We start from the raw sequence: 107,574 nt of genomic DNA, 5'->3' as shown, positions 1-107,574 counted from the left end.
CCTTGAGGAACGGGTTGTGGCTGGTGACGGTGCCATCGGCGTTGTACCCGTTGGACCACAGGCGCAGCCCGACGGCGAACAGTGCGGGCAGTCCGGCGCCGAAGGCCAGTCCGACGAGAAGGACTCGGACGATGGGTTCGAGTGCGGTCATCTCAGTGGTTCCCTTTCGTGGCCCTGGATTCAGGCGCCGGTGCGCTCGAGCGGGGCGGGGGCGGCCGGAACAGCCGGATCGGCCGGGATGAGGCCGTTCTCGTCGTCCCAGTCGGCATTGACGTTGGCGTGGTCGATCTTGTTCTGCTGTGCGCGCCAGTACATGTAGGCGGCGAGCACGACGAGGATGGTGAAGATGGCGATCGCCCCGGCCAGGTTGCCCAGCAGGTTGGCCACCAGGAAGCACCCGGCACCGACGAGGGCCGCGGCCGGCAGGGTCGTGACCCAGGCGACCACCATGCGGCCGGCCACCTGCCAGCGAACCTGGGCGCCGCGGCGGCCGACGCCGCTGCCCAGGATCGATCCGGTGGCGACGTGGGTGGTCGACAGCGGCAGGCCGGCGGCGCTCGAGGTCAGGATGATCGCGGCCGAGCTGGCCTCGGCGGCCATGCCCTGCGGCGGGGAGATCTCGACCAGGCCCTTGCCCAGCGTGCGGATGATGCGCCAGCCGCCCAGGTAGGTGCCCAGCGCGATGGCCGCGGCACAGGTGGAGATGACCCAGAACGGCAGGCCGTGGCCCACCGACTCGGCGCTGAGGTGGCCGGTGGCGATCAGGGCGAGGGCGATGACACCCATCGTCTTCTGGGCGTCGCCGGTGCCGTGGGCCAGGGAGACCAGCGACGCGGTGGCGATCTGGCCGTAGCGGAAGCCGTCGTCCTTCTGGTGCGAGGCCAGCGACTCGGTGATCCGGTAGACCAGCCAGGTGCCGGCCGCGGCCACGATGCAGGCGATGATCGGGGCCAGCAGCGCGGGTAGGAGGATCTTGGTCGAGATGCCCGACCAGTTGACCCCGGAGGTGCCCAGCGCGGCGAGGCCGGCGCCGATCAGGCCGCCGAACAGCGCGTGCGACGAACTCGACGGCAGACCGAACAGCCAGGTGAACAGGTTCCACAGGATGCCGCCGACAAGGCCGGCGAAGATGATCAGCAGGGCCTTGGTGGGGTCGAGGCCGGGGATCAGGGCACCGGCCGAGTCGCCCGAGGTCTCCTGGATCTTGAGGACGTCCTTGGTGATCGTCGCGGCGACCTCGACGGAGAGGAAGGCGCCGACCAGGTTGAGGATCGCGGAGAGGCCGACCGCGACCTTGGGCTTGAGGGCCCCGGTGGCGATCGAGGTGGCCATGGCGTTCCCGGTGTCGTGGAAGCCATTGGTGAAATCGAATCCGAGTGCCGTGACGACGAGCAGCACGAGGATCAACATCTCTGCGGTCATGGTGAAATCATGGCTGGTGAAATCCCCATCCGCATAACTGGACCGATCGCGTCACACCCCTTTGACCTGGGATTATGCGGTGTTCCGTCGCTGTTCATCTTCTGTTAACCGACGCGTCGGCCGATGGCCACCGGATCGGCGCCCGCCGTGCCCCGGCGGCGCCGGGCCGCAGGGCAGCCGGGAAACGGACACGCACCCGTGCCAGAATCTCCCCATGACAGGGATAACGCTGGGTATGCCGATCAATTACGCAGGGGACTTCCGCGAGACCATCGCGAATCTCCGGGATTTCGAAGGCGTCGGCGTGCGCCGCATCGCGGTGCCGGAGGCGTATAGCTTCGACGCGGTCAGCCAACTCGGGTACATCGCGGCGCAGACCGACACGATGGAGCTGCAGACCGCGATTCTGCCGATGTATTCGCGGACGCCGACGAACCTGGCGATGACCGCGGCCGGACTGGACTACATCAGCGGGGGCCGTGCGATCCTCGGGATCGGCGCGTCGGGCCCGCAGGTCATCGAGGGCTTCCACGGGGTGAAGTACGACTTCCCGCTCGGCCGTGCGCGGGAGCACGCCGAGATCTGCCGCAAGGTGTGGCGGCGGGAGAAGGTGGAATACGCCGGTAAGCACTACACGCTGCCGCTCGACGCCGAACACGGCGGCAGCGGCCTGGGCAAGGCGCTCAAGATCATCAACCACCCGGTCCGCGAGCGCATCCCCATGCTGCTGGCCGCGATCGGCCCGAAGAATGTCGAACTGGCCGCCGAGCTCTTCGAGGAGTTCCAGCCCTTCCTCTTCCACCCCGGTTACGTCGATGCCGCCTTCGGTGAATCGTTGGCCGCGGGCAAGGCCAAGCGCGACTCGGCGCTGGGCGAGCTGCGCATCGTCGTGCAGGCCGCGGCCTACATCACCGAGGATTCCGAACAGATCGAGAATGCGCTCGGCTTCGTCCGCCACCACGCTGCGCTCTACATCGGCGGCATGGGCGCCCGCGGCAAGAACTTCTACAACTCGCTGGTGCAGCGGTACGGCTACGTCGAGGAGGCCAAGGTCATCCAGGACCTCTACCTCGACGGCAAGAAGGTCGAGGCCGCCGCGGCGGTGCCCGACGAGTTGGTGAAGGCCATGAGCCTCATCGGGCCGCGTTCCTATGTCGCCGAGCAGATCGCCGCCTTCGACGAGGCCGGCGTCGGGGTGATCCTGGCCAGCCCGTCGGCCGGAACCCACCGCGAGCGGGTGGACACGATGGCGACGCTGGCCGAGATCATCGCCTGACACCGGCAAACCCCGCACAACCAGACATCCCCCGCACGAAAAATGTGCGGGGGATGTCTGGTTGTGCGGCTTTGTCCAGGAGCCGAGGCTCAGTGCTTGGTGACCTTGAAGACGTAGTCGCCGCTGGACAGCGGAGGCGTCTTGATCTTCAGCATCCCGGTCGGAAGCTCGGAGATCGCCGAGGCCTTGTCGATCACCAGGAACGTGTTCTTCTTCCACGCCAACAGATGGTTCGGCAGCAGGCCGGTGGTCATGACCTGCTGGACGGCGAAGGTCTTCTGGTCAACCACCGAGATGAAGCCCAGGAAGTAGTTCGCGACGTAGAGCTTTCCCTGGAAGATCAGCAGGGAGTTGCTGCCGATGCCGGTGTTCACGTCGGCGATGTGCTTACCGGTGGTCAGGTTGTACACCGACAGGCCGGCGGCCGGAGTCATCAGATTGTTCACGTACAGGCGGTTGGTCCTGGTATCGGCGACGACGTTGCCGTGGCCTTCGGCCTGGGCCTGCCGAGTGTTCCACTTGAGCTTGGTCTGCACCTTGCCGCCGCTGCGGGTGATGCGCAGCTGGGAGAGATCGCGGTAGTACGAGGTGACCGAGATGGTGGCACCGTTGGCGTCGGCGTTGGTCACGGCCAGTCCGGCGCCAAGCTTCTTGCCCGCTCCGGGGAACGCCCACTCGCCGATGCGGGCGTAGGTGTCCATGTCGAAGAACGCCAGGCCGTTGGTGACGGAGACGATCGCGACGCGAAGACCTTCAGCGAACTGCACCCAGTGCGCGTGCGGCAGGTTCGTCAGGCGGGCGACCCGCTTGCCGGTGGTCTTGTCCCATACGTTGGCTTCACCACCGTTGGCGGCGGCGGCGGTGGTCCAGACAACGTTGCCGGTCTTGGGCACGTTGATCTCGTACTGGACGCCGTACTTGCCGTGGCCGCCGGTGTTGGCGGGCTCGATCACGTTGAACCGCTTCTTGACGGTCATGGTGTTCGGATCGATACGCAGGATGTTCGAGCGGGTGGCACCGCTCATCGGCTCCACCTGGGTCATCCACAGGTCGCCGGTTTGCGCGTCGATGGCGCCGCGGTAGTTTCCGCCGCGCTCATTGCCGACGCCGACGCTGTAGCCCTTGATGCTGTAGCCGGCCGGCTGCGGCACCGCGGGTCCCGGGCGTGCCGGTGAGGGTGCAGCGTTAGCGGTCGGTGCAGTGATCACACCGAGGGAGAACAATGCGGTGACGGCGAGCGCAGATGCGCGGGCCTTCGTGAAGTGGATGCTCATGCCAGTAAGGGTAACCTGACCGCGCGGCGGGTTTGACGTGGCCTTGCTCTCACAGGGGCGCTTACGCGACGCGCTCACGCGGCGCGCGTCGTCGCGTCGGGAGTGGTCAGTAGTAATACGGGAACGCGTCCCAATCCGGGTCGCGCTTCTCCAAGAAGGCGTCGCGGCCCTCCACCGCCTCGTCGGTCATGTAGGCCAGGCGGGTCGCCTCCCCGGCGAACACCTGCTGGCCCATCAGCCCGTCGTCGGTGAGGTTGAACGCGAACTTCAGCATGCGTTGCGCGGTCGGGGATTTCCCGTTGATCTTGCGCGCCCAGTCGATGGCGGTCGCCTCCAACTCGGCATGGTCGACGACGCGGTTGACCGCCCCCATCCGGTGCATGGTCTCCGCGTCGTAGGCCTCGCCGAGGAAGAAGATCTCGCGGGCGAACTTCTGGCCCACCTGCTTGGCCAGGTAGGCGCTGCCGTAGCCGCCGTCGAAGGACCCGACGTCGGCGTCGGTCTGCTTGAACCGCGCGTGCTCGCGGGAGGCCAGGGTCAGGTCGCACACCGAGTGCAACGAGTGCCCGCCGCCGGCCGCCCAGCCATTGACCACCGCGATCACCACCTTGGGCATGGTCCGGATCAGCCGCTGCACCTCGAGGATGTGCAGGCGCCCGCCCTGCGTCTTGACCCGGGCCTCGTCGACCCCGTCGGCGCCGGCCGCGGCGACGTCGTCGTCGTGACTCGTCGCGTACTGGTAGCCGGACCGTCCGCGGATGCGCTGGTCGCCGCCGCTGCAGAACGCCCAACCGCCGTCCTTGGGCGACGGCCCGTTGCCGGTGAGCAGCACCGTGCCCACGTCGGGGGTGCGCCGCGCGTCGTCGAGGACGCGGTAGAGCTCGTCGACGGTGTGCGGCCGGAAGGCGTTGCGGACCTCCGGGCGGTCGAACGCGATGCGGACGATGCCGTTGGCCCGCCCCTCCCCGACGTGGCGGTGGTAGGTGATGTCGGTCAGGTCGTCGAAGCCGGGGACCGGGCGCCAGGAATCGGGGTCAAACGGGGACTGATCGCTCATGCACCCACCCTACGTTCGCGCCTCGGTGCGGGGTCGCGCAGGCGGGCCGATCGGTCGGGGATAACGTGGGGAAATGAGTGATTCGTCCCCCACCGTCCCGCACGAGGGCGGCTTCCGCCCGGATCTGGACATCTCGACCGAGCGCGGCGGCCCGCACTATGCGGAGTTCAGCGAACAGGTCCGCACCCTGATGGACAAGGCCCGGTTCGCCTGTCCCACCGACGAACTCGCCGTCGAGGCCATCGCGGTGCTCAGCGAGCTCAACGCCAAACTCGACGCGCACCTCGTCGACGAGTGGACGACGCCGGCCGGCACCCGGGTGGACCTGCCGGCCCGGGGCAACCTCACGCTGCCGCCGTATGAGATCGAGGAGGCGACACCGGAGGGCGTGCTGGCGACGGTGTGGTTCCGCCCGTACCACCTCGGCGGCAACGGGGTGACCCACGGCGGCCAGGTCGCCGTCGCCTTCGACGACCTCGGCGGCATGGCCTCGTTGGTGGCGGTCAACGGGGTGTGCCGCACCGCCTACCTGAAGGTGAACTACCGGTCGCTGACGCCGCTGAACACCCGTCTGACGATCCGCACGTGGGTCGAGCGTCGGGAGGGCCGCAAGCTGTTCGTCGCGGGCACGCTGCACGACGGTGACCGCCTCTGCGCCGACATCGAGTCCTTGTTCATCGAACTGCGACCCGGGCAGGCCTGACCGGCCTGCGCGGTGACTTGGTGCGGCATTGCACCGCGGCGCATTCGAACTTAGGTATGCCTAATCCGCTCGCGTAGGGTGGGGGCATGGGGAAGCTCGCGGCATCGCCGCTGGACCAGCAAGCACGCACCGTCGTCGAGCGATTGCACCGGGAGAGCAAACGCCAAATGCTGCCGGCCGTGCTGCCGATGATCAGGCACTCCGTCACCTCCCGGTTGCGCGACGGCACCTGGGATTCGACGCAGAGCGAGGCCGGCAAACGATGGCTGGCCGACAAGTTCGTGGCGCTCGATCCGGAGAAGGCCGCGCTCTGCTATCTGCTGTGCCGTTCGAGTGGCGCCCGCCGCATCGTCGAGGTGGGGACCTCTTACGGGGTGTCCACCATCTACCTGGCCGCGGCGGTTCGGGACAATGCCGCCGAGGACGGGGCGGCCCAGGGCGGCGTGGTGATCGGGACCGAGCACGAGCCGGGCAAAGTGGCCGCGGCCCGCGACCACCTCGCGCAGGCCGGGGTCGCGGACTTCGTCGAGATCCTGGAGGGGGATCTGCGCGAGACGCTGCCCGGCGTCGACGGTCCGATCGACTTCGTGCTCGTCGACATCTGGATCCCGATGGCGGCCCCCGCGCTGCGGATCCTCGAGCCCGAGCTCCGCCGCGGCGCCCTCGTCGTCTGCGACAACGTCGTCAGCGGGGCCAAGGAGTACCGCGAGTACCTCGACTTCGTCCGCGACCCGGACGGGCCGTTCCAGTCGGTGACGATCCCCGGCCAGGGCGGAATCGAAGTCTCGATGAAGCGCTGAGCGCGCGTCAGCCGATCTCGGCGACGTCGATGTCGAACCCCGCGTCGCGCAGCCGGTCGATCAGCGCGTCGCCCATCGCCGCGGCCGGCGTGAGGACGCCGGAGCGCGCCGGCAGGCGGTCGCGGTCCAGTGCCAGGGCGAGTGCGGATTCGCCGAGCATGACCGCGGTGGCCTTGTAGCCGGGGTCGCCCTGGGCGGACATCCGGCTGCGGTAGCGACGGCCCGACGAGGTGGTCGTGTAGGTCTGCACGGTGAAGTGCCCCTTGTCCCGGGAGGCCTCGCTCGGGCCCTCGCCGGGCTTGGGGAGCACGCGGTCGAGCAGCTTGCGCGTCGGCGCGAACGACATCGCCCCTAGCCCGGCGCCCAACCCGGCGGCCACGACGGCCGAAGCGATGGTCGACACGACGGGGATCGAGCCGACGGCCATCGCCTCGCCGTAGCGGAAATCCGGGCCGTACTCGAGCAGTGAGTCGGACCGGCGCACGATGCGGGTGTTGAAGGAGCTCATGAAGAACGGGGCGAGCGTGCCGCGCAGCGACGGGTCGACGGTGGACGCGCGGACCAGCGCGGCGTCGCTCGGCTCCGAGCGGCGGTCCACCCGGACGAGTTCCCCCGGTCCCGACGAGAGGGCCTGGGGGTTGAGCAGCATGGAGCGGGTCGCCGAGTCGCGGGCCTGTTCGGCGATCACGCGCATCGAGTCGATGGTGCCCCCCGACGCGGCGCCGCGCACGGACATCACCACCATCGTCGTCGTGCCCAAGTCGCCGGCGCCGTCCTCCTGGGCCTTGCGGTACAGCCCGTAGGCGCCGAGGTCCGAGGGCACCGAATCGAATCCGCATGCGTGCACGATGCGCGCGCCGGTCGCGACGGCGGTGTCGCCGACCTTGTCGATGGAGTAGCGCACGAAGGGCACCTCGCCGGTGAGGTCGACGTAGTCGGTGCCCGCGCTGGCCGCGGCGGTGACCAGGCTCTCGCCATAGCGCAGGTACGGGCCGACGGTGGTGCAGACGACCTGGGTGCGCGCGACCATCGCGTCGAGCGTCGACGGGCGGTCGGCGTCGGCGACGATGAGCGGCCAGTCCGCGGCGGCACCGCCGAGGCGGTCGCGCACGGCGGCGAGCTTGCCCTCCGAGCGGCCGGCCAGGGCGATCTTCGTGCCGGCCGGGGCATGGTGGGCGAGGTAGCGGGCGGTGAGTTCACCGACAAAGCCGGTGGCACCGAAAACAACGACGTCGAATTCGCGGGACATAGCGTCAGCCTAACGGCCGCACCGCCGGGATGCGTCCGCCCCTGGGTGGAGATAGTTGTGCCGACTGACGCGTCAGCCGGGTTGAGCTGCCCGCGCCACCCCGATCGACAGCGCGCCGAAGGCCTTCGGCGTCTTGGCCGCGTAATCCTGCTCCAACTCGACCGGCTCCCACCCGGAATCGACGAGCAGGGCCGGGATGTCGCGGGTCAGGTGACAGCCCCCGCCCACCCGCCGCTGAAGGGGTTCGAGGCGGCGCTGCCATCGTCGTACCTTCTCGTCGGGTGCCCGCCCGTGCTCCAAGAAATGCAGGGTCCCGCCCGGCTTCACGACGCGACGCAACTCGGCGAGCGCGGCGGGCAGGTCGGCGATCGTGCACATCGTGTACGTCGACAGGGCCGCGTCGAAGGAGTCATCGTCGAACGGGAGCCGCTGGCCGTCGAGGCCGCCGCGGATGATCGGCACCGCGCTGCGTCCGACGGCGTCGGCGGCCATCCGCCACGCGGTGTCCGACGGTTCGATCGCGGTCACCGAGGTCACCTCGTCGGGGTAGCAGCCGACGTTGGCGCCCGAGCCGAAACCGATCTCGATCACCTCGCCGCGCAGCCCGGCCGTCGCCTTGCGCCGGATCTTGCGCATCGCCGGCATCCCACACGTGCGGGCGATGATGTGCGGCAGGATCCGGTCCTCGTAGAAGCCCATGCCCTGAATTGTGCGCGCCCGGCGGAGGTGGTGGGCGGAGACCCCGCACCCGGCGGACTACCGTAGTGGCCATGCCGATCAATCCGTCGACGTTGCAGGGCCGGGTCATCGTCGACGAGATGATCCGGGGCGGGGTGACTGACGCGGTGCTGTGCCCCGGGTCGCGCAACGCCCCGCTGGCCTTCGCGTTGCACGCCGCCGACGCGGCCGGGCGCATCCGGCTGCACGTGCGGATCGACGAGCGCTCGGCCGGCTACCTCGCGCTGGGGCTGGCGGTGTCGTCGGGCCGGCCGGTGCCCATCGTGCTCACCAGCGGCACGGCCGTGGCCAACGTCAGCCCGGCGGTGTTCGAGGCGAACTACGCCCGCGTGCCGCTCGTCGTGATCAGCGCCAACCGGCCGTACGAGCTGCTCGGCTCCGGCGCCAACCAGACCGTGGAACAATTCGGCCTCTTCGGCACCCAGGTCCGCGCGGCGATCAGCATCGGTCTCGCCGAGGACGGGCTGGACACCAACAGCCAGTGGCGGTCGGCGGTGGGCCGCGTGCTGGCCGCGGCGCGCGGCGCCCGCACCGGCAACGCCGGCCCGGTGCAGTTCGACATCCCGCTGCGCGAACCCCTCGTCCCCGACCCGGCCGAACCCGCCGACGGTGACCTGGCCGGCTTCACCGGCCGGCCCGACGGGTCGCCGTGGACGCAGGCGCCGGCCGGCCGCCTCGACATCCCGGTGCCGGTCGACCTGAGCCTCGACACGGTCGTCATCGCCGGGCACGGCTCCGGGCTCAACCCCGAGCTGACCGGCCTGCCCACCGTCGCCGAACCGACCGCACCCGCCCCGGACAACCCGCTGCACCCGCTGGCGCTGGGCGGGATCAAACCCCGCCAGGCCATCATCTGCGGCCGCCCGACCCTGCACCGCGGCGTCTCCCGGCTCCTCGCCGACCCCGACGTGCTGGTCCACGCCATCACCACCGGCCCGCGCTGGCCCGACGTGTCCGGCAACGTCGCGTCGACCGGCACGCGCGTGCAGGCCTCGGGTAAGCCGGGCGTGGCCTGGCTCGCCCAGTGCGGCACCGAGCACCGTCGGGCGGTGGACGCGGTCGCGACTGTGCTGGCCCAGACCCCGGCGGTCACCGGGCTGCACGTGGCCGCGGCCGCCGCCGGTGGGATCGGCGCGGGGCGCCAACTGTTCCTCGGCGCCTCCAACCCGATCCGCGACGTGGCGCTGACGGGCAGCGCGTCGCCGGGGGTGCGCGTGCTGTCCAACCGGGGGGTCGCCGGGATCGACGGGGCGAACTCGACGGCCATCGGGGTGGCCCTGGCCGGCGGCCCGACCGTCGCGCTGCTCGGCGACCTGACCTTCATCCACGACTCGACCGGGCTGATCATCGGGCCGGGGGAGCCGCGCCCCGACGACCTGCGGATCGTCGTCGCCAACGACGACGGCGGCGGCATCTTCGGACTCCTCGAGCAGGGCGACCCCCGATTCGCCGGCGACGCGTATGCCGGGGCCTACGAACGGATCTTCGGCACCCCGCACCACACCGACCTCGCCGCGCTGTGCGCCGGCATGCACGTGCCGCACCGCCGCGTCACCGTCGGCGAACTGCCCGACGCCCTGGCCGGCCCGGCCGCCGGGGTGCAGGTGCTCGAGGTCGCAACCGACCGCACCGTGCTGCGGCAGGTCCACGCCGCGATCGCCGCGAAGCTGTCCTGACGGCCCGGTAGCCTGTCCGATATGAACCCGACCGCCCAGCGCATCATCGCGCGGTGCCTGCTCGTCGTCGGTGCCATCATCACCCTGATGGGCGTGTTCCTGTTCGCCGGTTGCGTGAAGAACGACGCCCAGATCAACGCCAACAAGGCCGTCGCCGTCGCGGAGGTCTCCTCTGCCGACCGGTTGCACGCCGCGGTCGGCTTCTTCACCCCCGACGGTAAGTTCCACAGCCCGCAGCTCGGGCTGCTGTACCCGACCCAACTGTCGGTGGGGGAGCGGATCTCGGTGGACTACGACGCCAGCAACCCCGACGGACTGGTGCGCCCCACCGGACGCAACGCCTCGTTGGCCGTCGTCCCATCGCTCTCGGTCATCGTGATCGGATGGCTGGTCGTGGGGCTGCTCATGGTCCTCGTCGCCGAATTCGGGCGCCGAAGCCGCACAAGCTAATTCGCTTCGAGTTCACCCGGCGTTCGGGCGCCAACCACCGACGGGCCGTTCGCGCCGCCGACACTGGGCGCATGCGAGTGGCGATTGTGACCGAGAGCTTCCTTCCCCAGGTCAACGGTGTGACCAATTCCGTGCTGCGCGTCGTCGACCATCTCGAATCCCACGGACACGACGCCCTCGTCGTCGCGCCGGACACCCCACGCGGCCAGCCGTCGGGTCCCACCACGGTCGGCGCCGCCACGCCGGTGCAGCACGTCCCCGCGGTCATGGTGCCAGGTGTGCGGTCGCTGCCGGTGGGGGTGCCGACCCCGACCGTGCACCGCGCGCTGCGCGACTTCGGGCCCGACGTCGTGCACCTGGCCTCCCCGTTCGTCCTCGGTGGTGCCGGCGCCTACGCCGCCCGGCGCCTGGACCTGCCGACCGTCGCGGTGTTCCAGACCGACGTCGCCGGGTTCGCCGCCAGCTATCGCGCCGGCCTCGCCTCGCGCGCGGCCTGGCGCTACCTGCGGCGGCTCCACTCGGCCTGCGACCGCACCTTGGCCCCGTCGTCGGCGAGTGCGGCCGACCTGCGCGCCCACGGCATCCCGCGGGTACACCGCTGGGGCCGGGGCGTCGACCTGGACCAGTTCGGTCCCGAGCACGCCGACGCCGACCTGGTCGCCCGGTGGTCGGGGGTCGGCCACGACGACGACCGCGAACGCAAACTGATCGTCGGGTTCGTCGGGCGCCTCGCCCCGGAGAAGGACGTCCACAAGCTGGCCGTCCTCGCCGACGACCCGGGCGTGCAACTGGTGATCGTCGGCGACGGCCCGCAGCGCGACCGCCTGGCCGAGCAACTGCCCGGCGCGGTCTTCACCGGCGCCCTGCACGGGGAGGACCTGGCCCGCGCCTACGCCAGCTTCGACGTCTTCGTCCACGCCGGGCGCCACGAGACCTTCTGCCAGACCATCCAGGAGGCGATGGCCAGCGGGCTGCCCGTCGTCGGACCCTATGCCGGCGGCCCGCGCGACCTGATCGGGCACTGCCGCACCGGCTTCCTGCTCGACCCCGACCAGTTCGAGGCGAAGCTGCCCGATGCGATCGATGCCCTGCGCGACCCGGTCACCCGCGGACGGTTCGGCGGGTCCGGGTTGGCGTGGGTGCGCACGCGCACGTGGTCGTCGGTCTGCGACGAACTACTCGGCCACTACCGCGCGGTGCTCGAGGACCGTGCGCCGGGCGGCCCGGACCGTCGGCTGGCCGGTTGAGCCCTCCGCGCAGTGGCGCCCGCGATGTCGGCGACCGGCGTCGCCGACTACGGTTTGAGGGATGAGCGACAAGCGCGCGGATCTGGACAAGCGGCCCGACGAGGTTGCCTCGATGTTCGACGGCGTGGCCAAGCGCTACGACCTCACCAACACCGTGCTGTCGTTCGGCCAGGACCGGTTGTGGCGGGCCGCGACGCGTCGCGCGCTGGGCCTGCGGCCCGGTGACATCGTGCTCGACCTGGCCGCCGGTACCGCCGTGTCCACCGTCGAGTTGAGTAAGAGCGGCGCCACCGCGGTGGCCGCCGACTTCTCCCTCGGGATGCTCAAGGCCGGGGCCGGGCGCGACGTGCCGAAGGTGGCCGCCGACGCGCTGGCCCTGCCGTTCGCCGACGAGTCCTTCGACGCGGCGACGATCTCCTTCGGGCTGCGCAACGTCAACGACGTGGGGGTGGCGCTGCGCGAACTGCGCCGCGTGCTGCGCCCGGGTGGTCGGTTGGTGATCTGCGAGTTCTCCACCCCGACGTGGGGGCCGTTCCGCACCGTCTATCTCGAGTACCTGATGAAGGCGCTGCCCGAGGTCGCCACCCGCGTCTCGAGCAACCCGACTGCCTACGTCTATCTGGCCGAGTCGATCCGTGAATGGCCCGATCAGCCGGCCCTGGCCGCGAAGATCCGCGAGGCCGGATTCCGCGGGGTGCACTGGCACAACCTCACCGGGGGGATCGCCGCGCTGCACAGCGCGGTGAAGTAACCGACCGTGAAGTAGCCTGAGCCGCGTGACCCACCATCACCACCACGGCGACGGCCCGGTTCCGCTCAGCGACGCCGCGCGCTGGATCGTCGTTTCCGTCGTCGCGCTGGCGGCCGCTGCCGTCGCCCTCAGCCTGGTGGTGTTGTGGCCGTCGTCGTCGGGCGACCACCCGATCCCGATACAGTTCCGCTCGGCCGACGGCGGGCCGATCCGCACCGAAACCGCCACGGTCGTCGCGCAGACCCGCGCCGCCTGCCAGAACCCGATGCTCGGCCTGGCTGTCGATTCGCGGGAGTTGCTGCCGATCGACACCGGCGACGGCTCCTGCCTGGTGACGACGATCCGCCTCGACAGTGGGGCCGACAAGGGCCATTACGTGCTGTTGCAGGTCCCGACGAACCGGGCCCGGTCCGGCGACGGGCCCGACCAGCCCAAACTCAACCCGGCCACCGCCGACGACCCGCAGCCGGGCCAGCCGACGCTGCACGTCGACGACAGCATCCGGGTGAGCACGTTGCCGGCCACGCAGGACTCCCCACCGCGGTACAACTTCTACGACTTTGCGCGCGGCCCGTCGCTCATCATTTGGGCGATCCTGTTCGTGCTGGCGATCGTCGTCGTCGCGGCGTGGAAGGGTTTGCGGTCGATCATCGGCCTGGTCTTCGCCTTCCTCGTACTCGGCATCTTCACGTTGCCGTCGATCCTGGACGGGCACTCGCCGGTCGCGGTGGCGGTCACGTCGTCGGCGCTCATCCTCATCGTCGTGCTGTACCTCGCGCACGGGATCAGCATGCGCACGTCGGCGGCGCTGTTGGGGACACTGGTGTCGCTGGTGTTCGCCGGGGTGTTGAGTTGGTTGGCGATCCGGACCATGAACATCGCCGGACTCTCCAGCGACCAGGCGCTGAGCCTGCAGATCTACTCCGGGTCCATCTCGATGACCGGGCTGCTGTTGGCCGGGTTCATCATCGGTGCGCTCGGCGTCCTCAACGACGTGACGATCACGCAGGCCTCGGCCACCTTCGAGTTGGCCGCCGCGGGGGAGCCGTCCCGGCTGGCGACGTTCCGCGCCGGGATGCGCGTGGGCCGCGACCACATCGCCAGCACGGTGTACACGCTGGTGTTCGCCTACGCGGGCAGCGCGCTGCCGTTGTTGTTGCTGTTCTCGGTGGCCTCGCAGCCGTTCGGGATGTTGGTGACCACCGACCAGGTTGCGATCGAGTTGGCGCGCGCCTTCGTCGGCGGTATCGCGATCGCGTTGTCGGTGCCGTTGACGACCGGTGTGGCGGCGATGCTGGTCACGATCGACCCGAGGGGCTCGTTCCGCCACTTGCGCGACGCCTGAGTCCGTCGACTGGGCCCTCTTTCCCGTCGAGTGGGCCCTCGATCTCGTCGAGTGGGCCCTCGTTCTCGTCGAGTGGGCCCTCGATCTCGTCGACTGGGCCCTCGTTTTCGTCGAGTGGGCCCTCAGCGGAACGGCGGTCGTTCGTCGACGCGCACCGACATCCGGCCGACGGTCCGCCAGGCGCGTGCGACGAGATCGGAATCCTCGTCGGTGATGAGGTTGCCCATCACGCGCACCACCATCGACATCAGTCGGGCCGACCGCAGCCCCGGCCGACCAAGGACCGGCACGGCTTTGGGCACGGTCAGCACCGCGGCGAGTCGTCGTGCCGCGGAGAAGGCGAGACCGTAATGCTCGGTCAGCAGGTCGGGCCAGCGGTCGGTGAAGTCGTCCACCCCGTCGGAGATGAGTTCGACGGCCAGCCGGGCGGTTTCCAGGCCGTAGTCGATGCCCTCGCCATTCAGCGGGTTTACGCAGGCGGCAGCGTCGCCGATCAGCATCCAATTGCGTCCGGCCACTCCGCTGACCGCGCCGCCCATCGGCAGCAGCGCCGACGCGACGCGCTGGGGCTCGTCGCTGATCTGCCACTCATCGCGCACCATGTCGGTGTAGTGGTGCAGCGTCGGGCGCAACTCCACATGGGCCGGACGCTTGGCAGTGGCCAGCGCGCCGACGCCGACGTTGAGCATTCCGCCGCCCAGCGGAAAGACCCAGCCGTACCCGGGGAGCAGCGACCCGTCGGCGCCGCGCAACTCGAGGTGCGAGCCCATCCACGGATCGTCCGAACGCGCCGAACTCACGTAGGCGCGCCCGGCCACGCCATACGCGGTATCGCGGTGCCACTCCCGACCCAGGACTTTGCCCAGTCCCGATCTCACACCGTCGGCGACGATGACCGTCGTCGCACCGATCGCCCGCCGAACGCCGGCCTCCTCGACGACGACGGCGGCGACGCGGTCCCCGTCCCACTCCACGTCGACGGCCTTGGCGCCGGTCACCATCCGTGCACCCGCCGCGACGGCGAAGTCGCGGATCGCGTCGTCGAGTTCGAGTCGCGCCACCGCGCTGCCGGTGTCGGCGAACCGGCCGCCCGGCCACGGCACGCGTTGGTCGGCGCCCCAACCGTGTAGGTGGAGCCCGACGATCTGCGGCCGGCCGGCGAGGTAATCGCCCATGCCGAGGGTCGCCATCTCGGTCACCGCGCGGGGCGTCAGGCCGTCGCCGCAGGTCTTGTCGCGGGGGAAGACCGCCATGTCGAGAAGCGTCACGTCGTAGCCGGCGCGGGCGGCGTAGGCGGCCGCCGCCGAACCCGCCGGGCCGGCGCCGACGACGAGGACTTCGGTGCGCTCGGCAGGGGCCGGGCCGGATGAATCGGCCTGCGAGGTGTGCGTCACCCGAACAGTATGTCCTGCCCGTGAGTCGGCTACGCTCAGCGAGTCGGGCGCGACCGCGCTGACTCCCCGAAACGCTTGTGCAGGTGCATCACGTGAAGTCGACAATCGCCGGCTTGGATCTGGGTTCGGACGAGTTCTCCCTCGCCGTGAAATCATCGCTGGCGCAGGTCGAGGACCTGCTGCTGCGGGAGCTCTCGTCGGGCGACGATCTGCTGACCGAGGCGGCCACCCACCTGGCCAAGGCCGGCGGCAAGCGGTTCCGGCCGATGTTTGCGATCCTCGCCGCGCAGTTCGGGCCGAAGCCCGATTCCGTCGACGTCATCACCGCCGCGACCGTCGTCGAGATGATCCACCTCGCCACGCTCTACCACGACGATGTGATGGACGAGGCTCCGATGCGCCGGGGCGCGGCGTCGGCAAACTCGCGCTGGGGCAACTCGGTGGCGATCCTGTCCGGCGATTTCCTCTTCGCCCGGGCGTCGCGGCTGGTGTCCACGCTGGGCCCGCATGCCGTTCTGATCATCGCGGATACCTTCGCCGAGCTGGTGACCGGTCAGATGCGCGAGACGGTCGGCACGACGGCGGGTCTGGACCCGATCGAGCACTACCTGAAGGTGGTGTGGGAGAAGACCGGCTCACTGATCAGCGCGGCCGGACGTTTCGGTGCGATGACCTCGCAGGCCGACGATGCGACGATCGAGCGCCTCGCCCGCCTGGGAGACGTGATCGGCACGGCGTTCCAGGTCTCCGACGACATCATCGACATCACCTCGGTCACCGACGACTCCGGCAAGACGCCGGGCACCGATTTGCGCGAGGGGGTGCACACCCTGCCGGTGCTCTACGCCCTCGCCGGCGACGACCAGACCGCCGTGGAGTTGCGCTCCCTCCTCGTCGACTCGGAGACCTCGCGTCCGCGTCCGCTCGTCGACGACGACGAGGTGGCCCGAGCGCTGGAATTGCTCCGGTCCTCCGACGGGATGGCGGCCACCCGCGACAAGCTGCGCGAGTACCAGCAGGCCGCTGAAGACGACCTCGCGGAACTGCCCGCCGGACCGGCGCGCGACGCGCTATCGGCGTTGGCCGCGTACACAATTGAGCGAACCGGCTAGCTGGTCGTCGGGAACGATCCGGGCGGGCCCGGCGTTTGGCACTATGCAAGGAAGCGGTTGCACTGGGCGGCCGATATGCCAAACGAGGTGGGCAATGCATTTCAACGGTCTCAAGACTGCTGCGCTGTTGGGGTTGATGTCGGCGATCATCGTCGGGATCGGTGCGATGTTCGGTCGCACCGCATTGATCATTTCGGTTCTGCTCGCGATTGCGACGAACGCTTACGTGTATTTCAACTCGGCGAAGTTGGCGCTGCGGTCGATGCATGCGCAGCCCGTCACTGAGGTGCAGGCGCCGGAGTTGTATCGGATTGTGCGGGAGTTGGCCACCGCGGCGCGGCAGCCCATGCCAGCCTTGTACATCAGTCCGACCGAGTCGCCCAACGCCTTCGCGACGGGGCGGAACCCGAAGAATGCCGCGGTGTGTTGTACGTCGGGGATTATGCGATTGCTCGACGAGCGTGAATTGCGCGCAGTCCTCGGCCACGAGCTGTCCCACGTCTACAACCGCGACATCTTGATTTCGTCGGTGGCGGGCGCGCTCGCCGCGATCATCACCGGGTTGGCGCACATGGCGATGTGGATGGGCGGCGGAAACCGCGACGGCGGCCCCGGCATCATCGCGGTGCTGGCGATGACGTTCTTGGGCCCGCTGGCTGCGTCGGTGATCAAGATGGCCGTCTCGCGTTCGCGGGAGTACCAGGCGGATGAGTCCGGTGCCGAGCTGACCAAGGACCCGTTGGCGCTGGCGTCGGCACTGGCCAAGATTTCCGGCGGGATCGATCGGGCGCCGCTGCCGCCCGAGCCGCAGATCGAGTCGCAGGCGCACATGATGATCGAGAACCCGTTCCGCGGTGCCGGCGTGCAGAAGCTCTTCTCGACGCACCCGCCGACTGCCGACCGCATTGCGCGACTCCAGGAGATGGCTCGCCGGGGCGTTTAGTCCGGCCCTTTCGCCGACTGGGCCCTCAAACTCGCCGAGTGGGCCCTCAAACTCGCCGAGTGGGCCCTCAAACTCGCCGAGTGGGCCCTCAAACTCGCCGAGTGGGCCCTCAATCCCGCCGAGTGGGCCCTCAAACTCGCCGACTGGGCCCTCAAACTCGCCGACTGGGCCCTCTGATCCATCCCGGCGTTTCCGGAGAGCTCAGATTGTGAGTGCCTCCTCCGGATTGAGGGCGGCGATTCGATCGTAGTGGAGTTGCTCAGCATGGTCGGGGGTCAGGTCGTGGCAGTAGCTGTGCGGCCGGACGCGGTTGTAGAACGCGACCCATTCGGCGGTGGCCAGTGACAGCTCGGCGGCCCCGGGAAATCGGGGTCCGTAATCGACGAGTTCGCTTTTGTAGTCGGCGTTGACCGACTCGGCCAACGCGTTGTCGTAGCTGTCGCCGACGCTCCCGACCGACGGGGTGATCCCGGCCTCGGCCAGCCGATGCCCGAACGCGAGCGCGGTGTACTGCGACCCGGCATCGCTGTGATGGACCAGGTCACTCAAATCGGTGATGCCGGCTCGATTTCGGTGCTCGATAGCGCTGTTGATCGCGTCGGTGACCAGGTCGACCGTCATCTGCGTCGCAACCTTCCAGCCGACGATCTTGCGGGCGAACACGTCGATGACGAACGCGGTGTACGCCCATCCCGCGACGGTGCGGCAGTAGGTGAAGTCAGCAACCCAGAGCCGGTTCGGGGCAGGGGCGGTGAAGCGCCGGTCGACCAGATCGGCTGGGCGCTCATCGGCCGGGTTCGCCGTCGTGGTGCGCGGGGACTTCTTCTTCGACGCACCCCGCCAACCCATCTCGGCCATGACACGCTCGACAGTGCAGCGGGCAACATCAATCCCGTTGCTGCGCAACATGATCCACATCTTGCGTGACCCGAGAACCCGAGTCAGCGGCTGATCGCGGCGCATGATCCAGATCGCGTCGATCACGCGTGCGTCGGCCAGCATCCGTGCACTGGGCCCACGGTGGCGGTGCTCGTAATACGTGGACGGGGCGATGGGCACACCGTGCTCAGACAGCACGCGGCACATCGAATCGACTCCCCAGAGCAGACCATCGGCGCCCACCCGGTGACCCTGGTGAGCGCCGATGAACTCCACGATCAGCGGTGTGGCCGGTCGATCTCGGCCGCGAAGAAAGCCGACGCCGCCTTCAAAATCCCGTTGGCCCGTTTAAGCTCGGCGACCTCCCGCCGTAGCCGGCGCACCTCCTCACCCTCGGCCGCGGCCTGCCCGACCCCAGCAGCCGCCTCGGGCACACTGCGCACCCATTTGCGCACCGTCTCCGCCGAACCGATACCAAGCAGATCAGCGGTCTTGCCCATCGCCGCCCACTCCGTCGACCCCTGAGCCACCAACTGGGCCACCATGTCCACCGCGTCCCGCTTCAATTGCACCGGATACCGCTTCGTTCCTGCCATAAGACCCATCTTCCCGTGAGACGAACCCTCCGGAAACCCCGGGACGGATCACGGGGCCCACTCGACGAAGATCAGGGCCCAGTCGGCGAGATTGAGGGCCCACTCGGCGAGATTGAGGGCCCAGTCGGCGGGGATGAGGGCCCACTCGGCGGGAAAGAGGGCCCAGTCGGCGGTTAGCGGTAGTTCACAAACTGCAGCGCGACGTCGAGATCGGAGCCCTTCAGCAACGCGATGACGGCCTGGAGGTCGTCGCGCTTCTTGCTCGACACGCGCACCTCCTCGCCCTGGATCTGCGCCTTGACGCCCTTGGGCCCCTCGTCGCGGATGATCTTGGTGATCTTCTTCGCGTGCTCGGTGTCGATGCCCTGCTTCAGGGTGCCGGTGATCTTGAACACCTTCCCGGAGGAGGCGGGTTCGCCGGCCTCGAAGGCCTTCAGCGAGATGTCGCGGCGGATCAGCTTCTCCCGGAAGACCTCGAGCGCGGCCTGGGCCCGCTCCTCGGCATCGGAGGTGATGACGATCCCATCCTCGCCGGACCACTCGATTCCGGTGTTGGTGCCGCGGAAGTCGTACCGCTGCGACAACTCCTTGGCGGCCTGGTTGAGGGCGTTGTCGACCTCCTGGCGATCGAACTTGCTGACCACGTCGAACGATGAATCTGCCATGCGCCACAGCCTAACGTGAGCAGCGGGTTTGCGTCGGCACCGGGGAGGCGTTGTATCCTTTGCGGCGTTGCTCTTCGTCGCTGCGCCAAGCGCGGGGGAGTGCACCGGCAGGTTGCCCGAGCGGCCAAAGGGAGCGGATTGTAAATCCGTCGCGCAAGCTACATAGGTTCGAATCCTATACCTGCCACGACGTGGAGTTTCGCCCCGTTGACCGGGGGTCGGCGCGCGATTTGGCCGACTCGCTCAGCGGTGTGTAACCTCGTCATGTTGTCTTCTCGAGCGGGTCCGCCCGTTCGGCCGGCGACGACGCCCCCTTAGCTCAGTCGGTAGAGCGTTTCCATGGTAAGGAAAAGGTCGACGGTTCGATTCCGTCAGGGGGCTCGCTGGACCCGATCAGACGGTTCGGTCCATGGCGGTGTAGCTCAGCTGGTTAGAGCGCACGACTCATAATCGTGAGGTCGGGGGATCGAGTCCCCCCACCGCTACACACCGGAATCGGCGGCCGCCGTTTCCGTGAACCAAGGCCCGGTGCCGGTCGGATGGCCGAACGCCGGGCGTGAGTACCACCGAAAGAAGGCAGCGACGTGGCCTCCTCGACTGACGTTCGCCCCAAGATCACCCTGGCGTGCGAGGTGTGCAAGCACCGCAACTACATCACCAAGAAGAATCGGCGCAACGACCCCGATCGGCTTGAGATCAAGAAGTTCTGCCCCAACTGCGGCAAGCATCAGGCCCACAAAGAGTCGCGCTGACGAACGAAGGGCACCGGGAACGGTGCCCTTTTTTTCTTGGTTGCGACCCACGAGGGTCGTGACAGCCCCCACCGCACTCTTGTGACCGTTAGGCAGGCTTGACACAGTGTTTTCCGGAAACGACTCCACCGGCGACGCGGAGAATTTGTCCCCCGAGGAACTCGCGGAGCGCACCGCGGGCCTCGTCGGATTCCACTACACCGTCGACGACTACTACCAGGTCGGTCGCGAAGAGGTCCGCAAGCACGCCACAGCCGTGCAGGACGCGCACCCGACGCACTGGAGCGAGAGCGCCGCGCGCGAATACGGCTACGACAGCCTCGTCGCGGCACCGACCTTCGTGTCGGTCTTCGGCATCACCGCGCAGCGGTATCTCTTCGAAGGAGTCGTCCAGGGCTACGACCTCTGGCAGATCATGCAGACCGACCAGCGCCTGATCTACCACCAACCGATGAAGGTCGGCGACCAGCTCATCTGCGACGTGTCGCTGGAGTCCTTCCGCCACATCAGCAAGCCCGAGAACCTCGACATGCTGGTCAGCAAGAACGTCATCTGGAACCAGCACGGCGAGCCCGTGATGACTACCTACACGTCGCTGGTGGCGCGGACCGGCGTCGAGGTCCCCGCCGAGCTGGTCGACTCGCTCGACCACGTGATGATGAAGGTCGACGAGTTCGGCAAGCCGGACAAGACGGTCAATCGCACGGCCGGGCAAAAGGGGCAGCCCGACCCGACCGGGTCGCCGAGCGCCGGTAAGGCCATCGATTTCGACACGCTGACCGTCGGCCAGGAGTTCGAGCCCAAGTCCTTCCAGCTGACCCGCGGCAACCTGGTCAACTACGCCGGCGTCGTCGGCGACCCCAACCCGATCCATTTCTCCGACGAGGTGGTCAAGGCTGCGGGTCTCGACGGCGTCGTCGCGCATGGCATGCAGACGATGGGCCTCGGGGCGACCTACGTGTCGGAGTTCATCGGCGATCCGGGTGCGTTCTGTGAGTACAACGTGCGCTTCACCAGCCCGGTGTACGTCCCGGCCGACGACTACGCCTCGGTGGATTTCACCGCCAAGGTCAAGTCGCTGGACCCGGAGACGCGCAAGGGCACCATTGCGCTGGTGGCGAAGCAGGGCGACCGCAAGATTTTTGGTCGCGCCACCGTCGTCGTGCAGTTCAACTGACCCGACGGGGAGTGGATTGGTGCTGGGCACCGCTGGTGCTCTACACTGAGGTGTCAGATTGATTCTTGACTTGCGCGCTACCCATAGGGTGGCGCGTTGGTCATGTTGGGGTCAATCGACGTGGTCGTACTCGGCCACAAAGGGGCGTAGCTCAACTGGCAGAGCAGCGGTCTCCAAAACCGCAGGTTGCAGGTTCAAGTCCTGTCGCCCCTGCCCTGGAATGTCAGGGCCACCGGAAACGAGAGGACTCGAAGGTTGAGCAAGCGCGATCGAGCTGCCAAGAGCAAGGCGAAGGCCGACGACGCCGTCGACGCTGCGGTTGACACGCTCGACGACGACGTCGAGGAACTGCGGCCGACCGGCAAGCGCGCCGGTTCGTCGCGTCGCACGTCGCGGACCGACAAAGCCTCTGAGACGGAGTCCGCTGGCCGGCGCAACCCGTTTGTCGTGGTGTGGGAGTTCCTGAAGCAGGTCGTCGCCGAGATGAAGAAGGTCATCTGGCCGACTCGGCGGGAGACCATCGTCTTCACGCTGATCGTCCTGGTCTTCGTCATCCTGTTCACCGCGTTCATCGCGGGCCTGGACATCGGCTTCGGTCAGCTCATGCTCTTGATCTTCGGCAAGTAACCACCAATCCAAAGGAGTATCGGGCTGTGACCACCCCCGAGAACGAGATCGAATCGACCGAGGACACCACCTCGGCGGGTGAGGCCACCGCCCAGACCGATGACGCCGTCGTGGAGGCGACCGATGACGCCGTCGTGGAGGCGACCGACGAGATTGTCGAGGCCGACGCCGATGAGGCCGACTCCGACGATGAGACCCCCGCTGCGGACGCCGATGCTGAGGGCGCCGACGACGAGGACGATCCGGTCGAGGCGATGCGCCGTAAGCTGCGGTTCGCGCCCGGCGAGTGGTACGTGATCCACTCCTACGCCGGCTACGAGAACAAGGTGAAGGCCAACCTCGAGACCCGTGTGCAGAACCTGGACCTCGAGGAGTACATCTTCCAGGTTGAGGTGCCCACCGAAGAGGTCACCGAGATCAAGAACGGCCAGCCCAAGAAGGTCAACCGCAAGATCCTCCCCGGCTACATCCTGGTGCGGATGGATCTGAACGACGAGTCGTGGGGCGCCGTGCGCAACACCCCCGGCGTCACCGGCTTCGTCGGCCTGACGTCGCGGCCCTCGCCGCTGACCCTCGACGAGGTGCTCAAGTTCTTGGTCCCGCGCACCGAGCCCAAGAAGGCCGCCGCCACGGCCAAGGGTGGTGCCGACGTGGCTGCCGCGGCGGCCGCGGTCACCGCGCCGATCGAGGTCGATTTCGAGGTCGGCGAGTCGGTCACCGTCATGGACGGCCCGTTCGCGACCCTGCCCGCGTCGATCAGCGAGGTCAACGCCGAGCAGCGCAAGGTCAAGGTGCTCGTCTCGATCTTCGGCCGCGAAACGCCGGTCGAGCTCGCGTTCAACCAGGTCGAGAAGATCTAGACCCACGGGGGCTCCGCCCCCGTGACCCCCGGAACTCCGGGACACAGAGACTTCCGCGTATCCAGCGTGCGCGGATGAGGAAAGAAGAAGGACAAAGAGGATGCCTCCCAAGAAGAAGAAGATCGCCGGGATCATCAAGCTCCAGATCCAGGCGGGCCAGGCCAATCCGGCTCCGCCGGTGGGTCCGGCGCTGGGTCAGCACAGCGTGAACATCATGGAGTTCTGCAAGGCTTACAACGCCGCGACTGAGAATCAGCGCGGCAACGTGATCCCGGTGGAAATCTTCGTGTACGAAGACCGCTCGTTTGATTTCAAGCTGAAGACCCCGCCCGCTGCCAAGCTGCTGCTCAAGGCTGCTGGTCTGCAGAAGGGCTCCGGCGAGCCGCATGTGAACAAGGTCGGCAAGGTCACCATGGACCAGGTCCGTGAGATCGCCAAGACCAAGGCCGAGGATCTCAACGCCAACGACATCGATCAGGCTGCGAAGATCATCGCCGGTACCGCCCGCTCCATGGGCATCACCGTCGAGGGCTAAGACAAACCACCGTCGTCGCCGCGCGCGACGGCAACCACCCCGTGGGAGGGCCGGCTCGGCCCATCAACCACATACCCGGGATACCCCGGAGAAGGAACAGAGCAATGGCACAACGAAGCAAGGCCTACCGCGCCGCCGCGGAAAAGGTCGACAAGGACGCGCTGTACAGCCCGCTGGAAGCTGCGCAGCTCGCCAAGGACACCGGTTCGAAGAACACCGACTCGACCGTCGAGGTCGCCATCCGCCTGGGTGTCGATCCCCGCAAGGCCGACCAGCTGGTGCGCGGCACTGTCAACCTGCCGCACGGCACCGGTAAGACCGCCCGCGTCATCGTGTTCGCCACCGGCGACAAGGCCGCCGAGGCGACCGCCGCGGGTGCCGACGAGGTCGGCGCCGAGGACCTGATCGAGAAGATCCAGGGCGGCTGGCTGGAGTTCGACGCCGCGATCGCCACCCCGGACCAGATGGCCAAGGTCGGCCGGATCGCCCGTGTGCTCGGCCCGCGCGGCCTCATGCCGAACCCGAAGACCGGTACCGTGACCGCCGACGTCACCAAGGCCGTCGCCGACATCAAGGGCGGCAAGATCAACTTCCGCGTCGACAAGGCCGCCAACCTGCACTTCGTGATCGGCAAGGCGTCCTTCTCCGCCGAGCAGCTCGCGGAGAACTACGGCGCCGCCTACGACGAGATCATGCGCGCCAAGCCGTCGGCCGCCAAGGGCCGCTACATCAAGAAGGTCACCGTGTCGACGACGACGGGCCCGGGCATCCCGGTCGATCCGTCGGTGACGCGCAACTTCGCGGTGCCGGCCCAGGCGTGATCCTCACGCGCTGAGTCCACTCGACTACGGGACGAACCCAACACCACACGGTGTTGGGTTCGTCCCGTTTTACGGTGGTGCGCAGGTACCCTCGGCCTGTGGGGTCCACATCGGCGCACCGGTGGGTGCCCGTGGCCGCGATCGCCGACTCGGGCCATTCGGCCGCCGACGGTGCCGTGATGCTCGGCTCGTCGGGGGTGAGGGGAGTCCTGCCGCCGGGATTCCGGGTGACCTCGGACAACGGGTATGTCACGATGATCGGCGCCGACTACGCGATGAGCGGAACCATCGATGTGTCACGCCGGGCCGGCAAAGGGGCACGGCCGGCCACCAGTGTGCGGGACCTCGACGAGTACTTGCACAGACACTTCGACCATCTCGGATCGCGCGCGCTGGCCGCACTGCGCCGTGAGCAGTGGCGGGCCCACGGTCTCGAGGGTGCGTCGGCCCGCGGCGAGGTGAGCGGGATGCCCGCGTACACGGCGCTCGTCGGGTGTCGAGGCCTGCGCTGGGTCGTCTCGGCGTGGGACCCCGGGTTGCGCGGTGCGGCCGATGCCATCGCCCGTTCCCTGCGCGAAGTCGGAACGCCGACGCGAGCGTAGTCGGGGCGATACGTTGGCTGTCGTGGAGCTTGATGGACGGGTAGCGATTGTCACCGGAGCGGCCAGTGGGATCGGGGCCGCGCTGACACACGAACTGGTCCGACGATCGGCGCGCGTCGTCGTCGCCGATCTCGACGCCGACGCCACCGAGCGTGCGACGGCGGCCCTGCCCGCCGGGACCGCGGTGGCGGCTGCGGGCGACACCTCCGACCCGGCGGTGATCGCCGCCCAGATCGCGGTCGCCACGGAGGCATTCGGCCCGGTGGACCTGTACTTCGCCAACGCCGGGATCGGTGTCGGGTCGGGCCTGGGCACCGCGGCGGACTGGACGCGCAGCATCGACGTCAACCTGCTCGCGCACGTCCGGGCGGCGCAGGCGCTGATCCCCGGTTGGGTCGAGCGGGGCGGCGGCTACTTCGTCAGTACCGCATCGGCGGCCGGGCTGCTCTCCCAGATCGGGTCGGCGACGTACTCGACCACGAAGCACGCCGTCGTCGGCTTCGCCGAATGGCTGTCGATCACCTACGGCGACGCCGGCGTCGGCGTCAGCTGCGTGTGCCCCATGGGGGTCGACACGGCGCTGTTGCGCCCCGCGCGGCCCGTCGACGACCAGGAGGCGCTGATGCTGCGCACCGTCGAATCGGCCGGGCCGGTGCACACCCCGGAGTCGGTGGCGGCGACCGTCCTCGACGCCGTGGAACAGGACCGGTTCCTCGTCCTCCCGCATCCCGAGGTCCTCGAGATGTACCGCGGCAAAGGGGCCGACTACGGCCGGTGGCTCGGCGGAATGCGCCGGCTGCACAGTGCCGTGCGGCAATCGATCAGCAAAGGAAACCGATGACGATCCCCGCCTTCTCCGAACGCAGCAACGCCTACCGGGACCAACTCCTGGAGTTCATGGACACCCGGGTCTATCCGGGTGAGCGGCTCTACCACCAGCAGATGGCGGCGGTGGCCGACCCGCACTTCCAGCCGCCGATCCTCGAAGAGCTCAAGTCGCAGGCCCGCTCGGCCGGGCTGTGGAACCTCTTCCACCCCTACTCCGAGTGGGGGCCGGGGCTGTCCAACCTGGACTACGCGCCGCTGGCCGAGATCATGGGCCGCAGCGAGATCGCCCCCGAGGTGTTCAACTGCAACGCCCCCGACACCGGGAACATGGAGGTCCTGACGCTCTACGGCACCGACGAGCACAAGGAGCGCTGGCTCAAACCGCTGCTGGCCGGCGAGATCCGGTCGGCGTTCGCGATGACCGAACCGGCGGTGGCCAGTTCGGATGCCACCAACATCGAGATGTCGATGCGTCGCGACGGTGACTCCTATATCCTCAACGGCCGAAAGTGGTTCGCCTCCAACGCGATGCACCCGCACTGCCGGGTGCTCATCGTCATGGGCAAGACCGATCCGACGGCGGCCACCCACCGCCAACAATCGATGATGGTCGTGCCCATCGACGCCCCCGGGATCACCGTCGTGCGGAACCTGCCGGTCTTCGGCTACCACGACCGGGAGGGGCACGCCGAGATCACCTTCACCGACGTGCGGGTGCCCGCCGCCGACGTGCTAGCCGGGGAGGGGGAGGGGTTCGCGATCGCGCAGGCCCGCCTCGGACCGGGCCGCATCCACCACTGCATGCGCACCGTCGGGATGGCCGAGCGGACCTTGGAGCTGATGTGCCAACGGGCCGCCCAGCGCGTCACCTTCGGCAAACCGTTGGCGGCGCGGGGGAACATCCAGGACTGGATTGCCGAGGCGCGCATCGAGATCGAGATGGTGCGGCTGTTGACGCTCAAGGCCGCGCACATGATGGACACGGTCGGCAACAAGGCCGCCGCCACCGAGATCGCCGCCATCAAGGTCGCGGCGCCGGAAATGGCCCTCAAGCTGCTCGATCGCGCCATCCAGGTGTTCGGCGGGGCCGGCGTCACCGACGACTACCCGCTCGCCAGCGCCTACGCCCACCTGCGCACCCTGCGGCTGGCCGACGGTCCCGACGAGGTGCACAAACGGTCCATCGCGCGCTGGGAACTGCGCCGCCACGCCCCGTCCTGACGGGATGGCCAACCGCTGCCGGGGAACCGTTCGGGCTCCCGAATAGTCTAAGAAGTATGCGCGACGACAAGACGCTGGCCCGAATCGCAGCTCTGCTGCGGCAGGCCGAAGGCACCGACAACGAGCACGAGGCCCAGACGTTCATGGCGGCGGCCCAGCGGATGGCCACCGCCGCGGCCATCGACCTCGCAGTCGCCCGGTCGCACGACCCCGCGGCACGCGAGCGGTCGGTCCCGGTCGCCCGGCAGATCACGATCGGGACGGCCGGCAAGCGCGGGTTGCGGACCTACGTGCAGTTGTTCGTCGCGATCGCGCGGGCCAACGACGTCACCGTCGACGTCGCGCACAACTCCACGTTCGTCCTCGCCTACGGCTTTGACACCGATGTCGACACGGTGGAGGCGCTCTACAGTTCGCTGCTCGTGCAGATGGTCGCGGCCAGTGATGCCTACCTGAAGTCCGGCGCCTACAAGGGGGAGCGCGCGGCCCGGGTGGTGCGCCGCGGCAGCGGGTGGCGTTCGCGCCGGGTCGTCGAGGAGACGGCGCTGTCGCCGATCACCGCCCGGCTGAACTTCCAATCCGCCTTCGCTGAACGGGTGGGGGCGCGGCTGAGCACCGCCCGCGACGAGGCGCGGGCGGAGGCGACCCGCTCAGAACGTGACTCCGGCGGGTCGTCGACGGCAATCGCGTTGCGCCACAAAGAGGTCGAAGTCGCCGACTTCTACTCCGAGCAGTCGAGCGCCCGCGGCAGGTGGCGCCCGGCCCGGGCCGAGGCCGGCTATTCCGAGGCCGCCCGCCGCGCCGGCGACCGGGCGGGGCGGCGGGCGCGGCTCGGCGACCAACAGCGTTTCGGCTCCTCCCGCGGCGCCATCGAGGGATGACCGGGTCCGGGCGGCCCGCCGACCACGGCCGCAGTGCGGTGTACGCGGCCGAGCGGATGGTGTTCGGACTGTTCGACAACGTCGGGGCCACCCGCATGGCCCGGGTGGGCGGCGCCGATCTGACGCTTCCGGTGGAGGCGCGGTTCGCGACGCTGGAGTCGATCCGCGACTATGTCGGCCGGGTGGTGGCGATGCCGGCGGTGGTCGACCGGTTTCCCCGCGCCGGCGAGCCGGTCGTCGTCCGGGCCCGCCGCGGGGCGTCGGCGGCCACCTACGAATCCGTGGCCGGGCAACCCGGTGTCATCGCCATTCCGGTGGCCGGCGGACGGTGGGCCTTGCGGGAGCTGGTGGTGCTGCACGAGTTGGCCCACCACCTCGACGACACTTCCGATGCCGCCCACGGGGCCGGGTTCCGGGCCGCCCTGATCGACCTCGTTTCCGTCGTCCTGGGGCCCGAGGCGGGCTTTGCCTACCGGGTGATCTTTGCCGAAAGCGGCCTGCCGTCGTAGCGGTGGCGATGATGAGCGAACTTGGCGAAAACCATCGTTGCTGGTCAAGTGTCCAACTAGGGTGACCCGACACGGTTACATCGAGGTTCTGTGAACAGCGACACAGAAGACTGATACGGTAATCGGCAATTTACCGCAGCGCGGATGCAATGGGGGTGGCTACTGCTATGGGGGTACCCGCCGCCTATCGGCCGACTGGTTTGGGTTGGCTCTACGGCCTGTCCGGCAAGGCGGTCGAGGCGCTGGCCAACGTCGGCCACTTCCTCTCCTTCGCCTACTATGCGGTGCGCTATGCCCCGCAGGCCATGTGGCGGTTCCGGGGGCAGACCATCCGCACCGTCACCGATCTGGCCTGGGGGCGCGGCGCGATCATCGTCGGCGGCGGGACCGCGTTGGTCATGGCAGTCCTGGGGTTGGCCGCTGGGGCCACCGTCGCCATCGTCGCGCACGGCACCCTGAGCATGCTCGACCTCGGGCCAGTGGCCGGCAGCGTCTCCTCGTACGCCATCACCCGCGAGTTCGCACCGCTGCTGGCCGCCCTCGGATTCGCCGTGCAGGCGGGGTGTCGGATGACCGCGGAGATCGGCTCGATGCGGATCAGCGAGGAGATCGACGCGCTCGAAGTCGTCGGCGTCCACTCGATCGCCTTCGTCGTCTCGACCCGGGTCATCGCCGGGATCATCACGATCCTGCCGACCTTCCTGATCGCCATCCTCGCCGCCTACCTGTCCAGCGCCGTCGTCGTGCAGACGCGCGGGGAGTCGGCCGGGGCCTACAACCACTACTTCAACCAGTTCATCAACTTCCCCGACCTGGTCTACGCGACCCTGAAAGTCGCGATCTTCATCATCGTCGTCATCGTGATCCACTGCTACAAGGGCTATTTCGCCGCCGGCGGCCCAGAGGGCGTCGGGGTGGCCTCCGGCCGCGCGATCCGCGCCAGCCTGGTCGCCATCGTCGCCCTCGACCTGGTGCTCACGCTCATCTTCTGGGGCTTCAACTCCCCGTTCGTCTTCCGGGGGTAGGGACTGATGCCAGACTTCCGTGCACCGGGAATGTCCGCCGACCGCAGCACCTATCTGCGGCGCGCGGTGGTGGCCATCATCGCGGCGATCGCGGTGACGGTTGCGGCGGTGGGCATCGCGGCCCTGCTGCCCGAGGACGTCGTGCGCGTGCGGATGCACACCGACACCCTCGCCGGCGGGATCGACAGGGGCACCGGCGTCGTCGTCAACGGTTCGGAGATCGGAGTGGTCCGCTCGGTCGCGGCGGGGCCGAAGGGCGACTACGTCCTCGACCTGGAGTTGGACAAGGGCCGGCTGACCAACCCGGGCGTCCTCACCTCCACGACCCGGCTGAGCTACGCGCCCAAGAACCTGTTTGGCATCTCCGCGGTCGTGCTCAACAGCGAACCCGGCGGGGACCCGATCGCCAACGGCGGTGACTTTTTCCCCGACACCCCCGTCGACGCCACCCTCACCTCGATGCTGCGACAGCTCGCCGACCTGCAGGACAAGGCATTCGCCCCGTACGTCAGCGATCTGCTCGACAAAGCCGACCGGGCGACCATGGCGTTCATGCCGGTCATCGAGATCCTCGGCCGGCTGACCGGACTGGTGGTCGAGACCGAGTCGATCCCCGCCGACGTGACGCTGCCGCAGATGACCGAGCTGGTCAGCGGGTTGCCCGACGGCCTCCGCCAGATCCTCCCGGCGGTCGACACCCTGCTGCAATGGCCGGATTCACGCAAGGGCGGCAAGGCCTTCTTGGAGAAAGCGCGCAAGGGCTTCGACTATGCGACGACCACCACCATGGGCGACCTGTCCCGCCTGCTGGGCCCCAGCGGACTCGGCCAGGCTATGCCGCTGATGAAAGACGTCCTTCCGCTGCTGCAACGGATCCTCGACAGTTCGCCCAACGCCCGGAAGAACGGCCTGCAGATCGCCCAGCTCATCGCCAACATCGACCGCGCCTTGCCCAAGGTCGGCGGCCGACCGGTGCTGCGCGCCGAAGTGGTGCTGCGCGGCATGCCCGGCCCGGTCGCCGGGCTGACGGGAGGAGTCCGGTGACCACCGCCAAACGCGCACTCATCTACCTGACGATCTTCGCCATCATCGCGATCGGTGGCGGCATCTTCGTCACCAACGGGATCCTGCGCCCGGTCGCCAAGGCCGACGCCGAGTACACCGCCGACTTCACCAACGTCTCCGGGCTGCGGGTCGGCAACGATGTGCGCCGGCTCGGCACCCGCGTCGGCAAGGTCTCACCGCCGTCGAACTGCACCGCGACCCCGGCGGGGACGCCACCAGCGCGCGGGTCACGTTCAGCCTGACCCGTGGCGAAGAGGTCTTCGGCGACACCCGGTTGGCCATCCGCTACCTCAACCTCACCGGGATCCGCTACCTCGACCTGCAGCAGAAGGCGCGCGCCGGCGTGCCGCTGAAGCCGGGTACGACGATCGGCGTCGGCTCGACCACCCCGTCGTTCGACATCACGCAGGTCTTCCACGGCCTGGCCCCGGTGTTCGCGGTGATGGACCCCGACGACATCAACCGCTTCGCCGAGGGCATGCTCGCCATCGTCGAAGGGGACGGCTCGGGGTTCAACGAGACCCTCGGCTCGGTGACCAAGGTGCTCAGCCTGGTCAACGACCAATCGCAGGTCATCGACGTCCTCGTCGACAACATGACCGCCCTCTCGAACGCGATTCACGGCAACTCGCGCTACATCGAGCCGATGATCACCTACATCCAGCGCTTCGGCCGCATCCTCGTCGGGAAATCGGCTGATCTGCGCAACTTCGCCGACCAGACCTACGCCGTGGTCGCCAGCCTCGACGATCTGATCGCCGCCGCCGGGTTCGAGCAGGGCGACACCCCGGGGTTCAACGACCTGGTCCGCCAGGTCATGCCGATCGGCGAGGCGGTCGTCGGGATCCTGGCGTTGACCCCGGGGCTGCTGGCCGCGGTCAACTCGGTGCTGCCGCCCACGGGGACCAAGGCGTCGATGCAGTGCTCGAAAGGGGCCGCGCCCATCCCCGACAACCTCAAACTGTTCCTCCGCGGATCGCAGGTGACGCTATGTCGACGGTAACGCCGGAAAGCACGACCAGCCGATACTCGCCGCGCGCCCTGCTGCGCCGCCTGTCCGACCGCCCCGCGATGAGCAATGCGCAGCGCGAGCGGATGGAGATGGGATGGGGGATCGGCGCGGCCGTCGCGCTCGTCGTCATGGCGCTCATCGCCGGCGGGATCTACGTGTTCACGCCGGGGCAGTCGCGGCTCGTCGCGCAGTTCGAGGAAGCCGGCCAGATCAAGGCCGGCGACAGCGTCCGCGTCGCCGGGGTGCCGGTGGGCACCGTCAAGAAGGTCACCCTCGCCGGTGACCACGTCGACGTCGAGATGTCGGTGGGCCGGGGAGTGTTCATCGGCGACGAGTCCCGGGTGGACGCGAAGATGCTCACCGTCGTCGGGGGCAACTTCCTCGACATCACCTCGGCAGGCAACGAGCGTCTGGGCGACCACCCGATCACCAAGGACAACACGTCGGTGCCCTATTCGCTGACCAAGACCTTCTCCTTGGCACAGCCGAAGATCGAGGCCCTCGACGTCGCGCCGCTGCGCAAGACGCTGGTGCAGGTGGAACAGGGGATGAGCGGGAATCCGGGGGCGCTGAAGAAGAACCTGACGATCCTCTCGTCGATGCTCACCAATCTCAACAAGCGACAAGACGAGTTCGGCACCATGCTCTCGCTGGCCGCCGAGTACACCAAGGGCATCAACCTCAACGGCGAGATCATCACCGCACTGAGCCGCAACCTCGCGAACTTCCTCACCGAGTTCGAGCAGTACGGCTCCGGCTTCGCCTATGCGGTGCGACGGCTGGCGGACATGCTCGAGCGCGTCAAGGGGATCATGCTCGAATACGACACCACCATCGATCCGCTGGTGCGCAAGGTCGACGCGATCGGCCGCCAATACGGCCCGCTGCTGGCGCGGTACGAACCGTTGATCGCGCAGGGGCGCGACCTCATCAAACGGTTGCAGGGGATGGTCGGACCCGACGGGTCCATCCAGATCGACCACTCGAACCTGGTGCTGTCCACCGACTACTGCATCCCGGTCCCGGGGGTGACGTGCTGATGATCAAGCGGATCGCCGCCTCAAAGTGGCTGATGTCGGGGCTGGTCCTTGTGGCCGTGGTCGCCGTCGGCCTCGGGTACCTGGGGTTCAAGCGGATCACCAACCGCACGGTGAGCTACTGCGCCGAGCTCGACGACGGGGTGGGCATTTTCGCCGGTAACGCCGTCACCCGGCGCGGCGTGCAGATCGGCACGGTGTCGAAGGTCGAGGCGGTCGGCGGGACCGCGAAGGTCACCTTCGCCATCAAGGCCGACCAGGAGCTCCCACCCGACGTGCACGCGACCAGCGTGGCCCCGTCGATCATCGCGGTCCGCCAGTTGGCGCTCCTCGGCGACTACCGCGGCGGCCGCAAACTCGCTGCGGGAACGTGCATCCCTCGGACGCAGACCGCGACGCCGGCCACCATCAGCGAGACCCTGCAGAGCGTCAACCGACTGGCCCGCCAGCTCACCGTCGAGGGCGGACCGGAGCAGACCGCGCAGGTCATGCGGAGCATCTCGTCGATCGCCGGCCAACTCGACGGAGTCGGCCCCATCATCAACGGTCTGATCAAGCAACTGGCGGTACCGGCCCGGACGCCGATGGTCGGGGCACTGGGAGACATGGCGACCGCGCTGGACAACACCAGTGCGATGACCGTCGGTCTCGCCGACAACTGGGGGATCCTCAAGCAGTTCGTCGACGGGATCAACCGGGTCACCGACCCGATCGCGGTCCCTGTCCTCGTCGAGCTGAAGCGGATCGCGTACTCGCTGCCGGAGACGTTGAACATCGCCTCCGACCTCATCAAGCGCTACCAACACTTCGCCTGGCCCGCCCTCGACGTGATCCTGCCGATCACCCGGATCATCGGTGCCGGCTTCCGCAACTGGGGCGACCTGCTGGGCATCGTGCCGGTGTTCATCCGCGCCTTCCACGTCGCCTTCGACCAGAAGACGTTGGGTCTGCGGATCGACTACCGGCCGCCGCGGACCCGGGTCCCGGCGAAGAACCCGAAACTGACCTGCGCCAACGTGAACCGCTTCCTCCCCGGCCAGTGCCGGGTGGTGGGCCCCGACGCGATGGAGCTCGACGCGCTGCGGGCGCTCATGTTGATGACGGGGGCTGGTCGGCCATGACTGTCATGACTGTGCGCAATCGCTGGAACCGGGTCGTGCGGGCCGTCGCGGCGGTGGGCCTGGTCGCGGCCCTCAGCACCGGTTGCGCCACGTTCTCCGTCGAGAAGCTGCCCGCGCCCGGCGCCAGCGGTGACTCGTGGCCGCTGCACGTCGAGTTCGGCACGGTGATGAACCTGCCGACGGAGTCGAAGGTCACCGTCAACGGCCTGCGGGCCGGCATCGTGTCGGAGATCGCGCCCGCTCCCGAAGTTGCGAAGGTGACGCTTCGGCTGGAACCGTCGACGGTCGTCGGCCGCAATGCGACAGTCGAGCTCCGGCAGGACACGATGCTCGGCGACACCTACGTCGCCATCACCAACCCGCCCGACGCGTATTCCACGCCCATCGAACACGGCGGCACGCTGGGCCGCGACCATGTCAAGGCCCCGGTGCAGATCGAAGGACTGCTCAACAGTCTGGCGAATTTCGTGGGGAGCGGGAGCCTGCCCCAACTGGGCAACACCTTCGACCGGCTCACCAAACAGTTCCCCAAGGATCCCGAGGAGACCCGCCGGGCGAGTCGGGCGCTGGTCGGGACGCTGAACGCGCTGTCGGCGCAGACGCAGAACCTCAACACGATGCTCGCCTCGGTCAGTGACATCGGGCAGCAACTGGCGAAGATGGAAGACCAACTACGCTTCGTCTTCAGCGACGAGGGATCGCAGTTCCTCGACTCGGCCACCATCGCCGCGCAGATCGTCGACCTGTTGGCCCGGCTGCAAGGGGCGCTCATCCCGGCGCTGCCGGCGGTCCCGGTGTTCACCGCGCTCGCCCAACTCTTGGAGAAGGTCGTCAAGCCGTTGTTGATCCCGGGCTGGCCGAACTACTTCGGTCAGGCGTCGAACCCGCAAGCGATGCTGAACATCCTCACCGACCGCATCGTCCCGTTCCTCAAAGCCGGTCCCGCCGTCGACGTGAACCGGATCGCGATTGAGAACGACGTGTCGAACAAGCAGCTGGCCGATCTCATGCTGCGGCAACTCCGGATGATGGGACTGGCGAAATGACCCATCCACGACGGTTTCTGGGGCTGAGCCCGGTTACCCGGGAACTGATCTTCAACGTCGTCGTCTTCGTGACGGTGGTCTCGGTGTGTGCGGTGTACCTGGCGGTGGCGGTGTACCGGTGGAATCCGTTGGAAAAGACGTCGACGGTATCGATGGCCGTGCGCGACACCAACCTGATCCTCGACGGCACCGGCGTTTTCGTCAGCGGCGTGCGCGTCGGCAGGGTGTCGCAGGTCGAGCTCACGCCCGACGGCGCGACGGTCCGGTTGACCTATCCCGCCGACCTCAAGATCCCGGTAAACACCCCGCTGCAGATCGGGATGCAGTCGGCCCTCGGCGAGCCGTTCCTCAACTTCACCCCGACCGCAACCGCCGGGCCGTACCTGCGCGACGGCGATGTCGTCGCCGTTCGCAACATCGCCGAACCCGAATCGATCCCCGGCATCTTCGACCAGATGCAGAACATGATGGCCGTCGTCGCCGTCGATCCGCTCGCGAAGGTGCTGCGTACAGCGTGGATCGCCCTCGAGGGCACCGACGAGGCGGCCGGTCGGATCAGCGACGGCACCCGGTTGATCGCGGGCATCCTCGCGTCGCGGACCCCGCAGATCCGCGCGATGTTCGAGGCCACCCAGCGCTACAACCAGAACCTGGTGTGGGCGGTCGGTTCGGTGCCGAAGTTCCTCGAGTCCTGGTCGAAGATCTTCGGCAACTACACCTACGTCTTGCACGGTGCGGGCGTGTTGGTCAACCAGGGGCACCTGTATGAAAACCTGAGCGGCGTCGTCGACCCGTTCCTGCAGCGCCTCACCGTCTACCTGGAAAAGATCTTGCCGCCGACGATGGACGCCCTCGGCCCGATCATGCCGGTCATCACCGCGCTCAACCAGACGATCCCGCAGATCAACCTCAGCGAGTTTCTCTCCGACGCGCTGCAACTGTTCGGCGCCGGCAACGGCATGCGAGTGGTGGTGACCCCGGTGAAGTGATTCCCGACGCCACTTGTCCCACGTTCTTGAAAGGATTTCCGTGCCCAAGATGAGTACCGAAGAAGACCCGACCACCGCCGACGCCGATGCCCTTGAGGCAGATGTCGATGCCGATGACGTTGATGCCGCTGACATTGACAGTGGCGACGTCGACGGTGGTGACGAGGTCGTGGTGAAGGCGCGGAAGCGGCCCGCGCGCACCCTCGTCGACGATGCCTCCGAAGCAGACGACGACGCGGGGGAGGAGCCCGGTGAGCGGTCCTCGTCGGCGCGGCCGGTGAAGGCCGCCGCCGCGAGCGGAGGCGCCAAGCAGATCACCCTGTCGGTGCGAACCCTGGTCTTGGCGGTGGTCGGTCTGCTCGTCGGGGCGGGATTGCTGTTCGGTGTCGTCGACAACCTGCGCGTGCGTCATCAACTCAACGACCTGCGCGCGGAGAAAGCCAATGCGGCCAAGGCCGAGCAGGTCGCCTCCGACTACGCGGTGAAGGCGGCGACGCTGGACTACAAGGACCTCACCCCGTGGGCGGCGAACCTGAAGAAGGGGGTCTCGCCGGAGTTGGCCAAGCAGTTCGAGGTGGCCGTGCCGGCGATGTCGCAGATCCTGACGCCGGTGCGGATGAGTACGACGGCGACGCTGGTGTCGGCGACGACGACGAGTGTGGCCGGTGACATCTTCCGCGTCACCGCCGTCGTCGAGGTGAACACGACGAGCCTGCAAACACCCAACGGTGCGACGTCGCTGGCGGCCTACGTGCTCACGCTCAACAAGGCCGCCGACTGGCAGATCACCGCGGTCGGCGACCAGGCCGTGCCCGGCGGCGCTCCGAGACTGCCGGGGATGCCGGGCCAAGCGGGCCAGCCGGGTCAGCCGGGTCAGCCGGGTCAGCCGGCCCCCGCTCCGGTTCCGGCCCCGGGGGGATGATCAGATGACCGCCTCGACCGTCGAGCCCCAGACCGGTCCCAGCGCCGCGTCGGTGCTGGGGGACAACATCCGCGACAACGCCTTCGGGCCGTTGCGGACGTTGGGGCGGACGTTCCAGCTGGGGGTGCAGGGCGTCGCGCAGATGTTGCTGGACATCGGGCGGTGGCAGCTCAAGGTCAAAGAGACGCTGATCCAAGCCTGGTACCTGGTGAGTGTCACCGCGTTGCCGGCGTTCCTGATGGCGATCCCGTTCGGTGTCATCGTGACCATCCAGATCGGCAACGTCATCAATCAGCTTGGCGCGCAATCACTCTTGGGTGCCGGCAGTGGTTTCGCAGTCATCCAGCAGGCGGCGCCGCTGGCGTCGGGAATGTTGTTGGGTGGCGCCGGGGCGTCGGCGATCGCAGCCGATCTCGGTGCCCGCAACGTCCGCGAGGAGATCGACGCGATGCGCACGATGGGAGTGGATCCCGTTCAGCGCCTGGTGGTTCCGCGCATCATCGCCTCGGTGCTGGTGGCGCCGCTGTTGGCGCTGTTCATCATCCTGGTGGGCGTGGTCGCGGCCTACTACGTCGCGGTGTTGGGACAGGACGTCGGCGCGGGGAGTTACTGGCAGTCCTTTGGGGCTTTTGCGTCCGTGCGCGACGTCGGGTTGGCGATGCTGAAAGCGGTCGTCTTCGGCTTCATGATTGCCGTCATCGGTTGTCAGCGCGGGCTGGAGGCGAAGGGTGGTCCGAAGGGTGTCGCCGACGGTGTGAACGCGACCGTCGTCATCTCCACCGTCGCGATCATCGTCGTGAACATGGTCATCACGCTGATCTACACGGTCTTCTTTCCGTTGCAGTTGGGCTAACCGCCGACTGGGCCCTCCTTTCCGTCGAGTGGGCCCTCGATCTCGTCGAGTGGGCCCTCGATCTCGTCGAGTGGGCCCTCGATCTCGTCGAGTGGGCCCTGATCCTCGTCGAGTGGGCCCTAGATCTCGTCGACTGGAACACCGGGCTAGGGATCCATTCGCCGTCGCCGCGCGTCTAAGGAGCATGAGCAGATACGACGAGGACGCCAGGATCGAACGGTTTCGCCATGCGGTCGCACGGATATCGATGGAAGATCTCGCCGAGCATCGCGTGGTCGACGGAACCACACAGGTTGGTCGGCAACGGCTCTTGACCGCGAGGGACAGGATCCTCGCCACCGCGTCCAACGCCGACGGTGCGCCCATCGTCGCGGGAATAGCGGCATCGGTCCTCCACGGCAACAAATGGTTCGACCCCGACTTCACAATCGAACTGCTGCATCCGATTTCGGGATCCAGCAAGCACGGCGAAGGACGGACGACGCGGCGCTACATGGTGGCGGAGTCCGATTACATCGAGATCGAGGGCTGATCCGTCCCGGGGTTTCCGGAGGGTTCGTCTCACGGGAAGATGGGTCTTATGGCAGGAACGAAGCGGTATCCGGTGCAATTGAAGCGGGACGCGGTGGACATGGTGGCCCAGTTGGTGGCTCAGGGGTCGACGGAGTGGGCGGCGATGGGCAAGACCGCTGATCTGCTTGGTATCGGTTCGGCGGAGACGGTGCGCAAATGGGTGCGCAGTGTGCCCGAGGCGGCTGCTGGGGTCGGGCAGGCCGCGGCCGAGGGTGAGGAGGTGCGCCGGCTACGGCGGGAGGTCGCCGAGCTTAAACGGGCCAACGGGATTTTGAAGGCGGCGTCGGCTTTCTTCGCGGCCGAGATCGACCGGCCACACCGCTGATCGTGGAGTTCATCGGCGCTCACCAGGGTCACCGGGTGGGCGCCGATGGTCTGCTCTGGGGAGTCGATTCGATGTGCCGCGTGCTGTCTGAGCACGGTGTGCCCATCGCCCCGTCCACGTATTACGAGCACCGCCACCGTGGGCCCAGTGCACGGATGCTGGCCGACGCACGCGTGATCGACGCGATCTGGATCATGCGCCGCGATCAGCCGCTGACTCGGGTTCTCGGGTCACGCAAGATGTGGATCATGTTGCGCAGCAACGGGATTGATGTTGCCCGCTGCACTGTCGAGCGTGTCATGGCCGAGATGGGTTGGCGGGGTGCGTCGAAGAAGAAGTCCCCGCGCACCACGACGGCGAACCCGGCCGATGAGCGCCCAGCCGATCTGGTCGACCGGCGCTTCACCGCCCCTGCCCCGAACCGGCTCTGGGTTGCTGACTTCACCTACTGCCGCACCGTCGCGGGATGGGCGTACACCGCGTTCGTCATCGACGTGTTCGCCCGCAAGATCGTCGGCTGGAAGGTTGCGACGCAGATGACGGTCGACCTGGTCACCGACGCGATCAACAGCGCTATCGAGCACCGAAATCGAGCCGGCATCACCGATTTGAGTGACCTGGTCCATCACAGCGATGCCGGGTCGCAGTACACCGCGCTCGCGTTCGGGCATCGGCTGGCCGAGGCCGGGATCACCCCGTCGGTCGGGAGCGTCGGCGACAGCTACGACAACGCGTTGGCCGAGTCGGTCAACGCCGACTACAAAAGCGAACTCGTCGATTACGGACCCCGATTTCCCGGGGCCGCCGAGCTGTCACTGGCCACCGCCGAATGGGTCGCGTTCTACAACCGCGTCCGGCCGCACAGCTACTGCCACGACCTGACCCCCGACCATGCTGAGCAACTCCACTACGATCGAATCGCCGCCCTCAATCCGGAGGAGGCACTCACAATCTGAGCTCTCCGGAAACGCCGGGATGGATCAGGCGTCCGGGTGACGAGTCCCGTTCGTACCGCATTCGACGTCGGGCGGATTCCGCCGGAGTGGCGCGGCCTGGGATACCTCGACGCCCTACACCGCGCGACAGGATTCTCGGTACCCGCACTCATGCGATATATCGAGCGCCATCGGGGGTGGCGTCACATTCGTCAGCTGCGTGCGATCGCCCCGCTGGTCAACGGAAGCGCCGAATCACCGCCGGAGAGTTGGGTGCGCCTGCTGATGATTCGTGGGGACTTGCCGAGCCCCGATGTTCAGATCCAGGTCCAGGATGAAAGCGGCCAGATCATCGCCCGCATCGATCTCGGATACCGGGCGGTCAAGATCGGCATCGAGTACGACGGCGAGGAGTTCCACTCGGGGCGCATGCAACGAGAGCGCGACGCGCGACGAGATGAACGGCTGGAGAGCCTCGGCTGGAAGATGATCCGCATTGATGCCGAACGAATGCGGGAAGAACCGTGGTTGATCCTGGCCGAGATTGAGACCGCGCTGCGTGCGCGTGGCTACTACTAGGGCCCAGTCGGCGGGATCGAGGGCCCAGTCGGCGGGATCGAGGGCCCAGTCGGCGGGGATGAGGGCCCAGTCGGCGGGAAAGAGGGCCCAGTCGGCGATCAGGCGGAGGGGAAGGAGCCGATCGCCTGGAAGGTGAGGTAGCTCGGGTGCGCGGGGTCGAGGACCAAGCGCTGTCGACGACTACGAGCCTTGATCAGATCCGGCACCAAGGTGAGGAACCGCGGGAAGCTCGCCGCGTAGACATCCACGCGCAGCCGGTGCCCGGCATCGATGACGGCATCGGTGGGAACCATGTCGACGTCGATGGCCACCGGGCGGTCCACCGGGACCGGGAGCTTTCGCACCCGCGTCAGGTAGTGGTAGGGCCGCAGGAGGTTGCCGTCGGCATCCCACTCCGACTGGGCGTGGTCGAGGGCGCGATGAGCGACGGTGAGACCGCCGTTGGTCAGCACCGTCGACGTGCCGTCGGGGGCGACGTCGTTGAGCGTGACCGTCCAGGTCCCCTCCTCGCCGGTGCTGGCCACGTAGAGCCGCAGGTTCACCGAACCGCTGACTTGTACCGGCTCGGTCACCTCGGGGGTGGTGAAGCTCAGCCCGCCGCGTTCCTGGAAGGAGGAATCGGCGTAGAACTTGGGTCCCAGGGCGATCGCCGCGCCGGCGGTCACCTGCGCCATGTCGCGGGACACGAGGCCGCGGACGCCCGCCTGCACCGGCAGCGACACCTGATCACCGGTAGCCGACGCCGGCTTGGTGGCGGCGAGACTGCCGTCGTGGCGCGAATGCGGTGCCGAGCCCGACGACTCATCGCTGAGGTAAAGCTGCTGGGTGGTGACACCGGGCCGCGGGAACTCCGTGCCCGACGTCCAGCCGCCGCCCTGCTGCTCCAGGGTCACCGGCCCGTACTCCTCGACACCGTTGTCGATGTCTTTCAGCCAGTGGTCGAACCAGGCGCGCTCGAGCACGTCGAGCCGCGGCGGGGCGAATCGGCCGCCGTGGCCGGTGCCGACGTCGACGTGATACCCGTTGCCCACGAGCATCTGCTTCTCGCCGGGCTTGAGGTTGAGCTGGCGGTAGATCTGGGTGCTGCTGTTGCCGAAGAGGTCGTGCCAGCCGCCGACGGTGAAGGTCGGACAGGTGATGTTGCCGACCTTCGGGTCGCGCTCGTCGAAGTACGGGTCATCGAAGATCCGTTCGTCGCGCGTGGTGAGGAACCCCCACAGCAGCGACGGGATCTCGGTGGCGGGGGACTTGACCCGGTCGCGCAGCCAGCGCGCGGCGTCGCCCTGGCCGAGGTCGGAGAGCAGGGTGCGGGGGTTGGGCACCCATTTGAGCAGGTTGACCATGCTCAACCAGATCGGGATGAAGGCCGAATGCATGCCGCCGGTGATGTAGATGTCGCGGACGATGTCCGAACAGCCCTCGATGGCGAAGACGGCTTCCAGGGCGCGCGGCCGCTTGTCGGCGGCCTGCAGCGAGTTGATCGCCGAATATGACCAGCCGGCCATCCCGACGCGGCCGTTACACCACGGCTGGGTGGTGGCCCAGTCGATGAGTTCGAGCGAGTCCTTCTGCTCGCGCATCCCGAAGATCTGCCACTTCCCTTGGGACGCACCGGTTCCGCGGACATCGACGAAGACCTGGGTGTATCCGCTGCGGACGAGGTTGCGGTTGATCCCGAAGACGTCGAGGGCGCCGCCGGAGATGACACCGGTCAGCCGGGTCAGGCCGCCGAAGGGGGTGCCGGTGCCGTCGACGGCGCCGGAAGCGGCACGGACCGCCTTGCCGAAAACGGGGACGTTGAGGGCCTCGTCGATGCCCTCGATCAGCGCCCGGTTGTACGGGTTGACCGACAGGATCGCGGGGTACGGGGTGTTGATCGGGGTGCCGAGCCGGGTCGCCGGGCGCACGACGGTGGCGCGCAGCCGTACGCCGTCGCTCATCGTGATCACGACGTTGCGGTCGATGTGCACCCGTGGGTAGAGCTGCTTGCCGTCGACGAGGGCGCGCCAGGCACGGGCGTTGGCCCCGCCGGTCGGGTCGCCCAGGGGGAGGGAGTGGGGGGCGTCATCGAGCGGCGCCGCGGGAGAGGTCGCGCGCGCAGTCTTCTTGCCTGTGGGGTCCAGCCGGTAAGCCATCACATCACCTGCCCGTCGACTCGCACGTCGGGCACGGTGCCCGGCGCTGGGTCGACCTTTGTCTGCGTTCCGATGACCTGCGTACTTTGCCACATTGTCCGCAATCCGCGATCGTGACTGTGACGTACACCACCTGAACGCACTGCCGAATATATCCGACCCGGGTCACAAACCGTTAACCGGGGGGTGGCGTTTGGGCCACCTGAAACGTCTTGCGCGATCGGCGGATTGGCCCGCACTGCCGCTCGGGAACGGGTCAGTGCTCGGTGTGCCCCGCGGTGACGCGGGCCGCGGCCTCCAGCGCCATCCACCCCGACAACTGCACCGACAGGTCGCGTTCGGGAACTTCAGACGAGTGAACCGCGCCGGCGATGAAGCGCGCGTCGGCCCCGGAATCGGTCGGGACCACCGCGTCATGGCGCCAATCGGCGCTGAACAACGGCGCGTCGTCGACGATCACCCGGGTCTGCCAGGCCGCCTCCGCCGAGTCGACGACGATCCGCCCGGCGCGCGCCCGGATGTCGTCGGCGCCGGGGCCGTCGGGCAGGTCGGTGGCGACCAATCCCAGGTAGCGCACCAGGATCCCGGCAAACAGCCCGCCGTCGCCGCCGCCCGCGCCGGGCACGATCCGCGCCCGGCGGGCGGGTTCGGCGGTGCTGGGATTGGCGCTGGCGAGATCGGTGTCGACGAGGAGGTGGTTCTCGGTGGCGGTGAGCAGGGCGGCGATCCGCTCCCGGTGGCGGACCTGCCCGGTCGCGCGCAGGGCCTCGAGCTCCGCGCCCAACACGACGCCTTGGCAATAGGTGTAGATCGCCGTCACGATCTCCCACTCGTCGTGCGGTTTGGGCTTGATCCCGTCGTAGACCAGGCCGGTGTCGGGGGAGAGGAGTTTCTCGTGCATCCAGTCGCACATCGCGACGGCCCGCTCGACCTCGCCGGTGCGTGCCATCAGGATCGCCCCCGGTCCGTTGGCCGGGGTGTTGAAGAAGTAGTCCATGGTCCGCCACGGGATGCCGCCGCCCCGGGGCGGCGCCCACGAGCCGTAGATCCGCTTCGCCAACACCCGTTCGCCGCGGGGGCTGCCGACGCCGAGCAGGCGCCGCGACCGCTCGACGGCCAGACCCAACCAGGCCATGTCGTCGTAATAGTCGTTGGTCCACCGACCGAGGTTGCGCAGGTGGATGCCGCGGAGCAGGTGCACGACGGTGGTTTCGCCGATGCTGCCCGGGCGCATGCTCTCCGCGTCGACGAGCAGGTCGACGAGGTGCGCGTGCCACCAGTAGTGCCAACTCGGCAGCGCCGAGGCGATCCATTCGCGCGCGCCGTGGCCGTGCGGGGTGGCGGGCCAGGCGACGGCGGCGATCTCGGTGCCGGGGATGCCGGCCAGTCGGTGCAGGTGACGGGTGATCACGGCGTCGGCGGCGTCGGCGGCGCGGGCCGCGGTCTCGGTTTGCGCGGCGCGCGACGACGACCAGCCGGGGTCGGGTTGCGAGGATTTGGATCGCTGGGCCATAGCCGGTAGCCTAGGCGGTTGTTGTGGACATATGTCCGCAGCAAGGTTCAGCCAGAGACCGTTGGTCACGGGCCGCCACCACGGCGACCCGTCGAAGGTTCGGCGTCACGCACGTCGACGGCCCACGCAGGATGACCCGAGGATTGCCGCGCGGCTTCACCGCCGCCTGCTACGCCCCGTGTGCTTCCTGCGCGGGGCGTTTTGTTTTTCCGGGATCCCCGGGGAGGGCATCGTCGCGTCGACTCCGATCCACCAGCGCCTGGAGAGCATCCAAGTGAAATGAGAGGAGGCGAAGTATGGCCAAGTCCGACAAGGTCGCCGCAGTCGCGGAGATCGCAGAGCAGTTCAAGGGGGCTACGGCGGCTGTCGTCACGGAATACCGTGGCCTGTCCGTTCCGCAGATCTCCGAGCTGCGTCGGTCCCTCGGTGAGGGCGCAACCTACTCCGTCGCCAAGAACACCCTGACCAAGCTCGCTGCGAAAGAAGCGGGCGTGGACGGGCTCGACGAGCTGTTCACCGGTCCGACCGCCATTGCCTTCATCGAAGGTGAACCGGTTGTCGCGGCCAAGGCGATCAAGAATTTCGCCAAGGACAACAAGGCACTTGTCATCAAGGGCGGTTACATGGACGGCCGCGCGCTGTCCATCGCCGAGATCGAGAAGATTGCCGACCTGGAGACCCGTGAGGTCCTCCTTGCCAAGCTCGCCGGTGCCATGAAGGGCAACTTGGCCAAGGCAGCCGGGCTGTTCAACCAGCCCGCATCGCAGGTGGCGCGCCTCGCCGCGGCCCTGCAGCAGCAGAAGGAGGCTGCGGGCGAGGAGTAATCCCCCCACAGTCGCCACCGACCACCCGGTCAACAGCACAACCCCGGTCGGCGCCGTGCAACCACGCCGCCGACCACCTAAAGGAAGGACGCCATCATGGCGAAGCTCACCGCTGACGAGCTCATCGATCAGTTCAAGGAACTGACCCTGCTGGAGCTCAGCGATTTCGTGAAGAAGTTCGAAGAGGTCTTCGAGGTCACCGCGGCCGCTCCGGTCGCCGTTGCCGCTGCCGGTGCCCCGGCTGCCGGCGGCGACGCCGCCGCTGCCGCCGAGCAGGACGAGTTCGACGTCATCCTCGAGGGTGCCGGCGACAAGAAGATCCAGGTCATCAAGGTCGTGCGCGAGGTTGTCGCCGGCCTGGGTCTGAAGGAAGCCAAGGACCTCGTCGAGGGTGCCCCGAAGGCTCTCCTGGAGAAGGTGTCCAAGGAGGACGCCGAGGCTGCCAAGGCGAAGCTGGAAGAGGCTGGCGCCTCGATCTCCCTCAAGTGACCTGCCGATCGGCCTCCGGGTCGGTCTGACAGCACTGAAAAAACACCCCGCGAGGACTCCTCGCGGGGTGTTTTTCGCACTACCACCGGTTGGGTCACTGTGGTGTTTCCCACGTCGCCCCCCACGGCTTGAAGTGACGCGGCCCATAGGCTAGTCTGAGGATTCGTTAAGGGCTACTGGCGAGTAGGGACGCCCGTCCCAGTCTCGATTCGACGGGACTGGGGTCGGAACCGACGTGCCGGTGGGTTAAAGTGACTGCGAGCACATCTGTCCAACGGGGTTGCGGGAGTCATACGGACTGCCGTTCGCGGACGAACGACTGGAGGGAACCGCAGTGGGTGTAGAAGTAAGCGTGGAGGGCTTGACCAAGTCCTTCGGTTCGCAGAATATTTGGCGTGACGTCACCCTGACTTTGCCCGAGGGTGAGGTCAGCGCACTGCTCGGCCCGTCCGGTACCGGTAAGTCCGTCTTTTTGAAGACCCTGATCGGTCTGCTCCACCCGGAGCAGGGCTCGGTCATCATCGACGGCACCGACATCACCAAGTGCTCGGCCCGTGAGCTGTACGAGATCCGCAAGCTGTTCGGCGTCCTGTTCCAGGACGGCGCGCTGTTCGGGTCGATGAGCCTGTTCGACAACATCGCCTTCCCGCTGCGCGAGCACACCAAGAAGAACGAGACCGAGATCCGCTCCATCGTCATGGAGAAGATCGAGCTGGTCGGTCTGTCCGGTGCCGAGGACAAGCTCCCTGGCGAGATCTCCGGCGGTATGCGCAAGCGTGCCGGCCTGGCCCGCGCCCTGGTCCTCGACCCGCAGATCATCCTCTGCGACGAGCCGGACTCCGGCCTCGACCCGGTCCGTACCGCCTACATCAGCCAGCTGCTGATCGACATCAACGCGCAGATCGACGCGACGATCCTGATCGTCACGCACAACATCAACATCGCCCGGACCATCCCGGACAACATCGGCATGCTCTTCCGCAAGGAACTGGTCATGTTCGGCCCCCGCGAGGTGCTGCTGACCAGCGAGCAGCCGGTCGTCAAGCAGTTCCTCTCCGGTGACCGTTTCGGCCCGATCGGCATGTCGGAGGAGAAGGACGAGGCCGTGGCCGCCGCCGAGGCCGCCATGCAGGCCGCCGGCATCTCCGGCGGTGGTACCAAGGACGACTTCAGCGAGATCATCCCGCAGGTCCAGCCGAACCCGGGGATGCCCGAGCGCAAGGCCGTCGCCCGTCACCGCCGCAACATCGAAGAGGTCCTCCACACGCTCCCGGCGAACGCCCAGGAGGCGATTCGCGTGAGCATGGCCGAAGAGGACAAGATCATCGCCGAGAACCGGGCCCAGGCCGCGGTGCAGGCCGGTGCCGCGCAGTCCGCGGCGGCCGCCGTCGCCGCGGGATCGGCCGCTGCCGGTGTGACCGCGAACCAAGCGGCCAACGCCACCACAGACGTGTTCAACACCGTTGGCGAGGCCGCCGACGAGGGTAGCTGGGTTACCCCGTCGGACGCCCCGACCGCCCCCGTGGAAACCGACGACAGTGGGAGCCCCTAGCCAATGACGACTGCCACCGAGCGTGGCGTGGATCGAATTGCGACTGCCGGTGCAGGTGCGCTTGAGCAAACCGGCAGGATTGTCCAGCTTTTCGTCGACGTTGCACGTCAATCTGTTGTGCGCCCGTTTCAGTGGCGGGAATTCATTCAGCAGGCCTGGTTCATCGCCAGCGTGACGATCCTGCCGTCGGCACTGATCTCGGTGCCGTTCGGCGCGATCGTGTCGCTGCAGACCGCGTCGCTGATCAAACAGATCGGCGCCGAGTCGTACACCGGTGCGGCCAGCGTGCTGGTCGTGTTGCAACAGGCGTCACCGATCATCACGGTGCTCCTCGTATCCGGCGCGGCCGGCGCGGCGGTGGCCGCCGACCTCGGCGCGCGCACGATCCGCGAGGAGATCGACGCGATGGCGGTGCTGGGCATCAACCCGATCCAGCGTTTGGTGGTTCCGCGCGTGCTGGCGATGGTCATCGTCGCCGTCCTGCTCAACGGACTCGTCGCGGTCGTCGGTATCGCCGGCGGCTACTTCTTCAACGTCGTCGTGCAGGGCGGTACCCCGGGCGCCTATCTGGCCTCGTTCGGCACCCTGGCCCAGCTGCCCGACCTCTATATCTCGACGATCAAGGCGGCGATCTTCGGTCTGATCGCCGGCGTGATCGCCTGCTACAAGGGGCTCAACCCCAAGGGCGGCCCGAAGGGCGTCGGCGACGCGGTCAACCAATCCGTGGTGATCTCGTTCCTGCTGCTGTTCTTCGCGAACCTCATCATCACTGCGGTCTACCTGCAGATCGTTCCGGCGAAGGGGGCCTGACGTGTCGCAGGGCGGCGTGACCATTGCCAAGAGCCGGTCGGAGTATGTGGGGTATGAGCTGCGCAAACAGCTCGGCAAGCCTCTCAAGGTGCTCGACAACGCGGGCGATCAGATGTCCTTCTACGCGCGGGCGATCGCCTGGATCCCGCGCACGATCGTGCACTACTACCGCGAGGTGCTGCGGATCCTTGCCGAGGTCGCCTTCGGCGCCGGCGGCCTCGCCGTCATCGGCGGCACCGTCGGTGTGATGGTGCTGATGTCGGGCTTCACCGGCGTCGTCGTCGGTCTGCAGGGCTACGCCGCGCTGCAGAACATCGGCGCGCAGGCGCTGACCGGCTTCCTCTCCGCCTACGTGAACACCCGCGAGGTGGCGCCGCTGATCGCCGGCCTCGCGCTCTCGGCGACGGTGGGTTGTGGCTTCACCGCACAGCTGGGCGCCATGCGGATCTCCGAGGAGATCGATGCCCTGGAGACCATGGCCGTCCCGTCGGTGCCGTTCCTGGTGACCACCCGCGTGATCGCCGGCTTCGTCGCGGTCATCCCGCTCTACGTGCTCGGCCTGCTGGCCGCCTATCTGGCGTCGAGAACCATCAACACGGTCTTCAACGGGCAATCCAGTGGCTCCTACGACCACTATTTCAATCTGTTCTTACCTCCCGAAGACGTGCTGTGGTCCTTTGGCAAGGTGCTCGTCTTCGCCTTCGTGATCATTTTGGTGCACTGCTACTACGGCTACTTCGCCACCGGCGGCCCGGCCGGCGTCGGCGTGGCGGTCGGCCACGCGGTGCGCGCCTCCCTGGTCCTGATCGCGCTGCTGGACTTCTTCCTCGGCCTGATGATCTGGGGTACTTCCACAACCGTGAGAGTGGCGGGCTGACACATGGCTACCTTGCGACGCAGGCTCTACGGCCTGGCTTTCTTCCTTGTCATCATCGCGTTCATCGGCGGGTCGATCCTGAAGTACCAGGGGCGGTTCACCGAGACCAAGGACGTGGTGCTGCGCACCGACTCGGCCGGCAACTCGTTGACCGAGCACGCCGACGTCAAGGCGCGCGGTATGACCGTCGGCACCGTCTCCGCGGTCAAACCCGCCCCCGACGGGAAGGTCGACGTGGTGCTGGCGCTCGAGCCGGACAAGGTGCACCTGTTGCCGCGCGACACCACCGCGCGCATCCTGCCGAAGACGCTGTTCGGTGAGCGCTACGTCGCGCTGGAGGTCCCCAAGTCGCCCACGACGACGGCGACGCTGGCCGCGGGCGACGAGATCTTCACCGATGCGGCGGGCAATGCCAAGGAGGTCCAGGACCTCTTCGACCGGCTGCTCCCGATTCTCAAGGCCGTTCCGCCGCAGGATCTGAACGTCACCCTGACCTCGATCAGCGACGCGCTCGCCGGTCGCGGCCAGGAACTGGGCGAGACGATCAAGCGGCTCGACGCGATCTTCGCCGGGATCAACGCCCACACCGACGATCTGCAGGAGACCCTGCGCGGGTTGGCGTCGTTCTCCACGACGTACTCCGACGCACTGCCGTCGGTCATCGACGCGCTGGACAACCTCCGGGTCACCGGCAACACGCTGGTGGAGCGGGAGGGCGACCTGGCGTCGCTCATCGCGACGCTGGGCGTCGCCGCCGACGACACCACGGCCTTCCTGCGGACCAACCGGTCGGACTTGATCAACCTGTTCACCGGCACCCAGGAGATGCTCTCCGGGCTGGCACGCCAGTCGCCGGTGTTCGGCTGCACCTTCAAGAACTTCGCCGGCCTGATCCCCGAGTCGCGGCGGATCGTCGGCGAGGGCACCCCGAACCCGGGTGTGCGGGTGAACCTGCAGTTCGTGAACCCGCGTGGCCGCTACCTGCCCAACCAGGACGAGCCGCGCCTGTTCGACTACGACCGCGGCCCGGTTTGCTACAAGCCGGCCCGCAACGGCCGCCCGTTCCCGCAGTATCCCGGCGGCGGTTTGGCCGACGGTTCCTACCAGGTGCCGTCGCGCAACCCGGGTCCGCGGAACATGCCGGAGATGCCGCCGGCGCAGTACTCGTCGATGCCGGCGGGGACGGCCACCAAGTCCAATCTGTGGGCTGACCCGGTGTACCGGGCCCAGCTGCAGATGATTTACGGCGGCGCCAGCGGCGTCGCGCCCGAGCAGGTCCCCAGTTGGGTCACCCTGCCCGGTGCATCGAGGTTGCGGGGAGCGCAGGTGAACATGCGATGAAGTCGATCGTTTCACCCCTGGTCAAACTGATCACCTTCGCGGTGGTCACGATTGTCGCCACGTCGTTGTTGGCGCTGACGATTGCCAATGCCGGCTCGTCGGGCAAGCACGACTTCTCGGCGATCTTCACCGATGCCGCGATGCTCAACAAGGGCGACGACGTGCGTATCGCCGGTGTCCGCGTGGGTGCGGTCAGCGACGTGAAGGTCTTCGACAAGAACCGCGCGAAGGTGAGTTTTGCGGTGGACCGCGACTCGCTGCCCGACGGCACGCAGGTCTTCATCCGCTACCGAAACCTCACCGGCATGCGCTATCTGGCACTGGAGCGCGGCGCGGGCGAGGGCGGCAAGCGCCTGATGCCCGGGCACGTCTTCGGGGTCGAGGGAGACGAGGGGTCCACGCACCCGGCGGTCAACCTCACCGAGCTGTTCAACGGCTTCAAGCCGGTCTTCCAAGAGCTCAGCCCGGAGGACGTGAACAAGCTGGCCGACCAGATCATCCAGGTCTTCCAGAACTCGCCCGGCCAGGACATGGGTGCGACGATGTCGTCGCTGCTGTCGCAGACCGCGGAGTTGACCAACACGCTGGCCGACCGCGACAAGGTGATCGGCGACTTGATCACCAACCTGAACAAGGTCCTGCAGACGGTCAACAACCACGACTCGCAGTTCGAGTCGCTGCTGGTGAACACCTCCAAGCTGGTCGCCGGGTTGGCGGCACAGCGCGGTTCGGTCGGCTCGGCGGTGACGTCGGTGTCCAACCTGACCACCGTCATGGGCTCGATCCTGAGTCAGACGCGGCCGTCGATCGCCGGCGGTATCGCGGGCCTGAAGGCCGTGTCCGACGGGGTGATGAAGCGTGAGAAGGATGTCGAGGCGATCATCACCAACCTGCCGCCGAAGCTCGAGAAGATCGGTCGCGCAGCGACTTTCGGCTCGTGGTTCCAGTTCTACCTGTGCGGCATCGACGTGGTGATGGGCAACGGCAAGTCGATTCTGTTGACCGATCCGCTCATCCCGGTGCCCGATATCAACCACGTCCTCTACACCAGCGCGGCGACCCGTTGCTGGCGCGACGAGAAGCGGCCGGGGTAGGACATGGCTGACGAGAAGGAACCGGCAGGGATGCCTGAAGACAACATTTCCGACGACGTGGTGAACGTGGAGCCGCAGAAGCTGCACCCGTCGCGCCGGTTCGCCGGCCGCCGCTCGCCGCTGACCGTCGGCGCACTCGGCATCGCGATGCTGCTGATGGTGACGGTCGCGTCGTTCTACCTGTCCGACCTGCCGATCGTGGGCGCCGGGCCGCGCTACACCGCGGAGTTCTCCGAGGCCGCCGGCCTGCAGCCGGGCAACGAGGTCCGCGTCGCGGGCATCAAGGTCGGCAAGGTGGACAGTGTCGGCCTCAACCGTGACGGCAACAAGGTCAACGTCGTGTTCACCGTGGCCAACACGTGGATCGGCGATCAGACCCGCGCGTCCATCCAGATCAAGACGCTGCTCGGGCAGAAGTACCTCGGCCTGACGCCGCGCGGATCCCGGGCGGCCGACCCGTCGAAGCCGATCACCGACACGATCGCCCCTTACGACGTGATCGAGGCCTTCTCCGACGCGAGCAACCAGCTGACCGATCTCAACACCGACAAGGTCGCCGAATCGTTGCGCACCATGTCCGCGGCGTTCTCCGGGACGGCCGGCGACTTCGGCCCGGCCCTGACCGGCCTGAGCCGACTGTCGGCGACGATCGCCAAGCGCGACCAGGAGGTGCAGAAGCTCCTTGCCGCGACCAAGACGACGTCGAAGATCCTGGCCGACCGCAACGAGGAGTTCACCCGCCTCATCGCCGGTGCGGGCCAGCTGCTCGACGAGCTGAACAACCGCCAGCAGTCGATCTCGGCGCTGCTCTCGTCGACGACGGCGCTGAGCAAGGCGCTCACCGGCATCGTCGCCGACAACCAGGCGCAGATCGGCCCGGCACTCAAGTCGCTGCAGCAGGTGGCGGCATTGCTGACCAAGAACCAGGCGAACCTGGCCCGGTCCATCCAAGACTTGGCGCCGTTCTACCGGCTCTACGCCAACGTGCTCGGCAACGGCCGCTGGTTCGAGTCGATGGTGACCAACCTGCTGCCGCCGGCGCTGCCGCAGCAAAACACCACGCGGCCCCCGAATAAGGTCAAGATGTTCAATAACGGCGGAACCGAGGCCGGCTGATGACGACCCCAGATCTGACGACGACCAACGGCCCCGGGCGCTGGTTCACCCCGCGCCACATCACCGGCGTGGTGCTGGGCACGGTGTTGGCCCTCATCCTGGCCTCGGTGCTGTGGTGGGCGTTCTCCGGCATCGGTGCGACGACGATCAACGCGACGTTCAAGCGGTCGATCGGCATCTACCCGGGCACCGACGTGAAGATGCTCGGGGTGCGCGTCGGCGAGGTGCAGACCGTCTCGCCCGACGGCGACCGCGTCCACGTCAAGATGCGCGTCAAGCGCGGCCTGAAGCTGCCTGCTGACGTGCGTGCGGTGCAGATGGCGCCGTCGGTCATCGCCGACCGCTACGTGCAGTTGACCCCGGCCTACACCGGCGGTCCGCGGGCCCCGCGCGACATCACGCTCTCGATCGACCAGACGATGGTCCCGGTCGAGGTCGACGAGCTCTACGCGAACCTGCAGAAGCTGTCCCGTTCACTCGGACCCGACGGCGTGAACGCCAAGCAGGGCGGCAAAGACGGCCCGGTCACCGAGTTCGTCCGCGTCGGCGCGGACAACCTGCGCGGCAATGGCGAGAAGCTTGGCTCGGCCTTCACCAACATGTCGAAGGCCGCCACCACGCTCAGCGATTCCAGCGGCAACCTCGTCGACACGATCAAGAACCTGAACGTGTTCGTCGGCGCGTTGGCCGAGAACGACGCCCAGGTGCGCAAGTTCAACTCGCAGATGGCCTCGTTCAACACCTTCTTGGCCGGTGAGCGCCAGCAGCTCGGCCAGGCGTTGGCCACGCTGTCGGTGGCGCTGGGCGATGTGGCCCGGTTCGTCAACGACAACCAGCAGGTCATCGGCGACACCGTGCGTTCGCTGCAGCCGACCGCCAAGACGTTGAAGGACAACCAGGAGTCCATCAAGGAGATCCTCACCGTCCTGCCGGTCACGGTGTCCAACCTGATCAACGCCTACGACGCCGAGTCCGGCACGTTGGCCATGCGGTTGACCATCGAGGACCTGCAGAACCTGATGGCCGCGCAGTGCAAGCTGCTCAACCCGGGCAGCATCATGCCGGGCACCAAGCCGTTCCTGGAGTGGCAGCACAAGATGGCGCCGATCATCAGCCACTGTGTCGACGTCGCCAACCAGATCAAGGCGGGCACCAGCCCGCTGCTCCCGGTGCTGCCGTTCGGCATCATGAGCAACGACAAGACGCAGCGCTACGCCGTCCCGGGCACCCGCCGGGGCCGGCAGAGTCCGCAGGGCAACATCCCGCAGCCGACCTCGCCGAATCCGCAGACGCCGAAGCCGACCAAGCCGAAGCCGACCAAGCCCAAGGCAAACAAGCCGTCGCACGCACCGGAGAGGGGAGACCGCTGATGCGCTGGATCCGTACCGCCGCCGTGGCGACCGCCGCCGTGACGAGCGTCGGCCTGCTGGCTTCGTGCAGCGGCATTCGCAACATCCCGCTGCCGGGTGGGGTGAACGTCGGCGCCAATCCGGTCACCTACAAGGTGAAGTTCGACGACATTCTCGACCTGGTGCCGCAGTCGCTGGTCAAGAAGGACGGCATCGTCGTCGGGCGCGTCACCGACATCAGCATCGAGCCCGACGAGTGGCAGGCCACCGTCAAGCTGCTGGTCCGCAACGAGGTGAAGCTGTCCGACCAGGTGCACGCGGCCGTCCAGCAGACGGCGCTGCTCGGCGAGAAGTTCGTCGGGCTCAGCGAGCCGGCCGACGCCAAGAACGCCCCACCGCAGAACCCGGCGGTGGCGATCACCGGCCTGGACGCGCAGGGCCACCCGCGCACCCGGACGGCCACCGATATCGAGCAGGTCCTCGGCGCGTTGTCGATGTTGCTCAACAACGGCGGGCTCAACCAGCTCAAGCCGATCGTCTCGGAGTTGACCAAGGCGCTGGACACGGCGACGGTCATGCAGACCGGTCCCGACGGAAAGCCCCACCCGGTCAACAAGACCCGCAGTTTGCTGCTCCAGACGAACAAGCTGATCACGAATCTGAACAAGCAGCGCGACGACATCGTCACGGCGATCGAGGGACTGTCGCGGCTGTCGACGCGGGCGTCGGCGCAGACCGATCAGATCGAGCAGATCCTCGAGCAGTTGCCGGCCGGCGTCCAGGTGCTGGAGTCCCAGCGCCCGCAGTTCGTCGACCTGCTGACCAAGCTCGACAAGCTCGGCGTGGTCGGCACCCAGGTGCTCGGCAAGTCGCGCGAGGCGATCATCTCCGATCTCAAGGCGCTGCGCCCGATCCTGTCGTCGCTGGCCAAGTCGATGCCCGACTTGATCACTGCGGCACCGCTGATGCTGACCGTCCCGTTCCCGGATTGGCTGACGCCGGCCGCGAAGGGCGACTCGGTCAACCTGTTCATGACGCTGGACCTGCGGCTGCTCAACCAGCTGGAGGCGTTGGGCGTCGGCCAGGGGGCACCGATCTACTCGCCGCCGAAGGCCCGCCACATCCCGGTGGACCGCGCCAACCCGTACTACAAGGGCAACGGCCCGCGGTGGGGCTGGCCGTCGGTCGGCCTGCTTCCGCCGCCGCCGAATTCGCGGATCGGTCCGTGGACCCCGCCGTCGTACGGCGGGTACCGGCCGGATCTGCCGTTCCCGGCGTCGAAGCCCGAACAGCGCAAGCGCCGTCCGCAGTACATCGTGCTGACCCCGTCCCAGCCGGGACAGTCGGTCGTGGAGGGCCCGTTGTCGATGCTGGGAGGCCGCTGACATGACGCGCTTGGTGAAGACTCAGTTGATCGTGTTCGCGATCGTCGGCATCCTCGCGATGGTCTACGTCGGCGTGAACTATGCGCGTCTGCCGCGATTGGCCGGACTCGCGGAGTTCCCGATTACGGTGCAGCTGCCCGATTCGGGCGGCCTGTTCGCCAACGCCGAGGTCACCTACCAGGGTGTACCGGTGGGACGCGTGCAGTCGATGACGCTGACCGAGAACGGCGTCGACGCGAATATCCGCATCCGCCGCGGCGCCCCGAAGATCCCGCAGTCCGCGGCCGCCGTCGTGGCCTCGCGCTCGGCGATCGGTGAGCAGTACCTCGACCTGCGCCCGAAGACGGCCGGCGGTCCCTACATGACCTCCGGGTCGGTCGTGAAGCGCGACGATGTCACGCTGCCGCAGCCGCTCGAGGACGTGGTGAACACGGCGCTGGATTTCGCCGAGTCGGTTCCGGTGGATGATCTGCGCACGATCGTGGAGGAGTTGGGCAAGGCGTTCAACGGTCAGGGGGAGAACCTGACGAAGTTGGTGACGTCGTTGAACACGTTGTCCAAGGCGGGCTATGACTCGTTGGGCGACACGATCGAGTTGTTGGCGCATTCGTCGCGGGTGTTGGCGACGCAGGCCGAACAGTCGGATGCGATTTTGGCGTGGTCGAAGAATCTGGATGTGGTGACGGCGACGTTGGCGTCGGCTGATCCGGATGTGCGCCGGTTGTTGACGACGGGGCAGACCTCGGCGACGGCGTTGTCGAATCTGTTGCAGAAGCAGGGTGCCGACATCACCACGGTGGTCAAGGATCTGGGGTCGGTGGCCAAGACGGCGATCGCGCCGACCGGCTGGTCGACCAATGCCCTGTTGGCGATGGTCTCCGCGCTCTCGGCCGGATCGCATTCCCCGGCTCCCGGTGACGGGCAGATCCACTTCGGTGTGGTGTTGGAGATGAACAACCCGGCGGCGTGTACGCAGGGGTATGAGTCGACGCAGCAGATGATCGCGGCGATCAAGCGCAAGAATCCGACGTTCGACATCAACTATGACGATTTCCCGTTGAACCTGAACGCGCGGTGCACGGTGCCGCAGGGGTCGCCGACGAGCGTGCGCGGTGCGGCACGCGCTACCCTGGCGAATCCGAACATCCCGCAGCCGTGGGACAACAAGCCGAAGAAGGATCCGGACCGTCTGGATCTGAACCCGCTGGCCTGGCAGCTGGCATGGTTGCTCGGCGTGCACCCGACAAAGAAGTAAGTAGTTTCCGATTTTATGAGTGATGACAAGAAGGCTGACGACTCGGTCGATCCGACCGAGGAGGTGGCCGACGAAGCGCTGACCGCTGCCGTTGACGAGGCCGACGAGGTCGACGAGACCGCCGACGCCGACGAGGCTACCGAGGCCGACGAAGCCACCGAGGTCGACGAGGCCGACGAGGCCCCCGCAAAGCCCAAGGCAGCGCGCGACGAGAAGTCGGGCCTGAGCGTTTCGTGGATCATCGCCGCGATCGTCGCGGCCGTGGGAATCGTGTTCGGCATCGTGGGCGGATACTTCGGGTACCGCTCCTATGCGGACCGGTCGACGGAGAACGTGCGCGACTCGATCATGGCCACCGCCGAGACCGCCGCGATGAACATCACCACCATCGACCCGAAGGACCCCGACAAGTTCAAGCGCAATGTCGAGTCGGTGCTGACCGGCCGGGCGCTGCAGGAACTGCGGGGCAAGGGCTTCCAGGAACTGCAGCAGCGCCGCGACGCCCCGGGCCGGTTGGAGAGCACGGTCAAACGCGCCGCGGTCACCGAGCTCAACACCGACGAGAAGACCGGCAAGGTGCTGGTGTACGTCGACGTCGTCGCCAAAGCACCCAACCAGCCCGACGTCCCGCAGACGATGGGCTTCCTGATCTCCGTGCGCCACATCGACGGCAAGTACATGGCCGACACCGTTTCCGCGTTCAATGCGATCCCCTCGTCTGGACAGCAGCCGCGCGCGAATCAAGGTGGCGCGCAACCGAATCCGAATCAGCAGGCTCCCGGCCAGCAGGGGAGTGGTGGTAACTGATGTCTGATCTGCCACCCAAGAAGAAGCGTCCCCGCGTCGCCGGGCAGCCCCGGCCCGGCGCCGACCGGGCGGGCACGTCCGGGGCCAAGCGGCCGGTGGCCGGCGCCTCGCGCCGCGCGCCGATCCAGCGCCTCGGTTTCAGTGACGCCACCGCATCCACGGGTGCGGCCAAGAGCGCGCCCGCCAAGCGCCCGACGCCCAAGCGTCCGGCGGCCAAACGTTCGAGCGCCGTCGTCTCCGGTACCCGCCCGGGCTCCTCGTCGGGTACCGGCTCTGCGTCATCGGGCGGGGTGGCCCGGTCGGCTCCCGGCCGCACCGGCGCGGCCGCGTCGGCATCGGGCCGCGGCCCGCTGATCCTGGGCGCAGTCGGGTTGATCGGTCTGCTCATCGGCGTGATCGGCCTGGTGCACCCCGGCGGCGCGAGCCGCAGCGACCTGGCGTTCATCGACAAGTCGGCCACCTCGGAGGTCCTCGGCCAGGTCGAGACCGCCTCGTGCACCATCCTCGGTCCTGCCCGCGGCCAGACGGTTCAGCAGTGGATTGACTCCTCCCGCGCCGTCCTGGTCGGACCCGCGCGCGCCGAGTGGGAAAAGCAGATGCCCACCAACCGGACGGTGATCGAGCAGACCCAGCAGACCAACGAGTGCCGCGTCGACGCGATCGGTGTGCGCGGTCTGACCGGCGGCGGCAACGGGGCCAAGGCCCAAATCCTCGCCAGCCTTGTGCTCAGCATGAGCCAGGGCGGGATGGCCGCCGGCAGCATGGTCGTCGGCATGCAGTACGAGGTCGTCCGGCAGGACGACAAGTGGAAGATCGAGCGCGTCGCCGCTTGGTGATGCGCCACGCCCGACACGCCCCGCGAACAGGAATAATCCCACCCGAATGGGTCGAAATGCTTGACGTGGGGCGTGGGAGCGGTCACTCTGTTTGCCAGGACCCGCACACACGCTAGCCAGCGCCCGCGGATTTTCCTCAGACGCGACTTGACAAAGCGCGTCTATTTTCTGATACAGTTGGACGTTGCGCTGGCTGCCTCCTGTCCACTTTGTTCCGCCCGACACGCACACGACGTGCTGCTCTCGAGCGTTTCGCCTGTTCAGGTCGCCAGACCAGCGACACAGGCGCAAGCCCACCTCGTAGCCGCTAGTCAACTTTCGTGTTGGAAGGACGCATCTTGGCACCCAACCGCCAGTCCACCTCAACCACTTCGATCCCCGGCGCACCGCAGCGCGCCTCTTTTGCAAAGATTTCCGAGCCGCTGGAAGTCCCCGGTCTGCTCGACGTCCAGCTGGATTCGTTCCAGTGGCTCATCGGTTCCGACAAGTGGCGCGAGGAGGCCCTCGCCCGCGGCGAGGAGAACCCCGCCGGCGGTCTGGAATCCATCCTGCACGAGCTGTCCCCGATCGAGGACTTCTCCGGCTCGATGTCCCTCTCGTTCTCCGAGCCCCACTTCGAGGACGTCAAGGCGAGCATCGCCGAGTGCAAAGACAAGGACATGACCTACGCGGCGCCGTTGTTCGTCACCGCGGAGTTCATCAACAACAACACCGGTGAGATCAAGTCGCAGACGGTGTTCATGGGCGACTTCCCGATCATGACCGACAAGGGCAGCTTCGTCATCAACGGCACCGAGCGCGTCGTGGTCAGCCAGCTGGTCCGCAGCCCGGGCGTCTACTACGACTCGTCCATCGACAAGGCCACCGAGAAGACCCTGCACGCGGTCAAGGTCATCCCCGGCCGCGGTGCGTGGCTCGAGTTCGACATCGACAAGCGCGACACCGTCGGCGTCCGCATCGACCGCAAGCGCCGCCAGCCGGTCACCGTGCTGCTCAAGGCGCTCGGCCTGACCGCCGACGAGATCCGCGAGCGCTTCGGCTTCTCCGAGATCATGATGTCCACGCTGGAGAAGGACCCCACGTCCAACTCCGACGAGGCGCTGCTCGAGGTCTACCGCAAGCTGCGTCCGGGCGAGCCGCCGACCAAGGAGTCGGCCGAGGCCCTCCTGGAGAACCTGTTCTTCAAGGAGAAGCGCTACGACCTCGCCCGCGTCGGCCGCTACAAGATCAACAAGAAGCTCGGCCTGACCGACAACCCGATGAACGGTCCGGCAACGCTGACGACCGACGACATCGTCGCGATCGTCGAGTACCTGGTGCGCCTGCACGACGCCGACCCGCACACCACGCCGCTGGCGAAGGTGGCCGGGCCGGACAGCCTCGAGGTGCCGATCGAGGTCGACGACATCGACCACTTCGGCAACCGTCGTATCCGCACCGTCGGCGAGCTGATCCAGAACCAGATCCGCGTCGGCCTGTCGCGCATGGAGCGCGTCGTGCGCGAGCGCATGACGACCCAGGACGTCGAGGCGATCACGCCGCAGACCCTGATCAACATCCGTCCCGTGGTGGCGGCGATCAAGGAGTTCTTCGGCACCAGCCAGCTGTCGCAGTTCATGGACCAGAACAACCCGCTCGCGGGTCTGGGCCACAAGCGCCGCCTCAACGCGCTCGGCCCGGGTGGTCTGTCGCGTGAGCGCGCCGGCCTCGAGGTCCGCGACGTCCACCCGTCGCACTACGGCCGCATGTGTCCGATCGAGACCCCGGAAGGCCCGAACATCGGCCTGATCGGCAACCTCGCCGTCTTCGCGCGGGTCAACCCGTTCGGATTCATCGAGACGCCGTACCGCAAGGTCGTCGACGGCCGCGTGACCGACGAGATCGAGTACATGACCGCCGACGAGGAGGACCGCTTCCTCATCGGCCAGGCCAACACCAACTACGACGAGAACGGCCGCATCACCGATGAGCGCGTCCTCGTCCGCGTCAAGGGCGCCGAGGTCGAGTACGTCCCGGCCGCGTCGGTCGAGTACATCGACGTCAGCCCGCGCCAGATGGTGTCGGTCGCGACCGCGATGATCCCGTTCCTCGAGCACGACGACGCCAACCGCGCCCTGATGGGTGCGAACATGCAGCGCCAGGCGGTGCCGCTGGTCAAGTCCGAGGCGCCGCTGGTCGGTACCGGCATGGAGTTGCGTGCCGCCGTCGACGGTGGTGACGTGATCGTGTCGACCCGTACCGGCGTGGTGGAAGAGGTTTCGGCCGACTACATCACCGTCATGGACGACGACGGCACCCGCGAGAGCTACCAGCTGCGCAAGTTCGAGCGCTCCAACCACGGCACGTGCGCCAACCAGCGCCCGATCGTCGACGAGGGGCAGCGCGTCGAGGCCGGCCAGGTGCTGGCCGACGGTCCGTGCACCGATGACGGCGAGATGGCGCTGGGCAAGAACCTGCTCGTCGCGATCATGCCGTGGGAGGGTCACAACTACGAGGACGCGATCATCCTGAGCCAGCGCCTCGTCGAGGAGGACACCCTCACCTCGATCCACATCGAGGAGCACGAGATCGACGCCCGCGACACCAAGCTCGGTGCCGAGGAGATCACCCGGGACATCCCGAACGTCTCCGACGAGGTCCTCGCCGACCTCGACGAGCGCGGCATCGTGCGCATCGGTGCCGAGGTCCGTGACGGCGACGTCCTCGTCGGCAAGGTCACCCCGAAGGGTGAGACCGAGCTGACCCCGGAGGAGCGCCTGCTGCGCGCGATCTTCGGTGAGAAGGCGCGCGAGGTCCGCGACACGTCGCTGAAGGTTCCGCACGGCGAGACCGGCAAGGTCATCGGCGTCCGCGTCTTCAGCCGCGACGACGACGACGATCTGCCCCCGGGCGTCAACGAGCTCGTCCGCGTGTACGTGGCGCAGAAGCGCAAGATCTCCGACGGCGACAAGCTCGCCGGCCGCCACGGCAACAAGGGCGTCATCGGCAAGATCCTCCCGGCCGAGGACATGCCGTTCCTGCCCGACGGCACGCCGGTCGACATCATCCTGAACACCCACGGTGTTCCGCGTCGTATGAACATCGGCCAGATCCTGGAGACCCACCTCGGGTGGATCGCCAAGGCCGGCTGGAACATCGACGTCGCCGCGGGCGTGCCCGACTGGGCGTCGAAGCTGCCCGAGGAGATGTACTCCGCGGAGCCCGACACCCTCACCGCGACGCCGGTCTTCGACGGCGCCCAGGAGGAGGAGCTAACCGGTCTGCTCGCCTCGACGCTGCCCAACCGCGACGGCGACGTCATGGTCAACGGCGACGGCAAGGCGATGCTGTTCGACGGCCGCTCCGGCGAGCCGTTCCCGTACCCGGTGGCGGTCGGCTACATGTACATCATCAAGCTGCACCACCTCGTCGACGACAAGATCCACGCCCGGTCGACCGGTCCGTACTCGATGATCACCCAGCAGCCGCTCGGCGGTAAGGCCCAGTTCGGTGGCCAGCGCTTCGGTGAGATGGAGTGCTGGGCCATGCAGGCCTACGGTGCGGCGTACACGCTGCAGGAGCTGCTGACGATCAAGTCCGACGACGTCGTCGGTCGAGTCAAGGTCTACGAGGCCATCGTCAAGGGCGAGAACATCCCCGAGCCGGGTATCCCGGAATCGTTCAAGGTGCTGCTGAAGGAGCTTCAGTCGCTCTGCCTGAACGTCGAGGTGCTCTCCAGCGACGGCGCGGCCATCACGATGGCCGACAACGACGACGAGGACCTCGAACGTGCGGCGGCCAACCTCGGGATCAACCTGTCCCGAAACGAGTCGGCCAGCATCGACGACCTCGCCAACTGACTACGACCAGCTACTTACTAACTGAGAGGCACAAGTGCTCGACGTTAACTACTTCGACGAACTGAAGATCGGCCTGGCCACGGCCGATGACATCCACAACTGGTCCTACGGCGAGGTCAAGAAGCCCGAGACCATCAACTACCGCACGCTCAAGCCCGAGAAGGACGGCCTGTTCTGCGAGAAGATCTTCGGACCGACTCGCGACTGGGAGTGCTATTGCGGCAAGTACAAGCGCGTCCGCTTCAAGGGCATCATCTGTGAGCGCTGCGGCGTCGAGGTGACCCGCGCCAAGGTGCGCCGCGAGCGGATGGGCCACATCGAGCTGGCTGCCCCGGTCACCCACATCTGGTACTTCAAGGGCGTTCCGTCGCGCTTGGGCTACCTGCTGGACCTGGCGCCGAAGGATCTCGAGAAGATCATCTACTTCGCCGCCTACGTGATCACCGCCGTCGACGAGGAGCTGCGCCACAACGAGCTCTCCACGCTGGAGTCGGAGATCAAGGTCGAGCGCAAGACGCTCGAGGACGACCGCGACGTCGCACTCAACGACCGGCAGACCAAGCTGGAGGCCGACCTGGCCGAGCTCGAGGCCGAGGGCGCCAAGTCCGACGCCAAGCGCAAGGTCAAGGATGCCGCCGAGCGCGAGATGCGCCGCATGCGCGACGCCGCGCAGCGCCAGCTCGACGAGCTCGACGAGATCTGGGACCGCTTCACCAAGTTGAAGCCGGGCGAGCTCATCGTCGACGAGAAGGTCTACCGCGAGCTCGAGGGCCGGTTCGGTGAATACTTCACCGGCGCCATGGGTGCCGAGGCGATCAAGAAGCTCCTCGAGGACTTCGACATCGACGCCGAGGCCGAGTCGCTGCGCGAGATCATCCGCACCGGCAAGGGCCAGAAGAAGCTGCGCGCGCTCAAGCGGCTCAAGGTCGTCGCGGCGTTCCAGCAGTCGGGCAACTCGCCGCTGGGCATGGTCCTCGACGCCGTTCCGGTGATCCCGCCGGAGCTGCGCCCGATGGTCCAGCTTGACGGTGGCCGCTTCGCCACGTCGGACCTCAACGACCTGTACCGCCGTGTCATCAACCGCAACAACCGCCTCAAGCGACTGCTCGATCTGGGTGCGCCCGAGATCATCGTCAACAACGAGAAGCGGATGCTGCAGGAGTCGGTGGACGCGCTGTTCGACAACGGCCGGCGCGGCCGTCCGGTCACCGGGCCGGGCAACCGCCCGCTGAAGTCGCTGAGCGATCTGCTCAAGGGCAAGCAGGGCCGCTTCCGCCAGAACCTGCTGGGCAAGCGCGTCGACTACTCGGGCCGTTCGGTCATCGTCGTCGGCCCGCAGCTCAAGCTGCACCAGTGTGGTCTGCCGAAGCTGATGGCCCTCGAGCTGTTCAAGCCGTTCGTGATGAAGCGCCTCGTCGACCTGAACCAGGCGCAGAACATCAAGTCCGCCAAGCGGATGGTCGAGCGCCAGCGCCCGGCCGTGTGGGACGTCCTCGAAGAGGTCATTGCCGAGCACCCGGTGCTGCTGAACCGTGCCCCGACGCTGCACCGCCTGGGTATCCAGGCCTTCGAGCCGCAGCTCGTCGAGGGCAAGGCCATCCAGCTGCACCCGCTGGTGTGTGAGGCCTTCAACGCCGACTTCGACGGTGACCAGATGGCCGTGCACCTTCCGCTGAGCGCGGAGGCGCAGGCCGAGGCCCGGATCCTGATGCTCTCGAGCAACAACATCCTGTCCCCGGCGTCGGGTCGCCCGCTGGCGATGCCGCGTCTGGACATGGTGACCGGTCTCTTCTACCTGACCACCATCAAGGAGGGTCTGGACGGCGAGTACCGCGAGGCCACCAAGGACGACGTCGAGCGCGGCGTGTACTCGAGCCCGGCCGAGGCCATCATGGCCGTCGACCGCGGTGCGATCACCGTGCAGACGCAGATCAAGATCCGGTTGACCGATCAGCGTCCGTCGGCCGAGATCGAGGCCGAGCAGTTCCCCGACGGGTGGGCCTACGGCCAGCCGTGGGAGATCGTCACCAGCCTGGGCCGCGTGCTGTTCAACGAGCTGCTCCCCGTGGAGTACCCGTTCGTCAACGAGCAGATGCCGAAGAAGCGCCAGGCCGTGATCATCAACGATCTGGCCGAGCGCTACCCGATGATCGTCGTCGCGCAGACCGTCGACAAGCTGAAGGACGTCGGCTTCTACTGGGCCACCCGCTCGGGTGTCACCGTCGCCATGTCCGACGTGCTCGTGCCGCCGAACAAGGCGGAGATCCTCGACAAGTACGAGGAGCGGGCCGACGGGCTGGAAAAGAAGTTCCAGCGCGGTGCGTTGACCCCCGACGAGCGTCGTGACGCCCTGGTGGAGATCTGGAAGCAGGCCACCGAGGAAGTCGGTAAGGCCATGGAGGAGCACTACCCGGCCGACAACCCGATCGTCATGATCCCGATGTCGGGTGCCACCGGTAACCTCACCCAGGTCCGCAACCTGTCGGGCATGAAGGGTCTGGTGACCAACCCGAAGGGTGAGTTCATCCCGCGGCCGATCAAGTCCTCGTTCCGCGAGGGCCTGACCGTGGCGGAGTACTTCATCAACACCCACGGTGCCCGTAAGGGTCTGGCCGACACCGCGCTTCGTACCGCGGACTCGGGTTACCTGACGCGTCGACTCGTCGACGTCAGCCAGGACGTCATTGTCCGCGAGACCGACTGTGGCACCGACCGCGGCATCACCGTGCCGCTGGGCGAGCGCCAGCCGGACGGCTCGATCATCCGCGACGCGCATGTCGAGACGAGTGCGTACGCCCGCACGCTGGCCGCCGACGCGGTCGACGCGAAGGGCAACGTGATCATCGAGCGCGGTCACGACCTGGGCGACCCGGCGATCGCAGCCCTGCTCGAGGCCGGCATCGCCGAGGTCAAGGTCCGCTCCGTGCTGACCTGTGACACCGGTACCGGTGTGTGTGCGCACTGCTACGGCCGTTCGATGGCGACCGGCAAGCTCGTCGACATCGGCGAGGCCGTCGGTATCATCGCGGCCCAGTCGATCGGTGAGCCCGGCACGCAGCTGACGATGCGTACCTTCCACCAGGGTGGCGTCGGTGACGACATCACCGGTGGTCTGCCGCGTGTCCAGGAGCTGTTCGAGGCCCGTGTCCCCAAGGGCAAGGCCCCGATCGCCGAGGTCGCCGGCCGGATCCGCCTCGAGGACGACGATCGGTTCTACAAGATCACGATCATCCCCGACGACGGTTCGGACGAGGTGCCGGTGGAGAAGATCTCCAAGCGCCAGCGTCTGCGCGTCTTCAAGCACGAGGACGGCAGCGAGCGTCTGCTCGCCGACGGTGACCACGTCGAGCTCGGCCAGCAGCTCATGGAGGGTGCGGCTGACCCGCACGAGGTCCTCCGCGTCATGGGCCCGCGCCAGGTGCAGGTCCACCTCGTCAACGAGGTGCAGGAGGTGTACCGGAGCCAGGGTGTGTCGATCCACGACAAGCACATCGAGACGATCGTGCGCCAGATGCTGCGCCGCGTGCAGATCATCGAGTCGGGTGCTACGGAGTTCCTGCCCGGTTCGCTGGTGGAGCGCGTCGAGTTCGAGTCGGAGAACCGTCGGGTCGTCGGCGAGGGCGGCGAGCCCGCGTCGGGCCGCCCGGTGCTGATGGGTATCACCAAGGCGTCGCTGGCCACCGACTCGTGGCTGTCGGCGGCGTCCTTCCAGGAGACCACCCGTGTGCTCACCGATGCGGCCATCAACAGCCGCAGCGACAAGCTCATCGGTCTCAAGGAGAACGTCATCATCGGTAAGCTCATCCCGGCCGGTACCGGTATCAACCGCTACCGCAACATCCAGGTGGAGCCGACCGAGGAGGCCCGGGCCGCGGCGTACGCGGTGCCGAGTTACGACGACACCTACTACAGCCCGGACGGCACTTTCGGTGCCCCCGCCGGTGCTGCGGTGCCGCTGGACGACTACGGCTACGGCGACTACAACATCTAGTCGTCTTCCCAGACCGAGTAACAACCCCCAACCCGATATCGGGCTGGGGGTTGTTGCGTTGTGGGGTCTGTCGGCCGGGCGGTTGATGGCGGGACCGGGTCGGCTGTTAGGTTCTACCGAAGTAACTTTGCGGAACTTCTTTGGGGGACTCTCTATGGGCATGCGGCGATTCGGAAGCTACGGCGCGGTGCTGCTCGCGGCCGGCCTGGTGGTGTCGGGCTGCGGTGGCGGCGACAAGGGCGGCGACAACGCGGGTGGTGCGAACGTGAAGACCTCGTGCAGCATCGCCTACCTGACCGCGACGGCGGTTCCGGGCAAGCTGGTCGCCTACAAGTCGACTGGCGATGAGAGCAAGCTCCCGGTGGAGGACACCACGCTGAAGTTGGCCGGGTCGCTGATCAAGGATGCCAAGGTCCGGGCGATCGCGGAGAAGGGCAAGGCCAACGCGGAGGCGTTCAACGCCGCCCTCGCCAAGAAGGACAACGCCGCGCGCGACAAGGCAATCGTCGACGCGAAGCCGATCCTGGACGAGTACAAGGCCGCATGTTCGGCGGCCAACCCGGACCTCAACGGGGCGATCGGCTACCTGGAGGAGTCGCTCGCCTCGGGAACGCTGCCCGAACCGGTCGCCAAGGCGGGGCCTGCGCCCACCTCGGCCGCGGCGCCCACCTCGTCGGCCGCGCCGTCGAAGCCCAAGCCGAAGCCGCTGCCGGTGGTGACCCCGCGGGGTACCAAGGTCAAGTTGGGGCAGCCGGTCATCGTGGAATTGGTGAAGGACGGGAAGAAGTCCTTGGCGCAGATGACGGTGACCGCCATCGTTAAGGCCACCGACGACGACCTCAAGGTCCTCAAGAAGGACTCCCTGAAGGGCATCCTCGGCGTGTTCTTCGTGCGTGCCGACTTCAAGGACATCCGGCCCGAGGGCACGCCGTTCGATCCTGCAGTCCCGTCGGTGGACTCGGTCTACCCGGAGTTCGAGATCGGGACGGCCGACGGCACCACCTGGACCAAGATGATCACCTTCGGCGAGTTCAAGCCGTGCAAGGATTCGGCCAGCTACAACAACGACGGCGTGCGCAAGCTCTGCACCCCGTTCGCGATCACCTCGGGTTCCACCGACGTGCGGGCCGCCGCCCTGACCGGCCTGGAGATCGGCAAGACCGACTCGAACAATCCGCTCTATACCTGGACCCGGTAGCGCAGAGAATCGGGCAGACCGCCCTCGGCGGGACGAACCAGAAGTCGGGCGGCAAGACGCTGTACCGCTGGACCGTCGGCTGATGCCTGCCCCCGGACCGGTTGCCGCAGTAGGGTCGAACCGTGGGCACACGGCGGATCCTGCACGTCGACCTGGACCAGTTCCAGGTCTCGGTGGAACGCCGGCGCAGCCCGGAACTGGCCGGGGTGCCCGTCATCGTCGGCGGGGACGGCGACCCGACCCAGCCCCGCAAGGTGGTGACGTGCGCGTCATATGAGGCCCGCGCGCAGGGGGTGCGTGCCGGGATGCCGTTGCGCGCGGCCTATCGGAAGATGCCCGACGCGGTCTACCTCCCGCTGGACACCGACGCCTACGACGATGCTTCGGCCGAGGTGATGACGGTCCTGCGCGGGTTCGGCCCGGTGGAGGTGTGGGGCTGGGACGAGGCGTATCTGGGCGCCGACGACCTCGACGATGCGGCCGCCGCACAGCTGGCCCGCGACGTCATCGACACGATCGCCGGGCACACCGGGCTCCCCGCGTCGATCGGGATCAGCGACAACAAGCAGCGGGCCAAGATGGCGACGAACTTCGCCAAGCGCGCCGACGCCGATGCCGGGCCGCGGGTCTTCCGGCTCGACGCCGACAACTGGGGCGAGATGATGGGGGGCCAGCCGACGCGGGAGTTGTGGAGCGTCGGGCCCAAGACCGCGGCGAAGCTGGCGACGATCGGGGTGACCACCGTCGACGAGCTGGTCGCCACCCCCAAGGACGATCTGATCGCGACTTTCGGCCCCCACCAAGGCAATTGGCTCTACGTGTTGTGCCGCGGCGGTGGGGATTCGACGATCACCGTCGAACCGTGGGAGGCGAAATCGCATTCGCATTCGCGGACGTTCCCGACCGACCTGGTCGAACCCGGCGAGCTGCACGCCGCCGTCGACGACCTCACCGCCGAGGTACTGCGCCACGTGCGCGACGAGGGGCGGATCGTCTTCCGCGTCGCGGTGACGGTGCGGACGGCGACCTTCTACACGCGCACCAAGTCGCGCAAGCTCGCCGCGCCCACCGTCGACGTCGAGCAGATCGGCCCGCCGGTGCACGCCCTGCTCGACGACTTCGACCTGGACCGCCCGGTGCGCGTGCTCGGCGTCCGGCTCGACCTGGTCCCCACCGAGGACTGAACGCCGCCGGCCGGGTCAGCGCGGGACGCGGACCCCGTGCAGCGCGACCTCGGGGTCGACGGCCAGGCCCAGATCGGCCCATCCGACGCCGATGGACAACACGGCATAAGCCGACGTCGGGAACTCGGGGACGTCCCCGTCGGGGTCGAGGGCCAGGGCGGTGTCGGCCATGCCGGGCATGTGCCCGACGACGAGGAGGGTGCCCGCCGACTCGGGCGCATAGATCCGGATGGCCTCCAAGATCTCCGACGACAAGGCGCCGTACAGCTCGTCGAGGTATTGCACCGGCGCGTCGATCCCGGTGCGCTTCAAGGTCTCCCTCGTCCTCTTGGCCGTCGAGCAGAGCACCGCGTCGACGGCGAGCTGCTCGTCGCGCATCCACTGCCCGGCGAGCGCGGCCTGGCTGATGCCGCGCGGGGCGAGGGGGCGGTGGTGGTCGTCGGCGCCGGCCGGGTAGGCCGATTTGCCGTGGCGCAGCAGGACGAGGGTGCGGCTCACGCGCTGCGCCGCTGGGACAGGGCACCGTCGCACATCAGCGTCAGCACCGCCGACGTCTCGCGCCAGGCCACGGCCTCCTGCCAGTGGAACTGGGCCTGCGTCTCGTCGTCGTCCACCAAGGCCTCATAGGACAGGAGGTGCTCGTCGAACTTGTCGCGGCACAGGCCGATGAATTCCGGGATCTGCGTGGCGTCGGTGCAGACCCGCTCGATCTGGTGGCGGTTCAGCGTCACCAGGCGCTCCAACTCATCGGAAAACCCCATGGCTCTCACGCTAGCCCCGACCCCCGACAAACGGTCGGTCCCACGCCGGGCGCCCGGGCCCCGAAGCCGCCGGACAGACCCAGCGTGGTTCTAACCATGGGGTGCGGACCTGGGCGAACCTAGGGTCGGGGCATGACTACGGCAACCACGCACACCATCCCCGACACCGGCGAACTCAACGCGATCGCCAGCGCCACGGCCGCCGCCGTGAGCGCCAATCCGGCCGCCGCGGTGGCGGTGTTCACCGCGTCGGCAACGCCCAACGGCCGCGTCGGTTCCGACATCGCGCTGGGCACCCACACGGTCAGCGTCGACGAGCCGCCGGCGCTCGGCGGAGACGGATCCGCGGCGAACCCGGTCGAGTACTACCTCGCCGCGCTGCTGTCCTGCCAGATCGTCACCTACCGCTTCTGGGCGCAGCGCCTGGGCATCGAGATCGGCAACCTGCGTGCCTCGGCCGAGGGCGACCTCGACGTCAACGGATTCTTCGGCCTCGACGGACAGACCCGCCCCGGTTTCCAGGAGGTCCGCGTGACCGTCGACATCGACGGCCCGGCCACCGAGGAGCAGTACCGCGAGTTGCAGCGCGTCGTCGACGAGCACTGCCCGGTCCTGGACCTGACCACCTCGCCGACGCCGGTTCACACGACCCTCAACGTCGGGTAGTCGAGCTAGGCCGGTCGGTTCCGCGCATCGGCGGCCGACTGCGGTGTCGCACCGGGTTCGCCCTCGGGGATGGGCACGGCGACGACGGCGGTGCCGTAAGCACAGATCTCGGAGAAGCTGGTGCCGATCGCGCCGGTGTCGAAGCGGGCGCCGATGATCGCGTTCGCGCCGCGCTGCTGCGCCTGCTCCCACATCCGCGTCGTGACCTGCTGGCGGGAGTCGTAGACGAGCTTGGTGTATTCGGTGACCTCGCCACCGCCCATCGCGCGGAACCCGGCGACGAAGTTGGCGCCAATGTTGGCCGACCGGACGGTCATTCCCATCACCTCGCCCAGAACGGCCTCGATGCGGTAGCCGGGGATGTCATTGGTAGTGACGATGAGCATGGTGTCAGCTCGACCTTTCGATTCGGTTCATCTGTTCTCGGTCTAACACGTGACCGTCGCGTCCTTCTTCTTCGTTCGGGCCACGTTGACGCGTATCCGGTTGCCGTTGAGGTAGACCCGGCAGCCGGCGTATTGGCCGCGCGAGGCGAACGTCATGCCGATCCGCGGATCGGTGGACCGGGTGAGCACGGTCTGCTGCGCGAACCACTTGCCGTCGGCGCGCTGGGAGAAGAAGGTCGCGAACTTCAACGTCGTCGGGCGGCTATTCGCGTCGTACCAGGTCCAGGAACCGTTGTGCGGCATGTCGGAGACCGCGTAATAGGTCACCGACGTCTCGCCGAAGGCGTGTGCCGGGCCGACGGCGAGCAACGACGGCGAGAGTGCCGCGACGCCCAGCACCGCCATCCGCGGGAGGAGAGGTCTCACGACGACCAGTGTGGCCTACGGCGGACGCCGACGGGGTCGACCGGGCCGCATCGTTATCGGCGGGTGGGGGCCGTCGGCCTCTCGGACGACGGGCCAGTGGGCCTCGGTAGTCTGGTCGGCATTCCCGACCACCAGTAGGGGGAATCATGCAGAAGTTCCAGCGACTCGCCGCGGCGACGCTCGCCGCCGCGGCCGTGGCCACCGGTGCGACGGCAGTCGCCGCCTCGCCCGCCGAGGCCAGGATCGCCAGCGGCAAGTACTGGTACACCGGCTCGCAGAAGTCGGGCGAGCAGATCACGCGGCAACCGGTCACCGTTCGCGGTTCCCAGTTCCAGTTCCAGGGTTCGCCGCAGGTCTTCTTCATCCACCACACCCGTCGCGGTGGCTGGTTCGACGCGAACGGCGCGCGGATCAACCTGCGTCGCTCCGGCAACGGTTACACCGGGACCAGCAGCTTGCCGTTCACCTCGCCCAGCACCTGGGCGCGCATCACCTTGACCCCGCGCTGACTCGCGCGGACTCCCGGCACCAACCGGCCAATCCCGACCTCGACGACATGTGACGCCGGTAACGTTGCCTCCCGATAACACCGGTGGGAGGAACAGGGATGCTCAACGTCAGGCGAAAGGTCGCGGCGGCACTCGTGGCGGTCGGAATCGCAGCGGGGGCCGGCGCGGTGGCCGCGCCGAGCGCGCAGGCGGCGATCCGCCCGGGGAACTACACCTACTCGGTGTGGGACGGACCCACCAGGATCTTGACCCAGCCGGCGGTTGTGCGCGGCAACCGCATCTACCTGGTGCACGAGCAGACCTGGTATGAAATCAAGCCCACCCGCAGCGGCGGCGTCGTGACCGCGGAGATGATTGACCGCCGGGTGTTTTGGCGGTCCGGCGACGGCTACGCGGGTGTCTCCTACATGTGGTTCATCCCGCGGCACAAGACGGTCACCGCGCGGCTCACCCTGACGCCCACGCGGTAGCGGCAACGATCGACCCGGTCGGCGCCGTCGAGCGTCGTCGGCGATAATCGGACACGTGCACACCTGGCTCCCCGCGCTGCTCGCCATTCTGGCGGCGCTCCTCATCGCGTTGGGGACGGTGATCCGTCAGCGCGAGTCGGCAGAGTCGGGGGCGATCAACGCCAAGTGGTGGATCGGCGCGCTCATCGCGATCTTCGGGTTCGGCGCCCAGGCCGCGGCGCTGGGGTTGGGGCCGATCCTGCTGGTCCAGCCGCTGATCGTGCTGGCCGTGCTGTTCTCGCTGCCGATGGAGGCGTGGGCCGACGACCGGCACCCCCGCACCTACGAATGGGCATGGGGCCTGGTCCTGGTGGCCTGCGTCGGTACCTTCCTGGTGATCGCGCACCCCGAGCAGTCGACGCGGCGCCCCGATGTGACGACGCTGGCCATTGCGACGACGTCGGTGATCGCGGCGGTCGCGGTGCTGGTGGTCCTGGCAGAGCGGTCGCGCAGCAGCCACTACCGCGCGCTGTTCTACGGCCTGGCGGCCGGCGTGCTGTTCGGCGTGTCCGCGCTGCTGGTGAAGTCGGTCATCATGCACGCGATGGTCTCGTGGCGCGACGTGTTCACCCACGGGTCGCTCTACGTGCTGCTGATCGTGGCGCCCAGTGCGATCGTCGCCCAGCAGCGCGGTTTCGGCGCGGGCGACCTGCAGACGTCGTTCCCGGCGATGAACGTGATGGAACCGGCCGTCGCGATGGCCCTGGGCATGTTGGTGCTGGGCGAGGAGATCAAGGTCAGCGTGAAGACGGCCCTGTTCCTCGGCATCGTGCTGGCGTTGATGATCCGGTCGGTCACCGAGTTGGCGAAGCTCGCGGCGTCGCGCGCGGACACCGTGCACGAGCATCAACTCGAGAGCCGGATCCTCAAGAAGGCAGCCAGCCCGCCGACCCCCTGAGGGGCGACGGGCTGGGAGACCTACGAGGGGATCAGGCGTTGATGAGCGGGGCGATGCCCTGCGCCCACTCCTCGGCCTGTGCGGTCGGCTTGATGTCCGACGAGAGGTCGTGGCGGCCGTGCTCGCCGACCTGGGTGGCCCCGAGGTTGGTCAGCATCTCGGCCATGATCTCGCCGCCGCGGTTGAAGGTGTCGTCATACACCGTGTCGCCGAGGCCGAAGACCGCGAAGCGCAGGCCCGACAGGTCGGGCTTCTGGGCGTCGAGTTCGTCGGCAAAGGGGAGCGCCCCGGTGGGCAGCTCGCCCTCACCGTAGGTGGAGCAGACGACGATGACGAAGTCGCTGGGATCGAGATCCTCGACCGCGTAATCGGTCATGTCGTAGACCGACGGATCGTGCTCACCGGCGAGGACATCGGCGATGGCGTCGGAGACCAGCTCGCCGGTGCCGGTCTCTGTGCCGTACAGAATCACAGTGGACATGGGGTTCAATTCTAGGGCCCAACCTGCGCGATTCAGAAATCGAGACACCATGACATTGGTCTCGAACCGCAAGGACCATCGGCCCTGCTCAAGTGTGCGGGAAACGGGTCCGCGCGTCAGCAGACGGTGGCGTCGTCGAAGGTCATCTGCAGTTTCGCCACCGATGAGGTCATCAGCGCGTGCCGGGACAGGCCGAGTCCGCGCAGTTCGTCGGCGATCGGGTGGCTGCCGAGGGTCAGGGTGGCCCCGCCGACGCGGGTGTGGACGCCGGTGGTCTGTTCCAGCCGCCACGGGGTGCGCCGCGTGGTGCCGTCGAGGTGGGAGTAGGCGGTTAGGGTGGTGCCGCCGGACTGGTCGGGGACGCCGATCCCGGGCGCCAGCGTGAGGTCGACGATGTCGTGCCCGTCGGCGCGCACCGCGCCGTGCTTGCGCGGCGAGTCGTGGTCCACGTCGAATTCGGCCATGGTCTTGGGGAAGCCCCAGATGCCGCGGCCGGCCGCGAGGGTGAACTCGCCGTCGACGGGGAGGTGGTGGATGAGGGCGCGGGCATCGCCGCGGATCAGCGAGCCCAGTGAGGCGATGGGGGAGGCGCCGGGCTGCTCGGGGTCGTTGACCAGGAAGCAGACGCCGAATTCGTTGTACGGGCCGAGGTCGCCGTCGATGTAGTCGACGAACACCAGCATCGCCACGGTGCGCGGCTGGCCGAAGCGCCGCGGATCGAGGCTGAACGGGTTGACGATCAGCGGGGTGAGGCGGGTGGGTGCGATCGCGGCGGTGACCGCATCGGCCGACGCGGTGAACCCGGCGACGAAGCAGCGCGCGTTGCGGATGCGCACCGGCATGTCGACGGTGGTCCCCAGGACTTGGTGGGTGCTGCTCACGGCTACTCCGTAGAAACTAGAACGTGTTCTCGTTGCGACAACCATAGCCGCCGCGCTCGACGGCGTCCGGCGGGTCGGGAGAATCCGGGGTGGAGTGCTGAAAGGGCTAAATCCGACAATGGCCGCACACCTCCCGCTACTCTGTATCACCTATACGCATCAATATATGGGCGCTACAGGTCGCCGACGGTGGGCTGGCGTCCGCACCGGAGGGAGCAGGCAGATGAAGAAGCTATTCGGGGTGTGGGCCTTGTTGGCCGCACTGACATTGGTGATCGGCGGCTGTAGCAGCGACGACTCCAAGAGTTCGCCGGACTCCGCGGCCTCGCCGGTGTCCGCGGCCAAGCAGGGCGACCCGTCCAAGCCTGATCCCCGGACAGCGGGATGGGATATCCACGGGTACCCGATCAACGGCGGCCCCAAGGGTGCCGACGGTTCGACGGGCAACAACCTCGACCGTCACTTCTGCGCGCACAACCAGGATCGGCGTTGCCCGGTGGGCAGCTACGTCGGGCCGTTCACCGGCTACCACGACGGGCACGGCTACTGGGATGCCAATGGTCGCCCGGTCCACGGCGGCCCGGTGGGGGCGGATGGGTCGACGGGCAACAACCTCACGCAGGAGCACTGCGCCCGCAACGAGGACCCGGCCTGCCCGCGCGGTAGTTACGTGGGGCCCAACGCCCAGCGCGACCCTCGCGGCGGCCCGCACTACGTGAAGTGTGAGGGGACCATCTGCACCAATCCCAACCACGGTGCCGGCACCGATCCCAAGGAGAACGGCGGCGATTCCGGTGCGCACGGCGTCTGGGATGCCAACGGCAACCCGATTGCCGGCGGCCCGACCGGGGCGGACGGCTCCACCGGTAACAACCGCACCCGCCAGTACTGTGCGGCCAATCAGGACCCGGGCTGCCCCGCGGGCAGCTACATCGCGCCGGCCCAGCCCGGTCCGCCCGAGCCCGGCCAGAACCAGATGCAGGGCCCTGGAGAGCAGAAGAACGACGACCAGAACAACGACAACCAGAACAACAACGATCAGAACGACGACGACCAGAACGACAACGACCAGGGCGGCGATCAGAACAACGATCAGGGCGGCGACGACCAGGGCGGCGATCAGAACAACGATCAGGGCGGCGACGACCAGGGCGGCGACGACCAGGGCGGCGATCAGAACAACGATCAGGGCGGCGACGACAACTGAGAATCCGGTGCGGCGCCCTCGATGATCTCGGCGATGAGTGCTCCGGCACGGAGTAGGGCGAGGGCGCGCTGGGAGATGGCCTGCAGGCGGGCGTCGAGCGCGGCCAGCGAGGTCGCGACGTCGGGGAGTTCGCGGATCGCGGTGATCGCTTGCATTACCTCGGGGATCCGGTAGCCGCCGGCACGGAGTGCTGCGGTGATGCGGGCCTCGCGGATCGCCCGGACCGGATACCGCCGAGCGGTTCCCGCCGCCGTGGGCACCCGCTCCGGCGCGACGAGTCCGACGCTTTCCCAGAAACGCAGCGTCGACGCCCGGACGCCGAGCGCCTGGGACAGTTCGGTGATCGTCATGGCGTCGCCGGCGGCTGGAGGGGCGTCGGTGGCCGCCTCGGCGCTGATCGACTCTAGGGCGGCCCGTGCGGCCAGGGTCTGTTCGCGCTCGCGGTTGAGTCGGCTGTGGAACTCGCCGACCAGGGCCGCGGCCCGGTCCGGCGGGTCGCGGCGGATCTGTCGTAGGGCGCGCCGCGCGTCGACCGGCCCAACGGCGTGGGCGAGATCGCGGTAGGCCCGTAGGCCGCGCACGTGCTCGGGGGAGAACTGTCGGTATCCGCTGCCGGTCCTCGCCGCCGGTCCGACTACCCCGAGCGCTTCCAAATCGCGCACCTGCTGCACGGAGTACCCCGCTGCCGCAGCGACGGTCGCAGTCGTCATCGCCGGCGGCAGTGCTTCGCTTGGTCCCATGCAACCCTCCATAAGCACTTCAAGTACATGCTTGAACTATGAGTATGGACCAGCTGTTGGCGACGATCCGATCCTTCGACGGGGTGCTCGAACTCGCCCCCGTGGCGGGCAGTGACTTTCCGGAGGTTGCCTGGGGCGACCACTTCTTCTACTTCGCCCCCGACGGCGTGGTGCCGGCGCGCCAACAGCCCTATGCGACCTTCGTGACGAAGAACTACCCGGACGACACCGCGTCCAATCTCGACGAGCCCGACCGTTGGCGGCTGAACATCCACGTAGGCGCCACCGTGTTCCTCGAACTGACCGGCGAAACGCCCCGGTCCGGCCAACGGTCCTGGGACTACGCGGCCGACGACGAAGTCGTCCCGCACCCGGTGTACCGCCGCCAGGGGTGGGTGTCGATCACCAACCCGGGCCCGCGCACCACCGCGTTGGCCATCCGCCTGTTACGCGAGGCCCATGCGGCCCTCGGGTGATCAGCGGGTGTGCAGATCCCGGGCGAGGTAGGGCCAAGTGTTGTGCAGGTCGTCTTCCCAGTAGCCCCACGAGTGGGTGCCGCCGGGCCGGGTGGTGAGCCGGAACGGGATGTTGAGCGAGCGTAGGCGGTCGGCCATCTGCTGCGTGCAGGTGTTGACCGCCACCTCGATCAGCCCGCCGACGACGGCCTGGTTGGCCAGCGTGATGGGGTCACCGTCGATGCCCTTGTCGCCGAGGTTCTCGTGCGAGCCGGGCGCACCCGTGCCGGTGGTCATGTAGATCTTGGTACCGCGCAGGCGGGGGGCCTGGATGTAGGGGTCGTTGGCGATCCACCCGGGGCCGCCGAGCGGGCCCCACATGTTGGCGATGTTGCCCTGACCGCGGTCGACGACCATCTTGATGTACTGCTGGCCGAGCGGATCGCTGCTGCGGGCGCAACCGCTGAACGCGGCGATCGAGCGGTAGAGCTTGGGTTTGGCGATGGCCAGGTTGAACACCGAGGTGCCGGCCATGGAGATGCCGGCGATCGCGTTGCGGCCGGTGGTCTTGAAGTGGGAGTTGATCAGCGGGGGCAGTTCCTTGGTGAGGAAGGTCTGCCACATGGGCTTGCCGAGCGCGGGGTCGCGGTGCTTCCAGTCGGTGTAGTAGCTGAATGCGCCGCCGATGGGGGTGACCACGTAGACGTTCTTGTTCTTGAAGAACTTGGCGTAGTTGGTGCGCGCGGACCAGGTCGCCGAGTCTTCACCGCCGCCGGCCCCGTTGAGCAGGTACAGCACCGGGTAGGCCTTGCCCGTGTTGGGCGGGCGCAGCACGGTGATCGGGAAGGACTGGCGCATCGCAGCCGAGTACACGACGAGGGTGATCTCCCGCGGCGCGTCCTCGTAGGAGCTGATGATCCTCGACTTGGGTGCGGCCTGTGCGGCACCCGCACAGAGGGTTGCGGCCAACACTGATGCCAGCACCAGCCCGGCCCACCGGAATCCCCGCACGCTGAGTCCTTTCGTCGACGGTCGCGGTGATCGAGGTTACCTTGCGTATCTGGGATGTTCCTGGCAGGTCACCTGGCTGCGGCCAGATAGGGGCCGTACCGAGATGTCTGTCGTATCCAACCGCGTCGACGGACAGCCGCGGGTGTCGTCAGCGCCGCCGCACGGCCGCGACGACTTCGCACGCGAACCAGACCGGCACCCAGGCTCCGCAGGTCGCGATGATCATCACCAGGTGGAACGTGCGCGCGGGGACCGGCGGCTGTCTTACGACGACGACGATGGGTGGTTGCTGGGCCATGCCCGCACGCTACGTCGGACCTCGGACATTGCGCCGCTGACGACGAGGCCCCGCCTGGGGGCGACCTCGGGCATCCCTCCGACGAGCAGCGCCCCGCCGATCACGGCGGACAACACCGCGCGATGGCGCAGCAGCAGTTCGGTGTCCGCGTCGGGAACGGTCATGCCGTAACGCTGTTCGACGTGGCTCCGGGAGGTGACGGCCTCCACCGGGTCTACCTGGGCGGCGCGCCGCATCACACATCAGATTGCGGCGCCACCGTCGTCGCGCATGCTGTTCTGCTACCTCGACGCCGGGCGCGAGCGGATCGGCCGCTGGCTCGCGGAGGCGGCCGACGAGTTCCGCGGGTGCCGGAGCCGCTGGATCCGCGGATCGCCGACACCGTGCACCTGCTCCTCGACGACCCGACCGCCATCCCCGGTGCGACGGGGCTGGCCGTGCGGGCCGGTTGGTCGCGGTCGCATTTCCTGCGCCGGTTCAGCCGGGAGACGGGCACGAGCCTGCGGGGGTATCGGCTGTGGGCGCGGATGGTGGTGGTGGCTCGCGTGATCGCCGACGGCGGGGATCTCACCCGAGCGGCCGCCGACGCGGGGTTCGCCTCCCCGTCGCACTTCAGCGACACCTTCTTGCGCATGTTCGGCCTGACCGCCAGCGAGCTGCTTGGTTCGGGTGCCGAACTGATCATCGTCGCCGACGGGGTCACGCGATGAACGCGCGACGAGGCTGTGCAGGCCGGGGTTGGTCGGGGCCGTTCATGCACCCGGCATGGTTGCCGGTGTAGTGGACCGGCCCCGACCGGAGCCGCTTTTCGCTATGGAGTTCTCAAGGTACGTGCGCAGCCCCTGGGGAGCCGCTCTCATTGGGCCGGGTTTAAGCCGCGGCGTGGTTGGCGAGGGTGAGGGTGCGTCGGTTGTGGCAGCGGATCCAGTCACCTCCTTCGGGCGGCTGGAACCAGGGGTGTCCGTCGAAGCCGATTTGGATGTTCCAGCCTTTGCCGTGGATGTAGGTGTGGTGATGCAGGCTGCACAGCAGGACGGTGTTCTTGAGGTTCGTCTCGCCCCCGTCGGCCCAGTGCTGAATATGGTGGCCTTCACACCACGACGGTGGCGTGCCGCAGCCGGGGAATTGGCATCCGCCGTCGCGTGCTTCTAACGCGCGGCGGAGGGTGCCGGTGACGAATCGTTGGGTGCGTTTGGCGTCCAATGGCACCGAGTCTGCAGTGAGCAGCGCGGTGACTTCGGTGTTGCCGCAGGCGATCTCACGGGCCGTCTCCGCTGATACCGAGCCGGTGAACCCCAGCCGTGCGGCATGAGTCTGACCCAGAGGACTGTCGGGTACCAGCGTTGGTAGCGGCACGGTCATCGTGATGTGCGGGACGATTCCGCCCACCGTCGGACGGTTCCGTGAAGCAAGGTAGCTGCTGATCATGGCGACCAGGGCATCAGCGGTGCGCTGGGACCTGGAACGCGGATCCGGGGAACCGTCGGGTGCCGGGATGGGCTTCGCCAGGGCATCCAGCGCGGTGTGGAGTTTCTCCCCGGACAGCTGATCGAGGTCCGCTTCGAGGGTCACCCGCCCCTCATCGGTGCGCGACACGGTCGCCTGATTCAACGACGGATTGTCCGCGGGCGGGGTGGATGGCGGATCCAACGGCGCCAACTCGTGGCCGAGTTCGCGGGCTTTCTCCATGACTTGGGCGGGTTGGTCAATGCGGGCGTGCGCCAGCAATGTGGTGGCGGTCTTCGCCCGCACGTCATCGAAACCATCGGCACCCATGCGGGTGGCAATGTGGTCGAGACCGCGGATGACCGCATCGGCATGGTCAACGGTGAGGTCGCCGTCGCGGACCTCGCGCACCAGGTTCGGCAAATCATCCAAGTGTTGGGCCAACCGGGCGACCCGGTTGATAGTGGCCGGCGCCAACGGCAACTCCCGTAACAGATCGCGGCCGTTCTTCAACCGGTGCCGCACTGGAATGCCGATCTTCTCGGCCCGCGCCGTCGCAGCAGCCAACAGATAGGAGGCGATGTTGCCCATGCGCACCGCGGTGACCATCACCCCCAGCAAAGCCTTGTCGTCGACGATCGCTTCCGCGGAGGCCAACAAGGCACCCACACCGCTACCGGATTCGACGGCAGCTGGCGCCAAATCGTCGGCCAGGTCGGTGACGAATGCGGCGAGTTCGTCGTGGTTCATGTGACCCCCAGGTCCGGGTTCGCATCATGGCGTGCGGACCGCTGTTAGAAACTATGTGCTGTGGTTTTTGTATCTAGTGACCAGTGTACGCCGATCGTCTGACAAGTGCCGGGTCTTCTGAAGGCCCGGGGCGATCCGAGGCGTCGTCCTTGCGCCGCGACACGCCGAATCGCGGCAGGCAATTTCCGAGTCGGCGGCGAGGGCCGGGGTGGTGCTCGCAAGGTGCTAGCTATGCGCTAGCGAGGAGCGCTTTGACCAGCGTGAATCGCGCGTTGTCCTGGACTTTGGTCCGCTTACTGACTCCCGAGTTGGACGATCGCCCCAACTTCTTGGACATCTGCCCAGGTCAGAATAGGTGCGGGCGATTTGTGTGTTCCGCGTCACTCAGGATAAATTCAGTGTTTGAATGCGCAAAGACCGGTGTTGCAGCCGGCGGATTGGTCGACGTGGACCAGGCAGACAGGAGCAGTCGTTGAAGACGAAACAGCGTGACGATGATGGTCGGGGGGCCAAGGTGAGGACGGGCCGCAGCAGTCGTATGCGCGGCATGGTCGCCGGCGTAGCCGCGGCCTCCGCGCTCGCGCTGGGCGGCGCGCTCGTGGCGCCGCCGCAGGAGGCGCGCGCGGACTTGCTTTCTGATGCGCTTGCGGGGGCGGGAAGTCTCCAAGGCATCATCGGCAGTATTACGGCGGGCGCTGACTCGGTTTTGGCGCCGATTGCGGATCAATGGCGGATGCAGATCTGTGCTGCCGAAGGTGTTCAACGTGGCGGGGCTGACTGCTCCCTTTCTACTAACATCGGTGTGGCAGTTGTGGCTCCAGGGAACCTGGAGATGGTCCCTAGCCTCGCTATTTCATAGCGAATTGACGAACACGCGGCCCAGGACATAAAGAAAGGTGCTCTGACCTGGAATAATTGTGCTTGCGACAGTACAAATATCCGGAATCGAAGGAGCACCTTTCTGGTGAGTAACTCTACCGTGTTCTATCCGCAGTCGACGGTCACCGGTGACGGTGCGGGGATCGTGTCGCATGCGGGTTTGGCGTTGGTGACGCGAACAGCCGAGGTCGCAGGCCTTCCGAGGCTGTTGAGTGATGCGCTGACGCTGTGGCGCAAGGACTATGCGACCCATGATCCGGGCAAGATCGTCTTGGATCTGGCTGTGGCGATGGTCGGCGGCGCCGACTGCGCCGCTGATCTGGCGGTGCTGCGTGGCCGCGAGACGGTGTTCGGGCCGGTGGCCTCGGATCCGACCGTCTCTCGCCTGATCGCGACCCTGGCCGACGAACCGGTCGCGGCGCTGGCCGCGATCGCCGGCGCGCGGGCTGTGGCACGAAAGACGGTGTGGGAGTTGGCCGGTGAGCATGCCCCGAACCATCGGATCGATGAACACCACCCGTTGGTCATCGATCTGGATGCGACCCTGGTGACCGCGCACTCGGAGAAACAGGACGCGGCCCCGACCTATAAGCGGGGGTTCGGGTTCCACCCGCTGCTGGCGTTCATCGACCACGGCCCCGGTGGAACAGGGGAAGCCGCCGCAGGATTGTTGCGGGCCGGGAATGCTGGGGCGAACACCGCCGCCGACCACATCACCGTCCTTCACCGGGCCCTGGCCCAGATCCCGGGTCTGTGTTGGCGGGCCGGCCGCAAGATCCTCATCCGCACCGATAGTGCTGGCGGCACCAAAGGATTCCTGAATTACCTGCACAAACGGGGCCTGTCGTATTCGTGTGGGATTGGTATGACCCCGAACATGGCCGCCGCGGTCGAAGTGCTGCCCGCATCGGTGTGGACCCAGGCCTACAACGCCGACGGCCAGCCCCGTGACGGGGCCCAGGTCGCCGAACTGACCGGGGTCCTGTCTTTGACCGGCTATCCGCCGGGTATGCGGGTGATCGTGCGCCGCGAACGCCCCCACCCCGGCGCCCAGTTGCGGTTCACCGACACCAACGGATGGCGCCTGACCTGCTTTGTCACCAACAGCAGCCGCGGGCAACTCGCCGACCTGGAAATGCGGCACCGCCGCCGCGCCCGCTGCGAAGACCGCATCCGGGCCGCGAAAGCGACCGGCATGACGAACCTGCCGTACCACGACTTCACCAAGAACCAGATCTGGCTCGCCATCACTGAGTTGGCCACCGACCTGACCGCCTGGACCCAGATGCTCGCGCTGACCGGCACCGATGCGCGCACCTGGGAAATCAAACGCCTCCGCCTACGCCTGTGGGCGACCGCCGCCCGCCTGGCCCGCCACGCCCGCACCCGCCGGTTGCGTTACGACCAGCACCACCAATGGACACCAGTCCTCACCGCCGGCCTGCACCGCCTCGAGGGCTACCGCACCAGCCGCTGACCTGCCGGACCCGACCCGACCAACCAACCCCGAAAGACCACCGCCGGTGACGTGAAACCCGGCCGCCACCAGCGACAACGGTCGCCCTGTCATATCCACAGGACATAATCTGTTCTGCCGCAATCAATCCGAACCGATCAGGCCGGGAGCGGCACCTCACGAAAGATCGAGGCTAACGTTCCGAATCACGCCCGTCTCCCCTCAGCCGCATCACACCGACACGCCCCTCCCGCCCACTACTATCGCAGCAAACCTAGCAACAGCCCTTCCGCTAAACCAGCCCCACATACTTTAGACTCAATCCGATCCCAACTCACCGACGACCCGCGAGATTGCGCCTCAGACCGCCCGACAAGCACTTTGCGTTCACTGACCATCCATCTTACCGTTCGCAAACATTCACCGCTGGTGGCCCAGAAGTCACAGTTCCGATACTTTTCCACCGTATCGTTCGGCGAGTTGTCGAGGGACGCGCGCAGTCGCGAACCAGGTAACCAAGCCAGCCGAGACCTGCCACAGAATGAGGAAACACATGAACACATTCACCGCTGCTACACGCCGCGTAGCGACCGGATTTGTTGGCGCGGCGACCGTACTCGCCGCGTCGGTCGCGATCGGCGGAGCCATGCCCAGCGCGATGGCCGACGCGCGGTTCTCGCTCCCGAACGGCAAAGTGCGCGGCGACGGGGTGACCCTCATCAAGACAGGCGAGCGTGTCCGTATCGGCCCGTCGCTCGCCGCCAATGGTGCCGGTCGTTCGGTGTGGGTCTCGGGCAACGTGAAAGTTATCGCCCCCGGAATCGACACTCGCGAAGTCGGCCCTAACAACGGTCCACTCGGCGAGGACGCCGCACCTGGTTCGAATGGCGTATCAACGGCCGGCGCGGCAGCAACCCTCTCTGTCGGTTACGTCGTCGGCTGCCAAGTCGATATCGGCCAACTGAAGCTCGGAGCCGAGGGTTCTCTCGCGAATACAGGCCTACTAGACACCATCGCCGGTTCCATCTCCCTTCCGCTCGCGCCCGGCCAGATCATCTACGCTCCCGTGACTGCCAGCAAAAAAGGAAAGCACCTCGAGGAACCAGGGACCTACTTCCTTAACTGGCGCAACGTACAGATGGAGATCCAAGGCTGCGGGGGCTACGCCCAGGCACGCTCCTACGCGGTCATCGAGGTGACCGGCGAAGATCACCAGAAGATCCAGCTGTGGGGCAAGCCGTTCCCCATCGGCTGAACCTCGCCAACACATTCAAGAGAAGAGAGAATTTTATGAAGACAAAGGCGAAGTTTACTGGTCTCACGGCCGCCGCAGCGGCCGTGATGGTGACGAGCGCCCTGACTGCTGCGCCACCTTCCGCAAAAGCAGACACGGTCTACAACCTGCCATCTCAGACCCAGCGCTACACCATGGGCGACGGAACCGTAGTCACCTTTCAGAGGGTCCGGGAACGGGCTAATGTCAACCCATCGTTGGGTGGCACCCCCCTGCACCGCAACGCATGGGTATCCGGCAAGCTCATCGTCACCCTTTCCAAGGAGGCCAGCCGGATCGAGATCTACCCCGGCTACATTGTTGGCTGCCAGGTCAACCTGGCCAGCGTCTCCGGAGAAGGTGGAAGTGGCATCGACGCAAACGGGTTCGACGGCGCCGAGGCAGGGACATCTGTGTCCCTCGGTCCCGGCCAGGCACGCGCCTTCTACCTGGTGGACGCTGAGCGCGCCGATGACTTCGGCCAGGACAAGCACGACAAGCGGATCACCTACAAGAAGAAGAAGCGCGCTTCACTAAGCTACACCAACTCGCAGCTAGGTCTACGTGGCTGCGGTGGCTATGCCCAAGCCCGTTCCTTCGCGAGTGTCCAGATCGAGACCAAGCATGCGATGCAGAGTATGAGTTTCTACGGACGCCCCTTCTCCATGGGCTAGAACCTCGCTTCGGATCACAATCCTCGCAGGGCCGCCACTTCGAAGAAGTGGCGGCCCTGCGGCCTGCCGGGTGAATTAGCCTCGCTATTTCATAGCGAATTGACGAACACGCGGCCCAGGACATAAAGAAAGGTGCTCTGACCTGGAATAATCGTTCTTGCGACAGCACGACCAAGCGAGGACGAAGGAGCACCTTTCTGGTGAGTAACTCTACCCTGTTCTATCCGCAGTCGACGGTCACCGGTGACGGTGCGGGGATCGTGTCGCATGCGGGTTTGGCGTTGGTGACCCGCACAGCCGAGGTCGCAGGCCTTCCGAGGCTGTTGAGTGATGCGCTGACGCCGTGGCGCAAGGACTATGCGACCCATGATCCGGGCAAGATCGTCTTGGATCTGGCTGTGGCGATGGTCGGCGGCGCCGACTGCGCCGCTGATCTGGCGGTGCTGCGTGGCCGCGAGACGGTGTTCGGGCCGGTGGCCTCGGATCCGACCGTCTCTCGCCTGATCGCGACCCTGGCCGACGAACCGGTCGCGGCGCTGGCCGCGATCGCCGGCGCGCGGGCTGTGGCACGAAAGACGGTGTGGGAGTTGGCCGGTGAGCATGCCCCGAACCATCGGATCGATGAACACCACCCGTTGGTCATCGATCTGGATGCGACCCTGGTGACCGCGCACTCGGAGAAACAGGACGCGGCCCCGACCTATAAGCGGGGGTTCGGGTTCCACCCGCTGCTGGCGTTCATCGACCACGGCCCCGGTGGAACAGGGGAAGCCGCCGCAGGATTGTTGCGGGCCGGGAATGCTGGGGCGAACACCGCCGCCGACCACATCACCGTCCTTCACCGGGCCCTGGCCCAGATCCCGGGTCTGTGTTGGCGGGCCGGCCGCAAGATCCTCATCCGCACCGATAGTGCTGGCGGCACCAAAGGATTCCTGAATTACCTGCACAAACGGGGCCTGTCGTATTCGTGTGGGATTGGTATGACCCCGGCCATGGCCGCCGCGGTCGAAGTGCTGCCCGCATCGGTGTGGACCCAGGCCTACAACGCCGACGGCCAGCCCCGTGACGGGGCCCAGGTCGCCGAACTGACCGGGGTCCTGTCTTTGACCGGCTATCCGCCGGGTATGCGGGTGATCGTGCGCCGCGAACGCCCCCACCCCGGCGCCCAGTTGCGGTTCACCGACACCAACGGATGGCGCCTGACCTGCTTCGTCACCAACAGCAGCCGCGGGCAACTCGCCGACCTCGAAGTACGGCACCGGCTGCGGGCCCGGTGCGAAGACCGCATCCGGGCCGCGAAAGCGACCGGCATGACGAACCTGCCGTACCACGACTTCACCAAGAACCAGATCTGGCTCGCCATCACTGAGTTGGCCACCGACCTGACCGCCTGGACCCAGATGCTCGCGCTGACCGGCACCGATGCGCGCACCTGGGAAATCAAACGCCTCCGCCTACGCCTGTGGGCGACCGCCGCCCGCCTGGCCCGCCACGCCCGCACCCGCCGGTTGCGTTACGACCAGCACCACCAATGGACACCAGTCCTCACCGCCGGCCTGCACCGCCTCGAGGGCTACCGCACCAGCCGCTGACCTGCCGGACCCGACCCGACCAACCAACCCCGAAAGACCACCGCCGGTGACGTGAAACCCGGCCGCCACCAGCGACAACGGTCGCCCTGTCATATCCACAGGACATAATCTGTTCTGCCGCAATCAATCCGAACCGATCAGGCCGGGAGCGGCACCTCACGAAAGATCGAGGCTAGGGCCTTATTTGACCCCGCTCAAGCACTCGCAAATGATCCCATTCTTGGGCTGTTGATTCCGAATATTGCCGATGCTGAAGAGCCGACTGGGAGTGCTCGCGTGATCGGAGATGGCATCAAGTTTGCCTTCGCGTCACGAGGCGGGAAAGCAACGTCAATAGCGCTTCTTCCATTTAGTGTCGCTACCTCGGGTGCGAGCAACGGTCGGACGTCGGTTGCGTTCGCGGTTTTGGGAATTGCCAATGCATGGAATACCGAAAAGATCACCACCTCACTGCTGGGGGTTACCACGCCGATTTCAATTCCTGGGATCAAGCGTCTGGACTGCCTTGGTGTTGTGGCTGGCGCTTACGCCGAAGGAGTCGGCGCGTGCGGCAACGTGCTCGGCACTCTCGATGGGCGGGTCTTGACAGGTGACCGGTCGATCCCCGAGTTTCAGGCAGGGCTCACCAATCCGCTTGCGATGCTTGAGATCCTCTCGGATCCGAGTGGGACTATGGGGGATTTGGTGACTGGCCTTCTTACCGGTGCCCCACTTCAGGACCTGCTTACGTCGGACTTTGTCCGGTTGACCGTCGGCGGAGATCGTGACGGTGCCAAGATCGGCTCGCTCCAACTGCCGAATCTGGTGGCGCTCACCAGCCACTACGGCTTGATCAACCCGATCAAGATCAACTGGCTCGGGCAGACGCTGACGATCTTCCCGACCGCCAAGATCAACGGGAAGACGACGCCCAACTACGTCGCCCTTCCGCAACTGACGGGTTCGTTCGATGCTTCGCAGCTCACCCCGTCGTTCAGCGGCCTGAGCTTCGACAACATCAACCTGGGGCTGCTCGACCTGTTCAGTGGATCGAACCCGCTGAGCGGTTTGCTCGGCGGCACCAGCACCACCAGTGCCACGAGTGGCTTGACCGGTGTGGTGAGCGGTCTGACCAACACCCTCGGCCTGGGCGGCATCCTGCCGCTGGCGAATGTGGACACGAACACGGTCCAGAACCTCGGCACCAACACCGTGGTCGCCAAGGCCCTTGGTATGAACACCACGGCGGTTGCTCCGTTGGCGGCGAGCTACGGCGTCGACGGTGCCGACGCGACCAAGCTGGCGGCGGCGGATACGACCAACGCGCGCAGCACGACCTCGTCTATCACCTCGAAGAGCCGTGATGCCGTCAAGAACTGGAAGAGCCAGACCCAGCAGCAGACGCAGACTATGACCAACACGGCCAAGCAGGCCGCGACCCAGGCGTTCCAGACGCCGAAGGCCGCGACCGAGGCGTGGAAGGCTCAGCGTCAGCAGAACCAGGAGGCCTGGCAGCAGCAGAAGCAGAGCTGGCAGCAGGATGGAACCAACTCGTGGGACTCGACGCCGAAGTCGAACTCTGGCGAGGGAACCTCGAATGGATTCACCTCTCGCTTCGGTAGCAAGTTCTTCAGCGGAAACAAGGGAACCAGCAACCCGCCCGCGAGTGACGGTGCACAGTCCACCACGCCTGGGCCGGCCGGTAGTGCCTCCCCGACAACCGGAGGCGCCGGGCAGTAGTCCCCGTCTCGTTAACTCCGCGCCCGTCGGTGACGAAAGTCCCGGCGGGCGCGGTTCTTCTTTGCTTCCTCGTGTCCGGCCCGGTGGCACTTGCACTCTTGGACGTTTGACCAGGACTTTCGCCGCGAAAGTTTACACCAATCGGGCCACTTGTCCAGTTTCTGGTGTTTCAATCGAAGGGCCGGTAGTTCTGCCGGACGGTAACCAGGAAGCAGGAGATGTCGTGAAGGCAAGGAAGCTCAAAGACGGTAACCGGGGGACACAGAACAGGGCTGCGCGTCGGCGCAGCATGCGGATGCGCGGGGGAGTCGCCGCAATCGCAGCAGCATCCGCGATAGGGCTCGGCGCAGGCCTCGTCGCACCACCAGCGCCAGCACAAGCCGACTCGACGAGCATTCTCGGCGGCACGGCTATCGACCCGGAAGGGCTGGTTACGAACCTTTTTGGATCGACTGCCTGGAACTTGGTCAAAGGGTATGTCGGCGATACCAACTCGATTGCTGTGTTGCCGGGTTCTCTCGCGGCCACCTTTGCGGGTACCGGTGAGAGTGCTACCGCATTCTCAATGATCGGTCTGGCATTGGCGACGACAGATACGTCGCTGCTTGCTATCCCCGGGGTTTTTCCTGGCTTCGCAATCCCGGGGCAATTGGTTTGCCTCGGGGCATTGACATTCGGCTACTCGTCGACCGATGGAGCATGTGTGAATGCTCTTGGAGTACTAGGGGCAGACTACAATCCGAATGATAGATCGATATCCGGTGCGCTGGTTAATCCGCTGGGTGCCCTGTCGATTATCGATGACCCAGTAGGAGCTTTGCTTTCGCTACTTACAGACGTGACCAACGGTGATTCTCGCGCGATCCAGAAGTTCTTGACCGACGACTTCGTTCGCCTCGGGTTCAGTTGGGGCGGTCGTACCGGGGCGTACGGTCTGCCGAGCATCGTCTCGTTGACGAGCGACTATGGATTGAAGAATCCGATCACCGTCAAGTGGCTCGGCCAGGAGGTGACGATCTTCCCGAAGATCGCCTCGTCGGAAGACAACGTTGCTACGCCCAGCACGTCGAACTACTTCGGCTTCCCCGTGCTGACCACGGGCGCGTTTGACGCCTCACAGATCATCCCGGGCATCAGTGGGTTGGGGTTCAACAACATTCGGTTCCCGGGTGACAACCTGGCGGCGTTGGCGAGTCTGATCGGCGACATCATCGGCGGTAACAACCCGCTGGAGAACCTGCCGTTCTCGACGTCGACCACGACGAGCACGCTCGCGGCGGCGAGCAGCGTGCCGACGACCTTCTCGGCATTGCAGCAGACGGTGGGTACCACCGGAACTACGCCGAGCACGTTCGCCGCCCGTTCGGCATCGGCCAACACCACCCCGCAGAAGACCACCGGAACCACCGGGACCACCGGAGCCACCGGTGTTGCCGGGGTGGTGCCCAATGCGGTGCAGAAATTCCAGTCGGGAGCCAAGAACGCGTGGCAATCCGGCGCCAATGCGGCTCAGCAGACCCAGCAGAACTGGGCCGAGCGCCAGCAGCAGCGCACCGAGCAGTGGCGCAGCGGTTGGCAGCAGAACGGCGGCACCAACCAGTGGTCCACGCAGGGAGGCCAGAGCGCCAACCAGACGCCGGCGGCGCCGGGTGCGGGCCGCGGTTGGCGGCCGTCGGTCCCGTCGGCGCCGTCTGCCCCGTCGTTTAGCGGATTCGGGGCGAATGGCGGGAACCAGAGCAATCAGAGTTCCTCGTCTACCAGCAACAATTAGTAGCCGCTTCGCGGTCACCGCGCCCGCCGGAGACCTTTCGGTCTTCGACGGGCGCGTTGCTGTGCAAGGCGCACTTCTCGTCGGGAATCACCAATCGGGCCTCACCAGGGCAAACTGGGTGTTTCAATAGGTGAAGACCTCGGCACCGCCGACCACAGATGTCTCTGCAGTCCCCGCGCCCGTCACGACTCCCCGTCGCGGCGGGCGCGTCTCGTCGGGTCTCAGCCGATCAGCCTCGCCGCCGACAAGGCGATGTCGACGAGGGTGACGCGCCGCAGATCGGGGACAGCGGCCAGCGGAAACCACCCGGCGCGATCGGTGGAGCCGCCCACCTCGTCGCGCAGGCTGCCGCCGACGATGTGCGCGCGGTAGATGATCCGCAGCAGGTGCAGCGGGACATTCTCGTCGGGCCCGAGACGCCGCTCGGCCGGGACCACCAGGGAATCGACGTCGAGCAGCTCGTCGAGTTCGATCCGGTAGCCGGTCTCCTCGTCGACCTCGCGGTGAGCGGCCGTCGGCGGATCCTCGCCGGGCTCCAAGCCGCCGCCGGGCATCGTCCACGCCGAGTGGTGCCCCGCGTTCCAGTGGGCGAGCAGCACGCGGTCATCGTCGTCGGTGATGACGGCATAGGCGCCGACGCGCAGGTCCACGCCGCCACGATACGTGGCACAGCGGGTTGCCCCCGGAATCAGCGACCCCGGCGGACGCTCGGATAGAAGGCCACGGCGAGTTCGGTGGCTTTGGCGCAGACGGCGTCGGCCGACGGGCTCGACTCATCCCACACGCGGTAGGCCACCGTGCCGAAGACGGTCCCCGCCGTGATGGTGCACTCGGTGGTGGCCCGCTCCGCCGCGCGCGGCGTCGAGCGGAACGCGGGATGGCCGAGCGCCATCGTGGCTCGGGTGACGTAGCGGGTGGGGTCCTCGGCGATCCGCTGCGCCTCGTCGAAACTCGTCGTCGAATAGGACACCAGCGACGTCCAGGTCTGGCCCCCGCTGGCGAACAGGGTGCAATTGCGGATCTGGGACCCGTCGTTCTGGTTCTGCGCGGCACCCGAGGAGGCCTCGAGTTGCAGGCGCGTCAGCGTCAACTGCGGCAACGTGGCGCACGGGTCGGGCAGCCGGCCCTTCCACGGCGAGTGCGCCGCGTCGGCGGTCGCGGTGGTGGGCTGCCCCGCCGTCCGAGACTCACCGCCGTGCCTGGTGATGGAGGCGACGATGACGACCACGCCGACGAATAGTGCACCGGTCAGCGCGAGCAGCCATGCCCGTCCATCGGTGAGTCGCATCATGACCTCGGGACGCTCGGGTAGAAGGCGGTGGCGTCCTCCATCGCCGTCGCGCAGGCCCGTTCGGCGGCGGGGCTCGGGCTGGTGACAACGCGGTAGGCGACGGTGCCGAACACGGTGCCGACGGTGATGGTGCACTCGTTGTCGCGCTGGCCCGCGAGAGTCGTCGTGGATTGGGCGGCGGGCTGGCCGAGTACGGTCGTCGGCCGCGAGACGACGAGATCGCCTTGCTTTGGCGAGCGCATGAACTGCCCGAAGCTCTCCGTCGAATAGGTGATGTAGCCAGTCCTCCGGCCGAACACACCCCACCGGTCTTCGACGGTGAACGAGCATTCGTCACGGTCAGGCTCGTTAAGGATGGGCGGTTTGTGGGCCCTGGTGTGCACCCAGTCCGGATTGACGCCGTGCCGTACCCATGTCCGCCTCGACACGTCGTCGCAGGGATTGGGTAGGCGCCCCTGCCACGACGAGACCTGTGCGTCGACGGTCGCGGTGGCGATCGGCGTCGACGGCATCGGCGTCGAACCGAGTTTCGGGGTGAGGGCGGCGGCCACGGCGACGGCAGCGATGATCAGGGCGGCCAGTGCGCCTGCGGCGAAGGCCGGCACTCGGGGTAAGGCGGTGCCGAGCACCAGGAACACCGGGAGTGCGGCGATGACGAACGGGGCAATGATCAGCCAGGGGCTCTGGTCTGCGATGGTCCCGTCGAGCAGGGCGACCACGGCGCCGCCGGCGAGTACGACGACGATCGCCAGGCACAACACCGCCATCGGTGCCGCTGGCACCGGTCGGCGCGCGGAAAGGCCGATCGCCGCGTGGTAGAGCGCCGCGGCCACGATCAGGGGGATGAGGAACTCGGCCACCAGTCGAATGGCACCGCCGCGGTAAAGCCACTCGTCACCGTTGACGACGATGACGATCAGCGTGGCCAGCGCGACGGCCAGGGCGACGCCGCGGGCGGTGACCGGTGCGGGCACCGCGCCGATCCGGGCCCGGGGCCGAGCGGGGGTCGGCGTTGGGGGCGGATGGGGGATTGGCTGCCGGGGCGCGGTCACCCGATAGATGGTATCTGCCGGTCAGCAGGCTTGGGACCGCGTCATTCGGGGCTCGTCAGAACCGCCATGCGTTCACCCGCACATCTGCCAGCCGCCGTCGGCGCGGACCAGCGGGACGTCGGCGGTCCACGACGGGTAATCCGGGTCGGACTGGTGGGTGTAGACGACTTGCGCGTCGGCGTTGTCGCCGCTGATGTCGACGCCGGTCACCGATTCGACGACGATGCCGCGGTTGCGCTCCACCAACTCGGCGAGGGCCTGCGGATCTGCGGCGATCTGGCTGCGGACCTGCGGGCACTGCTTGGCCAGGAAGCCGTCGACGTCGCCGACCGCCAGGGAGGCGGCCGCATCGCGGACGACGGTGGCGACGGCGGTGGTCATCGTCGACGGGCGGGGTTGACCGGTGGCGACCGGGGTCTTGGCATCGGTGCCGCACGCGGTGAGCACCAAGGCAAGCGCGCCGAGCGCGCCGAGCGCCATCCGTCGTCGGGCCTTCATCGTCACCGCCTTTGATCGTGTGCCGTCACGGTCGCATGTGGGACTGGAGATCCGGCGGGGCCCGGCTGTGAGTGTGCTGGAAATCGCCAATCCAGTGGTGAGAACCACGGGCCGCGTTGGGCTGGGTCTTCCCGCCGAACCATTCGGAAAACGGGCGGTTGCGGCAACTCTCGCTACGCTGGGGGAGTACTGACCCCGCGGACCGGAGAGCGCATGGCCACTCGAGTTGACTCCTGGATCTGGTCGATCCGGCTCACCAAGACCCGCTCGGCCGCCGGCGCCGCCTGCCGGGCCGGGCACGTCCGCGTAAACGGGGCGACCGCGAAACCCGCACAGGTGGTGACGATCGGCGACGAGGTGCGTGTGCGCGTCGGCGGTCGTGAACGCATCGTCGAGGTCGCCCGCGAGGTGTCCAAGCGGGTATCGGCGCCGGTCGCCGCGGCCTGCTACATCGACAAGAGCCCGCCCCCGCCGTCGAAAGAAGTCCTCGCCAGCCAGCCTCGTCGTGACCGGGGTGCCGGGCGCCCCACCAAGCGCGAGCGCCGCGAACTCGACCGGTTCCGGACCACCGGGCTGCTGGCGCTGGTGGCCGCCGTCGTCCTGGTTCTGGCCGGGTGTAACGGCGACGACTCCGGCACCAGCGGCGGGCCGGCCAACAACATCCCGCAACCGCCGAAGGACGCGACCAGCGGTCCCTACTTCGGCGAATGCGGCGGCGTCACCACCGAAGAGGTCTCCCAGATCACCACCTTCGCCGCGTTGCAGAACACGGTGAACAACCCGTCGTCGTGCGAGTGGGCGGCCAACGGGGTGCGCACCGGCGCGGTCGCCTCGTTCAACTGGTACCGCGGTTCACCGATCGGCCGTGAACGGGCCACCGAGCAGCTGTCGCGCAACTCGACCGAGGACATCGAGATCAATGGCCACAAGGGCTTCATCGCCTCGGACTACACGATCTGTGAGATCGGGATCGAATTCGGACTCGACTTCTTCGAGTGGTCGGTGCGCGCGGACTCGTCGTCGGGGATGAGCACCGACCAGATCTGCGAGGCCACCAAGAAACTGTCGACCATGTCCATCGAGAGGGCGTCATGATGAACCACCTGCGACGCATCGGTGTGGCCGTGGTGGCCATCGCGGCGGTGTTCAGCCTCGCCGGTTGCAACGGCGGCGACAACAACCCGCTGCCCCGTGGCAACGACCCGGTCCGGCCCAAGGGGCACGTCGACACCGACAAGTACGACAAGGTCACCCTGGAATGCCAGATCGTCAGCCCGGCCGAGATCGGCAAGGCGATCGGCGGTGCGGTCGGTTCGCCGGACTTCAACGGAGCGATCTGCCGTTGGACGGTGTACGGCGCGATGCGGATGACCGTGACGTTCAACTGGTTTGAGTGGGGCTCGATGTCGGTGGAGCAGCGCACCGCCAAGAAGCTGGGCTACGAGACTGAGAACGTCAAGGTGAACGGGAGCTCGGCCTTCACCCAGACCAAGGCCGGCCGCAACATCTGCGGCGTCACCGCCAAGGCGCCCAGCCGCGGGATCTACACCTGGTTCGTCGAGGCCGAAGGCGGGTCGTCGGGGGACACCTGCCAATCGGCGACCAAGCTGATGGAACTAGTCCTGAAGAACAGCGCGTAATGGTCAACGACATGTCGCAGTGGGAGGCGGTGCAACCCGTCGAGACGCGCGACTCCTGGCGCACGACCAACGTCGTGCTGACCGTCGTCGGTGCAGTGGTGCTGGTGCTGGCGTGGGCGGCGCTGGTGCTCTGGGTTTTGGCCGCCCTCATGGGCAGTACGATCTGTGGCATGTCGTGCGATGCCGCCCAGGTCATCATGGGCCGGGTGCTCTGGGCCGCGGGTATCGGCGCGTTGTTGTCGTTGGTGCCCGTCGTCGTCTCGTTCGTCCAGCGCCGGTGGTCGAGCCTCTGGCTGGGCTTGGCGATTCTCGTCGTGGTGGCGGCCTTCGTCGTCTCCTATGCGGTCGGGTCGGTCCCGCTCAGTTCGGTCTGATTCGCGCCACTGCCGCTTCGTTTCAATAGTGGGCAACAGGATCCAACGCGGAATCCTGTTCAGAGGTTGTTGTGCCGCATGGGACCTGTGGTGCATTTAGTGGGTCAATCGACCCATATTTGATGGCCTTGAGAGCTGTAAATAGAATGGTCGTACGACCCACTTATTCTGGTCGATTGACCCAGATCAGTTCGAGTTTATTGTGGGCAACTGATATGCCTTCGTATGCCACATATACGCAGGTTAGAGCCCCGAAAGTCGGGTATCTACCGCTTATTGTTGATAGATAACGTTGGTCGGTAGATTCACATCGAGACGACTTGTTTCATCGGTCGCGGGTAGTTCAAGTATGGGTATTTTTCCCCTTGTTGAAATGATTCTTCGAATTCGCTGACGCCGTATTGTGGGCCGCTTAGCATTTCGCGACATGGTCTACATCAGGTATGGACTGCGGCAACGGTGAGGGTGACGGCGGCGACGGTAAGGCTGGCGGCGGTAACGGAGGCGATGGCGGCAAGGGCGGCGACGCGCCCTTTGATGTGTGCGGCGAGATTTCTTTTCTCGATGTAGGAAATTCCGACACAGACGTAGGAAATCTGGGTTACGTTGCTTGCCATGACGACGGCAGCCCGGTCAGAAGAGTCGGTCAAGCGCAGGTCAACGACGAATAGTGTCCGGTTTCGGGACAAGATCCGGCGGGGCGGCACCGTCGGCGTCGTCCTCGCACTGTCGGTCCTGATGGCGGCCTGGTTGGGCGGAACCCCCGACGCGGACGGTGCCGTCTCGGGCAGCGACGCGGTCCGGGGCGAGCGGTGGACCCGCATGCACGACGGCCCGCAGCGCTATCCGGGCGTGCACATCGACTGGGATGTGCCGATCCGGATGAGCGACGGCGTGGTGCTGAAGGCCAACGTCTACCGGCCGGTGGACCGTACCGGCCGCGTGGTCCGCACCCCGATCCCGACGATCGTCAACATGACGCCCTACACCAAGTTGATCTACATGATGCTGACGTCGGCGACGGAGATCCCCGGCCTCTACGACCCGCTGGTCAACCTCTTCAACCGGTTCAACCTGTTCGACCTGTCCGGAACCCCGTTCTCCGGCATCGGTTCGCAGATCCGGATGCTCACCGGCGGCTCGGGCCGCACGATCTCCGTCGACCCGCAACTCGTGCGATCGGGTTACGCCCAGGTCGTCGTCGACGTGCGCGGCACGGGGTTCTCCCAGGGTGTGTGGAACGGCGCCGGCGCTCGCGAGCAGAAGGACATGGTCGAGATCGCCCGGTGGGCCGGTCGGCAGCCGTGGTCCACCAAACAGATCGGGATGACCGGCCACTCCTACGGTGGCGTCGTCGCGTTGCAGGCCGCACAACAGCCCGACACCCCGATCAAGGCCGTCTTCGCGGGTGTGCCCGGCAGCGACGTGGTGCGCGACGTGATCGCCCCCGGCGGCGGGATCGCGGCGGGCTTCATCCCCACGTGGGTGGCCAGCGTCAACACCCTCAAATGGCTGCCCGACCTGAAATCCATCGCCACCGGGCGGTTCGACTGGAAATGGCTGTCCGATCGGGTGTCGAGCCCGATCACCTTCTTCGATACGCTGCTGCGGGCCTTCCTCACCTTCGACCTCAGAAACATCCCGCCCGACGTGAAGAAGGTCATCGACCCCGCCGGGCCGTTCCGCAAGGGCATCGCCGGTCACCTCGACCGCATCAAGATCCCGACCTTCGTCGTCGGCGGTTGGCAAGACCTGTTCGTGAATTCGCAGTCGGAGGTGCTGAGCCGCGTCGACGTGCCGCTGAGCCAGAAGAAGTTGGTGATGGGCAACTGGTACCACTCGACGACGGGGTCCGGCCTCGGCAGCGCCGGCGCGCCGCCGCGCATGGACGTCCTGCAGCGCGCGTGGTTCGACCGCTGGCTCAAGGGCAAACGCAACGGGATCGACAAGTACAGCCCGGCCACCCTGTTCCAGCAGGGCGGCGCGTGGACCAGCGCGTCGAACTTCCCGCGACCGGGCATGACCTACCAGCGGCAATATCTCACCGGGCAGCGCAGCGGCACGACGACCGGCGTCGTCGCCTATGACGGCTCGCTGTCCCCGCGCCCGCCGCGGCACGGCACCGCCGCCGTCGTCTCGCCCGGGTTGTCGACGGTGTGCTCGGCCGACGCGGCGCAGGGGACCGGCGGCCAGATGGGCGTCGTCGACTTCTGCGCCAAGGACGCGCGGATCTCCGAGGTGGCGGCCGCGACCTTCACCTCCGCGCCGGTGGCCGGGCCGACGCTGATCTCCGGTCAGATCGCCGTGCACCTGAACACCAAGCTCGACACCACCGACGGCTACTGGGCCGTCACGCTCAACGACGTCGCGCCCAACGGGCAGTCCACCGTCGTCACCACCGGGCAACTGACCGCGTCGCTGCGCAAGATCGACGAGTCGCTGAGCAGCCGCTCGCCCAGCGGGGACTACAGCAAACCCGTCCCGTACCTCTCGCTGGGTGATCGCGCCCCGGTGGTCCCCGGGCGGCGCACCGTCGTCGACATCGCGTTCAACCCGACCGACCTGGTGCTGCAACAGGGGCATCGGCTGCGCATCGACGTGTTCGCCGCCAACTTCCCCAAGGGACTCATGATCCCGGTGCTCATGCTCGAGTCGCAGTTGCGCCCGCAGACGATCCTCATCGACCCCCGCCATCCCAGCTACGTCAACCTGCCGGTCAGCCGCCCGATGCCGACGGCGCGGTAACCGTCCGCCGGGGCCGGTGGAAAGCGGTAACGTGCGCCACAGGAGCAGACCGGTCGCGAGGAGTTGATGGGCATGGCGCAGGGGAACGAGAAGTCCGACGGGCAGAACCGGACCCTGGCGCGCCAACACGCGCTCGGCGACCTGCCTCGTCGAACCGCGTTGCGCGTGCCGGACAAGGTGGCGATCGTCGACGGCGACACCCGCCTGACCTTCGCCGAGTTCGACGACTGCATCGAGCGCACCGCGGGCGCGTTGGCGGCCGCGGGATTGGTCAAGGGCGATCGGCTGGCCCTGCTCAGCCACAACTGTTGGCAGTTCGCGGTGCTCAACTTCGCCGCCGCCCGGGCCGGGGTGGTGCTGGTGCCGATCAACTTCATGCTCGGCGCCGACGAGATCGCCTTCATCGTCGACCACAGCGGCGCGGTGGGTTTCGTCGCCGAGGACGCCCTGGTGCCGACCGCCGACGCGGCGCTGGCCGCCGCGGGTGACGCGCAGGTCCGGGTGCGCGCGGTCATCGGAGCGGGGGCCGAGGGTTGGACCGACATCGCCGACTGGCTCGACTACGACGGCCCGGCGTTCACCGTCGCGGTCGGCGACGACGACCCGGTCCGGATGATGTTCACCTCCGGCACCGAGTCGCGCCCGAAGGGGGCCTTGCTGAGCGGCCGCTCGTTGATGTGGCAGTACGTCTCCTGCGTGATCGACGGGTCGATGAGCGCCGACGACGTCGAGCTGCACACCCTGCCGCTCTACCACTGCGCGCAGCTGGACTGCTTCCTCGGCGTCGACGTCTATCTCGGTGCGACCAGCATCCTGCTGCCCGGGCCCGACCCGGCGACGGTGCTGCGCGCCATCGCCGAGCACCGCGTCACCAAATTCTTCGCCCCGCCGACGGTGTGGATCGGCCTGCTGCGCCACCCCGACTTCGACGGCGCGGACCTCTCCAGCCTCCGCAAGGGCTATTACGGAGCGTCGCCGATGCCGGTCGAGGTGCTCAAAGAACTGCAGGAGCGACTGCCCGACGTGCAACTGTGGAACTTCTACGGGCAGACCGAGATGGCGCCGCTGGCGACCATCCTCGGACCCGAGGAACAACTGCTCCGGCCCGGATCGGCCGGGCGGCCGGCGATCAACGTCGAAACCCGGATCGTCGACGACGCCGACGAACCCGTCGCGCCCGGCGCCGTCGGGGAGATCGTGCACCGCAGCCCACATGCCACCCTCGGCTACTACAACGACCCGGCGAAGACCGACGAGGCTTTCCGCGCCGGCTGGTTCCACTCCGGCGATCTCGGCTACTTCGACGACGACGGCGTGCTCTACGTCGTCGACCGCAAGAAAGACATGATCAAGACCGGCGGGGAGAACGTCGCCAGTCGGGAGGTGGAGGAGGCCATCTACACCCACCCCGACGTCGCAGAGGTCTCCGTCTTCGGCATCAGCCATCCGCGCTGGGTGGAGGCCGTCGCGGCCGCGGTGGTGGCCCGCGAAGGCGTCGAGCTGACCGCCGAGGACGTCATCGCCCATGCCCGCGAGAAGCTCGCCGGCTACAAGGCGCCGAAGTACGTGGTCGTCGTCGACGCACTGCCCAAGAACCCGAGCGGCAAGATCCTCAAACGCCAGTTGCGCGACACCCACGCCGACCTCGCCGCGGGGGATTCCTGACCCCTATCCCGCGGCCGTGACAAGTAATCCTTCACATCCGTAGGAAAATGGTTTACCGTTGTCGGTATGAGCGTCGATACCGCTGCGCGACGAGAACGCGCCGCACACCTCGGGCCCGACCGTCGCCGTCCGCTGGTCCTCGACACCGCGCTGAAGATCGCGGTGGACAAGGGGCTGTCCGCGGTCAGTATCGCCGCCATTGCCGCCAACATGGGGGTGACGCGCCCGGTGGTCTACTCCTGCTATCCCGATCGCGTGGTGCTGCTGCAGGCGCTGATGGAGCGCGAATCGTCGCTGCTGCTCGAATCCACCCTCGCCGCCCTGCACACCGCCTCCGGCGACGACCCGGACCAGGCCTTCGTCGACGGCTACGCCGCGCTGCTCGCCACGGTGGCCAGCCGCCCCGAGTCCTGGCGCCTGGTCTTCGACGGCCGGCCCGACGTCGAACTGGCCAAGCCGGTCGCCGACGTGCGCCACATCATCTCCGAAGCGTCGACCCGCTGGATCGTGCCCGCGCTCCAACGATGGTGGGGCACTGAGGATTTGGAGCGCAAGACACCGGCGCTGATCGAACTGTTCGTCTCGTCGTGCGAGGCGGCCGTGCGCGTCATGCTCGACCCGGCCAACGACCTCACCGCCGAGGACCTCGCGCCGCTCTACGGCGCCATGATGTCTGCCGCGTACCGCGCGGCCTAAGGAGGACCAGCCTTGTTCGACCTCGCCGACTACCGAAGCACCGACTACGGGTTCTTCGGGCCCGACTCTATCTCCTGGAAGCTGTGGACCGCCCCGACCGCGCTGCTCGCCTTCCAGCGCTCGGTGGTGTTGGAGCACTTCGACCCGATCCTGACCGCGGCCGTCGCCGACATGGGCGGCATCTACGACGATCCGCAGCGCCGCCTCGACGCCACGCTGGCGTACTTCGTCACCGTGGCCACGGCCGACTCGCGCACGGCCATCGCCGCCTCCGAACACCTGATGGGGGTGCACGCCAAGGCCACCGGGATCGAGCCGATCACCGGACGCCGCTACAGCGCCAACAACCCCGCATCGCAGCTGTGGATCCACGTCACCGGCTGGCACTCGATCCTCAAGTGCTACGAGATGTACGGCCCCGGCCGCCTCTCCGACGAGGAGGTCGCGAGGTACTGGGCCGAGTCGCGCATCGCCGCCGAACTGCAGACCTGCGACCCGGCCGACATCCCGGCCGACCGCGACGAGGTGCGCGCCTATTTCGAGCGCGTGCGCCCCGGACTGTGCGTCACCGAGCGGGCCTTCCGCGGCATGCACTATCTCCTTCGCTCCGACGGCAACGCCAACCTGCGGCTGCGCATCGGGAGCCGGCTCATGGCCCCGGCGGTGATTGCCACGCTGCCGCGGTGGATGCGCGAGGTCGGCGGGTTCGACCAGCCCGGGCTCGTCGACGCCGCGTGGAAACCGATGGTGAAGGCGGCGGTGCGTGCCACGGCACACCCGGCGGTCGCGCAGCGGGCGATCCTGCCGCTCTCACCGATGACCTCGGCCGCCCTGGCCGCCCACCGTGCGGCGGGCGTGCCGGACAACCCGGTCGTCGTGACGCCGTCGCAGGGCCGCGAGCGCTACGGGACGGTCAACCGCCGCGTCGCCGTCGGCTGATCGTCGTCGTCGCGCGGGTCAGCCGTTGACGTAGGCTCCGAGGACGCGCTGGAGTTCGTCGAAGTCCGGCTTGGTGTGCAGCCGGTTGTCCTTGACGTCGCCCTGGATCATCGTGATCATCGGGCAATCCTTGGTCCGGTTGCCGTCGACCTGCACGTCGGCGACCTTCTTGCCGGTGCGTGCCTCGACGACCCGGCCCTTGTAGCGGCCCTGGTAGACCGGCACGTTGCCCTTGTCGAACTCGCATTCATCGACCTTCTCGCCCGACGACACGTCGTCGAGGCAGGCGACCAGCTGCACCTGGTGCTCGTCTCGGGTGCGCCACGCCTCCGGCGCGGTGTACGGCGCGCTCACCTGCTGCAGACTGGAGCCGGTGCCGCTGCGGGTGAAGATGATGATCGGGTGCGGGCCGGAACCGGTGTGCTCGGCCGCCTGCGGGAAGTAGGTCTTGTCGCAGACCTTGGACAGGTCGCCGGTGTACTTGAGTTCCTTGGCGGGCTTGGTCGACCAGAAGGTCCAGTACACCGAGTAGGCGAGGGCGGCGACGAGGACGACGCTGACCGCGGAGAGGATGCCCTTGGCCGCGCCGTTCAGCGGCTGCGACGCATTCCGGCCGCGCAGCGCGAACGCGATCCATCCGGCAATCGGCGCGAGTGCGCAGACGGCGAACACGATGCCGGGGAACACCCCGCCGTTCTTGAACGCGAGGAGAGAGAGGACCCCGCACGCGACGGTGACCAAAAGGGCGAGACGGATCATGGCGAACCCCCGGTGTATTGGCTGCTAGAACGCGGAAAAGCGTAGCACCGCACCGTCGCCCGGTCAGTCCGTCACGCGCATGTCGATCCACTCCAGGTAGCCGATGCCGGAGACCTCGCGCCCGTCGTAGGTCCCCGAGTAGTCGTAGGACCCGACGTAGCCGTTGCCGTGTCCGTAGCGCAGGGTGTCGTCGACGTGGCACTCCAGTCGCAAGACCTCGCGGCCGTCGCGGCGCGCGATCCAGGTGAAGCCGGCGGGCACCCGCATCGCGTTGCCATCGGGGTCCAACCGGGGTACGGCGGCCAGCTCGACGTCGCAGGTCACGTCCTCGAAGACGTCGGCGCGGCCGCCGACGGTCCGCACGTGCACCGTCCGGGCGGCCACCGCGCCGCGGGCGGTCACGTCGGTCAGCAGCAGTTGGGTCACCTCGTCGAGTTGGATGATCTGGTAGGTGAAGAAGTCGACCGGGAGGCGCAGGAGGCGCCCGACCGGGCGGCGCAACAACGACTGCGGACCCGCGCAGCGCGCGTACTCGACGGTGCCCAACCCGCTGATCGTCGTCGTCGTGTCGTCTACCAGGTCGGTGATGGCCCCGCGATACGGCGCCAGCAGGCTCAGATGTTGATAGACCGGGGTGTGGGTGAAGTAGGAGACCTGGTCGGTCAGGCTCAGGTCCAGTTCGATCTCGAAGGTGTCGTACCGGCCGGCCACCGACACCCGGTTGCCCGACCGCTCGACCGCCAGGTCCGTGGCCCAGCGCAGGCTCGACCCGTCGTCGGCGAACGACCCGTCGGCGGCGGCGTCGTATCCGGCGTAGTGGTGCTGGGCGGCGTGCGCCGTCGAGGACAGCACCGTCGTCGCGAGGCGCGCGTCGGCGCTGGCGTTGGCGCTGACGGTGTTGTCGAAGAGCTCGGTCCCGGTGGCGCCGATCAGCGTCATGACGTTCAGAAACCGGTGCGGCGCAGGCAGACTCGGGATGAAGACGCCGTAGTGCGTCCAGGCCCACCGGTTGGCGCCGACGTGCGGGCGCATCGCCGGGGTGCCGGTGTATGGCTCGCGCGACGCGGTGATGCGGCGGTCGAGCCGCGGGGCCACCCCGTCGACGATGAGTCGTGCGGCGGCGGTCGACATCGGTTTAGCCATTGCTCGTCCTGCTTTCCATGGTGAAGAACTTGGTCGGCCACCAGAACCAGCGGCCGCAGAGTCGGGCGACCGCCGGCATCACCAGCGAACGGATGATCAGGGTGTCGATCAGCAGGCCGAGCGCCACCGTCGTGCCGATCTGGCCGACGTTGCGCGCATCGCTGGCCAACATGGCCAGCATCGTCACGCCGAAGGTGATGCCAGCGGTGGTGACCACGCTGCCGGTGCCGACCATCGCGCGGATCAGCCCGGTGCCGCCACCGCCGCCGTACTCCTCGCGGAACCGGCTCACCAACAGCATGTTGTAGTCGGCACCGACGGCGACGAGGAAGCTGAACGCGATCGGTGTGACCGACCAGTGCAGCGGGTGGCCCAGCAGGCCCTGCCACACCGCCACCGAGACGCCCATCGCCGCCAGGTAGGACAGCGTGACCGTGCCGATGACCGCGATCGCGGCGACTAGGCTGCGCAACAACAGCAGCACCACGCAGAACACGAAGGCGAAAGCGGCGACGACGATCGCGATGAAGTCCTCGTGCGCGAAGGACTCGATGTTGAGCAGCGTCCCGCCCGGGCCGCCGATGCTGACCGTCGAGCCGGCGAGCGAGGTGCCCTTGAGCGACGAGGTCGCGGCCGGGATGACCTCGGCGCTGATGTCCATCGCCTCGCGGCTGAAACCCTCGACCTCCGGCGTCACGACCATGCGGGTGACCTTGCCGTCGGCGGAGAAGAAGTAGGGCATGCCCGACTTGAACAGGGGGCTCTCCAACGCCTGGCTGGGCAGGAAGAAGAAGCTGCCCGGCGAGCCGGCGGCGAAGGACTTGCTGACCTCGTCGATGAAGTCGGTGATCTCGGTGGTCTGCGGCAACAGCGCCGACAGCGTTCCCTTCAACGGCTTGATCACCGCCCGCGCCTGGCCGAGCGCCGAGCGCAGGACCGGGATCTGCTGCGACGCGGTGGGCAGGGCGCGGCTCACCGAACCGGCGCCGGCGGAGAGTTCGGCGATGGCCGACCGCAGCGCGGGCAGGTCGTCGAGGGCCGACAACCCGGCCAGCGCCTGGCGGCAGTCGCGGTTCTGCCGGCACTGGGGCGTGGCGCCGAGGGCCTTACGCGTCGGCGCGATCGACCGGGACAGGCCGTCGACCTTCCTCATCGTCGTATCGGTGGTCGTCGAGAGTCGTTGCGAGGCGCTGGCGAGTTGTGCGGCGCCGGCGTTGCCCTGGGCCAGGGCGTCGGCGAGGCCGTCGACCGCGGTGTTGAGCTCGTCGAGGGAGGTGGAGATCGAGTCGAGGTCGGCGATCCGGTGTTTGAGCAGGGTGGTCATCTGTGTGAACCGGTTGCCGATGTAGCCGATCTGGTTGGTCAGCGTGCCCTGGTCGAGCGGGCGGGCCAGCGGGCGGGTGATGCCCTGCACGGCGTCGATGCCGCGGATCGACGCGACCGAGTCGGTCATTTTGGCCAACGCGATGAGGTCGGCCGGGTTGCGCATGTCGTGGTCGGATTCAACGATCAACACGCTGGGCGCCATCACGTTGGGCGCGAGGTGGCGGTCGGCGGCGGTGAAGCCGAGGTTGGCCGGCGAGTCCGACGGTTGCGCCTTGCGCTCGTTGTAGCTCGGCGCATAGAAGGCCAGCGGGGCGATGGCGACGGCGAGAACGGCCAGCGACGCGGCGAGCACCGGCACCGGCCAGCGCACGACGGAGGTTCCGATGCGGTGCCAGCGGCGCAGGGACTTCTCGTCGCCGCGCGGTTCGGCGTAGCCGCGGCGGCTCAGTAGGGCCAACACCGCGGGTCCCAGCGTCAGCGCCGCCACCAGGGTGACGATGATCGCGATGGTGCACGGCAATCCGGCGGTGCTGAACATCGAGAGTCGGGTGGCCGTCAGGCAGGCCATCGCGCCGGCGACGGTGAGCGCCGAGGCGATGATGATGTGCTGCACGCCGGCCAGCGCCGCATAGTACGAATCCTCCGGGGACAGGCCCTTGCGGCGGTTCTCCTGATAGCGGCCGAGGAGGAAGATGCCGTAGTTGGTGCCCGCGCCCAAGACCACCACCGCAGAGAGGGCGGCGGCGAAGATCGACACGTCGAGCAGGTTCAGCTCGGCGAGCACCGCGATGGTGGAGCGGGCCACGGCCAGCCCGGCGCCGACCGTCAGCAGCGGGACGGCCGCGGTGATCGGTGAGCGGTAGACGATGAGCAGGATCACCGTCACCAGCAACGCGCTCAGTGCCACCAGGAGGAACATCGAGTCGGCGATGGCGATCATCTCGTCGTTGACGACGGCCGACGGGCCGGTCAGGTGCACCTGCACGCCCGGCGGCGGGGAGGTGGCGGCGATGGTCTCGCGGGCGACGCGGGTGGACTCCATCGCCAGTGCGGTGCCCATGTTCCCGTGCAGGTTCACCAGCGCATATGCGACCTTGCCGTCGTTGCTCTCGGCGACCGGCGCCAGATCGGGATCGGACCACAGGTCCATCGCCGAGCTCACGTGCGTCGTGTCCGACGTCAGCTTCTGCAGGACGTTTTGGTAGTAGACCTTGGCGTCGGAGCCGAGCCGGTCCTGGCCTTCGAGGAGCAGGTAGACGAAGTTGTTGGAGCCGCCGCCGTTGCGCTCCCCGCTGCCGAAATAGGTGCCCATCTTGGTCAGCGCCTGCACCGACGACGCGGAGTCGGGCAGGAAGGACTGGGCCTTGCGTATCACGACTGATTCCAATTGCGGCACAGCAAGATTGAGTACGACGATCAGCAGCAGCCAGGCTCCGATGACCGGCGCCGAGAAGCGGTAGAGGAAGCGCGCGAAGCGCGGGCGAGCGGCGGGGGCGTCGGCTGTTGTGGTCATCGGGGGTCCTAGGCGGTGGGGACGGCGCAATTGACGACGGGTTCGCTGTTGCCGTTCCGTTCGACGTCCCGGTCGGTGCCGTTGACGCGGATGGCGCAGGAGGCGTCGCCGGTCGCGTGGACCTGGGCGAGGACGCCGACGGCGACGGTGAAGTCCTGTGTGGTCAGGGTGGTCCGCCAGGGGAGGGTGACTTGTTCGTCGGTCACCCCGGAGCCTGGGACGAGGTAGGAGACGGTGGCGCGGGCGCCGGCGGGGCCGGTGACGCGGTACTCGATGGTCTTGGTCCGGGGTACGCCGACCTGAGGGGCGGTGGGGGCGTGACCGATGGCCCGGTCGGGGATGTGGCTGAGGCGGAGGCGGCCGACATACAGCGCAGACACGGCGAGCACTGCGATGACGACGATCATCATCCAGCGGGTGCGCGGCTTGGCGCGCGGGGTCGGCTGCTGCACGGACACCTCCAAAGTTGGTACGGATTATGTATCGATGACATTGAACGTTGTCAACGTTTTCCGGCGAAGGTGGTGGCCGTCATTCACTGGTGTAGGAAGTAGTGTGGATCACAGTGCCGTCCTCGGCGATGGCGGGCGGTTGCGTGGGTGGCGATACCATTGCTGCATGTCAGAGCAACCAGCAATCCCCGGGCGCCCGGTCCGCGGGTCGGACAGCGGGCGGCCGGTCATGGCCGCGTTCGACCTACTCGGCCGGCGTTGGATGCTCCGGATGCTGTGGGAAATGCGGTTGGGGTCGGTCCGCTTTTCCGAGTTCCGAAACCGGATTCCAGAGGCATCGCCGACGACGATCTCCCAGCGCCTCGACGAGTTACTCGAGGCGCGCATCATCAGCCGGACGAAGTCGGGCTATCGGCTGACCAAGCATGGTGCCGCGCTCTTGCTCGCCCTCGGACCGTTGGAGTTGTGGGCTCAATCGTGGGGGGCGCGCTTCGGCGACGACGGGTGAGGGCCCAGTCGGCGAGATCGAGGGCCCAGTCGGCGGGAATGAGGGCCCAGTCGGCGGGAATGAGGGCCCAGTCGGCGATTAGGAGGTCGGGAGGGGGCCGAGCCAGATCGTCGCCGCGACGATCGGATCAGCGTCGGGCTTGTGCAGGAGCAGCCAGAGCGTCAGTTCATCGCCCTCGCGCACCCGGCGAATGGTCAGCCGGGCGCCCGGCTCGATCGGGCGCAGATACTCGATGACCAGCCGGTGCGGACCCTCGATCAACTCCGGATGGGCGAGGATCTCGTCCTCCAACACCGCCAGGTAGGCGGCGTTGTTGAGGTGCTTGAACGGGTCGTAGTCCACCGCGCGCAGGATGTGCTCGCGGTCCGGCTCGGTACCCGCCGCCGGCGCCTTCTCCGGGTTCATCGACTTCCACCGCAGCCGGTGCTCGGTGTTCATCGAGCTCAACATCTCGAAGGCCGCGTCGGACAGCCGCGTCGGCATGCCCTGGTCGTTGACCAGGATCCAGAACGCCTCGGTCTCGACGAGGCCGTCCTCGCGCGGTTCCGGGTTGAACAGATTGGTCTCGTGCTGGGCGGTCATCCGGACCCGCATGTTCGTCCACCGCGTCGAGAGGGCACCGCACCAGCGCTGCGCGGTCACCGTCGCCGGCCACGAGATCGGGCGGATCACGTCGACGATGGTGCGGCGCACGATCCAGAACGGATCGGACTGCCAGAATTCGGTCGCCTCGATGTTGTCGTTGGCGATGTCCTGCAGATATCGCGCGATCGAATCGAGCCGGACGCGCATGTCCTGATCGATGTCACCGGTCCGCACCCGGTACTGCGCTTCGAAGTACTGCGCGGTGTCGAGCCGGTCGCCGAGGGGCTGGTGTGGGGCGGGGTTGCTGGTCACGATCTCCCTTGTGGATTGGGCGCGGATTGGTGCGCTAGAGTTGTTCTCAAATAGAACAGGTTCTACCTGACGATCCGCGAGGTATCACCAGATGGCGCACGTTATCACCCGGCCGTGTTGCAACGATGGCAGCTGCGTAAGCGTTTGCCCGGTCAACTGTATCCACCCGACGCCGGATGAGCCGGAGTTTCTGACGGCCGAGCAGCTCTACATCGACCCGGAAACCTGCATCGATTGCGGTGCCTGCATCGATGAGTGCCCGGTCGAGGCGATCCTCCCGACGACCAGCTCGAGGAAAAAGACGAGCCCTACCTGCAGATCAACGCCGACTACTACAAGGACCACGAGGTGGACGGCGGACTCGTCCCGCCGAAGAAGGCCCCGCCGCTGCCGGACAAGCCGCTGCACGTCGCCATCGTCGGCGCCGGCCCGGCCGCGCTCTATGCCGCCGAGGTCCTCGTCCGCAAGCCGTCGATCACCGTCGACGTCTTCGACCGCCTGCCCACCCCGCACGCCTGGTGCGCTTCGGCGTCGCCCCCGACCACGCGGCCACCAAGCTCGTCGAACGCGGCTACCTGTCCACCGCCAACAAGAAGAACTTCAACTACTTCCTCAACGTGCGCGTAGGCGAGCACATCAAGCACGACGAGCTCGCGCAGCGCTACCACGCGGTCATCTACGCGGTGGGTGGCGGCGACCGACAAGCGCCTGGGCATCGCGGGTGAGGACCTGTCCGGCTCGATCTCGGCCACCGAGTTCGTCGCCTGGTACAACGGCCACCCCGACTATGTCGACCTCGACGTTGACCTGTCCGCCGAGCGCGCCGTGGTCGTCGGGAACGGCAACGTCGCCCTGGACGTGGCGCGCATCCTGGCCACCGACCCCGACGTGCTCGCCAAGACCGACATCGCCGAGCCACGCGCTGGCCAAGCTGCGTGAGTCCAACATCCGCGAGGTCATCGTGCTGGGCCGCCGCGGTGTCGCGCAGGGCGCCTACACCAACAGCGAGTTCCTGGCGCTCGGCGACGTGGAGGGCCTCGACATCGTCATCGAGTCCGACGAACTGGGTCTCGACCCGATCTCGGCGGCCGCCGGCGACGAGCTGGACTCGACCATCGCCACCAAAGTCCGCCTGGCGAACGAGTTTTCGGAGCGGTCGGCCGACGGCGACCGCCGCATCGTCTTCCGCTTCCTGGCCTCGCCGGTGTCCATCAACGGCGACGACAAGGTCGAATCGGTCACCATCGTTAAGAACGCCTACGGCGACGACACCGACCGGGTGACCGTGCACGCCACCGACGAGACGACCACCGTCGACGCCGGGCTGGTGCTGCGGTCCATCGGCTACAAGGGCCACGCCGACGCGGTGCCCGACCTGCCCTTCGATGACGAGCGCGGCATCGTCCCCAACGACGCCGGCCGGGTCCTCGACGACGGCGAGCAGATGACCGGCGTCTACGTCACCGGCTGGATCAAGCGCGGCGCCACCGGCGGCATCGGCCGCAACCGGCTGTGCGGCGAGGAGACCGCCGAAGGCCGTCATCGCCGACTTCATCGAGGACAAGCTCGTCGACCCGCAGCATCGCGCGAGGAAATCGAGCAGCTCGTCGTGGAGCGCGGGGCACACCTCATCGACCTGGACGGATGGAAGAACATCGACGCCGCGGAGAAGGCGGCCGGACGCGAATCCGGACGCCCGCGGATCAAGCTCACCGACGTCTCGGCGCTCGAGGCCGCAGCCGGATCGGCAGAATAGGCGCATGCCGACCACCAGCGCCTCGGGCGCACTGCGCATCGCACTGCTGTCTTACCGGAGCAAGC

Annotated in this window: 104 protein-coding genes, 4 tRNA genes and 1 pseudogene; 78 read left to right on the top strand and 31 right to left on the bottom strand. The window is 67.5% G+C overall.

The features are described 5' to 3' along the window. Positions 1 to 180 precede the first annotated feature (180 nt). Positions 181 to 1,422 carry an inorganic phosphate transporter gene (locus tag nbrcactino_RS14020; RefSeq protein WP_161928058.1) on the bottom strand — a complete coding sequence of 414 codons (1,242 nt, stop codon included), beginning with the start codon at positions 1,420 to 1,422 and terminating at the stop codon, positions 181 to 183. Between the two features lie 214 nt (positions 1,423 to 1,636). Between nbrcactino_RS14020 and nbrcactino_RS14015 the strand changes: the two genes are divergently transcribed. Next, positions 1,637 to 2,698, top strand: coding sequence for an LLM class F420-dependent oxidoreductase (locus nbrcactino_RS14015; RefSeq protein ID WP_161928057.1), 1,062 nt, complete (start codon positions 1,637 to 1,639; stop codon positions 2,696 to 2,698). Positions 2,699 to 2,787: 89 nt separating this feature from the next. Here the strand turns inward: nbrcactino_RS14015 and nbrcactino_RS14010 are convergent, their stop codons facing one another. Together nbrcactino_RS14010 and nbrcactino_RS14005 are read right to left on the bottom strand one after the other, a co-directional pair. Further along, complete coding sequence (locus nbrcactino_RS14010) at positions 2,788 to 3,972, bottom strand: YncE family protein (RefSeq protein WP_161928056.1); 1,185 nt, start codon at positions 3,970 to 3,972, stop codon at positions 2,788 to 2,790. Positions 3,973 to 4,078: 106 nt separating this feature from the next. Then, positions 4,079 to 5,029, bottom strand: a complete 951-nt coding sequence (locus nbrcactino_RS14005) for a 1,4-dihydroxy-2-naphthoyl-CoA synthase (RefSeq protein WP_161928055.1) — start codon at positions 5,027 to 5,029, stop codon at positions 4,079 to 4,081. 73 nt (positions 5,030 to 5,102) lie between these two features. Here nbrcactino_RS14005 and nbrcactino_RS14000 point away from each other — a divergent pair, with 73 nt between their 5' ends. Next, positions 5,103 to 5,732 (top strand): PaaI family thioesterase, encoded by a 630-nt coding sequence (locus nbrcactino_RS14000; protein ID WP_161928054.1) that lies wholly within the window; start codon positions 5,103 to 5,105, stop codon positions 5,730 to 5,732. An 86-nt stretch (positions 5,733 to 5,818) separates the two neighbouring features. Next, positions 5,819 to 6,532, top strand: a complete 714-nt coding sequence (locus nbrcactino_RS13995; RefSeq protein ID WP_161928053.1) for an O-methyltransferase — start codon at positions 5,819 to 5,821, stop codon at positions 6,530 to 6,532. 7 nt (positions 6,533 to 6,539) lie between these two features. Here nbrcactino_RS13995 and nbrcactino_RS13990 read toward each other — a convergent pair whose 3' ends face one another. Continuing rightward, positions 6,540 to 7,781 carry a saccharopine dehydrogenase family protein gene (locus nbrcactino_RS13990; RefSeq protein ID WP_161928152.1) on the bottom strand — a complete coding sequence of 414 codons (1,242 nt, stop codon included), beginning with the start codon at positions 7,779 to 7,781 and terminating at the stop codon, positions 6,540 to 6,542. Between the two features lie 72 nt (positions 7,782 to 7,853). Then, entirely contained in the window at positions 7,854 to 8,480 is a 627-nt protein-coding gene (locus nbrcactino_RS13985; RefSeq protein WP_161928151.1) for a class I SAM-dependent methyltransferase, read from the bottom strand. Between the two features lie 71 nt (positions 8,481 to 8,551). Between nbrcactino_RS13985 and menD the strand changes: the two genes are divergently transcribed. The 5 genes from menD (at position 8,552) to nbrcactino_RS13960 (ending at position 13,988) form a co-directional block, all read left to right on the top strand. Beyond that, positions 8,552 to 10,195 (top strand): 2-succinyl-5-enolpyruvyl-6-hydroxy-3-cyclohexene-1-carboxylic-acid synthase, encoded by a 1,644-nt coding sequence (menD, locus tag nbrcactino_RS13980; RefSeq protein ID WP_161928150.1) that lies wholly within the window; start codon positions 8,552 to 8,554, stop codon positions 10,193 to 10,195. Between the two features lie 21 nt (positions 10,196 to 10,216). Further along, the gene (locus tag nbrcactino_RS13975; RefSeq protein WP_161928149.1) at positions 10,217 to 10,645 is read left to right on the top strand and encodes a hypothetical protein; all 429 of its coding nucleotides are present in this window, start codon (positions 10,217 to 10,219) and stop codon (positions 10,643 to 10,645) included. 71 nt (positions 10,646 to 10,716) lie between these two features. Then, a complete protein-coding gene (locus tag nbrcactino_RS13970; RefSeq protein WP_161928148.1) occupies positions 10,717 to 11,892 on the top strand; it encodes a glycosyltransferase family 4 protein in 1,176 nt (391 codons plus the stop codon). 61 nt (positions 11,893 to 11,953) lie between these two features. Continuing rightward, complete coding sequence (locus tag nbrcactino_RS13965) at positions 11,954 to 12,643, top strand: demethylmenaquinone methyltransferase (protein WP_161928147.1); 690 nt, start codon at positions 11,954 to 11,956, stop codon at positions 12,641 to 12,643. A gap of 25 nt (positions 12,644 to 12,668) precedes the next feature. Further along, the gene (locus nbrcactino_RS13960; RefSeq protein WP_228460905.1) at positions 12,669 to 13,988 is read left to right on the top strand and encodes a YibE/F family protein; all 1,320 of its coding nucleotides are present in this window, start codon (positions 12,669 to 12,671) and stop codon (positions 13,986 to 13,988) included. A gap of 122 nt (positions 13,989 to 14,110) precedes the next feature. Here nbrcactino_RS13960 and nbrcactino_RS13955 read toward each other — a convergent pair whose 3' ends face one another. Then, positions 14,111 to 15,382: a geranylgeranyl reductase family protein gene (locus tag nbrcactino_RS13955; RefSeq protein WP_161928146.1), complete on the bottom strand. Its 1,272-nt coding sequence runs from the start codon at positions 15,380 to 15,382 to the stop codon at positions 14,111 to 14,113. A 92-nt stretch (positions 15,383 to 15,474) separates the two neighbouring features. Between nbrcactino_RS13955 and nbrcactino_RS13950 the strand changes: the two genes are divergently transcribed. Together nbrcactino_RS13950 and htpX are read left to right on the top strand one after the other, a co-directional pair. Continuing rightward, positions 15,475 to 16,494 (top strand): polyprenyl synthetase family protein, encoded by a 1,020-nt coding sequence (locus tag nbrcactino_RS13950; protein WP_161928145.1) that lies wholly within the window; start codon positions 15,475 to 15,477, stop codon positions 16,492 to 16,494. A gap of 94 nt (positions 16,495 to 16,588) precedes the next feature. Then, positions 16,589 to 17,437, top strand: coding sequence for a zinc metalloprotease HtpX (gene htpX / locus nbrcactino_RS13945; protein ID WP_161928144.1), 849 nt, complete (start codon positions 16,589 to 16,591; stop codon positions 17,435 to 17,437). 201 nt (positions 17,438 to 17,638) lie between these two features. Here the strand turns inward: htpX and nbrcactino_RS13940 are convergent. After that, a protein-coding gene (locus nbrcactino_RS13940) for an IS3 family transposase (protein ID WP_161928123.1) occupies positions 17,639 to 18,912 on the bottom strand; the annotation gives its coding sequence in 2 pieces (ribosomal slippage) (positions 17,639 to 18,633 and positions 18,633 to 18,912; 1,275 coding nt in all). Positions 18,913 to 19,085: 173 nt separating this feature from the next. After that, entirely contained in the window at positions 19,086 to 19,577 is a 492-nt protein-coding gene (locus nbrcactino_RS13935; protein WP_161928143.1) for a YajQ family cyclic di-GMP-binding protein, read from the bottom strand. A gap of 106 nt (positions 19,578 to 19,683) precedes the next feature. Between nbrcactino_RS13935 and nbrcactino_RS13930 the strand changes: the two genes are divergently transcribed. The 28 genes from nbrcactino_RS13930 (at position 19,684) to nbrcactino_RS13800 (ending at position 39,872) form a co-directional block, all read left to right on the top strand. Further along, positions 19,684 to 19,764 (top strand) — tRNA-Tyr (locus nbrcactino_RS13930). Between the two features lie 121 nt (positions 19,765 to 19,885). Next, positions 19,886 to 19,958: transfer RNA gene (locus nbrcactino_RS13925), tRNA-Thr, on the top strand. Between the two features lie 30 nt (positions 19,959 to 19,988). Continuing rightward, positions 19,989 to 20,062 (top strand) — tRNA-Met (locus nbrcactino_RS13920). A gap of 99 nt (positions 20,063 to 20,161) precedes the next feature. Next, positions 20,162 to 20,329, top strand: coding sequence for a 50S ribosomal protein L33 (gene rpmG, locus nbrcactino_RS13915; protein WP_003929651.1), 168 nt, complete (start codon positions 20,162 to 20,164; stop codon positions 20,327 to 20,329). Positions 20,330 to 20,435: 106 nt separating this feature from the next. After that, positions 20,436 to 21,506, top strand: coding sequence for a fused (3R)-hydroxyacyl-ACP dehydratase subunits HadA/HadB (locus nbrcactino_RS13910; protein WP_161928142.1), 1,071 nt, complete (start codon positions 20,436 to 20,438; stop codon positions 21,504 to 21,506). A 140-nt stretch (positions 21,507 to 21,646) separates the two neighbouring features. After that, positions 21,647 to 21,719, top strand: a tRNA-Trp gene (locus nbrcactino_RS13905). A 42-nt stretch (positions 21,720 to 21,761) separates the two neighbouring features. Further along, positions 21,762 to 22,133 (top strand): preprotein translocase subunit SecE, encoded by a 372-nt coding sequence (gene secE, locus nbrcactino_RS13900; RefSeq protein ID WP_161928141.1) that lies wholly within the window; start codon positions 21,762 to 21,764, stop codon positions 22,131 to 22,133. Between the two features lie 26 nt (positions 22,134 to 22,159). Beyond that, positions 22,160 to 22,993, top strand: a complete 834-nt coding sequence (gene nusG / locus nbrcactino_RS13895; protein ID WP_161928140.1) for a transcription termination/antitermination protein NusG — start codon at positions 22,160 to 22,162, stop codon at positions 22,991 to 22,993. 100 nt (positions 22,994 to 23,093) lie between these two features. Beyond that, positions 23,094 to 23,528: a 50S ribosomal protein L11 gene (gene rplK / locus nbrcactino_RS13890; RefSeq protein WP_161928139.1), complete on the top strand. Its 435-nt coding sequence runs from the start codon at positions 23,094 to 23,096 to the stop codon at positions 23,526 to 23,528. A gap of 104 nt (positions 23,529 to 23,632) precedes the next feature. Beyond that, entirely contained in the window at positions 23,633 to 24,349 is a 717-nt protein-coding gene (gene rplA, locus nbrcactino_RS13885; protein WP_161928138.1) for a 50S ribosomal protein L1, read from the top strand. Positions 24,350 to 24,447: 98 nt separating this feature from the next. Then, entirely contained in the window at positions 24,448 to 24,951 is a 504-nt protein-coding gene (locus nbrcactino_RS13880) for a hypothetical protein (protein WP_161928137.1), read from the top strand. A gap of 22 nt (positions 24,952 to 24,973) precedes the next feature. Continuing rightward, a complete protein-coding gene (locus nbrcactino_RS13875; protein ID WP_161928136.1) occupies positions 24,974 to 25,792 on the top strand; it encodes an SDR family oxidoreductase in 819 nt (272 codons plus the stop codon). Continuing rightward, positions 25,789 to 27,000, top strand: coding sequence for an acyl-CoA dehydrogenase family protein (locus nbrcactino_RS13870; RefSeq protein WP_161928135.1), 1,212 nt, complete (start codon positions 25,789 to 25,791; stop codon positions 26,998 to 27,000). Before nbrcactino_RS13875 ends, nbrcactino_RS13870 begins: the two co-directional genes overlap by 4 nt. Before the next feature lie 56 nt (positions 27,001 to 27,056). Beyond that, a complete protein-coding gene (locus nbrcactino_RS13865; protein WP_161928134.1) occupies positions 27,057 to 27,881 on the top strand; it encodes a DUF2786 domain-containing protein in 825 nt (274 codons plus the stop codon). After that, entirely contained in the window at positions 27,878 to 28,390 is a 513-nt protein-coding gene (locus nbrcactino_RS13860; RefSeq protein WP_161928133.1) for a TIGR04338 family metallohydrolase, read from the top strand. Before nbrcactino_RS13865 ends, nbrcactino_RS13860 begins: the two co-directional genes overlap by 4 nt. A gap of 167 nt (positions 28,391 to 28,557) precedes the next feature. After that, the gene (locus tag nbrcactino_RS13855; RefSeq protein ID WP_161928132.1) at positions 28,558 to 29,415 is read left to right on the top strand and encodes an MlaE family ABC transporter permease; all 858 of its coding nucleotides are present in this window, start codon (positions 28,558 to 28,560) and stop codon (positions 29,413 to 29,415) included. Between the two features lie 6 nt (positions 29,416 to 29,421). Then, complete coding sequence (locus nbrcactino_RS13850; protein WP_161928131.1) at positions 29,422 to 30,459, top strand: MlaD family protein; 1,038 nt, start codon at positions 29,422 to 29,424, stop codon at positions 30,457 to 30,459. Beyond that, positions 30,456 to 30,722 carry an MlaD family protein gene (locus tag nbrcactino_RS18255; RefSeq protein WP_228460904.1) on the top strand — a complete coding sequence of 89 codons (267 nt, stop codon included), beginning with the start codon at positions 30,456 to 30,458 and terminating at the stop codon, positions 30,720 to 30,722. Before nbrcactino_RS13850 ends, nbrcactino_RS18255 begins: the two co-directional genes overlap by 4 nt. Positions 30,723 to 30,754: 32 nt before the next feature. Then, the gene (locus tag nbrcactino_RS13845) at positions 30,755 to 31,483 is read left to right on the top strand and encodes an MCE family protein (protein ID WP_228460901.1); all 729 of its coding nucleotides are present in this window, start codon (positions 30,755 to 30,757) and stop codon (positions 31,481 to 31,483) included. Next, a complete protein-coding gene (locus tag nbrcactino_RS13840; RefSeq protein WP_161928130.1) occupies positions 31,471 to 32,532 on the top strand; it encodes an MlaD family protein in 1,062 nt (353 codons plus the stop codon). The genes nbrcactino_RS13845 and nbrcactino_RS13840 overlap by 13 nt, the downstream gene beginning before the upstream one ends. Continuing rightward, positions 32,532 to 33,650, top strand: a complete 1,119-nt coding sequence (locus tag nbrcactino_RS13835) for an MlaD family protein (RefSeq protein ID WP_186343394.1) — start codon at positions 32,532 to 32,534, stop codon at positions 33,648 to 33,650. The genes nbrcactino_RS13840 and nbrcactino_RS13835 overlap by 1 nt, the downstream gene beginning before the upstream one ends. A 5-nt stretch (positions 33,651 to 33,655) precedes the next feature. Then, complete coding sequence (locus nbrcactino_RS13830) at positions 33,656 to 34,696, top strand: MlaD family protein (protein ID WP_161928128.1); 1,041 nt, start codon at positions 33,656 to 33,658, stop codon at positions 34,694 to 34,696. Next, the gene (locus nbrcactino_RS13825; protein ID WP_161928127.1) at positions 34,693 to 35,685 is read left to right on the top strand and encodes an MlaD family protein; all 993 of its coding nucleotides are present in this window, start codon (positions 34,693 to 34,695) and stop codon (positions 35,683 to 35,685) included. The genes nbrcactino_RS13830 and nbrcactino_RS13825 overlap by 4 nt, the downstream gene beginning before the upstream one ends. Before the next feature lie 49 nt (positions 35,686 to 35,734). Beyond that, complete coding sequence (locus tag nbrcactino_RS13820) at positions 35,735 to 36,607, top strand: hypothetical protein (RefSeq protein ID WP_161928126.1); 873 nt, start codon at positions 35,735 to 35,737, stop codon at positions 36,605 to 36,607. 4 nt (positions 36,608 to 36,611) lie between these two features. Then, on the top strand, positions 36,612 to 37,460 hold the full coding sequence (locus nbrcactino_RS13815; RefSeq protein WP_161928125.1) for an MlaE family ABC transporter permease: 849 nt from the start codon (positions 36,612 to 36,614) through the stop codon (positions 37,458 to 37,460). Between the two features lie 184 nt (positions 37,461 to 37,644). Continuing rightward, positions 37,645 to 37,992, top strand: a complete 348-nt coding sequence (locus nbrcactino_RS13810) for a hypothetical protein (protein WP_161928124.1) — start codon at positions 37,645 to 37,647, stop codon at positions 37,990 to 37,992. 48 nt (positions 37,993 to 38,040) lie between these two features. Further along, positions 38,041 to 39,314, top strand: a protein-coding gene (locus tag nbrcactino_RS13805) for an IS3 family transposase (RefSeq protein ID WP_161928123.1) whose coding sequence is annotated in 2 segments (ribosomal slippage) — positions 38,041 to 38,320 and positions 38,320 to 39,314 — 1,275 coding nt in all. Because the reading frame shifts where the segments join, the coding sequence is not laid out codon by codon here. A gap of 150 nt (positions 39,315 to 39,464) precedes the next feature. Then, positions 39,465 to 39,872 (top strand): PDDEXK-like endonuclease domain-containing protein, encoded by a 408-nt coding sequence (locus nbrcactino_RS13800; protein WP_228460900.1) that lies wholly within the window; start codon positions 39,465 to 39,467, stop codon positions 39,870 to 39,872. A 98-nt stretch (positions 39,873 to 39,970) separates the two neighbouring features. Here the strand turns inward: nbrcactino_RS13800 and nbrcactino_RS13795 are convergent, their stop codons facing one another. Together nbrcactino_RS13795 and nbrcactino_RS13790 are read right to left on the bottom strand one after the other, a co-directional pair. Then, on the bottom strand, positions 39,971 to 42,007 hold the full coding sequence (locus tag nbrcactino_RS13795) for a CocE/NonD family hydrolase (protein WP_161928121.1): 2,037 nt from the start codon (positions 42,005 to 42,007) through the stop codon (positions 39,971 to 39,973). A gap of 256 nt (positions 42,008 to 42,263) precedes the next feature. Continuing rightward, positions 42,264 to 43,520 carry a glycoside hydrolase family 76 protein gene (locus tag nbrcactino_RS13790; protein WP_161928120.1) on the bottom strand — a complete coding sequence of 419 codons (1,257 nt, stop codon included), beginning with the start codon at positions 43,518 to 43,520 and terminating at the stop codon, positions 42,264 to 42,266. Between the two features lie 296 nt (positions 43,521 to 43,816). Here nbrcactino_RS13790 and rplJ point away from each other — a divergent pair, with 296 nt between their 5' ends. The 17 genes from rplJ to nbrcactino_RS13705 all read left to right on the top strand — a co-directional run bounded on the left by rplJ (position 43,817) and on the right by nbrcactino_RS13705 (position 67,467). Then, on the top strand, positions 43,817 to 44,344 hold the full coding sequence (gene rplJ, locus nbrcactino_RS13785; RefSeq protein WP_161928119.1) for a 50S ribosomal protein L10: 528 nt from the start codon (positions 43,817 to 43,819) through the stop codon (positions 44,342 to 44,344). A 96-nt stretch (positions 44,345 to 44,440) separates the two neighbouring features. Beyond that, entirely contained in the window at positions 44,441 to 44,833 is a 393-nt protein-coding gene (gene rplL / locus nbrcactino_RS13780) for a 50S ribosomal protein L7/L12 (protein ID WP_161928118.1), read from the top strand. A gap of 334 nt (positions 44,834 to 45,167) precedes the next feature. Beyond that, positions 45,168 to 46,385: an ABC transporter ATP-binding protein gene (locus nbrcactino_RS13775; RefSeq protein WP_161928117.1), complete on the top strand. Its 1,218-nt coding sequence runs from the start codon at positions 45,168 to 45,170 to the stop codon at positions 46,383 to 46,385. Between the two features lie 3 nt (positions 46,386 to 46,388). Then, complete coding sequence (locus tag nbrcactino_RS13770) at positions 46,389 to 47,195, top strand: MlaE family ABC transporter permease (protein WP_161928116.1); 807 nt, start codon at positions 46,389 to 46,391, stop codon at positions 47,193 to 47,195. A 1-nt stretch (position 47,196) separates the two neighbouring features. Then, positions 47,197 to 48,072: an MlaE family ABC transporter permease gene (locus tag nbrcactino_RS13765; RefSeq protein ID WP_161928115.1), complete on the top strand. Its 876-nt coding sequence runs from the start codon at positions 47,197 to 47,199 to the stop codon at positions 48,070 to 48,072. A 3-nt stretch (positions 48,073 to 48,075) separates the two neighbouring features. Further along, positions 48,076 to 49,413: an MCE family protein gene (locus tag nbrcactino_RS13760; RefSeq protein ID WP_161928114.1), complete on the top strand. Its 1,338-nt coding sequence runs from the start codon at positions 48,076 to 48,078 to the stop codon at positions 49,411 to 49,413. Beyond that, on the top strand, positions 49,410 to 50,507 hold the full coding sequence (locus nbrcactino_RS13755) for an MCE family protein (RefSeq protein ID WP_161928113.1): 1,098 nt from the start codon (positions 49,410 to 49,412) through the stop codon (positions 50,505 to 50,507). Before nbrcactino_RS13760 ends, nbrcactino_RS13755 begins: the two co-directional genes overlap by 4 nt. 30 nt (positions 50,508 to 50,537) lie before the next feature. Then, positions 50,538 to 51,623, top strand: coding sequence for an MlaD family protein (locus nbrcactino_RS13750; protein WP_161928112.1), 1,086 nt, complete (start codon positions 50,538 to 50,540; stop codon positions 51,621 to 51,623). Next, positions 51,623 to 52,993, top strand: a complete 1,371-nt coding sequence (locus tag nbrcactino_RS13745) for an MCE family protein (RefSeq protein WP_161928111.1) — start codon at positions 51,623 to 51,625, stop codon at positions 52,991 to 52,993. The genes nbrcactino_RS13750 and nbrcactino_RS13745 overlap by 1 nt, the downstream gene beginning before the upstream one ends. Next, the gene (locus nbrcactino_RS13740) at positions 52,993 to 54,357 is read left to right on the top strand and encodes an MlaD family protein (protein WP_161928110.1); all 1,365 of its coding nucleotides are present in this window, start codon (positions 52,993 to 52,995) and stop codon (positions 54,355 to 54,357) included. The genes nbrcactino_RS13745 and nbrcactino_RS13740 overlap by 1 nt, the downstream gene beginning before the upstream one ends. Position 54,358: 1 nt before the next feature. Further along, entirely contained in the window at positions 54,359 to 55,612 is a 1,254-nt protein-coding gene (locus nbrcactino_RS13735; RefSeq protein WP_161928109.1) for an MCE family protein, read from the top strand. Positions 55,613 to 55,627: 15 nt separating this feature from the next. After that, positions 55,628 to 56,419, top strand: a complete 792-nt coding sequence (locus nbrcactino_RS13730) for a hypothetical protein (protein WP_161928108.1) — start codon at positions 55,628 to 55,630, stop codon at positions 56,417 to 56,419. Then, complete coding sequence (locus tag nbrcactino_RS13725) at positions 56,419 to 57,255, top strand: hypothetical protein (RefSeq protein ID WP_161928107.1); 837 nt, start codon at positions 56,419 to 56,421, stop codon at positions 57,253 to 57,255. Before nbrcactino_RS13730 ends, nbrcactino_RS13725 begins: the two co-directional genes overlap by 1 nt. Positions 57,256 to 57,593: 338 nt before the next feature. Beyond that, entirely contained in the window at positions 57,594 to 61,094 is a 3,501-nt protein-coding gene (gene rpoB, locus nbrcactino_RS13720; protein ID WP_161928159.1) for a DNA-directed RNA polymerase subunit beta, read from the top strand. A 34-nt stretch (positions 61,095 to 61,128) separates the two neighbouring features. Beyond that, a complete protein-coding gene (locus nbrcactino_RS13715) occupies positions 61,129 to 65,085 on the top strand; it encodes a DNA-directed RNA polymerase subunit beta' (RefSeq protein ID WP_161928106.1) in 3,957 nt (1,318 codons plus the stop codon). Between the two features lie 160 nt (positions 65,086 to 65,245). After that, positions 65,246 to 66,283 carry a hypothetical protein gene (locus tag nbrcactino_RS13710; RefSeq protein WP_161928105.1) on the top strand — a complete coding sequence of 346 codons (1,038 nt, stop codon included), beginning with the start codon at positions 65,246 to 65,248 and terminating at the stop codon, positions 66,281 to 66,283. A gap of 122 nt (positions 66,284 to 66,405) precedes the next feature. Next, entirely contained in the window at positions 66,406 to 67,467 is a 1,062-nt protein-coding gene (locus nbrcactino_RS13705; protein WP_228460898.1) for a DNA polymerase IV, read from the top strand. A 15-nt stretch (positions 67,468 to 67,482) separates the two neighbouring features. On the opposite strand, the gene nbrcactino_RS13700 is transcribed toward nbrcactino_RS13705, so the two are convergent. Both nbrcactino_RS13700 and nbrcactino_RS13695 read right to left on the bottom strand, forming a co-directional pair. After that, on the bottom strand, positions 67,483 to 67,965 hold the full coding sequence (locus tag nbrcactino_RS13700; RefSeq protein ID WP_161928104.1) for a SixA phosphatase family protein: 483 nt from the start codon (positions 67,963 to 67,965) through the stop codon (positions 67,483 to 67,485). Further along, complete coding sequence (locus nbrcactino_RS13695) at positions 67,962 to 68,228, bottom strand: hypothetical protein (RefSeq protein WP_161928103.1); 267 nt, start codon at positions 68,226 to 68,228, stop codon at positions 67,962 to 67,964. Before nbrcactino_RS13695 ends, nbrcactino_RS13700 begins: the two co-directional genes overlap by 4 nt. A gap of 132 nt (positions 68,229 to 68,360) precedes the next feature. Between nbrcactino_RS13695 and nbrcactino_RS13690 the strand changes: the two genes are divergently transcribed. Further along, positions 68,361 to 68,894, top strand: coding sequence for an OsmC family protein (locus nbrcactino_RS13690; protein WP_161928102.1), 534 nt, complete (start codon positions 68,361 to 68,363; stop codon positions 68,892 to 68,894). A 5-nt stretch (positions 68,895 to 68,899) separates the two neighbouring features. Here nbrcactino_RS13690 and nbrcactino_RS13685 read toward each other — a convergent pair whose 3' ends face one another. After that, positions 68,900 to 69,280, bottom strand: coding sequence for a YbjQ family protein (locus nbrcactino_RS13685; protein ID WP_161928101.1), 381 nt, complete (start codon positions 69,278 to 69,280; stop codon positions 68,900 to 68,902). Positions 69,281 to 69,322: 42 nt separating this feature from the next. Then, a complete protein-coding gene (locus nbrcactino_RS13680; RefSeq protein ID WP_161928100.1) occupies positions 69,323 to 69,706 on the bottom strand; it encodes a hypothetical protein in 384 nt (127 codons plus the stop codon). 146 nt (positions 69,707 to 69,852) lie between these two features. On the opposite strand from nbrcactino_RS13680, the gene nbrcactino_RS13675 reads away from it, so the two are divergent. From nbrcactino_RS13675 to nbrcactino_RS13665, 3 genes are all read left to right on the top strand, one after another. Next, on the top strand, positions 69,853 to 70,215 hold the full coding sequence (locus nbrcactino_RS13675; RefSeq protein WP_161928099.1) for a hypothetical protein: 363 nt from the start codon (positions 69,853 to 69,855) through the stop codon (positions 70,213 to 70,215). Between the two features lie 98 nt (positions 70,216 to 70,313). Then, entirely contained in the window at positions 70,314 to 70,685 is a 372-nt protein-coding gene (locus nbrcactino_RS13670; protein WP_161928098.1) for a hypothetical protein, read from the top strand. 55 nt (positions 70,686 to 70,740) lie between these two features. Then, the gene (locus tag nbrcactino_RS13665; RefSeq protein ID WP_186343392.1) at positions 70,741 to 71,622 is read left to right on the top strand and encodes a DMT family transporter; all 882 of its coding nucleotides are present in this window, start codon (positions 70,741 to 70,743) and stop codon (positions 71,620 to 71,622) included. Between the two features lie 31 nt (positions 71,623 to 71,653). Here the strand turns inward: nbrcactino_RS13665 and nbrcactino_RS13660 are convergent, their stop codons facing one another. Beyond that, positions 71,654 to 72,103 (bottom strand): flavodoxin domain-containing protein, encoded by a 450-nt coding sequence (locus nbrcactino_RS13660; RefSeq protein ID WP_161928097.1) that lies wholly within the window; start codon positions 72,101 to 72,103, stop codon positions 71,654 to 71,656. A 116-nt stretch (positions 72,104 to 72,219) separates the two neighbouring features. Further along, complete coding sequence (locus tag nbrcactino_RS13655) at positions 72,220 to 73,029, bottom strand: acetoacetate decarboxylase family protein (RefSeq protein WP_161928096.1); 810 nt, start codon at positions 73,027 to 73,029, stop codon at positions 72,220 to 72,222. Positions 73,030 to 73,207: 178 nt separating this feature from the next. Here nbrcactino_RS13655 and nbrcactino_RS18250 point away from each other — a divergent pair, with 178 nt between their 5' ends. Beyond that, positions 73,208 to 74,191, top strand: a complete 984-nt coding sequence (locus nbrcactino_RS18250; protein WP_228460896.1) for a Mesocentin — start codon at positions 73,208 to 73,210, stop codon at positions 74,189 to 74,191. Here the strand turns inward: nbrcactino_RS18250 and nbrcactino_RS13645 are convergent. Continuing rightward, entirely contained in the window at positions 74,170 to 74,931 is a 762-nt protein-coding gene (locus nbrcactino_RS13645) for a MerR family transcriptional regulator (RefSeq protein WP_228460894.1), read from the bottom strand. The two genes, nbrcactino_RS18250 and nbrcactino_RS13645, sit on opposite strands and share 22 nt — an antisense overlap. Positions 74,932 to 74,969: 38 nt before the next feature. Here nbrcactino_RS13645 and nbrcactino_RS13640 point away from each other — a divergent pair, with 38 nt between their 5' ends. Continuing rightward, positions 74,970 to 75,407 (top strand): DUF6194 family protein, encoded by a 438-nt coding sequence (locus nbrcactino_RS13640; RefSeq protein WP_228460892.1) that lies wholly within the window; start codon positions 74,970 to 74,972, stop codon positions 75,405 to 75,407. Here nbrcactino_RS13640 and nbrcactino_RS13635 read toward each other — a convergent pair whose 3' ends face one another. From nbrcactino_RS13635 to nbrcactino_RS18040, 3 genes are all read right to left on the bottom strand, one after another. Beyond that, positions 75,408 to 76,397 carry an alpha/beta hydrolase gene (locus nbrcactino_RS13635; protein WP_161928095.1) on the bottom strand — a complete coding sequence of 330 codons (990 nt, stop codon included), beginning with the start codon at positions 76,395 to 76,397 and terminating at the stop codon, positions 75,408 to 75,410. A 148-nt stretch (positions 76,398 to 76,545) separates the two neighbouring features. Next, positions 76,546 to 76,695 (bottom strand): hypothetical protein, encoded by a 150-nt coding sequence (locus nbrcactino_RS13630; RefSeq protein ID WP_161928094.1) that lies wholly within the window; start codon positions 76,693 to 76,695, stop codon positions 76,546 to 76,548. Next, positions 76,662 to 76,859, bottom strand: coding sequence for a hypothetical protein (locus tag nbrcactino_RS18040; RefSeq protein ID WP_186343396.1), 198 nt, complete (start codon positions 76,857 to 76,859; stop codon positions 76,662 to 76,664). Before nbrcactino_RS18040 ends, nbrcactino_RS13630 begins: the two co-directional genes overlap by 34 nt. A gap of 183 nt (positions 76,860 to 77,042) precedes the next feature. Between nbrcactino_RS18040 and nbrcactino_RS18245 the strand changes: the two genes are divergently transcribed. Further along, entirely contained in the window at positions 77,043 to 77,405 is a 363-nt protein-coding gene (locus nbrcactino_RS18245) for a helix-turn-helix transcriptional regulator (RefSeq protein ID WP_228460890.1), read from the top strand. 160 nt (positions 77,406 to 77,565) lie between these two features. Here the strand turns inward: nbrcactino_RS18245 and nbrcactino_RS13620 are convergent, their stop codons facing one another. Beyond that, on the bottom strand, positions 77,566 to 78,891 hold the full coding sequence (locus tag nbrcactino_RS13620; protein WP_161928092.1) for an HNH endonuclease signature motif containing protein: 1,326 nt from the start codon (positions 78,889 to 78,891) through the stop codon (positions 77,566 to 77,568). Between the two features lie 472 nt (positions 78,892 to 79,363). On the opposite strand from nbrcactino_RS13620, the gene nbrcactino_RS13615 reads away from it, so the two are divergent. From nbrcactino_RS13615 to nbrcactino_RS13585, 7 genes are all read left to right on the top strand, one after another. Then, positions 79,364 to 79,750 carry a hypothetical protein gene (locus tag nbrcactino_RS13615; protein WP_161928091.1) on the top strand — a complete coding sequence of 129 codons (387 nt, stop codon included), beginning with the start codon at positions 79,364 to 79,366 and terminating at the stop codon, positions 79,748 to 79,750. 105 nt (positions 79,751 to 79,855) lie between these two features. Further along, entirely contained in the window at positions 79,856 to 81,247 is a 1,392-nt protein-coding gene (locus nbrcactino_RS13610; RefSeq protein ID WP_161928090.1) for an IS1380 family transposase, read from the top strand. 532 nt (positions 81,248 to 81,779) lie between these two features. After that, complete coding sequence (locus nbrcactino_RS13605) at positions 81,780 to 82,481, top strand: MspA family porin (protein WP_161928089.1); 702 nt, start codon at positions 81,780 to 81,782, stop codon at positions 82,479 to 82,481. A gap of 35 nt (positions 82,482 to 82,516) precedes the next feature. Next, complete coding sequence (locus nbrcactino_RS13600; RefSeq protein WP_161928088.1) at positions 82,517 to 83,173, top strand: MspA family porin; 657 nt, start codon at positions 82,517 to 82,519, stop codon at positions 83,171 to 83,173. Positions 83,174 to 83,373: 200 nt separating this feature from the next. Beyond that, a complete protein-coding gene (locus nbrcactino_RS13595) occupies positions 83,374 to 84,765 on the top strand; it encodes an IS1380 family transposase (protein ID WP_161928087.1) in 1,392 nt (463 codons plus the stop codon). Between the two features lie 405 nt (positions 84,766 to 85,170). Beyond that, positions 85,171 to 86,484, top strand: a complete 1,314-nt coding sequence (locus tag nbrcactino_RS13590; RefSeq protein WP_228460889.1) for a hypothetical protein — start codon at positions 85,171 to 85,173, stop codon at positions 86,482 to 86,484. Positions 86,485 to 86,707: 223 nt separating this feature from the next. Next, complete coding sequence (locus nbrcactino_RS13585) at positions 86,708 to 88,255, top strand: hypothetical protein (protein ID WP_161928085.1); 1,548 nt, start codon at positions 86,708 to 86,710, stop codon at positions 88,253 to 88,255. Between the two features lie 221 nt (positions 88,256 to 88,476). Here the strand turns inward: nbrcactino_RS13585 and nbrcactino_RS13580 are convergent, their stop codons facing one another. From nbrcactino_RS13580 to nbrcactino_RS13565, 4 genes are all read right to left on the bottom strand, one after another. Next, positions 88,477 to 88,905, bottom strand: a complete 429-nt coding sequence (locus nbrcactino_RS13580) for an NUDIX hydrolase (protein WP_161928084.1) — start codon at positions 88,903 to 88,905, stop codon at positions 88,477 to 88,479. A gap of 38 nt (positions 88,906 to 88,943) precedes the next feature. Next, positions 88,944 to 89,546: a DUF3558 family protein gene (locus nbrcactino_RS13575; RefSeq protein ID WP_161928083.1), complete on the bottom strand. Its 603-nt coding sequence runs from the start codon at positions 89,544 to 89,546 to the stop codon at positions 88,944 to 88,946. Further along, complete coding sequence (locus nbrcactino_RS13570; RefSeq protein ID WP_161928082.1) at positions 89,543 to 90,598, bottom strand: hypothetical protein; 1,056 nt, start codon at positions 90,596 to 90,598, stop codon at positions 89,543 to 89,545. Before nbrcactino_RS13570 ends, nbrcactino_RS13575 begins: the two co-directional genes overlap by 4 nt. Positions 90,599 to 90,670: 72 nt before the next feature. Next, positions 90,671 to 91,096, bottom strand: coding sequence for an Rv0361 family membrane protein (locus nbrcactino_RS13565; protein ID WP_443093406.1), 426 nt, complete (start codon positions 91,094 to 91,096; stop codon positions 90,671 to 90,673). Positions 91,097 to 91,309: 213 nt separating this feature from the next. Between nbrcactino_RS13565 and nbrcactino_RS13560 the strand changes: the two genes are divergently transcribed. Genes nbrcactino_RS13560 through nbrcactino_RS13550 form a run of 3 tightly spaced genes read left to right on the top strand, consistent with a single transcriptional unit; the run spans position 91,310 to position 93,110 of the window. After that, entirely contained in the window at positions 91,310 to 92,191 is an 882-nt protein-coding gene (locus nbrcactino_RS13560) for a DUF3558 family protein (protein WP_161928080.1), read from the top strand. Beyond that, on the top strand, positions 92,188 to 92,736 hold the full coding sequence (locus nbrcactino_RS13555) for a DUF3558 domain-containing protein (protein ID WP_228460887.1): 549 nt from the start codon (positions 92,188 to 92,190) through the stop codon (positions 92,734 to 92,736). The genes nbrcactino_RS13560 and nbrcactino_RS13555 overlap by 4 nt, the downstream gene beginning before the upstream one ends. After that, positions 92,736 to 93,110 carry a hypothetical protein gene (locus nbrcactino_RS13550; protein WP_161928079.1) on the top strand — a complete coding sequence of 125 codons (375 nt, stop codon included), beginning with the start codon at positions 92,736 to 92,738 and terminating at the stop codon, positions 93,108 to 93,110. The genes nbrcactino_RS13555 and nbrcactino_RS13550 overlap by 1 nt, the downstream gene beginning before the upstream one ends. Positions 93,111 to 93,547: 437 nt before the next feature. Here the strand turns inward: nbrcactino_RS13550 and nbrcactino_RS13545 are convergent, their stop codons facing one another. After that, positions 93,548 to 93,727: a hypothetical protein gene (locus nbrcactino_RS13545; protein WP_161928078.1), complete on the bottom strand. Its 180-nt coding sequence runs from the start codon at positions 93,725 to 93,727 to the stop codon at positions 93,548 to 93,550. On the opposite strand from nbrcactino_RS13545, the gene nbrcactino_RS13540 reads away from it, so the two are divergent. The 4 genes from nbrcactino_RS13540 (at position 93,726) to nbrcactino_RS13525 (ending at position 99,155) form a co-directional block, all read left to right on the top strand. Further along, a complete protein-coding gene (locus nbrcactino_RS13540) occupies positions 93,726 to 95,855 on the top strand; it encodes a CocE/NonD family hydrolase (protein ID WP_228460885.1) in 2,130 nt (709 codons plus the stop codon). The genes nbrcactino_RS13545 and nbrcactino_RS13540 overlap by 2 nt on opposite strands. A 66-nt stretch (positions 95,856 to 95,921) precedes the next feature. Beyond that, positions 95,922 to 97,520: an acyl-CoA synthetase gene (locus nbrcactino_RS13535; RefSeq protein ID WP_228460883.1), complete on the top strand. Its 1,599-nt coding sequence runs from the start codon at positions 95,922 to 95,924 to the stop codon at positions 97,518 to 97,520. Between the two features lie 66 nt (positions 97,521 to 97,586). Beyond that, positions 97,587 to 98,216 carry a TetR family transcriptional regulator gene (locus tag nbrcactino_RS13530; protein ID WP_161928076.1) on the top strand — a complete coding sequence of 210 codons (630 nt, stop codon included), beginning with the start codon at positions 97,587 to 97,589 and terminating at the stop codon, positions 98,214 to 98,216. Positions 98,217 to 98,228: 12 nt separating this feature from the next. Then, positions 98,229 to 99,155, top strand: coding sequence for an oxygenase MpaB family protein (locus nbrcactino_RS13525; RefSeq protein ID WP_161928075.1), 927 nt, complete (start codon positions 98,229 to 98,231; stop codon positions 99,153 to 99,155). Positions 99,156 to 99,173: 18 nt separating this feature from the next. Here the strand turns inward: nbrcactino_RS13525 and nbrcactino_RS13520 are convergent, their stop codons facing one another. The 4 genes from nbrcactino_RS13520 to nbrcactino_RS13505 all read right to left on the bottom strand — a co-directional run bounded on the left by nbrcactino_RS13520 (position 99,174) and on the right by nbrcactino_RS13505 (position 104,348). After that, complete coding sequence (locus nbrcactino_RS13520) at positions 99,174 to 99,914, bottom strand: hypothetical protein (RefSeq protein WP_161928074.1); 741 nt, start codon at positions 99,912 to 99,914, stop codon at positions 99,174 to 99,176. Between the two features lie 63 nt (positions 99,915 to 99,977). Continuing rightward, entirely contained in the window at positions 99,978 to 101,057 is a 1,080-nt protein-coding gene (locus nbrcactino_RS13515) for a DUF6670 family protein (protein ID WP_161928073.1), read from the bottom strand. After that, positions 101,050 to 103,896, bottom strand: coding sequence for an MMPL/RND family transporter (locus nbrcactino_RS13510; RefSeq protein WP_161928072.1), 2,847 nt, complete (start codon positions 103,894 to 103,896; stop codon positions 101,050 to 101,052). Before nbrcactino_RS13510 ends, nbrcactino_RS13515 begins: the two co-directional genes overlap by 8 nt. 8 nt (positions 103,897 to 103,904) lie before the next feature. Continuing rightward, positions 103,905 to 104,348 (bottom strand): MmpS family transport accessory protein, encoded by a 444-nt coding sequence (locus nbrcactino_RS13505; protein ID WP_228460881.1) that lies wholly within the window; start codon positions 104,346 to 104,348, stop codon positions 103,905 to 103,907. A gap of 166 nt (positions 104,349 to 104,514) precedes the next feature. Between nbrcactino_RS13505 and nbrcactino_RS13500 the strand changes: the two genes are divergently transcribed. Beyond that, complete coding sequence (locus tag nbrcactino_RS13500; protein ID WP_161928071.1) at positions 104,515 to 104,856, top strand: winged helix-turn-helix transcriptional regulator; 342 nt, start codon at positions 104,515 to 104,517, stop codon at positions 104,854 to 104,856. A gap of 78 nt (positions 104,857 to 104,934) precedes the next feature. Here nbrcactino_RS13500 and nbrcactino_RS13495 read toward each other — a convergent pair whose 3' ends face one another. Continuing rightward, the gene (locus nbrcactino_RS13495; RefSeq protein ID WP_161928070.1) at positions 104,935 to 105,753 is read right to left on the bottom strand and encodes an acyl-[acyl-carrier-protein] thioesterase; all 819 of its coding nucleotides are present in this window, start codon (positions 105,751 to 105,753) and stop codon (positions 104,935 to 104,937) included. Between the two features lie 91 nt (positions 105,754 to 105,844). Here nbrcactino_RS13495 and nbrcactino_RS13490 point away from each other — a divergent pair. Next, positions 105,845 to 107,509, top strand: a pseudogene (locus nbrcactino_RS13490) (FAD-dependent oxidoreductase). Positions 107,510 to 107,574: the final 65 nt, after the last annotated feature.

It is taken from the genome of Gordonia crocea, from assembly GCF_009932435.1.
Lineage (GTDB): Bacteria > Actinomycetota > Actinomycetes > Mycobacteriales > Mycobacteriaceae > Gordonia > Gordonia crocea.
The sequence above is the reverse complement of the archived record's forward strand: the minus strand, read 5'-3'. Positions and strand labels throughout refer to the sequence as shown.

Excerpts from the sequence above, each read along its gene's own strand:
- nbrcactino_RS14010 (WP_161928056.1), bottom strand. The coding sequence starts at position 3,972 with ATGAGCATCCACTTCACGAAGGCCCGCGCATCTGCGCTCGCCGTCACC.
- nbrcactino_RS13555 (WP_228460887.1), top strand. The coding sequence starts at position 92,188 with ATGATGAACCACCTGCGACGCATCGGTGTGGCCGTGGTGGCCATCGCG.
- nbrcactino_RS13800 (WP_228460900.1), top strand. The coding sequence starts at position 39,465 with ATGCGATATATCGAGCGCCATCGGGGGTGGCGTCACATTCGTCAGCTG.
- nbrcactino_RS13510 (WP_161928072.1), bottom strand. The coding sequence starts at position 103,896 with ATGACCACAACAGCCGACGCCCCCGCCGCTCGCCCGCGCTTCGCGCGC.
- nbrcactino_RS13870 (WP_161928135.1), top strand. The coding sequence starts at position 25,789 with ATGACGATCCCCGCCTTCTCCGAACGCAGCAACGCCTACCGGGACCAA.
- nbrcactino_RS13685 (WP_161928101.1), bottom strand. The coding sequence starts at position 69,280 with ATGCTCATCGTCACTACCAATGACATCCCCGGCTACCGCATCGAGGCC.
- rplA (WP_161928138.1), top strand. The coding sequence starts at position 23,633 with ATGGCACAACGAAGCAAGGCCTACCGCGCCGCCGCGGAAAAGGTCGAC.
- nbrcactino_RS13790 (WP_161928120.1), bottom strand. The coding sequence starts at position 43,520 with ATGGCCCAGCGATCCAAATCCTCGCAACCCGACCCCGGCTGGTCGTCG.
- nbrcactino_RS13620 (WP_161928092.1), bottom strand. The coding sequence starts at position 78,891 with ATGAACCACGACGAACTCGCCGCATTCGTCACCGACCTGGCCGACGAT.
- nbrcactino_RS14020 (WP_161928058.1), bottom strand. The coding sequence starts at position 1,422 with ATGACCGCAGAGATGTTGATCCTCGTGCTGCTCGTCGTCACGGCACTC.
- nbrcactino_RS14015 (WP_161928057.1), top strand. The coding sequence starts at position 1,637 with ATGACAGGGATAACGCTGGGTATGCCGATCAATTACGCAGGGGACTTC.
- rplK (WP_161928139.1), top strand. The coding sequence starts at position 23,094 with ATGCCTCCCAAGAAGAAGAAGATCGCCGGGATCATCAAGCTCCAGATC.
- nbrcactino_RS13520 (WP_161928074.1), bottom strand. The coding sequence starts at position 99,914 with ATGATCCGTCTCGCCCTTTTGGTCACCGTCGCGTGCGGGGTCCTCTCT.
- nbrcactino_RS13530 (WP_161928076.1), top strand. The coding sequence starts at position 97,587 with ATGAGCGTCGATACCGCTGCGCGACGAGAACGCGCCGCACACCTCGGG.
- nbrcactino_RS13995 (WP_161928053.1), top strand. The coding sequence starts at position 5,819 with ATGGGGAAGCTCGCGGCATCGCCGCTGGACCAGCAAGCACGCACCGTC.
- nbrcactino_RS13645 (WP_228460894.1), bottom strand. The coding sequence starts at position 74,931 with ATGGGACCAAGCGAAGCACTGCCGCCGGCGATGACGACTGCGACCGTC.
- nbrcactino_RS13695 (WP_161928103.1), bottom strand. The coding sequence starts at position 68,228 with ATGGGGTTTTCCGATGAGTTGGAGCGCCTGGTGACGCTGAACCGCCAC.
- nbrcactino_RS13840 (WP_161928130.1), top strand. The coding sequence starts at position 31,471 with ATGTCGACGGTAACGCCGGAAAGCACGACCAGCCGATACTCGCCGCGC.
- nbrcactino_RS13675 (WP_161928099.1), top strand. The coding sequence starts at position 69,853 with ATGCAGAAGTTCCAGCGACTCGCCGCGGCGACGCTCGCCGCCGCGGCC.
- nbrcactino_RS13865 (WP_161928134.1), top strand. The coding sequence starts at position 27,057 with ATGCGCGACGACAAGACGCTGGCCCGAATCGCAGCTCTGCTGCGGCAG.
- nbrcactino_RS13545 (WP_161928078.1), bottom strand. The coding sequence starts at position 93,727 with ATGGCAAGCAACGTAACCCAGATTTCCTACGTCTGTGTCGGAATTTCC.
- nbrcactino_RS13770 (WP_161928116.1), top strand. The coding sequence starts at position 46,389 with ATGACGACTGCCACCGAGCGTGGCGTGGATCGAATTGCGACTGCCGGT.
- nbrcactino_RS13660 (WP_161928097.1), bottom strand. The coding sequence starts at position 72,103 with ATGTCCACTGTGATTCTGTACGGCACAGAGACCGGCACCGGCGAGCTG.
- nbrcactino_RS18040 (WP_186343396.1), bottom strand. The coding sequence starts at position 76,859 with ATGACCGTTCCCGACGCGGACACCGAACTGCTGCTGCGCCATCGCGCG.
- nbrcactino_RS13965 (WP_161928147.1), top strand. The coding sequence starts at position 11,954 with ATGAGCGACAAGCGCGCGGATCTGGACAAGCGGCCCGACGAGGTTGCC.
- rplL (WP_161928118.1), top strand. The coding sequence starts at position 44,441 with ATGGCGAAGCTCACCGCTGACGAGCTCATCGATCAGTTCAAGGAACTG.
- nbrcactino_RS14005 (WP_161928055.1), bottom strand. The coding sequence starts at position 5,029 with ATGAGCGATCAGTCCCCGTTTGACCCCGATTCCTGGCGCCCGGTCCCC.
- nbrcactino_RS13830 (WP_161928128.1), top strand. The coding sequence starts at position 33,656 with ATGACTGTGCGCAATCGCTGGAACCGGGTCGTGCGGGCCGTCGCGGCG.
- nbrcactino_RS13710 (WP_161928105.1), top strand. The coding sequence starts at position 65,246 with ATGCGGCGATTCGGAAGCTACGGCGCGGTGCTGCTCGCGGCCGGCCTG.
- nbrcactino_RS13985 (WP_161928151.1), bottom strand. The coding sequence starts at position 8,480 with ATGGGCTTCTACGAGGACCGGATCCTGCCGCACATCATCGCCCGCACG.
- nbrcactino_RS13935 (WP_161928143.1), bottom strand. The coding sequence starts at position 19,577 with ATGGCAGATTCATCGTTCGACGTGGTCAGCAAGTTCGATCGCCAGGAG.
- nbrcactino_RS18250 (WP_228460896.1), top strand. The coding sequence starts at position 73,208 with ATGAAGAAGCTATTCGGGGTGTGGGCCTTGTTGGCCGCACTGACATTG.
- menD (WP_161928150.1), top strand. The coding sequence starts at position 8,552 with ATGCCGATCAATCCGTCGACGTTGCAGGGCCGGGTCATCGTCGACGAG.
- nbrcactino_RS14000 (WP_161928054.1), top strand. The coding sequence starts at position 5,103 with ATGAGTGATTCGTCCCCCACCGTCCCGCACGAGGGCGGCTTCCGCCCG.
- nbrcactino_RS13725 (WP_161928107.1), top strand. The coding sequence starts at position 56,419 with ATGTCTGATCTGCCACCCAAGAAGAAGCGTCCCCGCGTCGCCGGGCAG.
- nbrcactino_RS13825 (WP_161928127.1), top strand. The coding sequence starts at position 34,693 with ATGACCCATCCACGACGGTTTCTGGGGCTGAGCCCGGTTACCCGGGAA.
- nbrcactino_RS13810 (WP_161928124.1), top strand. The coding sequence starts at position 37,645 with ATGAGCAGATACGACGAGGACGCCAGGATCGAACGGTTTCGCCATGCG.
- nbrcactino_RS13670 (WP_161928098.1), top strand. The coding sequence starts at position 70,314 with ATGCTCAACGTCAGGCGAAAGGTCGCGGCGGCACTCGTGGCGGTCGGA.
- nbrcactino_RS13855 (WP_161928132.1), top strand. The coding sequence starts at position 28,558 with ATGGGGGTACCCGCCGCCTATCGGCCGACTGGTTTGGGTTGGCTCTAC.
- nbrcactino_RS13535 (WP_228460883.1), top strand. The coding sequence starts at position 95,922 with ATGGGCATGGCGCAGGGGAACGAGAAGTCCGACGGGCAGAACCGGACC.
- nbrcactino_RS13600 (WP_161928088.1), top strand. The coding sequence starts at position 82,517 with ATGAAGACAAAGGCGAAGTTTACTGGTCTCACGGCCGCCGCAGCGGCC.
- nbrcactino_RS13755 (WP_161928113.1), top strand. The coding sequence starts at position 49,410 with ATGAAGTCGATCGTTTCACCCCTGGTCAAACTGATCACCTTCGCGGTG.
- nbrcactino_RS13970 (WP_161928148.1), top strand. The coding sequence starts at position 10,717 with ATGCGAGTGGCGATTGTGACCGAGAGCTTCCTTCCCCAGGTCAACGGT.
- nbrcactino_RS13735 (WP_161928109.1), top strand. The coding sequence starts at position 54,359 with ATGACGCGCTTGGTGAAGACTCAGTTGATCGTGTTCGCGATCGTCGGC.
- nbrcactino_RS13540 (WP_228460885.1), top strand. The coding sequence starts at position 93,726 with ATGACGACGGCAGCCCGGTCAGAAGAGTCGGTCAAGCGCAGGTCAACG.
- htpX (WP_161928144.1), top strand. The coding sequence starts at position 16,589 with ATGCATTTCAACGGTCTCAAGACTGCTGCGCTGTTGGGGTTGATGTCG.
- nbrcactino_RS13815 (WP_161928125.1), top strand. The coding sequence starts at position 36,612 with ATGACCGCCTCGACCGTCGAGCCCCAGACCGGTCCCAGCGCCGCGTCG.
- nbrcactino_RS13835 (WP_186343394.1), top strand. The coding sequence starts at position 32,532 with ATGATCAAGCGGATCGCCGCCTCAAAGTGGCTGATGTCGGGGCTGGTC.
- nbrcactino_RS13560 (WP_161928080.1), top strand. The coding sequence starts at position 91,310 with ATGGCCACTCGAGTTGACTCCTGGATCTGGTCGATCCGGCTCACCAAG.
- nbrcactino_RS13550 (WP_161928079.1), top strand. The coding sequence starts at position 92,736 with ATGGTCAACGACATGTCGCAGTGGGAGGCGGTGCAACCCGTCGAGACG.
- nbrcactino_RS13740 (WP_161928110.1), top strand. The coding sequence starts at position 52,993 with ATGCGCTGGATCCGTACCGCCGCCGTGGCGACCGCCGCCGTGACGAGC.
- nbrcactino_RS13745 (WP_161928111.1), top strand. The coding sequence starts at position 51,623 with ATGACGACCCCAGATCTGACGACGACCAACGGCCCCGGGCGCTGGTTC.
- nbrcactino_RS13750 (WP_161928112.1), top strand. The coding sequence starts at position 50,538 with ATGCCTGAAGACAACATTTCCGACGACGTGGTGAACGTGGAGCCGCAG.
- nbrcactino_RS13860 (WP_161928133.1), top strand. The coding sequence starts at position 27,878 with ATGACCGGGTCCGGGCGGCCCGCCGACCACGGCCGCAGTGCGGTGTAC.
- nbrcactino_RS13690 (WP_161928102.1), top strand. The coding sequence starts at position 68,361 with ATGACTACGGCAACCACGCACACCATCCCCGACACCGGCGAACTCAAC.
- nbrcactino_RS13605 (WP_161928089.1), top strand. The coding sequence starts at position 81,780 with ATGAACACATTCACCGCTGCTACACGCCGCGTAGCGACCGGATTTGTT.
- nbrcactino_RS13975 (WP_161928149.1), top strand. The coding sequence starts at position 10,217 with ATGAACCCGACCGCCCAGCGCATCATCGCGCGGTGCCTGCTCGTCGTC.
- nbrcactino_RS13630 (WP_161928094.1), bottom strand. The coding sequence starts at position 76,695 with ATGGCCCAGCAACCACCCATCGTCGTCGTCGTAAGACAGCCGCCGGTC.
- nbrcactino_RS13850 (WP_161928131.1), top strand. The coding sequence starts at position 29,422 with ATGCCAGACTTCCGTGCACCGGGAATGTCCGCCGACCGCAGCACCTAT.
- nbrcactino_RS13990 (WP_161928152.1), bottom strand. The coding sequence starts at position 7,781 with ATGTCCCGCGAATTCGACGTCGTTGTTTTCGGTGCCACCGGCTTTGTC.
- nbrcactino_RS13575 (WP_161928083.1), bottom strand. The coding sequence starts at position 89,546 with ATGATGCGACTCACCGATGGACGGGCATGGCTGCTCGCGCTGACCGGT.
- rplJ (WP_161928119.1), top strand. The coding sequence starts at position 43,817 with ATGGCCAAGTCCGACAAGGTCGCCGCAGTCGCGGAGATCGCAGAGCAG.
- nbrcactino_RS13500 (WP_161928071.1), top strand. The coding sequence starts at position 104,515 with ATGTCAGAGCAACCAGCAATCCCCGGGCGCCCGGTCCGCGGGTCGGAC.
- nbrcactino_RS13565 (WP_443093406.1), bottom strand. The coding sequence starts at position 91,096 with ATGAAGGCCCGACGACGGATGGCGCTCGGCGCGCTCGGCGCGCTTGCC.
- nbrcactino_RS13515 (WP_161928073.1), bottom strand. The coding sequence starts at position 101,057 with ATGGCTAAACCGATGTCGACCGCCGCCGCACGACTCATCGTCGACGGG.
- nbrcactino_RS13655 (WP_161928096.1), bottom strand. The coding sequence starts at position 73,029 with ATGGTTGTCGCAACGAGAACACGTTCTAGTTTCTACGGAGTAGCCGTG.
- nbrcactino_RS13820 (WP_161928126.1), top strand. The coding sequence starts at position 35,735 with ATGAGTACCGAAGAAGACCCGACCACCGCCGACGCCGATGCCCTTGAG.
- nbrcactino_RS13730 (WP_161928108.1), top strand. The coding sequence starts at position 55,628 with ATGAGTGATGACAAGAAGGCTGACGACTCGGTCGATCCGACCGAGGAG.
- nbrcactino_RS13760 (WP_161928114.1), top strand. The coding sequence starts at position 48,076 with ATGGCTACCTTGCGACGCAGGCTCTACGGCCTGGCTTTCTTCCTTGTC.
- nbrcactino_RS13640 (WP_228460892.1), top strand. The coding sequence starts at position 74,970 with ATGAGTATGGACCAGCTGTTGGCGACGATCCGATCCTTCGACGGGGTG.
- nbrcactino_RS13795 (WP_161928121.1), bottom strand. The coding sequence starts at position 42,007 with ATGGCTTACCGGCTGGACCCCACAGGCAAGAAGACTGCGCGCGCGACC.